The sequence below is a fragment of the Streptomyces sp. NPDC053367 genome, assembly GCF_044545925.1.
Classification (GTDB): domain Bacteria; phylum Actinomycetota; class Actinomycetes; order Streptomycetales; family Streptomycetaceae; genus Streptomyces.
Genome location: NZ_JBITYN010000001.1, coordinates 1 through 111,612, shown reverse-complemented (window position 1 = coordinate 111,612; position 111,612 = coordinate 1). Strand labels below are relative to the sequence as shown.

The window sequence follows — 111,612 nt, the reverse complement described above, 5'->3', positions numbered from 1 at the left end:
GACGCTCACCGCGGCTGCCGAGGCCCTCGGGGTGACCGTGCCCGGTGCGTCCAGCATTCCCGCCGTCGACTCCGGGCACGACCGGATGGCCGCCAAGGCCGGGATGGTCGCCGTGGAGCTGGTGGTGAAGGACCGGCGGCTGTCGCGGATCCTCACGCGTGAGGCCTTCGAGGACGCCGTCACGACCGTTCTGGGGCTCGGTGGCTCCACCAACGCCGTGATCCATCTGATCGCCATGGCCGGGCGGGCCGGGGTGCGGCTGACGCTGGACGACTTCGACCGGATCGCGCGGACCGTGCCGGTGCTGGCCAATGTGCGGCCCGGCGGACAGAAGTACCTCATGGAGGACTTCCACTTCGCCGGCGGGCTGCCCGGGTTCCTGTCGCGCATACCCGATCTGCTGCATCTGGACCGGCCGACGGTCTCGTACGACACCCTCCGCGAGCAGATCGCCGGGGCCCAGGTGCACAACGACGACGTGATCCGGGTCCGTGACGATCCCGTCGCGAGTGAGGGCGGTGTCGCCGTGCTGCGGGGCAACCTGTGTCCCGACGGTGCCGTCATCAAGCACATCGCCGCCGAGCCGCACCTTCTCAAGCACACCGGGCCCGCCGTCGTCTTCGACGACTACAGGACCATGCAGCGCACCATCAACGATCCCGGCCTGGGCATCACCGCCGAGAGCGTGCTGGTGCTGCGCAACGCGGGCCCCAAGGGCGGTCCCGGTATGCCGGAGTACGGGATGCTGCCCATCCCCGACCATCTGCTCAAGCAGGGGGTGCGGGACATGGTGCGGATCTCCGACGCCCGGATGAGCGGCACCAGTTACGGCACGTGCGTGCTGCACGTGGCGCCCGAGTCGTACGTCGGCGGGCCGCTCGCGCTGGTCAGGTCCGGGGATCTGATCACCCTGGACGTGCAGGCCCGCTCCCTTCATCTGCACGTCTCCGACGAGGAGTTGCGGCAGCGGCGCGCCGACTGGACGCCTCCGCCCGCCCGTTACGAACGGGGCTACGGGTTCCTCTACGACCAGCAGATCACCCAGGCGGACACCGGCTGCGACTTCGAGTTCCTCGCGCGGCCCGGCGAGGTCCGGGACCCGTACGCGGGCTGAGACACCCCACCCCACCCCCCTCTTCTTGGTCGATATTTCGAACAGCTATCGGCAAGCGCTTCATACGCACACGAACGGAGAACAGTCATGGCCCAAGCCGCAGCCGTGGCGAAACCGCCCGCGCCACCGAGGCGGCGCCGTGCCTCCGCCACACCACGCAGACTCCCCTACCTGCTGATCGCACCGGCGGCCCTGCTGATGCTGGGCTTCATCGCGTACCCCGTCATCAGCGTCTTCTACTACAGCCTTCAGGAGTACAACCCCACCAAGCCCTGGCGGAACGGGTACGCCGGCTTCGACAACTTCGTCCGGATCTTCACGGACGACCCGCAGTTCTGGTCGACCCTGACCTTCAGCGCCAAGTGGGTGTTCGTCGAGGTCGGACTCCAGCTGCTGTTCGGGCTCGCGCTCGCCCTCATCGTCAACCAGACCTTCGCGGGGCGGGCGCTGGGCCGGGCGCTGGTCTTCTCGCCCTGGGCCGTCTCCGGTGTGCTGACCTCCGCGATCTGGGTGCTGCTCTACAACTCCCAGACCGGCATCACCCGTTACCTCGCCGACGTGGGCATCGGGTCGTACGGCACCAGCTGGCTGTCGGACACCTCCACCGTGTTCCCGGCGGCGATCGTCGCCGACCTGTGGCGCGGCGTGCCCTTCTTCGCGATCCTCATCCTCGCCGACCTCCAGTCCGTCTCCAAGGACCTGTACGAGGCGGCCGAGGTCGACGGGGCCGGCCGTATCAAGCAGTTCTGGCACATCACACTGCCCCACCTGAAGGACGCGATCATCCTGTCCACGCTGCTGCGCGCGGTGTGGGAGTTCAACAACGTCGACCTGCTGTACACGCTGACCGGCGGCGGCCCGGCGGGGGAGACCACGACCCTGCCGCTGTACATCGCCAACACCAGTGTCGAGTCGCACGACTTCGGCTACGCGTCCGCCCTGACGACGGTGGCGTTCGTGATCCTGCTCTTCTGCTCGATCGTCTATCTGCGGCTGAGCAAGTTCGGAGGTACGGACAAGTGACGGTCAAGGAGGCCATCCCCGAGACCCGGGTGGTCGTGGGGCAGCAGCGCCCGCCCGCCGCCCCGCGCACCAAAGAGCGCACCTGGGACGAGGTCCCGCGCTGGCACATCTACCTGCCGCTGTCGGTCTACCTCGTCTTCACCCTCATCCCCTTCTACTGGATCCTGCTGTTCGCGCTGCGCCCCTCCGGCTCCACCTCGCTCGTGCCCTGGCCGGTCACCGGCGAGCACTTCGAGAAGGTCTGGAACGAGCGGAGTTTCGGTACGTACTTCCAGAACAGCCTGCTCGTCGGCCTCGCCACGCTGGTGATGACGACGGTCGTCGCGCTGGCCGGCGGATACGCCCTCGCCCGGTTCGACTTCAAGGTCAAGCGGGCGTTCATGCTGGCCCTGCTGTGCTCCCAGTTCGTGCCGGGCGCGCTGCTGCTGGTGCCGCTGTTCGAGATCTTCGCCGAGCTGCAGATGATCAACTCGCTGAGCAGCGTCATCATCGCCGAGACGGTGTTCCAGCTGCCGCTGTCGATGATCCTCATCAGCAACTTCATCAAGAACGTGCCGTACTCCCTGGAGGAGGCGGCCTGGGTGGACGGCTGCAACCGGTTCACGTCCTTCCGGATCATCGTCCTGCCGCTGCTGCGGCCCGGTCTGATCGCCGTCGGCTCCTTCGCCTTCGTGCACTCCTGGAACCACTTCCTGTTCGCCCTGATGTTCCTCAACAACCCCGACAAGCAGACCATCCCGGTCGGCCTGAACACCCTGATGAGCGCCGACAGCGTGGACCTCGGGGCACTGGCGGCGGGCGGCATCATCGCGGCCGTGCCGGTCGTGCTGGTCTTCGCCTTCATCCAGAAGTGGCTGATCACCGGCTTCAGCGCGGGGGCGGTCAAGGGATGAGCGAGCACCGGCCGATCGTGCCGCCGGCCCTCGCGGGCACGGGCGCCGGGAGGACCCCATGAGCGTCCCCATCGTGCTGGCGGGAGCCCGCGGTCACGGCCGCTGGCACGTCGAGAACATCAAGCGGCTCCAGGCGGAGGGGCTCGTCCGGCTGGTCGGGATCTGCGAGCTGAACCCGCTCACCGCGCAGGAGTTCGGCGGCGAACCGCCCGCCCAGTCCGCCGACTTCTCAAGCCTGCTCGACGCCACCGGAGCACAGGCCGCCGTCGTCTGCACGCCCATCCCCACGCACACCGACCTCGCGCTGACGGCCGCCCGCCGGGGCGTGCACCTGCTCCTGGAGAAGCCGCCGGCACCGTCGTACGCCGAGTTCCGGCGGATGGCCGACGGGGTCGCGGCGGCGGGGGTCGCCTGCCAGATCGGGTTCCAGTCGCTCGGCTCGCACGCCGTGCCCGCGATCCGCGAGCTGGTCGCCGAGGGGGCGATCGGCGAGGTCGTCGGGATCGGCGGCGCGGGCGCCTGGGCACGCGACGAGGCCTACTTCCGGCGGGCGCCCTGGGCCGGGCGGCGGCGCCTGGACGGGACCGACGTGATCGACGGGGCGCTCACCAACCCCCTCGCGCACGCCGTCGCCACCGCCCTCGCACTGGCCGGGAGCGTACGCGCCGAGGACGTCACCGGGGTCGAGACCGAGCTGTGGCACGCCAACGCCATCGAGGCCGACGACACCTCCTGCGTCCGCGTCACCACCACCGCCGGCCCCCCGGTCGCCGTCGCCGCGACCCTGTGCGCCGAGCGGCCCGGCGAGCCGTACGTCCTGGTGCACGGCAGCCGGGGCCGGATCACCTTCTGGTACAAGCAGGACCGCGTGCTGCTCCAGCGTGCCGGCCACGGCCCGCAGGAGTTCGAGTACGGCCGCACCGACCTGCTGGAGAACCTGGTGCGGCACCTCACGGACGGCGCCGCGCTGCTCGTCCCGCCGGAGGCGACCGGCGCCTTCATGAAGGTCGTCGAAGCCATCCGGCAGGCCCCCGACCCCGCTCCGCTGCCCGAGTCGGCCTGGCGGCACCTGCCCGCCGAGCGGCGCCGGGTCGTGCCCGGGGTCGACGGGCTGGTCGCGGCCTGCGCCGACACCCTCGCCCTCTACTCCGAACTGGGCGCCCCCTGGGCGCATCGGGAGGTGAGCCACCGATGACCGAGACTCCGGTGCTGAGCGTCGCCGGCCGCCCCGTGGCCCGCTACGTCACCCGCCCCGAGCTGCCCGGCCGGCTCTCCCCGCGCCCCTACCTGCACCCCGTCACCACCCTCGCCGGCACGGCCGTCACCGAACTGAGCCCTGCCGACCACCTCCACCACCTCGGCGTCGGTGTCGCCGTTCCCGACGTCGAGGGGCACAACTTCTGGGGCGGCCGCACCTTCGTGCGCGACCGGGGCCCGACCGAGCTGGACAACCACGGCGCCCAGCGGCACGTCGCCTTCCAGCTGTGCGACCCGGACGGGTTCGTCGAGGAGCTGCGCTGGGTCGCCTCGGGAGCCGAGCTGCTGCACGAGCGCCGTACCGTCGCCGCGACCGCACTCGGCGAGACCGCCTGGGCGCTGGACTTCACCTTCGCCCTGACCAACACCACCCCCCGCGCCCTGTCCATCGGCAGCCCCGCCACCAACGGGCGGCCCGGCGCGGCCTACGGCGGCTTCTTCTGGCGCGCGCGCAAGGAGGCCGGGACACCGGAGGTGTTCACCCCCGACGCCGAGGGCGAGGAACAGACGCACGGCAGGCCGGCCGAGTGGCTGGCCCTGGCCGGCGGCACCTGGACGCTCGTCCTCGCGGGCGCCACCGACGCCACCCGCCACGACCCCTGGTTCGTGCGCACCGCCGAGTACCCGGGCGTCGGCTCCTCCCTCGCCCACACCGCACGCGTCACGATCGCCCCCGGCGACACCCTCGTACGCCGTGTCGTCACGGTCGTCGCCGACGGACGGCTCGCGCGCGCCGAGGCGGCGGCCCTGGTCCGGAAGGCGGTCGCCCAGTGACCTACACCAACCCGATCCTGAACGCCGACTGGTCCGACCCGGACGTGCTGCGCGTCGGCGACGACTTCTACCTCACCGCATCCAGCTTCGGCCGCGTCCCGGGCCTGCCCCTGCTGCACTCCCGCGACCTGGTCAACTGGACGCTGGTGGGCCACGCCCTGGACCGGCTGGAGCCCGCCGAGGAGTTCGCGCGGCCCCGGCACGACTGCGGGGTCTGGGCGCCCTCGCTGCGCTTCCACGACGACCGCTTCTTCATCTTCTGGGGCGACCCCGACCAGGGCATCTTCCAGGTCAACGCCCCCGAGGTCAGGGGGCCTTGGACCCGGCCGCACCTGGTCAAGGCGGGCAAGGGCCTGATCGACCCCTGCCCCCTGTGGGACGACGACACCGGCGAGGCCTACCTGGTGCACGCCTGGGCCAGGTCGCGCTCCGGGGTGAAGAACCGGCTCACCGGGCACCGGATGCGCCCCGACGCCACCGGGCTGCTCGACGAGGGCACGCTGATCGTGGACGCCGACCGCATCCCCGGCTGGTTCACCCTCGAAGGGCCCAAGCTCTACCGGCACGACGGCTGGTTCTGGATCCTCGCCCCGGCCGGGGGAGTGGAGACCGGCTGGCAGGGCGCCTTCCGCTCGCGCGGGTTCTTCGGGCCGTACGAGGAGAAGGTCGTCCTGGAGCAGAAGGACACCGACGTCAACGGCCCCCACCAGGGCGGCTGGGTGCGCACGGCCGGCGGCGAGGACTGGTTCGTGCACTTCCAGCAGCGCGGCGCCTACGGCCGGGTCGTCCATCTCCAGCCGATGCGCTGGGACGCGGACGGCTGGCCGGTCATGGGGGACGACGGGGCGCCGGTCGCCGTGCACAAGCTGCCCGACCTGCCGCCCCAGCCGCCCGCCGCGCCCGCCACCGACGACGACTTCCCCGGCGGCCGGTTCGGCCGGCAGTGGCAGTGGACCGCCAACCCCCGGGACGGCTGGGCCCCTCAGCACTCCGGTGACGGCCTGAAGCTCGCCTGCGTCCGCTCGGCCGACGCGCACGACCTGCGCAGGCTGCCGAACGTACTCACCCAGCGGCTGCCCGGCATGCCCTGCACGGTCGAGGTGGAGCTGCGCCTGGACAGCGTGCAGCCGGGGGCGCGGGCCGGTCTCGCGGTGCTCGGGGACGCCTTCTCCTGGATCGGGCTGGAGCGCGCGGCCGACGGCACGGCCGAGCTGGTGCACCGGTTCGCCGAGGGCGTCGCCGACGCGGAACGGGACGCGGCCCGCGCGCGGCCCGCGCCCGAGGGGCGGGCGCGCCTGCGCATCGACATCGGGCCCGGGGCCCGCTGCCGGTTCTCCACCGACGTCGGCGACGGCTTCACACCCTCCGGGCAGGTCTTCGCCGCCGCACCCTGGCGCTGGGTCGGTGCCCTGCTCGGTCTGTTCGCCGTCGTGCCCGACGGGCCGGGCCACGCGGGCACGGCCACCTTCAGCCGGTTCAGGATCACACCCGCGTAAGTCCCCTTTGTCGTAGGTCTGTTGGGAGCCGCAATGACGCACTTCCCTAGCAAGCGCTTGCCGAGGCGTGGTGTCGTGCCGGCCGCCGTGGCGGGGCTGGTCGCGACACCGGGCCTGGGTGCGGCCGGTGAGTCCCATGCCAGGGCCATCCACGACAGCTGCTACGACGGCCTCCGGCACTCCCACCAGGGCGACGCCACCGCGGAGTCCGTGTGGCGCGGGTCGATCCCGAGGCGCACCACGGGCCGCCACGACACAGGGAGCGCCGCTTTCGAGCCGCGGGAGTTCTCCGCCTACCGGCTGGACCCCGCCGCCGTGCCTGCGCTGGTGAGGCGTTTCCCGGGCGGATTTCGCGAAAAGGTCCGCTTTCCCGTGACAAAGCAGAACATCGTGCTGCAGGGGACTGGACAGGAACGGTCCGACACCGCCATCGTCTACGGCACACCGGCCGAGTACGGCGGCTCCGACGGGAGCGCGACCGTACGGATCGCCGCGAGCGACGTCACGGCCCGCCTGCCCACCTTCGGCAACGACCTCGACGAGGCCGCGCACGAGGTGCACGGCGAGCAGGCGCCGGCGGTGCAGAGGACCGGCGACCGGATCGTCCTCTACGACACCGCTTTCCCGGGCGGCCAGGACACCCCGATGACCGACAGCCCCAGGCCGACCACCGTCGGCCGGGTCCACATCCGGGGCTCCTCCGCCGAGGGCGACATCGGCCTCCTCCGGGACCCGGACGCCGTCGTGACCGCGGACCGGCCGCGGACGAGTGACGGCGACGCCGCGTCGTACGGCGTCGACGACCGCCTCCGGGGCGCCGACGACCGGGCGCCGTACACCCACTGACCCCCACCACTTCACCACCCTCGTTGGATCCAGAAGAGAGAGCCGACCGATGAAGATCAGCAGAAGCAGCAGAAGCAGGCGGGCCGCCGCGGCCGTGGCCCTGGGATCCGTGCTCGCCCTGACCGCGACCGCCTGTGGCGACGACGGCAGCGCCGGCGGCACGGGCGCCGAGGGCGACGGCAAGGGCAAGATCGTCTTCTGGGACAACAACGGCGGTGTCCGCACCGATGTCTGGAAGGAGATCATCGCCGACTTCGAGAAGGCCAACCCGGACATCGACGTCGAGTACGTCGGTATCGCCTCCACCGAGTACCAGTCCAAGGTCGACACCGCCATCCAGGGTGGCGGCCTCCCGGACGTCGGCGGTGTCGGCGCGGCGATGCTCGCCGGGTTCTCCGCGCAGAACGCGCTGGAGCCGCTGGACGAGCGGCTCGACAAGTCCGCCCTCAAGGGGATGCTCAACAAGGACATGGTCGAGTCCATGAAGGCCGCCGGCGGCGGCGACGGCACGCTGTACTCGATCCCGACCTCCGCGAACAACGGCGTGCTGTACTACCGCACCGACCTGTTCGAGAAGGCGGGCCTGGACGAGCCGAACACCTGGGAGAAGTTCTACGAGGCCGCGGAGAAGCTGACCGACGCCAAGAAGAACCGGTTCGGCTACACGATCCGCGGTGGCGCCGGTTCCATCGCGCAGGCGCTGGACGCGATGTACGGGCAGTCCGGGATCACGTCGTTCTGGAACGGCGACAAGACGACGGTGAACGACCCCAAGAACGTCGCCGCGCTTCAGAAGTACGCCGGCCTCTTCAAGAAGAACACCCCCGCGGCCGACCTGAACAACGACTTCACCAAGATGGTCGCGCAGTGGGACTCCGGCACGATCGGGATGCTGAACCACAACCTGGGTTCCTACCAGGACCATGTGAAGGCGCTCGGGACGGAGAAGTTCCGGGGCATTCCGCAGCCGGTCGGCTCGGCCGGCAAGCGGGTGCAGGTGTCCAACCCCGTGGACGGGCTCGGGCTGTTCAAGAGCTCCAAGAACAAGGACGCCGCGTGGAAGTTCATCGAGTTCGCGCTGTCGCACGAGGAGAACTCGAAGTTCAACGAGTCCGCGGGGCAGGTGCCGGCCAACACGGAGGCGGCGTCGGACGCGTGGGTCTCGAAGGCCGAGCCCACGAAACTGGCCGCCACCGCGCTGACCGACGGGTCCACGACCATCGTGCAGCTGCCGTACTACCTGCCTGACTGGAACACCATCTCCAAGGCCGACAACGAGCCGAACTTCCAGAAGGTGCTGCTCGGGAGCATGACCGCGAAGGAGTTCCTCGACGGGCTGGCCGAGCAGCTCAACGAGGCTCAGGCGGAGTGGAAGCAGCAGAACGGCTGACGGTCCTCCTCGCGCGCCGGCCCGTCGTGGCCGGTCGCGCCCACGGCGGTAGCCGCACATCGGCAGCGCCCCGCGCCCCTGAGGGGCGCGGGGGTCCCTTCCCGCTCGAAAGGCACCTCGCGTGTCCCTCACCCGTAGGCAAGTGACCGGCGCGGCGATCGCCGCCCTTCCCCTCGGTGCGGCCGGTGCCGGCACCGCGCACGCCACCAGGAGGACCACTCGGACCCTCTACGTAGCCGGCGACTCCACCGCCGCCCAGAAGTACGCCTCCGCCGCCCCGGAGACCGGATGGGGCATGGCGCTGCCCTTCTTCCTCCACAAGGACCGCCTCGTCTTCAACCACGCGGTGAACGGGCGCAGTTCCAAGAGCTTCGTCGACGAAGGACGGCTGGACGTCATCCTCGAGGCCGTCCGGCCCGGTGACCTCCTGCTGATCCAGTTCGGGCACAACGACGCGAAGACGACCGACCCTGCGCGGTACACCGAGCCCTGGTCGACGTACCAGGACCACCTGCGGAGGTACGTCGACGGGGCGCGGGCGCGCGGGGCGCGGCCGGTGCTGGCCACGTCGGTGGAGCGGCGCCGGTTCGACGCCGCGGGCAGGGCACTGCCCAGCCACGGCGAGTACCCGGCGGCGATGCGGGCGCTGGCCGCCGAGGAAGGGGTCGCGCTGCTCGACGTCCAGGCGCTGTCGCTGGCGTTGTGGCAGCGGTTGGGGGCCGAGGAGACGAAGAGGTACTTCAACTGGACCGCGACCGAGCAGGACAACACGCATTTCAATCCGCCGGGCGCGGTCGCGGTCGCCCGGATGGTGGCGCGCGAGCTGGTGCGGGCCCGGGTGCTCGCGCCGCGGGACGTGCTCCGGCTGGAGGACGAGATACCGGACTCGTGGATCACCTGGCCGTCGGACGAAGTCGAGCGATGAGGAGAGCCGCACGTGAGAAACCGTAAGTGTCATGGACGTGTCATAGGGGGAGTGCTCGGCTGCACCGCGCTGGTGCTGTCGGTTGCCTCGGGGGCCGTCGCCCACGGCGGGCGCCACGACGTCGCCCGGGACGTGCTGCCCGCGGGGGACGGGTGGGGGTCGTACGGGACCGGCACCAGCGGCGGGGCCGCCGCGGACGCCCGGCATGTGTACACCGTCAGCACCTGGGCGCAGTTCAGGGCGGCGCTCGCGGACGGGGGTTCCGCGCCGAAGATCGTGAGGGTCAAGGGCACGATCGACGCCGTCGCCGAGGGCTGCGACTCGCTCGCCGTGCCCGGCTACGACTTCGGCGCCTACCTGGAGAAGTACGCCCCCGAGACCTGGGGCCTGGAAACCCGGCTGGACGCCGAGCCGGACGACAGCCCCGAGGGCCTGCGGCGGGCGTCGGCCGCCGTGCAGGACCAGCTCATCAAGGTGGAGGTGCCCGCCAACACCACCGTCATCGGGGTCGGCCGCGACGCCGGGTTCAAGGGCGCCAGCCTCCAGATCAGGGGCGTCGACAACGTCATCGTCCGCAACCTCACCTTCGAGAGCCCCGTCGACTGCTTCCCGCAGTGGGACCCCAAGGACGGGGCCAAGGGCAACTGGAACTCCGAGTACGACTCCGTCGTGGTGTACGGCTCCACCCATGTGTGGATGGACCACAACACCTTCACCGACGGCAGCCACCCGGACAGCGCCGCCCCCACCTACTTCGGGATGCTCTACCAGCAGCACGACGGCGAGCTGGACATCGTCCGCGGCTCCGACTACGTCACGGCGTCCTGGAACGTCTTCGCCGACCACGACAAGACGATCCTGATCGGCAACAGCGACAACGCCGCGACCACCGCCACCGACCGCGGCCACCTGAAGGTGACCTTCCACCACAACCTGTTCCGCGACCTCGTCGAGCGCGCGCCCCGCGTCCGCTTCGGCCAGGTCGACTCCTACAACAACCACTTCATCGGCGACGAGACGTACGGCTACAGCTTCGGCATCGGCAAGGAGTCCCAGCTCGTCGCCGAGCACAACGCCTTCACGCTGCCCGAGGGCGTCAGCCCCGCCAAGATCCTCAAGAAGTGGAACGAGGCGCCCCTGACCGCCGCCGGCAACTACGTCAACGGCAAGCCCGTCGACCTGATCGCCGTGCACAACGCGGAGATCCCCGCCGAGACCCTGCAGTCCGGCGTCGGCTGGACGCCCGAACTGCGCACCGACGTCGACCCCGCGCGGGCCGTGCCCGGTCTCGTCCGCCACCGCGCGGGCGCCGGCCGGCTGCGCTGACCCCGCCCCGAACCGGCCGGGGCGGTCCGCACCGCGGCCCCCACACGGGCCCGTCCGCCCCGGCCCGTCCCCCTCACGCCCCGCACCGTGAAGGAGCACCTCCCATGGCCCCCCTGTCCCGACGGGGATTCCTCGTCGCCGGCGCCGCCCTCGGCCTCGCACCCCTGCCCGCCCACGCCGGGACCCGGCCGTCGCACGGCCCCTTCGGCCGGTACGGGTCACCGGCCGCCCGGCTCACCGCCACGACGCTCTACGTCGACCCGCGCGGACGCGGCGACTTCACCACGGTCCAGGCCGCCGTGAACGCCGCCGGCGGCACCGGGTCCACCCTGGTCCTCGCCCCCGGCGTCTACCGGGAGACCGTGACCGTCGCCGCCCCCGGGACGACCTGGATCGGCGCGAGCGAGGACCCGCGCGACGTGGTCGTCGTGTACGACAACGCCGCCGGGACCCCGAAGCCCGACGGCTCCGGCACCTACGGCACCTCCGGCTCCGCCACCACCCTGATCCGGTCCGACGGCTTCACCGCCCGCTGGATCACCTTCGCCAACGACTGGCTGCGCGCCGACCACCCCGGCGTCTCCGGCACCCAGGCCGTCGCCGTCAAGGTGCAGGGGGACCGGGCGGCCTTCCACCACTGCCGTTTCCTCGGCCACCAGGACACCCTGTACGCCGACTCCGCCGCGCTCGGCGTGTTCGCCCGGCAGTACTACTCCCACTGCCATGTCGAGGGCGACGTCGACTTCGTCTTCGGGCGCGCCACCGCCGTGTTCGCCCACTGCCACTTCCGCACCCTCACCCGCACCGACCTCACCGCCGCGCCGTACGGCTTCGTCTTCGCGCCCTCCACGGCCGGGGCCAACCCGCGCGGCTACCTGGTCACCCGGAGCCGCGTCACCAGCGAGGCCCCGGACGGCTTCTACAAGCTGGCCCGGCCCTGGGTGCCCAGCTCCGACCCCACCGCCCGTCCGATGCTGACCGTGCGCGACACCTGGCTCGGGCCCGGCATCGACGCCGCCGCGCCCTACACCAACATGTCGAACTCCTTCCCCTGGCAGCGGCAGCGGTTCGCCGAGTACCGCAACACCGGGCCCGGTTCCGTCGTCACCGACCCCGCCGACCGGCCCCAACTCACGCCCGAACAGGCCGAGTCGGCCACCCGGGCGGCCTACCTGGGCGACTGGGCGCCCTGGAAGGAATCCTGAGCACCGAGGCAAGGAGGTCATCGGCCTCCACCCCTCGCCCCGGCCGCCCGAGGGCGGCACAGGGGGACGCCCCCGCCGATCGTCATCGGCGGGGGCGTCCGCTGTCCGGGCCCGATGGGGGTCGGTGCCCGGAGGGCCGGCCGGGGGGCGGCCGGCGGCTCAGGTGGTGTCGCGGACGGTCACTCGTACGACAGGTCCGCGGCCGTGTACGTGCAGTTCGTGCCGTCGGGGCCGGTGCCCAGCTCCTTCGGCTCCGCTCCGGTGTTGTTGCCCTGGAAGCGGGTGCACGGCTTGATCTTCTTGCCGCTGTCGCCGTGGATGCGCACCTTGCGCAGGGCCGCGGTGTCGCCGTAGTTGGCGTTGATGCCGACGATCGACTTGCCCGGCGCGGTCACGTCCACGTCGCTGATGATCACCTGGCGGTTCTTGTACTGCGTCTTGCAGTTGCCGCAGGTGCGCACCAGCTTCCCGAAGTCCGACACCTGGAACTTGGTGACGACCAGCTTGCCGGCGCCGTTGAACTGGAACACCTTGTCGTCGGCGTGCCGCGCGCCGCCGCCGTACACCGTGTACACGGCGGACGCCGACTTGCCCTTGAAGGTGGCCGCGTCCTCGCCGACGTCCTCCCACCACACGTTCTGCAGCGTGCAGCTGCCCAGGCAGTGGATGCCGTCGGCGGCGGGGGCGCCCAGGATGACGTTCTTCAGGACGGCGCCGTCCTCCAGCTGGAAGACCGGGTCCTGGTCCTCGTCCTGGCCGTCGCCGCCGAGTGCGCCGCTGCCGTAGAAGCGCTGGTACTTGCCGTCGTAGCTGCCCGACACCTTGATGGTGCCGGTGACGGCCTTCTTGCCGGTGGCGGTCGGCCAGGAGGACGCGGCGCCGGCCGAGGACAGCATCGTCGTCGTGACGATCGCCGCCGCGGTGATGCCGAGAGCGGCGGTGCCGCCGATGACCGCCCGCCGGCGGGTGACGCGGCGACGGTGACGGACACGCTGTTCGGGTCGAGCTGTCATACGCATTCCTTGCGTGGTGGGGGATCCTTGCGTCTCCTTGTCGCCACCGGCAGGGAAGGGGTTGCCGCGTCCCCCGGTCTTTTTTCCGGATGCCGGGGCTGCTACGAGTCCGCGTCGGGCTCCGGGGCGTCGTCGCCGCGGGGCGCGAAGTCCCCCGCCACCGACAGCTGCCGGCCACCCGTCGAGGCGCTCGCCGCGTACCGGTCGTCCTTCGCGTCCCGGCCGCCGCGTTCATGGTCGTACTGCCCGGCGAACACCCACTCGCCCGCCGGGACCGTACGGCCCTCCTTGAGCACCCATGTGTAGACCAGGAAGCCGTCTTGCTCCTCGGCCGTGAAGGCGAAGTCGTCCTCCGGCAGCGAGCGCCAGGCGCCGGTGGAGGTCACCCCGCCGGTCTGCGCGATCTCCAGCCGCACGGTCAGCGCGGTGAGTTCCTCGGTCGTCTTCAGCGTGACGTTGCTCTGCGCCCAGAAGTCGTTGCTGTGCGGGTCCACCGAACCGTCCGACCACAGCGGGCCGTCCTGCACCTGCGAGGCGGGCGGCGCGGACGACGACGGAGCCGTCGGGGCCGGCGACGCGGACGCGCCGCCGGACCGCTCGGGCCGCCCGGAGGGCTGGTCCGGGCCGTCCGTCCGGCTCGGCGTCGGGTCCGCGGGGAAGACGGGCGGACGGTTCGTCGCGCCCGGCGACGGGGTCGGCGTCGGCGACACCGCGACCGAACGCTGCGGCGGGCGGGCCTCCTCCTTCACCGCGGAGGCGACCGCGTAGCCGCCGACCGCCAGCACACCCGCGACCGCGGCCGTCGCACCCGCGACCCGCAGCCAGCCGAACACCGGCTGCCGGCGGGCCCGACGGTCCACCCGGGTCCGCTCGGACATGCCGCGCTCGATCCTGGCCAGGATGCGCGCGCGGTCCGGCTGATGCGCCTCGGCCGCCTCCCGCAGCCGGGCGCGCAGCTCGTCGTGCACGTCCCGCGTCATCGGTTCCTTCCTCCGGCCTCGCCGCTGCGCGCCATCGCCGCGTGCACCTTCTGCGGAGTTCCCTGTGTCCCGAGCAGCCGCAACAGCTCGGCCATCCCCTTCGAGGTCTGGCTCTTCACCGTACCCACCGACACCCCCAGGGCCAGCGCGGTGTCCTTCTCCGACAGGTCGAAGGCGTGCCGCAGCACCACGCAGGCCCGCTTGCGGAACGGCAGCCGACGCAGCGCGGCCTGCACGTCGACCGCGCCCGCGACGTCCGGGTTCTCGGTCCGCTCCTCGCGCTGCGACCAGAACAGGGCGATCCGCCGCCGCTCGCGCACCGCGCTGCGGATACGGGTGCGGGCCAGGTTGGCGACGACCCCGCGCGCGTACGCCGCCGGATGGTCGGCCGCGCGGACCCGGTCCCAGCGGTGCCACAGCGCGAGCAGCGCGTCCGCCGCCAGGTCGTCGGCGGCGTCCGGCTCGCCGGTCAACAGATGGGCGAGGCGGGCGAGTTCGGCGTAGTGCCGTTCGAAGAAGGCATGGAACTCCACGGAGGCGGCGTCGTCGACGACTGTGCCCACGGGCTGTCTCTCCTCGCTGTGTTTCCCCAGGCGTCGAACAGCCGTACGCCAGGACGAGATCCGGAACTGTACCAGCGGTCCGTACGGGTCTTCGAACGCGGTGTGGCATCCCGAAGCCGATTCCGTAACACGGGGAAAACCTGAAACCGGTGCGGCGGGGGAACAATCCAGCCAGCATCCGCACACGATCACTCAGGCGCCGAGGAGTTGTCCGCCATGTTCGACAGATATTTCCGGATCTCCGAGCGGGGATCCACCATCGGCCGTGAGATACGCGGCGGTTTCGCCACGTTCTTCACCATGGCCTACATCCTCGTCCTGAACCCGATCATCCTGGGCAGCGCCAAGGACAAGTACGGGGAGGCGCTCGACCCCGTCCAACTCACCACCGCCACCGCCCTGGTGGCCGCCGTGATGACGGTCGTCATGGGCGTCGGCGGCAATCTGCCGCTCGCCCTCGCCGCCGGGCTCGGCCTCAACGCCGTGGTCGCCTTCCAGATCGCCCCGCTGATGAGCTGGGACGACGCGATGGGCCTCATCGTCCTAGAGGGCCTGCTGATCTGCGTGCTGGTCGTCACCGGGCTGCGCGAGGCCGTCATGCACGCCATCCCGCAGCCGCTGAAGCAGGCCATCAGCGTCGGCATCGGCCTGTTCATCGCGTTCATCGGCTTCGTCGACGCCGGGTTCGTCAGCCGGATCCCGGACGCCGCGAACACCACCGTGCCGGTGCAGCTCGGCGGCACCGGCACCCTGGCCGGCTGGCCGATCCTCGTGTTCTGTCTCGGCGTGCTGCTGACCGTCGCCCTGCTGGCCCGCAAGGTCAAGGGCGCGATCCTCATCAGCATCGTGACGATGACGCTGGTCGCGATGGCGATCGACGCCACCGCCGACGTGCCGAACTGGGGCCTGACCACGCCCGAGTGGCCCGACAAGGTCGTCGACACCCCGGACTTCGGGCTGCTCGGTCAGTTCAGCCTGTTCGGCGCCTTCGACGAGCCCGGCGTCGGCGTGATCACCGTCGTCCTGCTGGTCTTCACCCTCATCCTCTCCGACTTCTTCGACACCATGGGTACGGTCGTCGGCGTCAGCGCCGAGGCGGGCCTCCTCGACGAGGACGGCAAGGTCCCCAACCTCGGCCGGGTCCTGCTCATCGACGGCGCCGCGGCCGTCGCGGGCGGCGCCTCCTCCGCCTCCTCGGCCACCTCCTACATCGAGTCCGCGGCCGGCGTCGGCGAGGGTGCCCGCACCGGCTTCGCCAACCTCGTCACCGGCGGCCTGTTCGCCCTCGCCCTGCTCCTCACCCCGCTGCTCACCATCGTCCCGCTCCAGGCGGCCGCGCCCGCCCTGGTCGCCGTCGGCTTCCTGATGATGACCCAGGTCAAGCACATCGACTGGGACCGCTACGACATCGCCGTCCCGGCCTTCCTCACCATCGCCGTGATGCCCTTCACCTACTCCATCACCAACGGCATCGGCGCTGGCTTCATCGCCTACGTCGTCATCAGGACGGCCCTGGGCAGGGCGAAGGAGGTCCACTGGCTGCTGTGGGGCGCCTCCGCGCTGTTCCTGGTGTACTTCGCGATCGACCCGGTCCGGCAGCTGCTGGCCTAGCCCTCGAGGGCGGCCTCCATCACGGCCTTGGCGACGGGCGCGGCCAGGCCGTTCCCGCTGACCTCGGACCGGGCCGCGTCGGACTGCTCGACGATCACCGCGACGGCGACCTGCTTGCCGGTCGACTCCGACTTCCCGTAGGACGTGAACCAGGCGTACGGCGTCTTGGAGTTGTTCTCGCCGTGCTGGGCGGTACCCGTCTTGCCGCCCACCGTGACGCCGTCGATCCGCGCGTTGGTGCCCGTGCCCTCCTCCACGACCGTCTGCATCGCCGACCGGAGCTGCTCGGCCGTGGAGGAGCTCACGATGCGCGTGCCGGAGGCGTCGTCGTCGTAGTCGGCCAGCACGTCACCGTCGCTGTCGGTGATCCGCGACACCATGTGCGGCGAGACGAGCTCACCGCCGTTGGCCATCGCCGCCGACACCATGGCGATCTGCAGCGGCGTCGCGGTGACGTCGAACTGGCCGATGCCGGACAGCGCGGTCTGGGGCTCGTCCATGTCCTTCGGGTACACGCTCTCGTAGGCGCGCACCGGCACGTCCTGCTGGTCGTCGTTGAACCCGAACCTCTCCGCCATCGCCCGGACCTTGTCCTGGCCGAGGTCGACGGCCATCTTGCCGAAGACGTTGTTGCAGGAGTACTGCAACGCCACCCGGATCGAGGCGTTCTCGCAGGGCGCCGACGGGTTCTCGTTGGTCAGCACGTCGCTGGACTGCGGCAGGTCGTACGGGTCGGGGCTGACCGTCCTCTCGTCCACCGACGAGTACAGCCCGTCCTCCAGCGCCGCCGCGGCCACCACCAGCTTGAAGGTGGAGCCCGGCGGCAGCGGCTGGCGCAGCGCCCGGTTGGTCATCGGCTTGCCGGGGTCCTCCTGCAGCCGCTTCCAGGCGTCCGCGTCACCGGTGGCCAGGTCCGAGGGGTCGTACGACGGTGTCGAGACGACCGCGAGGATCCGGCCGGTCTCCGGGTCGATCGCGACCGCCGCGCCCTTGTTGTCACCGAGGGCCTCGTACGCCGCCTTCTGCACGTCCGGGTCGATCGTGGTGAGCACGTCGCCCGGGTCGGCGCGCTTGCCGGTGACGGTGTCCATGACGGTCTGCAGCCGGGTGTCGGTGCCGTCCAGCAGGTCCTGGTAGATGCCCTCCAGCTGGGTGGCGCCGAAGGCCTGCGAGCTGTAGCCGGTCACGGCCGCGAACAGCTCCCCGTCGGTGTAGGTGCGCTTGTATCTGAGGTCGCCGCCGTTCGTCCGGGCCGAGCCGGTGACCGCTTCGCCGCCCACGACGATGTTGCCGAGCGGCTCGCTGTACAGCGCGATCGCGTTCCGCCGGTTGTCCTTGTCGTCTGCCAGCGCCCTGCCCTCGTAGAACTGCACCCAGGTCGCCCTGACCAGCAGAGCGAACACCAGCAGCAGCGTGAAGACCGACGCGCGCCTGATCGTCTTGTTCATCCCGATCACAGGACGAACGGCCCCGACCGGATCGTTCCCTTCCGCCCGGTTTTCTCATGGTCCCTTCATGAAGCGCGCCGGGCGCCCCGGCTCACGACGACTTCAGGAACCCGGCCTCGTACGCCGCGATCACCGCCTGTGTCCGGTCGCGGGTGCCCGTCTTCGCCAGCACCGCCGCCACGTGCGACTTCACCGTCGCGGCGCCCACCTCCATCCGCCGGGCGATCTCCGCGTTGGTCAGCCCGCCCGCCATCAGCCGCAGCACCTCGCTCTCCCGGCCGGTGAGCCGCGCCACCCACGCCGGAGGCGCCGCGCTCGCCCGGCCGTGCTCCACCGCGAGGGCCCGGACCGCCGCCGGGAAGAGCAGGGTGTCGGTGCGCGCGACGAGCCGCACCGCCTGCACCAGCGCGTCGGCGTCGGCCCGCTTGAGCAGGAACCCGGCGGCACCGGCGCGCAGCGCGTCGTAGACGTAGGAGTCGTTCTCGAAGGTGGTGACGACGACGATCCGCGGCGGCTCCTCCATCGTGGCGAGGATCTGCTCGGTGGCCCGTATCCCGTCGGTCTCCGGCATCCGGACGTCCATCAGGACCACGTCGGGCCGCGCCTCCCGCACGACGGACACCGCCTCCGCGCCGGTCGCGGCCTCGCCGACCACCTCGCATCCCGGCTCGGCGGAGAGGATGGCGCGCAGGGCGGTGCGCACCATGCGCTCGTCGTCGGCGAGCACGATCCGGATGGGACTGTCGGTCATACGGTGTCCTTCGCGTGTGTCGTCAGCGGCAGGCGGACCCGCAGCCGCCATGTTCCTTCCACGGCACCCGCCTCGGCCGTCCCGCCCAGCAGCCGGGCGCGGTCGGCGATGCCGCGCAGCCCGTGTCCGCCACCGGGCCGGCCGGGGGCGGCGCCGGTCACCGGGTTCTCCACGGTGATCTCCAGCCCCCCGTCGGCGACGGCGAGCCGCAGCCCGACCGGCACCGCACCGCCCGCGTGCCGCAGCGCGTTGCTCAGCCCCTCCTGCACGATGCGGTAGGCCTCGCGGGACAGCAACGGCGGTACGGCGGCGGGGTCCGCGGCGATGTCGGCGGTCAGCTCGGTGCCGCCCGCGCGGGTGCGGCGCAGCAGGCCCTCGAGGTCGTCGGCGAGGGTCGGCGCTGGGGCCGTGCCCGGGGCGTCTCCGGCCCGCAGCACGCCCAGCACGGCGTCCAGTTCGCCGACCGTGCGCCGGGTGGTGTCCTCGATCGCGGCGAGCGCCTCGCGCACGAACTCCGGGTCGCTGTCCAGGACCCGGCGGGCCGCGCTCGCCTGGAGGGTGACCGCGCTGAGCGCGTGGCCGACGGAGTCGTGCAGCTCGCGCGCGAGCCGGTTGCGCACGGCCAGGTCGGCGGCGCGTGCCTCGGCCGCCGCGAGCCGGTCCTCGGGTCCGGGCCCGAGCAGCACCGGCGCCCACCGGGCGAGCAGCGCCCCGCACCCGGCCGCGACCGCCGCCAGCGCCACCAGCATGGCCGCCCCGGCCGGCGCGCACAGCGCCACCACCCAGGTCTCCTCGAAGCGTTCGGGCATCCCCAGACGGCCGTCCGTGAGCCCCACCACGACCGGCAGCAGCAACAGCACCACCGCCAGCGGCGGCACGGCCAGCGACATCCCGGACACGATCCCGCCGAGCCCCAGGTGCAGCGTGAACCAGGCCGCCGTCCGCCGCTTGGCCGCCCGGCTGCGCGCGGGCCCGTACGCCAGCTCGTCCGCGTCGATGCCGCACAGGGCACGCACCGCACCGGACTCCAGGGTCCGGGTCGGCGGGAACAGCGAGGTGACGGCGGCCAGCGGCAAACCCACCACGAACGCGAGGAGTTGCAGCGCGATGTCGGCGAAGAAGTACCGCGAGTCGGTGAGCGGGCCGACGACCAGCTGTCCGACGAAGACGTACGGCATGGCGAGCGCGCCGCCGAGGATCAGATGGATCCACCGCCGGCGCGCCCGCCGCCCGAACAGCGCCGCGACGAACGCGCTCACACCGTGCGGCGGTTCGCGGCCGCCGGGTGCGCGACGAGGAAGCGGACGACCAGGCCCGCGACGAGTACGCCGACGATCATGCCGCCAGCGTAGGTGAGATTCATCAGCGCGGTGGGCCGTTCCGCGGCGCTCTCCGCGACCACCAGCGAGGCCGTCGCCTGCCAGCCCGCCCAGCAGGCCGCAGCCGCGCCCGCCACCCAGGCCGCCGCGAGCGGCACTTTCACCGGCAGCGCCCGGCCGCGCCGGAAGGCGAGCGTCAGCGCGGCGGCCACGGCGAGGACGAGGTAGCCGGCGGACTGCGCCTCCACGACATAGAAGTCGCTGGTGCGGTCGGCGATCCGGTCGGCGTTGAGGCCGCGCGTGCTGCCGCAGGCCCACAGCAGGTGCGCGCCGGCCGGCAGCACGGCGAGCACGGCTGCGGCGACGGAGGCCGCCTGCTGCGGGCGGGTGCCGAGGACGGCGCGCGGCAGGTCCCACACCCGGCCCTGCCACAACCGCCCCCAGCGGTCACGGGCGTACAGCGCGAACAGTGTGCCCAGCGCGAGGCCCTGCACGATGAAACCGCCGTAGACGACACCGAACACCCAGGGGGCCAGGAAGCGGAGTTGTCCGCCGCCGCGCGGGCGTACAGCGGACGCTCCGGCACCTCGGCGAGCAGCGCGCGCAGCGCGGCCGTCGCGATGCCGCGCCCCCAGTAGGCGCGGTCGATCCAGTACGTCACCTCGCGCTCGCCCGGCTCCCCGTACACGGCCGCGCTGCCGACCACGTCACCGTCCAGCAGGACGGTCCGGTTGACGGCGTCGGAGGCAAGGACCCGCCTCCAGTGCGCCTCGAAGGCGTCCCGGTCGGCCGGGTCGCGCGGGGTGAACGCGGCCATCGTGAGGGACTCGGGGTCGTTCATCTGCCGGAAGAACACCGGCAGATCGCTGTCGTGGACGGGACGCAGTACAAGATCCATGCGTGCTCAGAGCCTCCGGGTCGCCAGGGTCAGCCGGTCGCGGGCGTCGAACAGGGCGTCCTTCACCATCTGTTCGTGGGCGGGGGTCAGCCGGGCCACCGGCACCGAGCAGCTGATCGCGTCCCGCGCGGGGGTGCGGTAGGGGATCGCCACGCCGAAGCAGCGCAGGCCGAGCGTGTTCTCCTCGCGGTCGACCGCGTACCCCTGCTCCCGGACCTGGTGCAGCTCCTCGATGAGCTTCTCCCGGTCGGTGATGGTGTTCTCGGTGAGCGCGGGCAGCGTCTCCGGCAGCATCTTGCGCACCTGCTCGTCGGAGAACGTGCTCAGCAGCGCCTTGCCCAGCGACGTGGAGTGCGCGGGCAGCCGGCGCCCGACCCGGGTGAAGGGGCGCAGATAGTGCTGCGACTGGCGGGTGGCCAGGTAGACGACGTTGGTGCCGTCCAGGCGGGCGAGGTGGATGGTCTCGGTGGTGTCGTCCGAGAGCCGGTCCAGCGTCGGCCGGGCCACCGCGACCACCTCGTCGCCGTCGATGTACGACGTGCCGACCAGCAGCGCCCGTACGCCGATGCCGTACCGCGTGCCGGTCGCGTCCGTCTCGACCCAGCCCAGCTCCACCAGGGTGCGCAGCAGCATGTACAGGCTGGACTTCGGGTAGCCGACGGCCTCCTGGACCGCGGCGAGGGAATGCATGCCGGGGCGTCCGGCGAAGTACTCCAGCAGTTCGACCGTCCGCACAGCGGACTTGACCTGCGCTCCGCCCCCCGTCTCGCCTGCCGACATCGCCAGTGACCCCTTCATTCGACGAGAAGCTGAGGATAGAGTCTCCGATGAACGTTCATCATCAGAGACGGCGTTCAGTATATCGAACGACCTGGTGATTGACCCAGTGACGTGTGGAGGGATCCGCGGTGGCAGCAGCACCAGTCTGGAGTGTCGACCCCCGTACCGGGAAGCAGCGGGAGCAGGTTGCGGTGGAGGCCACGGCCCAGGAGGTGGACGCCGCCGTCCGCGCCGCGCACGACGCCCGGGCCGCGCTCGCCGACCGCACGGTCCGCGCCGCGTTCCTGCGCACGGCCGCCGCCGAGCTGGAGGCGGCCGGGGAGCGGCTCGTCGAGGCGGCCGACGCCGAGACCGCGCTCGGTCCGGTCCGGCTCAACGGTGAGCTCGCCCGCACCTGCTTCCAGCTGCGCGCGTTCGCCGCCATCGTCGACGAGGGCGCCTTCCTGGACGTCGTCATCGACCACCCCGACGACACCGCCACCCCGCCCATCCCGGACCTGCGCCGCTACAAGGTGCCGCTGGGCGTCGTCGCCGTCTACTCCGCCTCCAACTTCCCCTTCGCCTTCTCCGTCCCCGGCGGCGACACCGCGAGCGCGCTCGCCGCGGGCTGCCCCGTCGTGGTCAAGGCGCACCCCGACCACCCGGCGCTGTCGGAGCTGGTCGCCGCCGTCCTGCGGCGGGCCGCCCGCCGGCACGACATCCCCGAGGGCGTGCTGGGCCTGGTCCACGGCTTCGAGGCCGGCGTCGAGCTGATCAAGCACCCGCTGGTCTCCGCGGCCGGCTTCACCGGTTCCGTACGAGGCGGCCGTGCGCTCTTCGACGCGGCCGCGGCCCGCCCGGTGCCGATCCCCTTCCACGGCGAGCTCGGCTCGCTGAACCCGGTCCTGGTCACCGAGGCGGCGGCCGCCGAGCGCGGTGAGGCCATCGGTACGGGGCTCGCGGGTTCCATGACGCTGGGCGTCGGGCAGTTCTGCGTCAAGCCGGGGCTGGTGCTGGTGCCGTCCGGCGCGGCGGGCGACGGCCTGGTGAAGTCGCTGACCGACGCCGTGAGCGACACCGACGCGGGGGTCCTGCTCGACCACCGCATGCGGGACAACTTCGTCGCCGGTGTCGCCGAGCGGGCGGAGCTGGACGGGGTGGAGTCCCCGGTCACCCCCGGAGCGGGCGGGGAGCACACCGTCAGCGCCGGGTTCCTGACCGTGCCGGCCGGGAAACTGACGAGCGAGGGCGCCTACGACCTGCTCCTGGAGGAGTGCTTCGGGCCGGTCACCGTCGTGGTCCGGTACGAGGACGAGGACGAGGCCAGGACCGTGCTGTCCCGGCTGCCGGGAAACCTCACCGCGACCGTGCACGTCTCCGCCGAGGAGGCCGCGGGGGAGGGGCGCGGGCCCGAGCTCCTCGCGGAGCTGACGCCGCTGGCCGGACGTGTGCTGGTGAACGGCTGGCCGACCGGGGTCGCGGTGGCGCCCGCACAGCACCATGGGGGGCCCTACCCCGCGACGACCTCCACCTCCACCTCCGTGGGCGGTACCGCCATCGAGCGGTGGCTGCGGCCGGTGGTGTACCAGGGGGCGCCGGAGGCCCTGCTGCCGGCCGAGCTGCGCGACGACAACCCGCTGGGGCTGCCGCGGCGGTTCAACGGGCGTCTGGAGCGCTGAGCGCCGCAGGGGTACGGCAGTCCGAGCGGCAGGCCCGCGGACCTGGAGAATGAGCGCATGGACCTCTCCCTTCCCCAACTGCCCTTCCCGCTCCGCACCTACGGGCCGGACGGGCACTGGTCGTACGAGGACGGGGCCCTCACCGGATGGGCCGGGCCCCGGCAGGACCGGTTCGTGCCGCCGACGGGAGAGTCGCTGGACTCCGCCTCCGACGCGCCTCGGCTGCTCGGGGCGCCGGAGGGGGACTTCCAGCTGATCGCCCGGGTCACCGTGGGGTTCAACTCGGCGTTCGACGCCGGGGTGCTCTATGTGCACGTGGGGGAGCGGGCCTGGGCCAAGCTGTGCCTGGAGTACTCCCCCGATGTGCCGACCGTGTGCACGGTGGTCACCCGGGGGCACTCCGACGACGCCAACTCCTTCACCGTGACGGGCAGTTCGGTGTGGCTCAGGGTGAGCAGGACCGGGCGGGCGTTCGCGTTCCACGCCTCGCGGGACGGGGAGCGGTGGACGTTCGTGCGGCTGTTCACGCTGGGCGGCGAGCGGGAGACGGGCGCGGCGCTGACCGGGTTCATGGCGCAGGCGCCGCTCGGAGAGGGCTGCGTGGTGACCTTCGACCACATCGAGTTCCGGCCGAGCTGGCCCGCCGACCTGCGCGACGGCAGCTGAATCCGGAACCCGGGTGGCCAGAAACGCGTCCTAGCCGGCGTGATCGTTGAGCGAGTGACCGGAAGCCGGGTGATCCGGACCGTCGTGCGGGCCGAGGTGGACGCGGTCACCGCGCTGCACGCCCGCGCCAGAGCGACGTACTACCCGGACGGGGTCCCCGACGACGGCACCGACTGGCGGGCCGCCTGGCTGGCCGCCATCGAGCGGCCGGACGGACAGGTGCTGTGTGTCGTCGAGGGCGGCCGGATCGTGGGGCTCGCCTCCTTCCGTGCCGTCCGGGCCGTCCCCGCGGACACCGTCGACCTGCGCCAGTTCCATGTCGACCCCGGCCACTGGCGCTCCGGCATCGGCACCGCCCTTCACGCGGCCTGTCTGGAGCAGTGGCGGGCCGACCGCCGGCGCGCCGCCGTACTGAGCGTGCACGCCGGCAACCGGCGGGCCCAGGCCTTCTACGCCCGTCAGGGCTGGGTCCCCGACCCGGAGCGGCCCCCGCGCGAGGGTGACCATCACCTCATGCTGCGGCTGGACCTCCACGGGGAATGAACGCCGTCGGTTGAAGGTTCACGTAACAGCGGAGGGCGTCTCCGCATGCCCCCGCACACGTGCCGTACGACCGAAGGAAGCCGAAGAAACATGCGCGTCGAGATCTGGAGCGACATCGCCTGCCCCTGGTGCTACGTGGGCAAGGCCCGCTTCGAGAAGGCGCTCGCGGCCTTCCCGCACCGCGACCGGGTCGAGGTCGTGCACCGCTCCTTCGAGCTCGACCCCGGCCGCGCCAAGAGCGACGCGGGCCCCGTCATCCCGATGCTCGCCCAGAAGTACGGCATCAGCGAGGCGCAGGCCCAGGCCGCCGAGGACAACGTCGGCGCGCAGGCCGCCGCCGAGGGCCTGGAGTACCGCACCCGCGGCCGCGACCACGGCAACACCTTCGACATGCACCGTCTGCTGCACTTCGCCGAGGAGCAGGGCCGCCAGGACGAGCTGCTCCAGCTGCTGTACCGGGCCAACTTCGCCGAGGAGCGGTCCGTCTTCACCGAGGGCGACGAGCGGCTGGTGGAGCTGGCCGTCGAGGCGGGCCTCGACGCGGACGCCGCCCGCGAGGTGCTGGCCGACGAGGACGCCTACGCCGACGAGGTCCGTGCCGACGAGCGTGAGGCCGCCCAGCTCGGCGCGACCGGCGTGCCGTTCTTCGTCCTGGACCGCACCTACGGCGTCTCCGGCGCCCAGCCCGCCGAGGTGTTCACGCAGGCCCTCACCCAGGCCTGGGGCGAGCGCTCCCCGCTGACCCTGGTCGACCAGGCGGACGCGGACGTGTGCGGCCCCGACGGGTGCGCGGTGCCCCAGCAGGGCTGAGCCGCAGGTCAGGGCCCCTGTATAAGCGGTGCTTTGGCGGACCGCGGAAAAATTCGCAATGGACTGACAGGTCTCCAGGGGATCACAGTGGTCCCATGGAGACCTTCGAGAGCCTCGTCCGTGCCGAGTTCGCCCCGGAGAACACCTTCCTCAACACCGCGAGCAACGGCCTGCTGCCCGCCCGCACCCTGACCGCCCTGGACCGGGCGGCGCGGATGCGGGCCAAGGGCGTGCCGCTGGGTCCGCTGTACGAGGACGTGGAGGCGGTCCGCGCGTCCTTCGCACGGCTGACCGGGGTCCCGGTCGAGCGGGTGGCGACCGGCGGCTCGGTCGCCGAGTTCGGCGGGCTGATCGCCGCCTCGCTGCCAGCCGGTGCCGAAGTCCTCACCCCCGAGGCCGACTTCGCCTCCCTGGTCAACCCCTTCCACATGCGCGGCGACCTCAAGGTGCGGGCCGTGCCGCTGGAGCGGCTCGCCGAGTCGGTCCGCCCGGAGACCGCGCTCGTCGCCTTCAGCGCCGCCCAGTCCGCCGACGGCCGGGTCGCCGACCTCGCCCGGGTGCGCGAGGCGGCCCGGGCGCACGGCGCGCGCACCTATGTCGACGCCTCCCAGGCGGCGGGCTGGCTGCCGCTGGACGCGGGGGCCTACGACTACGTCGCCGTCGTCGGCTACAAGTGGCTGCTCGGCCCGCACGGCGTGGTGTTCCTCACCGTGCCGGAGGATCTCGGCGGGCTGACCCCGCTGCTCGCCGGATGGGTCGCCGGTGAGGTGCCCTTCGACAGCTGCTACGGACCCGTCACCGAACTCGCCCGCTCCGCACGGCGGTTCGACATCGCCCCCAGCCTGTTCGGGTACGCCGGGCTGCGTGCCTCCCTGGAACTCGTCGAGGAGATCGGCGTCGACGCCGTCCACGCCCACGACCTCGCCCTGGCCGACCGGTTCCGCGCGGGCGTCGCCGCCCTCGGCCATGAGCCGCTGCCCTCGCCCGGGTCGCCCATCGTCTCCGTGCCCGGCCTCGACCACCTCCAGCCCCGGCTGGCGGAGGCGGGCATCCAGGTGTCCGACCGGGCGGGCAACCTGAGGGCGTCCTTCCACCTGTACAACACCGAGGCGGACGTGGACCGGCTGCTGGAGGCCCTGTCCTGACGTCGGGGTCAACGGGCCTCGGCGCAGAGGTTGCCCTCGGCCTTGAGGAGCAGCGCCAGGAACTGCTCCCGCTCGGTGGCGGACAGACCCGCCAGGGTGCGCTCCTCCAGCGTGCCCCAGGCCCGCGCGACCTCCGTCAGCAGCCCACCGCTGCGCTCGGTCGCCCGCACCAGGATCGCGCGCCGGTCCGCCGGGTCGGGCAGCCGGCGGACGTGCCCCGCCTGCTCCAGGCGCTGCAGCATCTTGGTGATCGTGGACGGGTCCAGGTCCAGCATCTTGATCAGGTCCGACTGGCGGCTCGGCCCCTGCTCCCACAGGTGCATCATCACCAGCTCCTGGCCCGGGTAGAGCCCGAGGCCCCGCAGCAGTCCGGCCGCCGCCGTGCGGTGCAGCCGTGCGGTGCGGCTCAGGGCGTGACTGACCGGCCCGCAGTGCGCGGCGGCCGGCAGCCGGGTACAGGCGGCCTCCTCCATGGGGCGTTCCTCTCGATCGTCGTGGGACTCGTGACCCTACGTGTCCGCCTTCGGCCGGGTGGCCGCCCCCGGCTCAGCTGTACACGCACGGGGGACCCACGACACGGCGAAGGGGCCCGCCGAGACGGCAGGCCCCCTTCGCGACATGGTGCACGTCACCGCACGGGCGTGAAGTCCCGAGCCCCGACGAACTCAGGTCGCCGCACCGGGGCCGCGAACGGCTCGACCGCCGTGTTCTCCACGCTGTTGAACACGATGAAGACGTTGCTGCGCGGGAACGGCGTGATGTTGTCGCCCGAGCCGTGCATCGCGTTGCAGTCGAACCAGGTGGCCGAACCGGCCCGGCCGGTGAAGAGCCGGATGCCGTGCTCCGAGGCCATGGCGGTCAGGGCCTCGTCGGAGGGGGTGCCCGCGTCCTGCATCTGCAGCGACTTCTTGTAGTTGTCCTTCGGCGTGGCACCGGCGCACCCGAGGAACGTCCTGTGCGAGCCCGGCATGATCATGAGCCCGCCGTTGGTGGCGTAGTTCTCGGTCAGCGCGATCGACACGGACACGGTCCGCATGTTGGGCAGGCCGTCCTCGGCGTGCCAGGTCTCGAAGTCGGAGTGCCAGTAGAAGCCGCTGGCGCCGAAACCGGGCTTGACGTTGATCCGCGACTGGTGGACGTACACGTCCGAGCCGAGGATCTGCCGGGCCCGCCCGACGACGCGCTCGTCCCGCACCAGACGCGCGAACACCTCGCTGATCCGGTGCACCTCGAAGACCGAGCGGATCTCCTTCGACTTGGGCTCGACGATCGAGCGCTCGTCGGCGCGGATCGCCGGATCGCTCACCAGCCGGTCCAGCTCCTGCCGGTACACGGCGACCTCGTCGTCGCCGATGAGCTGGTCGACGGCGAGGAAACCGTCGCGTTCGTACGCCTGGAGATCGGCGGTCGCGATCGGGCCCGGCGTGTCGGGGGAGCCCCACACAACGGGGTCCTGGCGCGGAACCTGCACCTCGGCGGTGCCGCGGGTGGGGTACAGATCGGTGACGGTGGTGGACACGTGAGGCATTGGGCTCACACCTCCTCGGGTTCGGTGAGCAGGGGGTAGACGCCGTTCTCGTCGTGGTCCTCCCGGCCGGTGACCGGCGGATTGAAGACGCAGATGCAGCGGAAGTCCTCCAGGACGCGCAGCGAGTGCCGCTCGTGACCGTCCAGGAGGTACATGGTGCCGGGAGTGATCGTGTACGACTCCCCGGTCTCGTGGTCGGTGAGTTCGGCGCGGCCCTCGACGCACACGACGGCCTCGACGTGGTTGGCGTACCACATCGACGTCTCCGTCCCGGCGTACAGGACCGTCTCGTGCAGCGAGAAGCCGACCCGTTCGCGGGCCAGGATGATGCGTTTGCTCTCCCAGGTCCCGGACGCGGCCTTCACATGGCGGTCGGTTCCCTCGATGTCCTTGAACGAACGGACGATCACGGTGGTGCGTTCCCTCCTGGTCAGACGGTGACGGCGGGGGCGGTCTCCCGGACGGCCCGGGCGAGGATCCGCAGGCCCTCGTCCAGCTCCTCCGGGGTGACGGTCAGCGCGGGCAGCAGCTTGACGACCTCGCTCTCGGGGCCGGACGTCTCGATGAGCAGCCCGAGCTCGAAGGCGCGGCGGGCGACCCGCTCGGCGCGCGACTTGTCGTGGAACTCCAGGCCCCACACCAGACCGCGCCCGCGGTACTCGCGCACGTCGGCGAGGTTCTCCTCGGTGATCCCGATCAGCGCCTGCTCGACCTGCTCGCCGCGGGTGCGGGTCTGCTTCTCCATGGCCGAGCCGTCGGCCCAGTAGCTCTCCAGCGCGGCCGTGGCCGTGACGAACGCCGGGTTGTTGCCGCGGAAGGTGCCGTTGTGCTCGCCCGGCTCCCACACGTCGAGCTCCGGCTTGAACAGGCACAGCGACATCGGCAGGCCGTAGCCGCTGATGGACTTGGAGACGGTGACGATGTCCGGGACGATGCCGGCCTCCTCGAAGGAGAAGAACGCGCCGGTACGGCCGCAGCCCATCTGGATGTCGTCGACGATCAGCAGCATGTCCTGCCGCTCGCACAGGTCCTTGAGGGCGCGCAGCCACTCGGGCCGGGCCACGTTGATGCCGCCCTCGCCCTGCACGGTCTCCACGATCACCGCGGCGGGCTTGTTGAGCCCGGAGCCCTGGTCCTCCAGCAGCCGCTCGAACCACAGGAAGTCCGGGACCGTGCCGTCGAAGTAGTTGTCGAACGGCATCGGCGTGCCGTGCACCAGCGGGATGCCGGCCCCGGCCCGCTTGAAGGCGTTGCCGGTCACCGCGAGCGAGCCCAGCGACATGCCGTGGAAGGCGTTGGTGAACGACACGATCGCCTCGCGGCCCTTCACCTTCCGGGCCAGCTTCAGCGCCGCCTCCACGGCGTTGGTGCCGGTCGGGCCCGGGAACATCACCTTGTAGGGCAGATCGCGCGGCCGCAGGATCAGGTCCTGGAAGGTCCCCAGGAAGGCGCGTTTGGCCGTCGTCGACATGTCGAGGCCGTGGGTGACGCCGTCGCGCTCCAGATAGTCGAGCAGAGCCCGTTTGAGAACAGGGTTGTTGTGGCCGTAGTTCAGCGAGCCGGCACCGGCGAAGAAGTCGAGGTACTCATGACCGTCCTCGTCGTACATACGGCTGCCGCGCGCACGGTCGAAGACGGTGGGCCAGCCGCGGCAGTAGCTGCGCACCTCGGACTCCAGGGTCTCGAAGACGCTGAGGTCGGGCTGGGTGATGGTCACGACGATTCGCTCCTCAATGCGACAAAGGGTCCGGCGGAAACCGGCCGGCTCAACGGGTCGGGAGGGTCAACGGGCCGATGCGGTACAGCACTTCGGGATCGTGCGGGCCGTCCGGGAACTGCGCCCGGTCGAACAGGACCTCCCGCTCGACACGGGCGCCGTGCCGTGCGGCGAACGAGGTGAACAGCCGCTCGGAGGCGGTGTTGCCCGGGGTGATGGTGGTCTCGACGTACACGACCGACCGCTCACCCGCGACCCGCGCGACCAGCCCGTCGAGCAGCCGTGCCGCGAGCCCGCGCCCGCGGTGGGCGGCGTCCACGGCGACCTGCCACACGAGCAGGGTCCCCGGGCGGTCCGGCCGCAGGTACCCGGTCACGAACCCCACGGGCTCCCCGTCGTCCCCGCGCACCACCGCCGAGGTGCCGGCGAAGTCACGGCACCACAGCAGATAGCTGTAGGACGAGTTCAGATCGAGGTTCCCGGATTCCTTGGCGAGTCGCCAGAGTGCGGCTCCGTCGGAAACCGCGGGGCGGTCTATGGACAGGTCTGCTGGTGCGGCGGTCATGCGGATTGAATTTAGCGACGGAAATTGAAAATTGCATCGCCGCAGGGTCTTGGGTCCGGGCCGCTTTCGTGTTATCACGCGGGCGCGAGCTCTGACGACTTTGGCCCGATATGCCCGTGGAGAAAAGGGCATATCGGGCCGGTTGTGGAGCGCGTCACACCTCAGGTCGCGTTCGCAAAATCTTCGCGTTTACCCCCGGGGAAACCGGGCAGGAGGATATGGGAGACCGTATTCGAATGAATTCAGTGAATTACCTGGGAAGGAAATCTGCATTTACCCGGCCGTGTATTTACACGGCGGATCGCAGCGCCGCGAGACTCGCCCGGACGGCCTCTTCGGTCGCATACGCCCCGTAATGGTTGACCCGGATCATCTCCGCGGCCAGCGCGCCCCCGCCCGCGGCCAGCGGTACCGACGGGTCCGCCTCCAGCGCCCGGGCGACGACCTCGGAGGCGACCAGCCCGTCCCGCACCCGCAGGGTCGTGGCCACCGGCGCCGCGTCGCGCACCTCGTACACATACGGCTCCAGGCCCGGCAGCTCCGCCACGCCCTCGCGCACCGCCAGCGCCGCGTCCCGGTGACGGGCCATCACCGCCTCCGGCCCCTCGGCCTCGATGCGCTCCAGACACGCCTCCAGCGCCAGCATCTCCAGCTGCGCGGGCGCGTGGAGCAGGGCGCGACGGCCGCCGTCGATCCACCGCTCCTTCCAGTCGAGCAGCGACAGGTACGACCGCCGGGGCGCCCGCGGGTTGGCCGCCATCCGCTGCCAGGCCCGCTCGCTCACGGACACGGCGGACACCCCCGCGGGCCCGCCCATCGCCTTCTGCGCCCCGATCACGCACAGGTCCACGCCCCACGCGTCCGGCAGCACCGGCTCGGCGCCCACCGAGGCGACGGCGTCCAGGTGGAACAGCGCGCCCTGCTCCCGCACCACCTCACCGATCTCCGCGACCGGGTTGGTGTTGCCGGTCGCCGCCTCCGCGTGCACCAGCGACACGAAGTCGATCTCCGGGTGCCGCCGGAACGCCTGCCGGACCTGCCCCGCGGTCACCGCCGTGTGGAACGGCACGGCCAGGTCGATCACCGTCGCGCCGCAGTCCCGCAGCCAGTCGCCGAACGTCTGCCCGTACGGCCCCGTGATCACGTTCAGCGCGGTCGTGCCGGGCCCCGCCGTCCCCCGGATGGCCCCCTCCAGCGGCAGCAGCGCCTCACCCTGCATGATCACGACGTCCTGGCGGGTATGGAGGAGGCGTGCCACCCGGTCCTCGATCGAGGCGAACCGGTCGGCGCTCAGCGGAGCGAGGTCCAGGAAGGGGTGGGTCACGACAGTGCTCTCTTCACTCGACGGGGGACTGCGGTCGAGCCTAGGTCACCGCCGGCGCCTCGGGCCGGACGGCCGCTGTGCGGTCCGGACGGCCGGTCTCCTGGACCGGACGGCCGTTTTCTTAGGCCGGACGGCCGTCGCACCATCGGATTGATTTGAGACCCCCAAACATCTCCTTATAATCGGAACGCACAGTTCCCTACCAGGAGGTCCACCCGTGAACACCGTCCTCGGCCGCCGGGCCCGAACCCTGGCCGCCATCACCGCGACGGCCGGGCTGGTCCTCGTGGCCGGCTGCACCTCCTCCGACGACGGCGACAGCGGCAAGAAGACCGCCGCCGGCGGTGTCGAGCTGGTCAAGGCCGGACAGCTCACCACCTGCACCCACCTGCCCTACCCGCCCTTCCAGTCGGAGATCGACGGCAAGGTGCAGGGCTTCGACGTCTCCCTGATCGACCTCGTCGCCGAGGACCTCGGGGTGAAGCAGCAGATCCTCGACACGCCGTTCGAGAACTTCAAGACCGGCGCCTTCCTCAACTCCGGTGAGTGCGACCTGGCCGCGGCCGGCATGACCATCACCGAGGAGCGCAAGAAGAACGTCGACTTCTCCGACCCCTACTTCGACGCCACCCAGGCCGTCCTGGTCGACAAGAAGAGCGGCATCAAGTCCTTCGCGGACCTCAAGGGCCGCAAGGTCGGCGCCCAGGCGCAGACCACCGGCGAGGATTACGCCAAGAGCAAGGGCCTGGACCCGGTCTCCTTCGAGTCCTCCGACGCCGTCATCAACGGCCTGCGCACCGGCCAGGTCGAGGCCGTCGTCATCGACTACCCGGTCGTCCAGGGCTGGCTGAAGGACAAGGCCAACGCCGACGCCTTCGAGGTCGCCGAGCAGATCAACACCGGTGAGCAGTACGGCTTCACGGTGAAGAAGGGCAACACCAAGCTGCTCGCCGCCATCGACAAGGCCCTCGCCGAGGCCAAGTCCGACGGCACGTACAAGAAGATCTACGAGCAGTGGATCGGCCCCTACGACGAGACCGCCGCCTCCCCGGCCGCCTCCTGATGACCGCTGCAGACACAGAACTCCAGCCGAAGAAGAAGGGCCTGACCCGGCGGCAGAAGCGCCGCCTGTCGCGCGGTGTGCAGTACGTCGTGTTCGTCGCGGCCCTGGTCGCCCTCGCGGTCGGGGCCGACTGGGACCGGCTGCAGAACCAGTTCGCGCAGAAGGACATCGCCCGGGAGATGTTCCCGGACGTCATCACCCTGGCGCTGAAGAACACCGTGCTCTACACCGTGTCCGGGTTCGTCCTGGCCCTGGTGCTCGGGCTGGTGCTCGCGCTGATGCGCCTGTCGTCCGTCGGGCCGTACCGCTGGGTGGCCGGTGTCTACATCGAGATCTTCCGCGGCCTGCCCGCCCTGCTGATCTTCATCTTCATCGGAGTGGCGGTCCCGCTGGCCTTCCCCGGCACCGAGATCGTCGGCGGGACGTACGGCAAGGCGGCCCTCGCGCTCGGGCTGGTCGGCGCCGCCTACCTGGCGGAGACCTTCCGGGCCGGCATCCAGGCGGTGCCCAAGGGGCAGATGGAGGCGGCCCGTTCGCTCGGCTTCTCGCCCGCGCGCGCGATGGTCTCGATCATCATCCCGCAGGCGTTCCGGATCATCCTCCCGCCGATGACCAACGAGTTCGTCATCCTCTTCAAGGACTCCTCGCTCGTGCTGCTCCTCGGTGTCACCCTGGAGGAACGCGAACTGTCCAAGTTCGGCCGCGACCTGGCCAGCACCACCGCCAACTCCACGCCGATCCTCGTCGCCGGCCTGTGCTACCTGCTGGTGACGATTCCGCTCGGCTTCGTCGTGCGCCGCATGGAGGCCAAGGCCCAGGAGGCCGTGAAATGAGCCGACCGGAGATCCAGGTCAAGGACCTGCACAAGTCCTTCGGGGACAACCAGGTGCTGCGCGGCATCGACCTGGAGATCGGCCAGGGCGAGGTCGTCTGCGTCATCGGCCCCTCCGGCTCCGGCAAGTCGACCCTCCTGCGCTGCGTGAACCTCCTGGAGGAGCCCACCAGGGGCCAGGTCTTCGTCGGCGGCACCGAGGTCACCGACCCGGACGTCGACATCGACGCCGTACGCCGCCGCATCGGCATGGTGTTCCAGCAGTTCAACCTCTTCCCGCACCTGACGGTGACCGAGAACCTCACGCTGCCCCAGCGCCGGGTCCTCGGGCGCGGCAAGGCGGAGGCCGCCGAGGTCGCCGCGGAGAACCTGGAGCGGGTCGGCCTCGCCGAGAAGGCCGACGCCTACCCGTCCTCCCTCTCCGGCGGCCAGCAGCAGCGCGTCGCCATCGCCCGTGCGCTGGCCATGGGCCCCGAGGTGATGCTCTTCGACGAGCCGACCTCGGCCCTCGACCCGGAGCTGGTCGGAGACGTGCTCGCGGTCATGCGCATGCTGGCCCAGGAGGGCATGACCATGATGGTCGTCACCCACGAGATGACCTTCGCCCGCGAGGTCGCCGACCGGGTCGTCTTCATGGACGGCGGGGTGATCGTCGAGGACGGCGCCCCCGAGGAGGTCATCACCCGCCCCCGCCACGAGCGCACCCGCCACTTCCTCTCCCGCCTCCTGGACCCGGCGATGGCCCAGGTGGAGGAGGAGACTGGCGGCCAGGTGGGCACGTCCGGCTGACCCGCCGGCATTCCCCTCCGGGAGCCGCCCCCTCTCGCGAGGTGGGCGGCTCCCGCCGCGCGGAAGCACCTGACTAAGGTGCCGTCCATGAGCGAACGCGCGGTGCTGCACGTGAAGGGCCGGATCCTGGTCGGCCCCGAGGACGTCCGGGACGAGCTGTGGGTCGTGGACGGGCGGATCTCCTACGACCGTCCCGCCGGGGCCCGTGAGGTGCGCGCGGTCGAGGGCTGGGTGCTGCCCGGCCTGGTCGACGCGCACTGCCACGTGGGCCTCGGCCCGCACGGAGTGGTCCCCGAGGAGGAGGCCGAGAAGCAGGCCCTCACCGACCGCGGGGCCGGCACCCTGCTGATCCGCGACGCGGGCTCGCCCTCCGACACCCGCTGGACCGACGCCCGCGAGGACCTCCCCAAGATCATCCGGGCCGGCCGGCACATCGCCCGCACCCGCCGCTACCTCCGCGGCTACGCCCATGAGATCGAGCCCGCCGACCTCGTCGCGTACGTCGCCCAGGAGGCCCGGCGCGGCGACGGCTGGGTCAAACTGGTCGGCGACTGGATCGACCGGGACCTCGGCGACCTGTCGGCGTGCTGGCCGCGCGAGGCGGTCGAGGCCGCCATCGCCGAGGCCCACCGTCTCGGCGCCCGGGTCACGGCCCACTGCTTCGCCACCGAGTCCCTGCCCGACCTGGTCGAGGCGGGCATCGACTGCGTCGAGCACGCCACCGGCCTCACCGAGGACCTGATCCCGTTGTTCGCCGAGCGCGGTGTCGCGATCGTGCCGACCCTCGTCAACATCGCGACCTTCCCGCAGCTCGCGGCCGGCGGCGAGAGCAAGTTCCCCCGCTGGTCGGCCCATATGCGCCGGCTCCACGAACGCCGCTACGACACCGTCCGCGCCGCCCACGACGCCGGCATCCCGGTCTACGTCGGCACCGACGCGGGCGGCTCCCTCCCGCACGGCCTCGTCGCCGAGGAGGTCGCCGAGCTGGTGACGGCCGGCATCCCCGTGCTCGACGCCCTCGCCGCGACGACCTGGGCGGCCCGCAGCTGGCTCGGGCGGCCAGGACTGGACGAGGGCGCCCCGGCCGACCTCGTCGTCTACGAGACGGACCCGCGGCAGGACGTCCGGGTGCTCGCGGCGCCCGCGCGGGTGGTGCTGAACGGGCGTGTGGTGAGCTGACGCCGGTGTCCTGAATCGATGCCGGTGTCCTGAACCGACACAGGTGCACTGAGCTCACGCGGCGTCACCGGTGGCCGGGCCGGTCGTCGGGCACTCCTCTCGCGCTCCGGCGTGTGCGCTGCCCCGCCGGCCTGGGCGTTCGCCTCCCGGGCGCCAGAGGGTGACGGCCGGGAACACCCGTACCGGGCGAATCGAATACACGGCCGGAAACCCCACGATGGGGTGAAGTAGCTCTGGATCGCCGCCCGTTCACTCTTCGTGCGTAATTCTTGCGGAGTCCCACAGCACGTCTCCTCTGGGGGTCCCACACAGTGAACGGCACGAACACCCGTATGCCCGCACGCAGATTCGCCGCCGCCGCGGCGGCCACGGCCCTGGCCGCAGGTCCCGCGGCCCTGGCCGGTGCGGGCCCGGCCCACGCGACCCCCGACCAGGGTCGCGCGAGCGCCGTCGTCCTGCGCACCGGGCTGGACGTCGCCCTGCTCGACAAGACCGTGAACGTCCCGCTCGCGGTCTCCCTGAACGAGGTCCAGGCACCGCGGAGCGCCGAGAAGTCCACCCTCACGGTCGAGCTGGACGGCGTCGAGGGCGGAAAGCCCGTCGACGTCCTGAGCGCGGAGGTCGCCGAGGCGAAGGCAACCGTCACGGCGGACAGGTCCGAGGGCCGCACCCGCCTCGCCCACGCCCGGCTCCATGTCCCCGGGCTGCCCCTGCTGTCCCTGATCGAGGTCGAGGAGGTCACCTCCAGCGCGGTCTGCGAGACCGGGAAGGCCCCCGTCGCCACGTCGAACGTCCTCGGCACGGTGACCGTCCTCGGCAAACGCGTCACCCTCACCGCGGGCGGCCCGACCGAGGTGAGCGTGCCGGGCGTCGGCGAGGTGACCCTGAACCTCTCCCAGCGTGAGACGACGTCCCGCACGGCAGCCGCCACCGCCCTCGAACTGGCCGTCTCCATCAACCCGTTGAAGCTCAACGTGGCCGAGGTCGAGGGCACCCTGACCCTCGCGAAGGCCACCTGCGAGACACCGCCGAGCCCTGCTTCCGCGCCGCCCGTCGAGCCCCAGGGCGGGCACGAGGAGCCGGGGCTCGCGGAGACGGGAGGCAGCGCGGTGACGCCGTACGTGGCGGCCGGCGCGGTCGCGCTCTGCGTGGTGGGCGGGGGAGTGGTGACGCTGACGCGCCGCAGAAGGGGCTGAGGGGGGTCTTTCGGCTTTCCCGCCGTTTCGCCGCTTCGCGGACGCGGACGTTCTCCCACCCGCGCACCGCCCGTCGAAGCCGGCCGAAGGGCTCGGATCTCCTTCTCCGGTTGCTCGCCGTCGGCGGCTGTCCCGTCGTGAGCGGAGCCCCTCGGGGCTCAGCTCAAGGCAGCCCGTAGCGCGTCGAGGAAGCCCGACATCGTGGCCCTGTCGCGCACAGCGATGCGCAGCCAGTCCCTGTCCAGGCCCGGGAACGTGTCCCCGCGCCGCACCGCGTATCCCAGCTCGCGCAGCCGGACTCGTACGCGCGCCGCGCCGGGGACGCGGACCAGCACGAAGGGGCCTTCCGGGGGCCCCGCCACACGCACTCCCGCCGCCGCGAAGGACTCCAGCCCCGCCAGCAGATGGGCCCGGTCCGCCGCGACGCGATGCGCCGCGTGGGCCGCCTCCGCCAGGGCCTGCGGGCCGACGCACGCCTCGGCGGCGGCCAGCGCGGGGGAGGACACCGGCCACAGGGGCTGCGCCCGTTCCAGCTCGGCGATCACCTCCGGCGCGGCCAGCACGTACCCGATGCGCAGCCCGGCGAGACCCCAGGTCTTGGTCAGGCTGCGCAGTACGACCAGCCCGGGCACGTCGGTCCGCCCGGCCAGCGCCTCCCGCTCACCCGGCACCGCGTCCATGAACGCCTCGTCGGCCACCAGCGTCCGCCCCGGCCGGGCCAGCCGTACCAGGGCGTCGGCGGGGTGCAGCACCGAGGTCGGGTTCGTCGGGTTGCCGATCACCACCAGGTCCGCGCTCTCCGGCACCAGGGCCGGGTCGAGACGGAACCCGTCGGCCTCCCGCAGCAGCACCCGGTCCACACTGTGCCCGGCGTCCCGCAGCGCGGCCTCCGGCTCGGTGAACTGCGGGTGCACCACGACCGGTCGCCGCACCTTCAGCGCCCGCGCGAGCAGCACGAACGCCTCCGCCGCCCCGGCCGTCAGCAGCACCCGCTCGGGCCCGACCCCGTGCCGCGCCGCCACGGCCGCCCGGGCCGCCCGCCCGTCCGGGTAGGCAGCCAGGCCGGCCAGCGACCCGGCGATCACCTCCCGCAGCCAGGCGGGCGGAGTGTCCGCGCGGACGTTCACGGCCAGGTCCACCAGGCCCGAACCGTCGTCGCGGACCTCCGCGTCCCCGTGGTGCCGCAGATCGTGCCCGGCACCCTCCTCAGTGCGCATGCGCGTGTCCACCGTGATGGTGGTGCCCGTGGCCGTGCCCGTGGTGGTGGCCGTCGTCGTCGGGGTGGAAGTGCGGCTGCTGCGGCAGCCCCACCTTGTCCTCGAAGCCCGGCAGCGCGATCCGGTACACGCACGAGTCGCAGTTCATCCGCAGATCGCCCTTCACCGCCTCCTGGTAGCGCTCCATCACCAGGTCCAGCAGCTCCGGCTCGGGACCGATGACGTCGGCCGACCGCACCTCGAGCTCCGGATGCGCAGCCGCCCACTCCCGCGTCTGCTCCCGCACCCGGTCCGGCAGGATGCCGGTGAACAGGAAGTACGGCAGGACGACGATCCGCCGCGCGCCGAGCCGCTCGCAGCGGTCGAGCCCGCTCGGCACGTCCGGCGCGGCGAGCGACACGAACGCCGTCTCCACGCCCGCGTACCCGCGCCCCTCCCACAGCAGCCGCGCCGCCTTGTGCACCTCGGCGTTGGCGTCCGGGTCGGTCGAGCCGCGCCCGACCAGCAGGACGGTCACCTCGCTCCGCTCCCAGTCGCCGAGCACCTCCTCCAGCCGCCGCTCCAGCACGCTCAGCAGCGACGGGTGCGGCCCGAGGGGGCGGCCGTAGGAGTACGAGATACCGGGGTGCCGCTCCTTCTCGCGGGCCAGCGCCGCCGGGATGTCACCCTTGGCGTGCCCGGCGGACACCAGCATCAGCGGCACGGCCGCGAACCGCCGTACGCCCTGCTCGACCAGCTCGGTGACGGCCTCGCCCAGCGGCGGCGGGGACAGCTCGATGAAGCCGCCCGCGACGGGCAGTTCGGGGTGGCGGCGGCCCAGTTCCCGTACGAAGTCGCGGAAGGCCTCCGCTCCGGCGTCGTCCCGGGTGCCGTGGCCGGCGATCAGCAGGGCGGGCGGCGGGGTGGTCACAGGGTCTCCTTCGACTGCGGAACGGGGTGGTACAGCAGGGCGTTGAGCGCGGCGGAAGCGACCGCCGAGCCGCCCTTCTCGGACACGTTGCTCACGGCGGGCAGCCCGCTCTCCCGCAACGCGGCCTTGGACTCGACCGCGCCGACGAAACCGACGGGCAGGCCGATGACGAGCGCCGGGGCGGCGTCCAGGGTCAGCAGCTCCTCCAGCGCGGTCGGCGCGTTGCCGATCACCCAGAGGGCGCCGGGGCCGACCTGCTCGTAGGCGAGCCGGATGCCGTGCGCCGAGCGGGTCAGCCCCGGCCCGGCCACGGCGTCCTTGAGCCGGCAGACGGTATCCCGGCGGGTGATGCCCGCGCCGACCATCTCGACGTCCACGACGACGGGCGCCCCGGCGTGCAGCGCGGCGTGCGCCCCGACCAGGTCGCCCTCGTCCATGACGAGGTCGCTCGCGTAGTCCAGGTCGGCGGCGGAGTGGATGACCCGCTCCACCACCGCCCGGGTCAGCGGCGGGAAGTGCGAGGTGTCCAGGCGGGCACGCAGCCGGCGGTAGGACTCCTCCTCGATGGGATGCACGACACGGTTCACCGGGCGCCCTCCTCGGACGGTGCGGCCTGCCGGGACAGCTCCGACTCCTGCCAGCGGTAGCCGCGCGGTGTCACCATGCGTCCCGCGATGTTCCGGGTCGCGGTGTTGCCGACCGTCACGACCGTCATCATGTCGACCCAGGCCGGGTCGAGTTCACCGAGCGTCGTCAGACGGCTGGACTCGTCCGCGCGCGAGGCGTTGCGCACCACACCGACCGGCGTGCCGGGCGCGCGGTGCTCGGCGAGGATGCCCAGCGCCTTCGGCAGCTGCCAGTCACGGCCCCGCGAGCGGGGGTTGTAGAAGGTGACGACGATGTCCGCCTCGGCCGCCGCCCGCACCCGCCGCTCGATGACCTCCCACGGCGTGTGCAGGTCGGACAGGCTGATCGACACATGGTCGTGTCCCAGCGGTGCGCCCAGGATCGCCCCGGCCGCCAGCGCGGCCGTCACGCCCGGCACGCCGACCACGTCGATGTCGTCGGAGGCCTCCGCGAGCGCCGGGGACGCCATGGCGTACACGCCCGCGTCACCGCTGCCGATCAGCGCGACCGCCTGCCCCTCGCGGGCCTCGGCGACCGCCGTGCGCGCCCGTTCCTCCTCGGCGCCGAGGCCGGACTCCAGGATCCGGGTGCCCGGCCGCAGCAGGTCGCGGATCTGGTCGACGTACTGGTCGAGCCCGACCAGCACGGACGCCCGCCGCAGCTCCGCCTTCGCCCGCTCGGTGAGCAGGTCCCGCGCTCCGGGCCCGAGCCCGACCACCGCGAGCCGCCCGCGCCCTGGACGCCGTACGACGGCACAGGTCGCCATCGCGGGCAGGCCGTCAGCGCGCTCCGACCTGCGCTTGGGGACGAGGAGTTCGCCCCCGCCGGCGAGCGCGGCGGCCTCCGCCACCGACGGCGTGCCCACGGCGGCGAGCGGCGCGTCGGACGGGTTCGGCACCTCGACCGCCGCCAGTTCCCCGGCGGGGTACGTCACCACCGGCACCCCGAGCCGCGCGGCGGCCTCGACGATGCCGTGCTCCTCCGCCTTGGCGTCCACGGTGGCGAGTTCGGCGATGCTCCGAGGAGACAGACCGGCGTCCTCGCACACCCGGGAGATCAGTCCGAGGACCTCCTCGACCGGCACCCCCTTGGAGGCGCCGACCCCGACGACCAGCGTCGGCGGGCGCAGCCACACCTCCCCGGCGGCCGGTTCGCCCGCCCGGTCGGTCACCCGCACCCGGCGGTCGCCCCCGGCGGCGAACGGCAGCGGCGGCAGCGGCCACACCACCTCCGACTCCAGCGCGACCGGCTCACCGTCCAGCAGCGCCCGCGTCACGCCGGCGACATCGCCCTCGTACGGCAGCCCGAGCGTGTCCAGGCCCGGGATGCCGACCGCGTCCGTCGCCGTCGTCACCACCGGCTCGGCCGCGAGCAACGCGCCCACCTCGCGGGCGAGTTCGTTGGCGCCGCCGCCGTGCCCGCCGAGCAGCGAGACCGCGTACCGGCCGCCCTCGTCGACGCACACCACACCCGGGTCGTCCGCCTTGTCGCCCAGCAGCGGCGCGACGAGCCGTACGACCGCGCCCGTGGCCAGGAAGCACACCAGCTGCTCGCACTCGGCGAACGCCCGCCGTACGGCGTCGCCGACGGGACCGTCGTACACCCGCGTCCGCTCCGGCCACGCCGCGGCCAGCCGGTCGCGTGCCGCCGCCCCCGCCGCGGTGGCGGAAATGAGGCCGATCACTGACGTACTCCTTCACTGAGGGCCGGGGGCCGCACGCCCCACAGCAGGAAAACGGGATTGGCCGCCGCGAGCCGGGTCACCTCACCCGGCAGCGGCGCCAGCCGCGACGACTGCAGCAGCACGCCGTCGCAGGCGAACCCGGCGTCGGCGAGCGCCGCCCGGGCCGCCGGTACCCGGTCGATCGCGGCCATGGCGACCACCACCGACCGCCGCGCCCGCCGCGCGCACGCGGTGACCACGGCGGGCAGCTCACGCCCGCCGCCGCCCACGAACACGGCGTCCGGGTCGTCGAGTCCGTCCAGGACGGCCGGCGCCTCCCCGTGCACCACGTGCACGTCCACGCCGTGCGTGGCCGCGTTGGCGCGCACCCGCCCCACACCGTCCGCGGTCTTCTCCACGGCCGTCACCGCCGCACCCAGCCGAGCGCACTCCACGGCCACCGAGCCCGAGCCCGCGCCGACGTCCCACACCAGGTCACCCGGGCGCGGCCCGAGCCTGGCCAGGGCCAGCGCCCGCACCTCGAACTTGGTGATCATCGAGTCGCGGTGGGCGAAGGCGTTCTCCGCCAGCGCCCACCCGGCGGGCGGCACCGGCAGTCCCGCGTGAGCGCGTACACCACCGAGCGCCCGCCTCTCGTCCAGGCACAGCACGACACTGACCGCCGTGCCCCAGTCGCGCGCGGCGGCCTCGGCGGGCGTGACCCGCTCGACGCGCTCCCCGCCGGTGCCCAGCGCGGCGGCGACCACCAGGACACGGTCGTACGCCCGCAGCGCCGCCCCGAGTTCGGCCGGCCCGGCGCCCGGCCCGGTGAGGACGGCGACCTTCGGGTACGCCCGGCACATGTTGACCGCGGTCCGCGGATCACGCCCGTGCGCGCTGACCACCACGGCGTCCTCCCACGGCAGCCCGGCCCGCGCGAACGCGGTCGCCACCGAGGACACGCCGGGCCGTACGTCCAGCCGCTCGGGCCCGAACCGCTCGGCCAGCGCCCGCACGATGCCGAAGAACCCCGGGTCGCCCGAGGCCAGCACGACGACGGGCCGTTCCTTCTCGACGTACACCGCGACCCTGTCGAGGGCCGGCGCCAGCGGACCGAGGACGATCCGCTCGGCCGCCTCGGGCAGCGGCGTGGCCTCCAGGTGCCGCCGTCCGCCCACGACGAGCTCCGCCCCGGCGAGGACGTCCACCGGGACCGGCTGCCCGACGACCGTGATCACGTGGAGGCACCCCGCTCGCGCAGGGCCCTGCGGGCCTGGGGGTCGGCCTTGCGGTAGCCGTGGAAGTGGCCCGGGTGGTACAGGTGCGAGCGCGTGCCGTGCGCGTCGAGCGCCGGGCCCACCAGGAACAGGGTGTGCTTCCAGAGCTTGTGCTCCTTGACCGTCTCCTCCAGCGTGCCGATCGTGCACTTCACGACCAGTTCCTCCGGCCAGGTCGCCTGGTACGCGATGACGACCGGCGTGGCCGTCGGGTAGCCGCCCTCCAGCAGTTCCCGCACCAGCTGGCCGCTGCGGGCCGCCGACAGGAAGATCGCCATGGTGGTGCCGTGCTTGGCGAACTCGCGGACCTCCTCGCCGGGCGGCATCGGCGTCTTGCCGCCGCCCAGCCGGGTCAGCACCACCGACTGCGCCACCTCCGGGATGGTCAGCTCGCGCTGCGCCAGCGCGGCGACCGCCGAGAAGGACGACACGCCCGGCACGACCTCGGTCGCGATGCCGATCTCGGCACACCGGTCCAGCTGCTCCTGCGTGCCGCCCCACAGGGCGGGGTCGCCGGAGTGGATACGGGCCACCTTCAGGCCCTCCCGCGCGGCACGCCGGTACACGGCGACCACGTCCTCCAGTGACATCTGCGCGGAGTCCAGGATCTCGGCGCCCTCGCGCGCGTGGTCGAGGACCTCCGCCTGCACCAGGCTCGCCGCCCAGATCACGACGTCGGCCTCGGCGATCGCGCGCGCGGCCCGGAACGTCAGCAGATCGGCGGCGCCGGGGCCGGCACCGACGAAGGTCACCTTGCCGGTGGGGGCATCGGCCATGGGAATCGGTCCTCTCCTACTTCTTCGGTTACTGCGGTTGCTCGTCGCGGATGTGCGGGGACGCCGCGGAATCGGCTACCAAGGGGCCATGGCGGTCCTTGTCGCGCTCGGCGCGTTCCTGATGACGCTGGCCGGCGGCTGGACGGCCGGCCGTGTCACCGACCGCCGCCACCTCGTGCTGGGCCTGGCCGGCGGCCTGATGCTGGGCGTCGTGGGCCTCGACCTGCTGCCGGAGGCACTGCAGGCCGCGGGCGACGAGGTGTTCGGCGTACCGGCGGCCCTGCTGCTGTTCGTGGCCGGCTTCCTGTTCGCCCATACGGTGGAACGTCTGCTGGCGGGCCGTCGCGCGGCTCACGGCGCCGCCGACGAGCACGGGCACCGCGCCCCCGAGGTGGGGCTGACGGCCGCCGCCGCGATGGTGCTGCACAGCGCGATGGACGGCGTGGCGATCGGCGCCGCCTTCCAGGTCGGCGGCGGCATGGGGGCGGCCGTCGCGGTGGCCGTCATCGCCCACGACTTCGCCGACGGCTTCAACACCTTCACCCTGACGACCCTCTACGGCAACGCCCGCCGCCGCGCGATCGCCATGCTGGTCGCCGACGCGGCCGCACCGGTCGCGGGCGCCGCCGCCGCGGCGTTCGTCAGCATCCCGGAGCCCCTGCTGGGCGGCTATCTCGGCTTCTTCGGCGGCGCCCTGCTCTACCTCGCCGCGGCCGAGATCCTGCCCGAGGCCCACCACACGCACCCGGCCCGCCCGACCCTGCTGTGCACGGTCGCGGGCGCGGCGTTCATCTGGCTGGTGGTCGGGCTGGCCGACTGACCCGGGGCACGTCACAGCTTGCCGCCCCGTCCGCCGCCGCGCCGCGCGGGCGCGATCAGCGTCGACAGATAGGGCAGCGGCTCCTCACCGAGTCCCGCGGCAGGCCGGATCGTCTCCTCGGGCAGCCCGAGCGAGGCACCCCACACGGCGTCCTCGATCCGCCCGCTCTCCCGCAGCGCCTCGGCGACCTCGCCGGCCAGCCGCCCGAACTTGTACGCCACGACCGTGCCGGGCCCGGCCAGCGCCTCCTTCAGCACGGCCGCCCCGGCGGTCACCGGCACCAGCGTCAGCGGCTCGGTGCCCTCCGTCAGCACGGCGCCCGAGCGGGACGCGAGGTCCTGCATGGCGGTGATGCCCGGCACGGTCTCGACCCGCACGCCGGGCACGAGGCCGCCGATGGTCTGCGCGAGGTAGGTGAACGTCGAGTACACGTTCGGGTCGCCGATGGTGGCGAACGCGACCGTGCCGCGCTCCCGCAGCAACTCCGCGACCCTGCCGCCCGCCGCGTCCCAGGCGGCCTCCCGGCGTCCCCGGTCGGTGCGCTCGTTCAGCGCGAACACGACCCGCACGACCTTGTCCCCGGGGACGTAGTGCAGCACCGTCGCCTCGGCCCGCCCGCGCTCACCCGTGTCCATCACGGGCACCACCACGACATCGGCGGCCCGCAGCGCGTTGACCCCCTTGACGGTCACCAGCTCCGGGTCGCCCGGGCCCACCCCGACTCCGATCAGCCTGCTGCTCATGACGTCCGGCACCTCTCCACGAACCGACGGGCCACACCGGGCTCGGCGGCCCAGTGCGTGTGCAGATAACTCGCGTGCACACCTTGTTGAACGAAACCTTCGACGCGCTTGTGAGGGGCGCGCACCCCCCACGCCGCAGCCGCCCCCGCGCCCGGCTCGACGACCGTGCGATGGAACTCGTGGCCCCGCATCCGGGTCCCGGCGGGCGCGAGCACGCTGTCCGACACCGCGACCGCGTTCCGGTAGCCGAGCGTGAGCCGCTCGCTCATCCGCGCGGTCGCGTCCAGCACCCCGCACATCGGCTGCCCGTCCAGCTCCCGGCACAGGTACAGCAGCCCGGCGCACTCGGCCGCCACGGGCGCCCCGCTCAGCGCCAGTCCGGCGACCGCCCTGCGCAACGGCTCGTTGGCCGACAGCTCCGCGGCGTACACCTCGGGGAACCCGCCGCCGATGACCAACCCCCGCGTGCCCTCGGGGAGTCGCTCGTCACGGAGCGGGTCGAAGGTGACGACCTCCGCCCCCGCGGCGGTCAGCAGCTCGGAGTGCTCGGCGTAGGAGAAGGTGAAGGCGGGCCCGCCGGCGACCGCGACCACCGGACGCTCCCCAACCGCGTGGACGGGCGCCTCCCATGCCGTGTCCGCCAGTGCACCGGCCCCCCGCGCCAGCGCCACCAGCGCGTCCAGATCGCACCCGGCCGCGACCTGCGCGGCCATGGCGTCGACGGCCTCCACCGCCTGGGCACGCCGCTCGGCGACCGGCACCAGACCCAGATGCCGCGACGGCGTGTCCACCTGCGGAACGCGCCGCAGGACGCCGAACACCGGCACCCCGGAGGAGTCCAGCGCCTCCCGCAGCAGTTCCTCGTGCCGGTTTGACCCGACCTTGTTCAGGATCACCCCCGCGACCCGGACCTCCGGATCCCAGGAGGCGAACCCGTGCACCAGCGCCGCCACGGACCGCGACTGCGACGACGCGTCCACGACGAGCACGACCGGCGCCCGCAGCAGCTTGGCGACATGGGCCGTGGAAGCCAGTTCGCCCTCCCCGGCCGCCCCGTCGTACAGCCCCATCACGCCCTCGACGACCGCGATGTCACACCCGCGCGCCCCGTGCAGGAACAGCGGGGCGACCAGCTCCGGCCCGCACAGGTACGCGTCGAGGTTGCGCCCCGCGCGCCCGGTGGCGAGCGCGTGGTACCCCGGGTCGATGTAGTCGGGACCCACCTTGTGCGGGGACACGGAGAGCCCCCGCGCGGCGAGCGCGGCCATCAGCCCCGTGGCGACGGTGGTCTTGCCGCTGCCGGACGACGGCGCGGCGACGACCAGCCGGGGCACGGCCGACGGCGACGGCGGAGACGGCGACGACGGGGACGGGGACATCACGGCGTCACCACTCGATGCCCCGCTGGCCCTTCTGGCCGGCGTCCATCGGGTGCTTGACCTTGGACATGTCGGTGACCAGGTCCGCGAACTCCACCAGCTTCGCGGGCGCGTTGCGCCCGGTGATCACCACATGCTGAGTCCCGGGCCGGTCGCGCAGCACGTCGACGACCTCGTCGGTGTCGACCCACCCCCAGTGCATCGGGTACGCGAACTCGTCGAGCACGTACAGCCTGTACGTCTCGGCCGCCAGGTCCCGCTTGACCTGCTCCCAGCCCTCGCGGGCTTTCTCCTCGTTGTCCATCTGGGAGTCCCGCTGGACCCACGACCAGCCCTCGCCCATCTTGTGCCAGTCGACGGTGCCGCCCTCGCCGGAGGCGCCGAGGACGCGCAGCGCGTTCTCCTCGCCGACCTTCCACTTCGCCGACTTGACGAACTGGAACACCCCGATCGGCCAGCCCTGGTTCCAGGCCCGCAGCGCCAGCCCGAACGCGGCCGTCGACTTGCCCTTGCCGATGCCCGTGTGCACCACGACCAGCGGACGGTTGCGCCGCTGCCGTGTCGTCAGTCCGTCGTCCGGCACCACACTCGGCTGTCCCTGCGGCATTACGCGGCCCTCCTCGTCGACGTCACGTCCTTCACCAGTCCGGCGATGCTGTCCGCCCGCAGCTCGTCCAGCGCCACCGCGGTCCCACCCAGCTCACCGGCGAGCTTCCCGGCGAGCCCCAGCCGCACCGGCCCCGACTCGCAGTCCACGACCACCGAGGCGACCTGCTCGGCCGCGAACAGGCCGGCCGCCCGGGAGGCCAGCACCAGCGGCTCGGGCCCTCCGGTCGCCCGCCCGTCGGTCACCACGACGACCAGGGGCCGCCGCGCCGCGTCCCGCAGCCGCTCCACCCGCAGCACCTCGTGCGCCTTGAGCAGCCCGGCCGCCAGCGGCGTACGCCCACCGGTCGGCAGCGACTCCAGCCGCGCGGCCGCCGCGTCGACGGAGGACGTCGGCGGCAGGGCGACCTCGGCCCCCGCGCCCCGGAACGTCACCAGGCCCACCTTGTCCCGCCGCTGATAGGCGTCGAGCAGCAGCGACAGCACGGCACCCTTCACGGCGCTCATCCGCTGCCGCGCCGCCATCGACCCGGAGGCGTCCACCACGAACAGCACGAGGTTGCCCTCGCGCCCCTCCCGGACCGCCTGCCGCAGATCGTCCCGCCGCACCACAAGGCCCGGACCGGACCGGCCGCGCGCCCGCTGGTGCGGGGCCGCCGCCTGCACGGTCGCCGCCAGATGCAGCTTGGTCAGCGCGCCCTGCGGCCGCCGCGCCCCGGTCGTCCGCCCGTGCGCGGTCCGCGCCCGCGAACGCCGCCCGGCGTCACCCTCACCGATCCCCGGCACGCTGAGCACCTTGGTCCGGAACGGCTCGGCGGCCCGTGCGGGGGACTGCTCACCGCCGCCCGCGGGGGTCTCGGTGCCCTCACCCTCCTCGGGCCGCGCGCCCGTGTCGCCGCCCTGCGCGGGCCCGTCGTCCGGCTGCCCGCCGCCCCCGCCGGGACCGCCGCCCGGCCCGTCGGGGTCCGGGTCGTCCTCGGGGGAGTCCCCGGAGAACTCCTCCAGCGTCCGGTCCAGCTTGTCCTCGTCGAGCCCCGGCGCGTCGAAGGGATTGCGCCTGCGCCGGTGCGGCAGCGCGAGCAGCGCCGCCTGCCGTACGTCCTCGGCCAGCACCTCGGTCCGCCCCGCCCAGGCGGCCAGCGCCGTGGCGGTACGCGCCATCACGATGTCGGCCCGCATGCCGTCCACCTCGAAGGCCGCACAGGTCGCCGCGATCTGCCGCAGCGCCCCGTCGCCCAGCCGCACCTGCGACAGCAGCTCCCGCGCCGCCACGATCCGCTGCCGTACGGCGGCCTCCTCGTCGGCCCAGCGCGCGGCGAAGCCGGCCGGGTCGTCGTCGTACGCCAGCCGACGCCGTACGACCTCCACCCGCTGGTCGGGCTCCCGCGAGGCGGCCACCTCGACCGTCAGGCCGAACCGGTCGAGCAGCTGCGGCCGCAGCTCGCCCTCCTCGGGGTTCATGGTGCCGACCAGCAGGAAGCGCGCCGCGTGCCGCACGGACACGCCCTCGCGCTCCACGTACGAGGCACCCATCGCCGCCGCGTCCAGCAGCAGGTCGACCAGATGGTCGTGCAGCAGGTTGACCTCGTCGACGTAGAGGATCCCGCGGTGCGCGTCCGCCAGCAGACCCGGCTCGAAGGCCTTCACGCCCTCCGCGAGCGCCCGCTCGATGTCCAGCGCGCCGACCAGCCGGTCCTCGGAGGCGCCCACGGGCAGCTCGACCATCCGCGCGGGCCGCTCGGTGCCGCCGCCCGGTTCGTGCGGCCCGTCCGGGCACGCCGGGTCGGGGCGCGCGGGGTCGCACGAGAACCGGCACCCGGCGACGACCGGCACCTGCGGCAGCAGTGCCGAGAGCGCCCGCACGGCCGTCGACTTGGCGGTGCCCTTCTCGCCGCGCACCAGCACCCCGCCGACCGCCGGGGACACGGCGTTCAGCAGCAGCGCGAGCCGCAGATCGTCCTGGCCGACAACGGCCGTGAAAGGAAAGGGAGTCGTCACTGGTCGCCCTCCAGGTCGCCTTCGAGCTCCAGATAGGTGGCCCGCAGCCGCTCCAGCGTGTCCGCGTCCGGCTCCGCCCACAGGCCGCGCTCGGCGGCCTCCAGGAGCCGCTCGGTGATGCCGCGCAGCGCCCACGGGTTGGACTGCTTCATGAAGTCCCGGTTCTCCGGGTCGAAGACGTACTCGGCGCTGAGCTTCTCGTACATCCAGTCGTCGACCACGCCCGCCGTGGCGTCGTAGCCGAACAGGTAGTCGACGGTCGCCGCCATCTCGAAGGCGCCCTTGTAGCCGTGCCTCCGCATGGCCGCCATCCAGCGCGGGTTGACCACGCGGGCGCGGAACACACGGTGCGTCTCCTCGCCCAGCGTCCGGGTCTTCACCTGGTCGGGCGTCGCCGAATCACCCACGTACGCCTCGGGGTTGGCGCCCGTGAGGTGGCGGACCATGGCGACCATGCCGCCGTGGTACTGGAAGTAGTCGTCGGCGTCGACCAGGTCGTGCTCGCGCGTGTCGACGTTCTTCGCGGCCACCGCGATCCGCCTGAACGCCGTCTCCATGTCCCCGCGCGCCGCCCGCCCGTCGAGCCCGCGCCCGTAGGCGTAGCCGCCCCACACCGCGTACACCTCGGCGAGGTCGGCGTCCGAGCGCCAGTTGCGGGCGTCGATCAGCGGCAGCAGGCCGGCCCCGTACGCGCCCGGCTTGGAGCCGAAGATACGGGCCGTCGCGCGGCGCCGGTCGCCGTGCTCGGCGGTGTCCTCGTCGGCGTGGGCCCTGACATAGTTCTGCTCGGCCGGCTCGTCCAGCTCGGCGACCTCGCGGACGGCGTCGTCGATCAGCCCGACCACGTGCGGGAACGCGTCCCGGAAGAAGCCGGAGATGCGGACGGTGACGTCGATGCGCGGCCGGCCCAGCTCGGCGAGGGGGATCACCTCGAAGCCGGTCACCCTCCGCGAGGCCTCGTCCCACACCGGGCGGCAGCCCAGCAGCGCCAGGATCTCGGCGATGTCGTCGCCCTGGGTGCGCATCGCGGAGGTGCCCCACACCGTCAGGCCCACCGACTTCGGGTAGTCGCCGGTGTCCTGGAGGTACCGCTGCACCAGCGAGTCGGCGAGCGACTGGCCGACCTCCCAGCTCAGCCGGGAGGGGATCGCCTTGGGGTCGACGGAGTAGAAGTTCCGGCCCGTCGGCAGCACGTTGACCAGGCCGCGCGTCGGGGAACCGGACGGGCCGGCCGGGACGTAACCGCCGTCGAGAGCCCTGAGGATGTGCCCGATCTCGTCCGTCGTGCGGGCGAGGCGCGGCACGACCTCGTCGCAGGCGAACTCCAGCACCGCCACGGCGTCCGGGAGTTCGACGCCGACGACCTCCCGCACGAGCGCGGGCACCGACGCCACGCCCCAGTCCCGGGCCTCCATGCCCTCCGCGATCCGCCGGCACAGCTGCTCCAGCAGGTCGATCGCGTCGGCGGCGGTACGCGCCGGGCCCTCCACCAGGTCCGTCAGCTCCACCGGCACCTTCACCGCGGCGCCCGGCTCGGCCAGCAACTCCTTCTCCACCAGGCCGAAATGCGCGGCCAGGCACGCCCGCAGCCCCGGCAGCGCGTTCGCCTGTCCGCCCCACACCTGCGCGGCGCGCAGCACGGCCAGCACCAGGTTCACGCGCGGCTCACCGACCGGGCCACCGCCCAGGATGTGCAGGCCGTCGCGGATCTGCACGTCCTTGATCTCGCACAGATAGCCGTCGATGTGCATGACGAACTCGTCGAACGCGTCGTCGTCCGGCTGCTCGTCCACATGCAGGTCGTGGTGCAGCTCGGCCGCCTTGACGAGCGTCCAGATCTGCGCCCGCACGGCCGGCGCCTTCGCCGGGTCCAGATCGCTGACCAGCGCGTACTCGTCGAGCAGCTGTTCCAGCTTGGCCAGGTCGCCATAGGTGTCGGCGCGCGCCATCGGCGGGACCAGATGGTCGACGACCGTGGCGTGGCCGCGCCGCTTGGCCTGGGTGCCCTCGCCGGGGTCGTTGACGATGAACGGGTAGATCAGCGGCAGGTCGCCGAGGACCGCGTCCGGGGCGCAACCGCCGCTCAGCCCGAGGCCCTTGCCCGGGAGCCACTCCATCGTGCCGTGCTTGCCCATGTGGACGATCGCGTCGGCGCCGAACGAGTTCTCCAGCCACCGGTAGGCCGCCATGTAGTGGTGCGACGGCGGCATGTCGGGGTCGTGGTAGATCGCGATCGGGTTCTCCCCGAAGCCGCGCGGCGGCTGGATCATCACGACGACGTTCCCGAACTGCAGGGATGCCAGCACGATGTCGTCGCCGTCGACGTACAGCGAGCCCGGCGGCTCGCCCCACGCCCCCAGCATGGCGTCCCGCAGCTCCGGGTCGAGCTTGTCGAACCACGCCCGGTAGTCGGCGAGCGGCACACGCGCGGGCGCGGAGGCCAGCTGCTCCTCGGTGAGCCATTCGACGTCGTGGCCGCCGGCCTCGATGAGCCGGTGGATCAGCTCGTCACCGCCCGACGGGTACTCGGTCAGGCTGTATCCGGCCTCCTTGAGGGCGTCCAGCACCCGCACCGCCGACGCGGGCGTGTCCAGTCCCACCGCGTTGCCGACCCGCGAGTGCTTGGTCGGGTACGCGGTGAAGACCAGGGCCAGCCTCTTCTCGGCGTTCGGCTTGTGCCTCAACTGCGCGTGGCGTACGGCGATCCCGGCCACCCGCGCGGCCCGCTCCGGGTCGGCCCGGTACACCGGCACGTCGTCCGGGCCCTGCTCCTTGAAGGAGAACGGCACCGTGATCAGCCGTCCGTCGAACTCCGGGATCGCCACCTGCATCGCCGCGTCCATGGGGGACAGCGCGGCGTCCGACTCGTCCCACGCCGCTCGCGAGGAGGTCAGGCACAGGCCCTGCAGCACCGGCACGTTCAGGTCGGCGAGGGCCCCGATGTCCCACGCCTCCTCGTCGCCGCCCGCCGAGGCGTGCGAGGCGTGCGTGCCGCCCGCCGCGAGGACGGTCGCCACCAGCGCGTCGGCCTCGGCGAGGAGCTCGTACAGCCCGGCGTCCGCGCCGCGCAGCGAACCGCAGTACACCGGCAGGGCGTTGGCGCCCCGCGCCTCGATCGCCTCGCACAGGGTGTCCACGAAGGCGGTGTTGCCGCTGAGCTCGTGGGCCCGGTAGAAGAGCACGCCGACGGTCGGGCGGCCCTCCTGGAAGGCACGCTCGCCGTGGACGCCGTACTCCGGCGTCTTCCGCGGCGCGGCGAAGCCCTCGCCGGTCAGCAGCACGGTGTCGGACAGGAAGCGGGAGAGCTCGACCAGGTTCTCCGGTCCGCCCTCCACCAGGTACTTCAGCGCCTCCGCCACCACGCCCGCGGGCACACTGGACTCGGCCATCAGCTCCGCGTCCGGTACGGCCTCGCCGCCCAGCAGCACGGTCGGGACGCCGGACGCCTTCAGCGCGGCGAGCCCGTCCTCCCAGGCGCGCTTGCCGCCGAGGAGCCGTACCACGGCGATGTCCGCGCCCTGGAGCAGCGCGGGCAGTTCGGCGGCGACGTCGACCCGGGTCGGATTGCCGATCCGGTACGGCGCACCCGAGGCGCGGGCCGCCAGCAGGTCCGTGTCGGCGGTCGACAACAACAACACTGTGCTCATGCGGGCGCTCCCGGTGGAATGAAAGGCAGTCCTTGCGGCGCGCCGGACTCGATGAGCCGCCACAGCGCGTCCGTGTCCGCGTGCTGTTCGATCAGGTCGCCGAGCCGGTCGAGCTGCTCCTCGCGCAGCGCGGCGAAGGACGTGTCGGGCGCCGGCACGAAGCGGCGGCCCGCGGCGGCGGCCACCTCGCGCAGGAAGGCGCGCCGGAAGCCGTCCGACTCCAGCGAGCCGTGCCAGTGGGTGCCCCAGGTCTGGCCGACCCGGCAGCCGTCGAGGAAGGGCTCGCCCGACAGGACGGTGGCCACGCCGTGGTGGATCTCGTACCCCTCGACGGGTTCGCCGAGTGCCTCGCCGGCCGGCCGGGTGAGGGTCTTCTCGCGGGCGAACCGCACCCGCACGGGCAGGATGCCGAGCCCGTCCACCTGGCCGCGGCGGCTCTCGACCTCGTCCTCGATGTGCTCGCCGAGGATCTGGAACCCGCCGCAGACGCCGAGGACCGGCCGCCCCTCGGCCGCCCGGCGCACGAGGGCGTCAGCGAGGCCCCGCTCGCGCAGCCACTCCAGCGCCCGCACGGTCCCCCGGGTGCCCGGCACCACCACGAGGTCCGCGTCGGCCAGTTCCTCCGGCCGGTCCACGAACCGCACGACCACGCCCGGTTCGGCGGCGAGGGCGTCGACGTCCGTGAAGTTGGACATCAGCGGGACCGCGCACACGGCGACGCGCAGCACGTCCTCGCCGACGGGCGGCGCCACGTTCGACTCGCGGACGGTGCCCCGCAGCGACACCCGCAGCCCGTCCTCCTCGTCGATGCCGAGACCGTGCCGGAAGGGCAGCACACCGTACGTGCGCCGCCCGGTGAGGTCCTGGAGCATGTCCAGCCCCGGCTCCAGCAGCGAGACGTCCCCGCGGAACTTGTTCACGAGGAACCCGGCGACCAGCTCCTGGTCCTCGCGCGAGAGCAGCGCCACCGTCCCGAAGAAGGACGCGAAGACGCCCCCGCGGTCGATGTCGCCGACGACGAGGACGGGGAGCCCGGCGTTGCGGGCGATCCCCATGTTCACGATGTCGGTCCGTCTGAGGTTGATCTCGGCCGGACTGCCCGCCCCCTCGCAGATCACCGCGTCATACGTGCCCCGCAACTCGGCCAGACAGTCCAGCACGGTGCCGAGCAACTGCTGCTGCCGCCCGCCGTGGTAGCCCCGCGCGCTCAGCTCGCCGACCGGCTTGCCGAGCAGCACGACCTGGCTGCTCTGCTCGCCACCGGGCTTGAGCAGCACGGGGTTCATCAGCGCGGTCGGCTCGACGCGGCAGGCCTGCGCCTGCATGGCCTGCGCCCGCCCGATCTCGGCGCCCTCGCGCGTCACGAACGAGTTCAGGGACATGTTCTGCGCCTTGAAGGGCGCGACCTTGACCCCCTGCCGCACCAGCCACCGGCAGATACCGGCCGTGACGACGCTCTTGCCCGCGTCGGAGGTGGTGCCGGCGACGAGGAGACCCCCGCCCGTGTTCTTCCCCCCGCTCATCTCTTCCGCCCCTTCGCGACCAGGCGCCCGGCGACTCCCACGCCGAGCGCGAGCCAGCCGACCCGGCGCGAGAGCCGTACCGCCCGGTCGATGTCGGTGACGGCGACGGCGCGGCCCGTCGCCCCGTTCAGTACGGGCCGGTGCTCGACCCGGCCGCCGTAGGACAGCGTGCCGCCGAGCCGCACCCCGAGGGCGCCCGCGAAGGAGGCCTCCACGGGACCGGCGTTGGGGCTCGGGTGCTGCGCCGCGTCGGCCCGCCAGGCGCGCACGGCGCCGCGCGGGTCGGGTCCTGCGGCCGCGGCGAGTACGGCGGTCAGCCGGGCGCCCGGCCAGCCGGCGAGGTCGTCGAGGCGGGCCGAGGCCCATCCGAAGCGGCGGTAGCGGGGCGACTTGTGCCCCACCATCGCGTCGAGGGTGTTCACGGCCCGGAACCCGAGCAGCCCTGGCACCCCGCCGACGGCACCCCACACCAGGGCGCCGACGACCGCGTCGGAGGTGTTCTCGGCGACCGACTCCACGACGGCCCGGGCGATCCCGTCGGCGTCCAGGGCCTGCGGGTCACGTCCGCACAGGTGCGGCAGCCGGGCCCGGGCGGCCTCCACGTCACCGGCCTGAAGCGCCCGGCCGATGGCCCGGGCCTCGCGCGCCAGCGAAGTCCCGCCGACGACGGCCCAGGTGGCGGCGGCGGTCAGCGCGACGGATGCGGCCGGGGAGCGGCGTACGGCACGGGTGGCCGCGGCGCCCAGGGCGACCGTGCCGCCCACGCACACGGCCGTGTGCAGGGCACCCAGGCCGCGGTGGTCGCGCCACAGCTTGCGTTCGACGGCGCCGGCGGCGCGGCCGAACGCGGCGACCGGGTGCCCGCGGCGCGGATCACCGAGCAGGAGGTCACCGAGGAGGCCGGCGGCGGCGCCGTACGCGAACACGCGATCGGCACGCATGGGGCTCAGCCGGCCGTGCAGGCGGGCAGGGCAGGGGTGGTGAACCGTGTTCGGCAGCCGCGCATGGCGATATGTCCTCACTCAGGGTGTCCGCGCCCTGGTTCGACGAGACCGGCGGTGAGAGTTCCTGGCTTCCGGGGATGGCTACCCCGGTGACAGTGGCGGGACCGCGCCGGATTCGCACCGGCTTCCTCTCCTGCCGCCGTAGATGGCTCCGGCAGTCCACCACGGCCCGCGAACACCCGTCAACTCGCTGTTGACCTGCGAGGCTGGAGTGTGCCGAGGCCCACACCGGGACCACGCGGGGCCGCCCGCGGAGACCGGCTCGGGCGGAAATGCGCCGTGCCGGACGGCAGTCCGGTAAACCCCGCTCGTGACGTTCCGTCAGCACCCGCGCCAGGTCGAAAGGCGGCCCTCGTGCGCGAGGGGGCCGTCACGGACTCTCCTCGTCCGTGACGGCCCCCTCGCCAGGGCCTGGCGTCAGACGCCGGGCCTCACGCCATGATCAGGTAGATGCCGTACGCCACCGCCGCCGCGCAGGCGGCGAAGCAGGCGTAGGCGCCGGTGACGGCGAGGGCGGCGGAGCCGCCCTGGGACGCGGCCCGCTCCTGGCGGGACAGGCCGACGACACCGAGGGTGAACAGGCCCACGAGGGCCACCGTGACCACGAGGCTGACGCCGAAGACGGAGCCGAGGGCCGCCCAGTCGATCTTCATGCTGCTGATTCCTTAGACGCGAGGTGGGGGGTCAGACCGCGGCCTTGGGGGCGGCCGGGTCGGCGCTCGTCGGGGCGTGAATGGTGGCCGAGAGCTCCTCGGCCATGGCGGTCGTCGGCGGCGGGGTGACGGCGGCCATCGCGGTGGTGATCACGCCGGCCGGCTCCGCGTCGTCGGTGCCGTCGGTGTCGTTGACGTTGGTGTGGTCGACGACCTCGCGGCGCGAGAGCTTCCAGATCGCGGCGCTGGAGGCCACCAGGAAGACGGCCACGAGCGCGGTGCCCCAGTCGCCGAAGCCGGTGACGTACTCGGCGAGCGCGCCGACCAGCGCGGCGGCCGGCAGGGTCAGACCCCACGCCACGAACATCCGGGTGGCCGTGGACCAGCGGACCACGCCGCCCTTGCGGCCGAGGCCGGCGCCCATCACGGAGCCGGACACCGAGTGCGTGGTGGAGAGCGAGAAGCCCAGGTGGGAGGAGGCCAGGATGACCGTCGCGGCGGAGGTCTGGGCGGCGAAGCCCTGCTGCGGCTGGAGGTCGGTCAGGCCCTTGCCCATGGTGCGGATGATGCGCCAGCCGCCCAGGTAGGTGCCGAGCGCGATAGCCAGACCCGCGGACAGGATGACCCACATGGGCGGGTCGGAGTCGGGGGCGAGGGAGCCGCCGGCGACCAGGGCGAGGGTGATGATGCCCATCGTCTTCTGGGCGTCGTTGGTGCCGTGGGCCAGCGAGACCAGGCCGGCGGACGCGATCTGCCCGGCGCGGTAGCCCTTCGCCGCGGCCTTGCCGTCGGCCTTCTTGCCCAGGGAGTAGCTCAGCCGCGTGGCGAACATCGCCGCGACTCCCGCGACCAGCGGGGCCGCGATCGCCGGGAGCAGCACCTTGGTCACCAGTACGTCGCCGTGCACCGCGCCGAGGCCGGCCGAGGCGACGGTCGCACCGATCAGGCCGCCCATCAGGGCGTGCGAGGAGGAGGACGGCAGACCGACGAGCCACGTCAGCAGGTTCCAGAGGATCGCGCCGACCAGGGCGGCGAAGATGACCTCGGGACGGATGCCTGATTCGTCGACCAGACCCTTGGAGATCGTGTTGGCGACCTCGACGGAGAGGAAAGCACCCACAAGGTTCAGGGCGGCGGACATGGCCACCGCGACCTTGGGCTTGAGCGCACCGGTCGAGATGGTCGTGGCCATCGCGTTGGCGGTGTCGTGAAAACCGTTCGTGAAATCGAACGCGAGTGCGGTCACCACCACAATCGCGAGGATCAGTGAGAGGTTTTCCATTTACCCAGGCAATCGTTCGAAGGTCATTGGCTTGTCGAACGTAGGTAACCCAGGTGAACGCGAGGTGAACTGGGCAGGGCATCGGAGTGTCGGAAAGAGGGGTTCCGGGCTACGTCGCACCCCCTCCGCCCGGTCGGCCCTTGTGCCCCAAGGGCCCCGTTGAAGAGACCAGGGTCACCCGGCAGGATCACGGCATGTCCGAGCATCCTCACGACCGGGGCGACGGGACGGCCGCCGCCTGGGCCGACCTGGTGGCCACCGCCCGTCGCACCGTGGCCGACGGCCTCGTCGTCGGCACCTCCGGAAACGTCTCCGTCCGCGTCGGCGACACCGTCCTGGTCACGCCGTCCGGCGTGCCCTACGACCGCCTCACCCCGGACGACCTCACCGGCGTCGACCTCACCGGCCGCCAGGTCCTCGGCACCCTGGTGCCCACCAGCGAGCTGCCCATGCACCTCGCCGTCTACCGCACCACCGGCGCCCGCGCGATCGTCCACACCCACGCCGTCCACGCCACGGCCGTCTCCACCCTCGTCCCCGAGCTGCCGCTGATCCACTACATCACCGCGGCCCTCGGCGGCCCCGTCCGCGTCGCCCCCTACGCCGCCTACGGCACCGACGAGCTCGCCGGGCACATGCTCCGGGCCCTCGCCGGCCGCACCGCCTGCCTCCTGGCGAACCACGGCACGATCGCCTACGGCGCCTCACTCGACCAGGCATACGACCGCACCGCCCAGCTCGAATGGATGTGCCGCGTCTGGCTGACCGCCTCCTCGGTCCCGGGCCTGGCCCCGGCCCTGCTGACCCGGGAACAGGTCGCGGAGGTGGGGGAGCGGCTGCGGGGCTACGGCCAACGACAAGCGCCCTGACGGCCGCCGAAGCGGCGAAACGAGAAGCGCCCTGACGGCCGCCGAAGCGGCGAAACGAGAAGCGCCCTGACGGCCGCCGAAGCGGCGAAACGGCGGGACGGCCGGGAACGACGACGAGGCCCGATCGCCCCGGCCCACTGGCCGACGGCCGGGTCCGCCAGGACACTGAACCCGTGCGCACTGTCAAAGCGACGGCCGCCGCCGTCACCGTTGCCCTGGCCACCGCCGCGGCCACCGTCGCCGCCGGCCGCCTCGCCAGCGACGCGGCACTCAAGGCGCCGCCCGGCCGGCCCCTGCCCACCGAGCCCCGGCTCACCGTGCACGGCACGGCCGCCGGCCGCATCAGCCTCACCCGCGACTTCGCCTCCCTGCGCCCCGGCACCTACGGCCTCGCCGGCGACGGCAGCCACGCCGTCGTCGGCCCTGTCCTGGAGAGCGCCCCCCACCCCGCGGACACGGTCGTACGCCGCCTCGAACGCGTCACCCACGGCACCTTCGAACCCGGCGACCACGTCTGGCTCACCCCGAACGTGCACATCGGCGACCCGGCGAGCGCCCTCGGCCTGGACCACGCCGACATCGACATCCCCGGCGAACTCGGCGCGCTGCCCGCCTGGTTCGTGCCCGGCGCCCGCGACACCTGGGTGATCGCCGTGCACGGCCTGGGCACCACCCGCGAACTCGCCATGAACGTGATGGGCTTCCTGCACCGCCTCCGCTTCCCCATGCTGGCCCTCGCCTACCGCGGCGACCTCGGGGCACCCCGCTCCCCCGACGGCCTCAACCACCTCGGCGAGACGGAGTGGCGCGATGTGGACGCCGCGATCCGCTACGCCGTGCGCTACGGCGCCCAGCGCGTCGTCCTGCTCGGCTGGTCCACCGGCGCCGCGATGTGCCTGCACACGGCCGCGCGCTCGGCCGTCCGCGACCGGGTCCGCGGGCTGGTGCTCGACTCGCCGGTCCTCGACTGGCAGACCACCCTGCGGGCCCTGGCCGCGGCCCGCCGCACCCCGCACGCCCTGCTGCCCCTCGCCGTCCGCGCCGCCCAGGGCCGCACCGGCCTGTACGGCGACCCCGGCCGCGGCGCCGCGGAGGCCGACGGCCTGACCGTGCCGACCCTGGTGCTGCACGGCCCGGGCGACACCGTGGCCCCCTTCCGGCTGTCCCGCCGCCTCGCCGACCGCCACCCGGGCCTCGTCTCCCTGCACACCGTCCAGGACGCCCCGCACAGCGCCATGTGGAACCCCGACCCGGCCGGCTACCAGGAAGCCCTGCGCCGCTTTCTGACCCCCCTCGTGTGACACCCCCGCCGTCCCGGTCGCGGCCATTCCGTTTAGCCGTGTACCACTGGCCGGTTCCCGCCTCGTCCACGCCCTCACGGCCCGCTGCGTTGGCCAGTCCCGTCGCCCGCCGTGACATTCCGTTTGGGTTTTCGGACCGTCAACCGGAAGACTGCACCCGTGACGTCCCGTATCCCGCGCGACTCCAGGCTTCGACTCGTCCGCCCACGACCCCTGGCCGCCGCCCCACGAGCCATGGACCAGCGGCGCCCGCGCCGCCCCGCCCCGCGCCCCCCGGAGGGCACCCCGGCGCCCGCGAAGCTGGCCGGAATGGCACGCTCGCAGCTCGCCGGCGCGGTCCGCGTCGCCCGCTGGGCCGACGCCGCCCTACGCCCCGGCCGGGCGGGCGCCGCCGACGGCAGGGCCACCCTCTCCGAGGCGACCGCCGAACGGGCAGCGGCCGAGCTCGGCCTGACCCCCGCTCAGGTCCGTGCCGACTGGGACACCGCCCGGCTCGCCGGACTCGTCGAGGTGCACGGCGACAGCGCCCGTCCCGGCTGGCGGCTGCGCGCCTGGGACCGCGACGACAGCGCCGTCCTGCGCGGCTGGGTCGCCCTCTTCGACGCCTGGTCGCTCGCCCACCCGGAACCCGCCGGGCTGCAGCCGGCCGCCGTCGCCGAGGTCGTCTCGGCCATGCCCCAGGTGCTCTCCTTCCTCCAGCTCTCCGCAGGCCCCGTCCCCGTGGCGCAGCTCCTCGACCTGCTGGAGCAGCGGGTCACCGAACTGCGCACCGAACGCTGCGAGGTCACCTACGCCCCGCAGCCGGAGCCCGAGCCGCAGACCGCCGACGCCCCGCTGGCCCCCCTCCTGGACTGGGCCCTGCACGCCCTCGCCTCCGTCGGCGCCCTCACCTGCGACAGTGCCCACGCCACCCTCACCCCGCTGGGCAGCTGGGCGGTGTGGGTCAAGCTGGAGCAGATCTGCGTCGCCGCGCAGAGCCCCGCCGGCAACATCGAGGCCTCCGCCGAGGACATGCTGCGCGGCTGCGCCCAGCTGCGCCCCAACGCAGCCCGCGCCGAGTACCGGGCCTGGCTCGCCGCCCGGCCCGTCGGCAGCGCCGTCACCGAGCTCATCGACGCCGCCCGCGGCGAGGACGCCCTGCTGCGCGGCCTGGCCTTCGAGGCGCTGCGCGTCGTCGGCGCCCCCGCCGAGCCCGACGTACGCGCGGTGCTCGACGAGCCCACGCTGCGGCCCTACGCCCTGCTGTGGCTGGCGGAGCAGGACGGCACCGACCCCGAGGACGCGCACGAGGTCCTCACCCGGGAAGAGGCCACCTGGCTGTGGGTCGACACGGCCGCCGCGGTCGCCGACCACGGCGAGGCCCCGTTGCTGGTGCGCCACCTGGAGTCGGCGATCCAGCCCACCGTCCCCGCCCTGCTGGACGAGGTGCGCGCGGTCGGCCACCCGCGCACCGTGCAGGTGCTGGTCGCGCTCGCCGCCGCCCATCCCGACCCGGCCCTCGCCAAGGCCGTGCGCCGCGCCGCCTTCCAGGTGCACACCGGCGGGCGCTGAGACGCGACGGGCGGCCGCTCAGCCGCCTATCGCGGGCGCGTACGTGCCGAAGCTCCAGATGTTGCCCTCGGCGTCCCGGGCCATGTAGTCCCGCGAGCCGTAGTCCTGGTCCGCCGGGGGCATCAGGATCTCCACGCCGTGCTCCACGGCGCGCCGGTGGTGTGCGTCGACATCGTCCACGACGACGTACACCCCGGCAGGACCGGCGCCCTTCATCGCCCCGTCGAAGACGCCGCCGCGGCCCCTGGAGCCGATCATCACCGCGCCGTTGCCCTGGACCAGCTCGGCGTGCATCACCGTGCCGTCCTCGCTCTCGTACAGCGACAGCTCGGTGAACCCCAGGCCCTCGGTGAGCTGCCGGATCGCCGCCTTGGCGTCCGTGTACAGAACCGTCGGGAAGATGCTCGGACCCCTGCTCGTGCCTGCCATGCCGACCACTCCTTCGTGATCATCCCGCGATCATCTTGCGATCATCCCGCGCCGGACACTTCCTGCGAGAACCGTCTGCCGCCAGTGTCGCAGCCACCACCGACAACGCCCCGGCGACGGACTCCGTCCTCCTCACCGGGGCGGGTCCACCGGATCTGGCGCCCGGCGCAGGCGGGAAAAGCGGTTGCACGAGCCCGTTAGACTGAATGCCATGGCCATTCTCCTCGCGCATTAGACAGCGGGAACGTCCTCAGCCCCACAGTCCCGCCCCCTTCCGCCCTGGAGTCTGTCCGTGATCTCCGCATCCGGTATCGAGCTGCGCGCCGGCGCGCGCGTCCTCATCGAGAACGCCACCTTCCGTGTCGCCAAGGGCGACCGCATCGGCCTCGTCGGCCGCAACGGCGCAGGCAAGACCACCCTCACCAAGTGCCTGGCCGGCGAGGGCATCCCCGCCGGCGGCACCATCACCCGCTCCGGCGAGGTCGGCTACCTCCCGCAGGACCCCCGCACCGGCGACCTCGACGTCCTCGCCCGCGACCGCATCCTCTCCGCGCGCGGCCTCGACGTACTGATCCGCAAGATGCGCGAGAACGAGGAGCGCATCGCCAACGGCAAGGGCTCCACCCGCGAGAAGGCGCTCAAGCAGTACGAGCGCCAGGAGACGGAGTTCCTCACCAAGGGCGGGTACGCCGCCGAGGCCGAGGCCGCCACCATCGCCGCCGCGCTGAACCTGCCCGACCGGGTGCTCGGCCAGCCCCTGCACACCCTCTCCGGCGGTCAGCGGCGCCGTATCGAGCTGGCCCGCATCCTGTTCTCGGACGCGGACACCCTGCTGCTGGACGAGCCGACCAACCACCTCGACGCCGACTCGATCATCTGGCTGCGGGACTACCTCAAGACCTACCGCGGCGGCTTCATCGTGATCTCCCACGACGTCGACCTGGTCGAGACGGTCGTGAACAAGGTGTTCTACCTGGACGCCAACCGCGCCCAGATCGACGTCTACAACATGGGCTGGAAGCTCTACCAGCAGCAGCGCGAGGCCGACGAGAAGCGCCGCAAGCGCGAGCGCGCCAACGCCGAGAAGAAGGCCGCCGCCCTGCATTCGCAGGCCGACAAGATGCGCGCCAAGGCCACCAAGACGGTCGCCGCGCAGAACATGGCCCGCCGCGCGGACAAGCTGCTCTCCGGCCTGGAGGCGGTCCGCGTCTCCGACAAGGTCGCCAAGCTCCGCTTCCCCGAGCCCGCGCCCTGCGGCAAGACCCCGCTGATGGCCGAGGGCCTGTCGAAGTCGTACGGCTCCCTGGAGATCTTCACCGACGTCGACCTGGCCATCGACAAGGGCTCGCGGGTCGTCATCCTTGGCCTCAACGGCGCCGGCAAGACCACCCTGCTGCGTCTGCTGGGCGGCGTGGAGCAGCCCGACACGGGCAAGGTCGTCCCCGGACACGGCCTCAAGCTCGGCTACTACGCCCAGGAGCACGAGACCCTCGACCCCGACCGCACCGTCCTGGAGAACATGCGCTCGGCGGCCCCCGACATGGACCTCGTCGAGGTCCGCAAGGTGCTGGGCTCGTTCCTGTTCTCCGGCGACGACGTCGACAAGCCCGCGGGTGTGCTCTCCGGCGGCGAGAAGACCCGGCTGGCCCTGGCCACCCTGGTCGTCTCCTCGGCGAACGTCCTGCTCCTCGACGAGCCCACCAACAACCTCGACCCCGCCAGCCGCGAGGAGATCCTCGGCGCGCTGCGGACCTACAAGGGCGCGGTCGTCCTGGTCACCCACGACGAGGGCGCCGTCGAGGCGCTCCAGCCGGAGCGGATCATCCTGCTGCCGGACGGTGTGGAGGATCTGTGGGGTTCCGACTACGCGGACCTCGTCGCCCTCGCTTGATCGAATGCGTGATCCACTGGGTATGGATCATTCGGCCCACCGGTGATCCACCATCTGTGTGAGATCTCCTCGTACCGAGGTGTGTCCTACAACGATTTCCCGGCCGAGCCCTTGTCGACCTTGTGTCGACAAGGGCTCGGCCGGTTCGCGTCACTGACCTGGCACTTCGCGGAATTACCCGTTCGGCGGTACGAATCCCAGAGCCCGGAACCGGCCATTCCGTATGTGTGGACCTGCTCCTGTCGTCACGACCCTGTCGCACGGACCTTGCCGAATGGGTGGCCATGACGGCCGGGAGGGGTGATCATGAGGGGACCAGAGCGCACTTCCCATGAGGAGGCACGGGTGGCCGAGACTCTGAAGAAGGGCAGCCGGGTGACCGGCGCCGCGCGCGACAAGCTCGCGGCAGACCTGAAGAAGAAGTACGACGCCGGTGCGAGCATCCGGGCGTTGGCCGAGGAGACCGGCCGCTCGTATGGCTTCGTGCACCGCATGCTCAGCGAGTCGGGCGTCACGCTCCGCGGGCGTGGCGGGGCGACACGGGGCAAGAAGGCCGCCTCGGCCTGACCCCGGGCGGCCCCACGGCGTGATGGTGGCCACCCGGTCGGTCCAACGGTCGACCGGGTGGTTACTGTGCAGTCACTTATGGATGCCGGACTACGGCGTCCCCTGCTGACCGCACCCATCGGAGGCGCCGCATGGCTTCGCTCGACCCGGTACTCGACAAGGACGGCGTACGGCTCACCGTCGACGACGCGATCGCCACGGTGACGCTGACCAACCCGGCCAAGCGCAACGCGCAGAGCCCCGCCATGTGGCGGACGCTCGCCGAGGCCGGCCGGTCGCTGCCGGGCTCCGTCCGTGTCGTGGTGCTGCGCGGCGAGGGCAAGTCCTTCTCCGCCGGCCTCGACCGGCAGATGTTCACGCCCGAGGGCATCGAGGGCGAGAAGTCCTTCGTCGACCTCGCGCGCGGCGGTGACGCCGAACTGGACGCGGCCATCGCCGAGTTCCAGGAGGGCTTCACCTGGTGGCGGCAGAGCGACATCGTGTCCATCGCCGCCGTCCAGGGCCACGCCATCGGCGCGGGCTTCCAGCTCGCCCTCGCGTGCGACCTTCGCGTCGTCGCCGACGACGTGCAGTTCGCCATGCGCGAGACCAGCCTGGGCCTCGTCCCCGACCTCACCGGCACGCATCCGCTGGTGTCGCTGGTCGGGTACGCCCGTGCGCTCGAGATCTGCGCCACGGGTCGCTTCGTGCTGGCCGAGGAGGCGGTGGACACCGGCCTCGCCAACCTCGCCGTCCCCGTCTCCGAGCTCGACTCCACGGTCCAGGACCTCGCCGCGGCCCTGCTGGCCGCCCCGCGTGACGCCCTGATCGAGACCAAGGCGCTGCTGCGGGGTGCGGCCGACCGGACGTACGAGGACCAGCGCGCCGCCGAACGGCAGTCGCAGGCGCGGCGCCTGCGGGACCTGGCGGGGCTGGGGGAGTAGGCGTCCCGTTCGTTGCCGGGTGCGGACCTACAGATCCGCCGCCGTCACCAGCACCGCCACCGAAGGCGAGTCCGGCAGGGCCGCCGTCACGGCCGTCCGCACCTCTCGGGCCACCGTCAGCGCGCGGTGGCCCGAACGCACCGCCAGTTCCACGCGGACGTGGCGGCGCGGCAGCGACGCCGCCCCCTCCTGGCGCTCCTCGATGTGCACCGCCCTGCCCAGGCCGCCCAGGGTGCCGGTGAGCCTGGACACCCCCGGGACCGCCCGGGCGGCGTCGGCCACCGACGCCTCGTCGCCCTGCTGCTCCCGCGCGTCGGAGGCGTCGGCAGGCGTACGGCCCTCATCGCCGGGCTCCTCCTCACCCAGCCCCGTCACCCGCAGGTCGACCTCCGCCACCGCCAGCCCCACGGCCTCCGCCGCCGCGCCCGCCAGGGCCGTACGCAGGCGGGACGCCGCCGACGGCAGGGGCTCGGTGCCGCTCGCCGTGAAGTCGGCCGTCACCCGAAGGGGGCCGGGCGGCAGGGCGCTCGGCGGGGCCGGGACGGCGGGTTCGCCGGTCCCGTCCGGGCCCGCCGGGGCGATCCGCAGCGGGCCCAGCCGGACCCCTGGCACACCCTCCACAGCACGCCGCAGAATGGACTCTGCCGCGCTCTCCGCGATCCACGCGCCGTCGCGCGGTCCACCCAGAGGCAGCAGCCTGCCGAGGCCCAGCTGCTCCCGTACCACTCGTGTCCACCGATCCGCCGTCATTCCTCCAGCCTGCCGTATCCATGGCGCGCGGCCGAGCATCCGCACTTACGGTGGTCGAAGGACGACGACCGAAAAGGACGTACGGCGATGACCGACATGACGGACCAGAACCGGACGCAGACCTCCGAGGGCGAGCCCTCGGTGCAGACCCGTAAGGCCACCCGGCGTGGTGGCGGAGACCCCGGCAGCCGGGGGCGGACCACCATCGCCGACGGGGTGGTCGAGAAGATCGCCGGCCTCGCGGCACGCGATGTCGTCGGCGTCCACGCGATGGGCAGCGGCATCAGCCGCACCTTCGGCGCCGTACGCGACCGGGTTCCCGGCGGCGGCGCCAAGTCGGTGACCCGCGGCGTGAAGGCCGAGGTCGGCGAGGTGCAGACCGCGCTCGACCTGGAGATCGTCGTGGACTACGGCGTGTCGATCGGCGACGTGGCACGCGACGTGCGGGAGAACGTCGTCGCGGCCGTCGAGCGGATGACCGGCCTCGAGGTGGTCGAGGTCAACATCGCGGTCAGCGACGTCAAGCTGCCCGAGGACGAGGAAGAGGAACCGGAGCCCCGGATCCAGTGACACGTGGCCGGCCGGACAACCGCACCGCTGAGGGGAGCGCACCATGAGCATGGCCGTGGTCGGCATGATCGCCGGGATGGCGTTGGGCTTCGCCGGGTACTTCGGCGGATTCGGCGCCTTCCTGCTGGTCGCCGCCCTGGGAGCGGTCGGCTTCGTCGTCGGCCGGTTCGTGGAGGGCGACTTCGAGCTCGGCGACTTCTTCCGTCCCCGTGACGAACGACGGCGGTGACGCCCGTGAGCGCAGGGACCGGCGAGCTCGGCAGGGCGCTGACCGTCGTTCCGCCGGGCGAGCGCGGGGCGACACGGATCGCCGACCGGGTCGTGGCGAAGATCGCCGCGCAGGCGGCACGCGAGGCCCTGGGCCAACTGCCGCCCGACGCGGCGCGCCCGCACGCCGACGTCGTCGTACGGCAGGGCCACGCGCCCGGCCGTGAGGGGCAGGACGCGGCCCACATCCACGTCCACCTCGAACTCGACTACCCGACCGACATCGGCGCCCGCTGCCGCTCGGTGCGACGCCATGTCGCCGAGCGGGTGGGCGCGTTGGTGGGAATGGACGTGCCCGAGGTCGCCGTCCGGGTCGAGCGGCTGCACCGGGCGCAGGGGCACGGCACGGCGCAGGGGAGGACGCGATGAGCCCGTCCCACGACGGCGGACCCGCCGAGCCCGCCGAGGGCGGCACCCGGCGCATGCCGGTCCTGGAGAAGGAGCCTCCCGCTCCCGTCCCCCAGCAGGCCGCGCCCGCCGCCCGCCGCTTCTGGTCGGCCCGGCGCGTCCCCGGTGCCCTCGCCGGGCTGTTCCTGCTGGCCGGCACGGGTCTCTTCCTGTACGACGTCGCCGCCGTACGCGCCGGACACCCGGCCATGCGCTGGCGCCGCGAGCTCGCCGACCAGCTCGCCACACGGCCGCTGGACGACACCTGGGTGCTCGTCGGCGCGGGCGTCGCCGCCGCACTCGGCCTGTGGCTGGTCGTCCTCGCCGTCACGCCCGGCCTGCGCGCCCTGCTGCCCATGCGGCGCCCCGACCCCGACGTGCGGGCCGCACTGGACCGGGACGCCGCGGCGATGGTGCTGCGCGACCGTGCCATGGAGGTCGCGGGCGTGCAGTCGGCGCGGGTGCGGGCGGGCCGCCGCCGCGCCGACGTCCGCGCGGTCGCGCACTTCCGCGCCGTGGACGACGTACGACAGGACCTGGACGCCGTACTCGACGAAGCGGTTCGCGCGCTGGGGCTCGCCCGGCCGCTGTCGCTGTCGGTGCGTGTGCGGCGGCCCGGACGGAAGGGGTGAGCCGGTGCCGAAGACCCTCAACCGCGTCCTGCTGGGCCTGGCGGGCCTGGTGCTGCTGGTCCTCGGCGGCTCGGTCCTCGCCGTCGGGCTGGGCGCTCCCGCGCCCTCGTGGTGGATCCACGACGGACGCCACGACGTCCTCCTCGACGACTCCGAGCGCACCCGCTGGCGCGACGACGCCTGGTGGTGGCCCACGGTCATCGCCGTGCTCGCCGTCCTGCTGTTCCTCGCCCTGTGGTGGCTGGTCTCGGTCCTGCGCCGCCGCAGGCTCGCCGAGGTCCTCGTCGACACCGGCGACGGCGCGGGCGCCCTGCTGAGGGGCCGGGCCCTGCAGTCCGCCCTGGCCGAGGACGCGTCGTCCCTGGACGGCGTCAACCGGGCCCACGTCGACCTGACGGGCCGCAGGACCGCCCCCCGGGCCCGTATGAACCTGGTGCTCGACCCGCACGCGGACCCGTCGGCGACGCTGCACGCCCTGTCGGCCGAGACCCTGGCCCACGCCAAGGACTCGGCCCACCTGGACGCGCTGCCCTCGGAGGTCCGCATGAGGTCGGTCAGGCACCGGGAGAAGCGAGTCAGCTGACAGGCCGGCGGTTCAGAACCCGTGCCGCATACCACCGTCCACCGGCACCATGATCCCGGTCAGGTAGGACGCGGCCGGGGACAGCAGGAACGCCGCGGTCCGCCCGAACTCCTCGGGCCTGCCGTACCGCCGCAGCGGAATCCGGGCCTCGTTCTCCGCCCGGGTCGCCTCGGGGTCGGCGGACAGCCCGTCCAGCTCGCGCACGCGGTCGGTGTCGATCCGCGCGGGCAGCAGCCCGACCACCCGGATCCCGCGCGGGCCCAGCTCGTCCGCGAGCGACTTGGCGAAGCCGGCGAGCCCGGGCCGCAGCCCGTTGGAGATGGTCAGCCCCGGGATCGGCTCGTGCACCGAGCCGGACAGCACGAACCCGATGACCCCGCCGGCCTCCAGCTCGGCCGCCGCCGCCCGGGCCAGCCGCACCGCGCCCAGGAACACCGACTCGAACGCCGCCTGCCACTGCTCGTCCGTGTTGTCGGCGACGAACCCCGGCGGGGGCCCGCCCACGCTGACGAGCACGCCGTCGAAGCCGCCGAACCGCTCGCGCGCGGCCGCGATCAGCCGTGCGGCCGCCTCGGGGTCGGCGTTGTCCACGGCGACGCCCGCCGCGTTCGGCCCCAGCTCGGCCGCCGCGTCGGCGACCCGCTCGTCGTCCCGTCCGGTGACGACCACCTTCGCCCCGTCGGCGACCAGTTCACGCGCGACCGCGTTGCCCAGCCCGCGGGTTGCCCCGGTGACGACGTACACCCGGTCCTTCAGTCCAAGATCCATGGACCTATCCTGCCCCGTCCTGCCCGAACAGGGCGACGGCGGTGGTCACCAGCGCGATATGGCTGAACGCCTGCGGGAAGTTGCCGAGCTGGCGGCCGGCGCCCGGGTCGTACTCCTCCGCCAGCAGCCCCACGTCGTTGGTGAGTCCCACCAGCCGCTCGAACAGCTCGCGGGCCTCCTCGCGGCGGCCCGTCAGATGCAGCGCCTGCGCCAGCCAGAACGAGCAGGCCAGGAAGGTGCCCTCGCCGCCCGGCAGGCCGTCGACGGCGGTGTCGTCGGTGCTGTATCGGTGCAGCAGCCCGTCACGGCCGAGTTCCGCGCGGACCGCGTCGACCGTGCCGACCACCCGCGGGTCCCCGGGCGGCAGGAAACCGACGTACGGGATGAGCAGCAGCGCCGCGTCCAGTTCGCGTGAGCCGTAGGACTGCGTGAAGGTGTTGCGCTCGGGGTCGTAGCCCTTCTCGCACACCTCCCGGTGCACCTCGTCGCGCATCGCGCGCCAGCCGTCCAGGTCGCCGTGCAGGTGCGGGTACCGCTCCACGGCTCGCACCGCGCGGTCGGCGGCCACCCACACCATCACCTTGGAGTGCACGAAGTGCCGCCGGCCGCCGCGCACCTCCCACAGGCCCTCGTCGGGCTGCCGCCAGTTCTTGCGGAGCCATTCCAGGAGGGCCACCTGCAGGGACCAGATGTGCGGCTGGGGCGGCAGCCCCGCCTTGCGGCCGAGCGAGAGCGAGTCCATGACCTCGCCGTACACGTCGAGCTGGAGCTGCTGAACGGCGTCGTTGCCGATCCGTACGGGGGACGAGCCGGCGAACCCGGCCAGCCACGGCACCTCCACCTCGGGCAGCCGGCGTTCGCCCGCGACGCCGTACATGATCTGCAGGTCCGCCGGGTCGCCCGCGACCGCGCGCAGCAGCCAGTCGCGCCACGCCTCGGCCTCCTCGTGGTAGCCGGCGGCCAGCAGCGCGCCGAGGGTGAGGGTGGAGTCGCGCAGCCAGCAGTAGCGGTAGTCCCAGTTGCGGACCCCGCCCAGTTCCTCCGGCAGCGAGGTGGTGGGGGCGGCGACGACCCCGCCGGTCGGCCGGTAGGTGAGGGCCTTGAGGGTGATGAGGGAGCGCAGGACGGTGTCCCGGTGGGGGCCGTCGTAGCGGCAGCGGTCGGACCAGCTCCGCCAGTCGGCGACGGACGACTCCAGCGACTCGTACGGGTCCACCAGCGCCGGGCGCGGCTCGTGCGAGGGGTGCCAGGTCAGCACGAAGGCGACCTTCTCGCCCTCGGCGACGGTGAACTCGGCGTGCGTGGCGAAGTCCTCGCCCCAGGTGCGCACCGCGGGCTCGCTGCGCAGCCAGACCGAGTCCGGTCCGGCGACGGCGACCCGGTGGCCGCCGCTGTTGCGCACCCACGGCACGATCGAGCCGTAGTCGAAGCGGATGCGCAGGGTGCCGCGCACGGTGACCCGGCCGCGCAGTCCCTCGACGACCCGGACGAGGTCGGGGGCCTTGTCGCGCTGTGGCATCAGGTCGGTGACCCGCACCGCGCCCTCGTCGGTCTCCCATTCGGTGTCGAGCACGAGGGTGCCCGGCCGGTAAGCGCGGCGGGTACAGGTGCGGGCGCCCTTCGGGGCGATCCGCCAGTGGCCGTTGCCCTCGTCGCCGAGCAGCCGCGCGAAGCAGGCCCCCGAGTCGAAGCGGGGCAGGCACAGCCAGTCGACCGAGCCGTCCCGGCCGACCAGCGCGGCGGTCTGCTCGTCGCCGATCAGTGCGTAGTCCTCGATGCGGTGATGCACGGAGTGCGGGTTCCCGGCGGACCGTGCGTCAAATCGCCCGCCGTCGGCGGTTCCCTTGTTCGGGGGTGCGGGCCGGGGGCGACCGTGTGCCGCAGGAGCCTCGCGGCCCCCGGCGGTCACACCGGGGCCGGTTCCTTCGCCGCGCCCTCCGCACTCCGCGCCTCCCGCCGGTCGCGCAGTTCACGCCGGACGAGGACGACCCAGCCGACGGGCACGCCCACGCAGAAGAGCCACCACTGGACGGCGTAGGCGAGGTGCGGGCCGATGTCGTCGTGGTCGGGGGCGGGGATCAGCTCGGGGGAGCCGGCGCGCGGCTCGGGCGAGGTCAGGTCGACGTAGCCGCCGAGCACGGGGGTGCCGAGGCGGCGTTCGGCCTGCTCGCTGTTGATGAGCATGACCTGGCGGTCCGGCAGGCCCGCGCGGTCCTTGATGCCGCTGTCCGCGGTGGTCTCGTCGGGCATCAGCCGCCCGGTGACGGTGACCTCGCCCTTCGGCGGCGCCGGGATCTCGGGGAACTCCGTCTGCGCGCCGTCTGCGGGGATCCAGCCCCGGTTCACCAGCAGGATCTTGCCGTCGTCCAGGACGAACGGCGTCAGGACGTGGAAGCCGACCTTGTCGTCGGCGTTCGTACGGCGGCGTACGACGACCTCGCGCGCGGTGTCGAAGCGGCCCGTGGCCGTCACCCGGCGGTAGCGGTCCTCGCCGTCGACCTCCGCACCGGGGGAGGTCAGCGTCTCGGCGGGCACCGGCCTCGCGGCGAGCGAGTCGGCGATCACCCGGTTCAGCGCGACCCGGTGCTCATGGCGGTGCAGCTGCCAGAAGCCCAGCTCGATCATCGTCGGGACGAGCGCGACGGCGACCAGGGTGAGGATCACCCACTGCCGGGACAAGAGGAAGCGGAACACCCCACGACCGTACATCGCGGGCCGCGGGGTGTTGCCTCCAGGGGGGTCCTCACTCGGTCAGACCCGGTCGACGATGCCCACCGTCCCCTCCGCCGCGCGGGCGCAGTGGGCACCGCAGTACCAGCGGCCCTCGACCTCGACGCCCTGGCCGATGATCTGGACCCGGCAGTGCTCGCAGATCGGGGCCATGCGGTGGATCGCACAGGAGAAGCAGTCGAAGACGTGCACCGAGCCCTGTGCGTGCACCTCGAAGGTCATTCCGTAGTCATTGCCACATACTTCGCATCTCGCCATGCGCCACAGGGTGAGCCGAGACCGGGGCGCGGGCGAGCGGTCGGCGGGCGAGTCGCCCGGCAATCACCCGTACGGCTACTGCTCCGCCGGGGACTCCGCGGCCGGCTCCACGTCCCGCAGCAGCTGCCCGAAGGCCGCCTCGTCCACCACCGGCGTGCCGTACTGCCGGGCCTTGGCGACCTTGGACGTGCCCGAGTCCGGGTCGTTGGTGACGAGCAGGCTGGTGAGCCGGGACACGCTCGTGGCCACATGCAGGCCCGCCTCGACCGCGCGGTCCTCCAGCAGGTCCCGTTCGACCGACGTGTCACCCGAGAAGGCGACCCGCATGCCCTGCTTGAGCCTTTTGCCCTCTTCGTACCGGCCGGGGTTGGGGTACGGGCACGCGGGCCGCTTGCGCGAGGGCCGCCAACCGCCCGACCGGTAACCGCCGTAGCCGCCCGGCTGCTGCCCGATCCGCGCCACCGGCCGGTCCGTCCACTCCGTCAGCGGCCGGCACTCCTGCAGCGGCAGCCGCACACGGCCCGCCGCCGCGGCCCGCAGGCTCGGCCGGAACGCCTCCGCCAGCACCCGCGCGTCGTCGAGCGCGTGGTGCGCGCGCTGCTGCACGACACCGAAGTGCGCCGCCAGCGACTCCAGCTTGTGGTTGGGCAGCGGCAGACCCAGCTCCTTGGACAGCGCGATGGTGCACAGCCGTTGACGCACCGGCGGCTCGCACTGCGCGCGCGCGTACTCCCGGGCGATCATCTGCCAGTCGAAGACGGCGTTGTGCGCGACGAGCACCCGGTCCGCCAGCCGCGCCGTGAACTCCTCGGCGATGTCCGCGAACAGGGGCGCCCCTTCGAGGGCCTCGCTCGTCAGACCGTGGATCCACACCGGGCCCGGATCGCGCTCGGGGTTCACCAGCGTGTACCAGTGGTCCTCGACCTCACCGCGCGCGTCCAGACGGTAGACGGCCGCGGAGATGATCCGGTCGTCGCGGGCCAGGCCGGTGGTCTCCACGTCAACGACCGCGTATCCCTGGGGATACGCGGCCGGCCACGCTGTGGGGGAGGACGCTGCGGTCGTCCGGTCTTCGAGCATGGTCACTGAGGATACGGGCCGCGACTGACAACGCCCCCTCCCAGGTGACCTGTCGACGCCGCCTGTTCGAACGGCGAGGGTCGACGCCTCGCCGCCGACGGCCCGTGCCGTCCTCCCGACGTGACGCAACCGACGTGACGCAACCGACGTGACGCGACCGACGCACGCGACCGACGCACGACGAGGCCCACCGCGGCACGCTCGGGGAGCGGCTCAACTGGCTGCGCGTGGCGGTCCTCGGCGCCGACGACGGCATCGTCTCCACGGCCGGCCTCGTCGTCGGTGTGGCCGGCGCCACGCGTCCCGAGCGGTGGCGCGCGAGGCCGCCGGGCAGTTGACCGAGCGGGACGCCCTGCGCGCGCACGCGCGTGTGGAACTCGGTGTCGATCCGGACGAACTGGCCCCTGCGCGGCGTGGGCGAGCTTCCTCGCCCTCACCCCCGGCGCCCCCGCCATGGCGGTGACCCACGCGGCGGGGCACTGCTGGACGCGGCCGGGGTGTGAGACCACCAGGTGAGCGCCCGGCGCACCTCCCGGCGTACCGTGAGGTGCGCTCCACCACCCCTCGGAGCGCACCCGCACCGAGCAGAAAGACCTCTCCCATGCGCGCCACCACCATCCACGCCCCGTTCGACATGCGCGTGGAGGACGTGCCCGACCCCGTGGTGCAGCAGCCCACCGACGCCGTCGTGCGCGTGCTGCGCGCCTGCATCTGCGGCAGCGACCTGTGGGCGTACCGCGGCGAGGCCGCCCGGCAGCCGGGCCAGCGCATCGGGCACGAGTTCCTCGGCCTCGTCGAGGAGACCGGCTCGGAGGTGACCGGCGTGCGCCGCGGCGACCTCGTCGTCGCCCCCTTCATGTGGTCCGACGGCACCTGCGACTACTGCCGCGAGGGCCTGACGACGTCCTGTGTCCACGGCGGCTTCTGGGGCTCGGTCGGCTACGACGGCGGCCAGGGCGAGGCCGTGCGCGTCCCGCACGCCGACGGCACCCTGGTGCGGCTGCCCGAGGAGGCGGCCTCCGACGACCACCTGCTGTCCGCGCTGCTGACCCTGTCCGACGTGATGGGCACCGGCCACCACGCGGCCCTCGGCGCGGGCGCCCGGCCCGGCGCGACCGTGGCCGTCGTCGGGGACGGCGCGGTCGGCCTGTGCGCGGTGCTCGCGGCCAAGCGGCTGGGCGCCGAGCGGATCATCGCCCTCGGCCGGCACCAGGTGCGCACCGACATCGCGCGCCGCTTCGGCGCCACCGACGTCGTGGCCGAGCGCGGCGAGGCCGCCGTGGAGGCCGTGCGCGAACTCACCCGCGGCCAGGGCGCGCACGCCGTCGTCGAGGCGGTCGGCACCGAGCAGTCGATGCGCACCGCGGTGAACATCGCCCGCGACGGCGGCGCCATCGGCTTCGTCGGCGTGCCGCACGGCAGCGGCACCGGCCTGGACCTCGGCGTCATGTTCGACCGGAACATCGCCCTGCGCGGCGGCGTCGCCCCCGTCCGCGCCTACATCCCCGAGCTGCTGCCTGACGTCCTGGACGGCACCATCGACCCCTCGCCCGTCTTCGACATGACGGTGGGTCTGGAAGGCGTCCCCGACGGCTACAAGGCGATGGACGAACGCACCGCCCTGAAAGTCCTCGTCACCAACTGACCCGTCCTGAACCGACCTGTCACCACCCGACTCGTCACCGACGGCCGCCTCACGGACCGGCGCCTCACCAGCGGATCGGCACCGGCAGCGCCGTCAGCAGCCCCGACATCGCGACCGCCGCCCCCAGCAGGGCGACCTCCCCGCGCGCGGGGACGCAGGCGGTCAGCGGGTCGGCGGCGCGGCGCAGCCGGAGCCGGGCCCACAGCGCCAGCGCCGCGACGGCGGCCACGAGCAGCACCTTCGCCAGCAGGGTGCGCCCGTAGGCCGTCGTCGTGAGCTGCTCCAGAACCGTTTCGGCGGGCATCCGGCGCAGCGTGCTGCACAGGCCGGTCGCGGTGACGGCGGCCAGCAAGAACGCCGCCGCGCGCGCGTAGCGGCCGAGCAGCGCGGCCCCCGCCTCCCGAACGCCCCACACCCTCAGCAGCCGCAGCGCGTGCGCGAGGCCGCCCACCCACAGCGACGCGCACGCCACGTGCACCAGCGTCAGGGCCGAGCCGGCCGACGGGTCGTGCTCGGTCACCGGATGCGCCCGCAGCGCCTCGGCGACCACCACCGCGGCCAGCGGCCACAGCCGGCTGCCCGGCCGCCGCGACAGCGCGCACAGCCACGCCGCCGCGAACGCGTTCACCTCCAGCAGCGCCAGCTTGCCGTCCCGCGTCGCGTACAGGCCGCCCACGTCGATCTGCGCCCACCCGCTCGGCACCAGATTCCCGGTCGCCACCACCGAGGCCAGCCCCAGCGCGGCCACGAACCCGGCACCCGCCGCGAACGCGGCCAGGCTGCGCGGCCGTTGCACCGGCGCTCCCGGCACACCGCGCGCGAGCCTGTTCACGAACAGCTCGCCCAGCGGCACGCACAACGCGGCGAACAGCACCGTGCGCAGCAGCCCGATGGCGCCCACGCCGGGCGCGGCGGCCTCCCCGGTGCCGTGCAGCGCGGCCGACGGGCCCAGCAGCGGGACCGCCGCGCCCAGCGCCACCAGCACGAGGACGGCGAACGCCCGGCCGGCCCCGGCGGGCCGCGCCGGGCCGTGCGCGTCGGCCGTCTCCCCGGCGGGCTGTGGCGAAGTCACCTCGCGATCTTCACCAGCGGTCGTGGAAATGGGCAAGTCGGAGGAGAGGGGCATGAACGGTCCCTGCGTTCCGGTCACTCCCACCGTGCGGCGTCCGCTCCCCACGGGCCCGGCGGCCGGGCCCAGTCGACCGGCCCGCCGGCGAAGCGGACCGGGGTACGCGCGTACCGCAGCCGCCCCAGCGGGCTGTCGCTCTCGGTGAGCCACAGCTCGGGCCCGTCGTACGGCTCCCCGCTCTCCCGTGCCGGTGCCCTCCCCGCCAGCAGCCAGGCCGCCGTGCGTGCCAGCGACAGCCGCAGCAGGCGGCCCCCGCCGTCGTACGACCGCTCGGTCAGCGCGCGCAGGACGGCGGCCGCCAGCAGATAGCCCGTGCCGTGGTCCAGCGCCTGCGCGGGCAGCGCGCCGGGCCGTCCGGGCGAGCCCTCGACGGCCGCGATGCCGGTGGCCGCCTGCACCAGGCTGTCGAAGCCGCGCCGTCCGCCCCACGGGCCGTCCGTCCCCCACGCCGACAGCTGTACGACGACGAGCCCGGGCCGGCGTGCCGTCAGCTCGGCGGGGGAGAGGCCGAGACGGTCGAGCGCGCCCGGCCGGTAGCCGGTGACGACCACGTCCGCGCCGCGGAGCAGCTCCGCGAAACGGCCGCTGCGCACGTCGAGGACCGTCGAGCGTTTGCCGAAGCCCGTGTCGGCGTGCTGGTCGGGCAGTTCGGGCAGCCCCGGCGGGTCGACGCGCAGCACGTCCGCGCCGAGCAGGGCGAGCGTGCGGGTGGCGACCGGCCCGGCGATGACCCGGGTGAGGTCCAGTACACGCACCCCGGCGGCCGGCAGCAGGGGTGTACCGGCCGGCGGCGGCAGGGCACGCGCGTGTGCCGCGCCGAGCCGCTTCCGCTCCACCAGGGGACCGGGCGCGGCGGTCCACTGCTCGGGCGTGCGCACCGCGACGGCCAGGCCCCCGGCCGCGTACACCGACTCCTCGATCTCCCGCGCGGGCCGCTTCGCCAACGCCGCCGCCACCCGCGCGTGGTCGTCGGGGACGCCGAGCACCGACAGCAACCGCTCCTTGTGGTGCGGGTAGTTGGCGTGCGTGCGCACCCAGCCGTCGGACGCGCGCCAGAACCGTGACAGCGGCGCGAACGTCGCCGGTGCCCGCCCGTCGACCAGCAGGTGCCGCTCGCCGGTGAACGCCGTCGCCACCGCGCCGTCGTCCAGCCGGACCCGCGGCACCTGCGCGAGCCCGGCCCGCAGCGCGGCCAGTTCGGCCGCGGCGAGCGCGCACGCCCCGACACAGGCGCGCGCCAAGGACCGTACGGGAAGGCGTGCTCCGAGGGCCCCGGGCCGTACGACGGCCGACACGCGCGCCACAAGGGCGGGATCGCCGCCGAGCGCGGACCACGCTGATGCGATGTCTGTCATGACGGCACTGTGCGGCACGGAGGACGGCGAAGGGCCGGGCGGTGAACCGCCCGGCCCCAGGGACCCCTGCCGGGGAACCCTTACTTGGTCACCGCGTCCAGCGCGTTGACGATGCCGAAGCCGTAGAAGCCGTTGTACTGGGGCCCGCCCACGCAGGTGGCGTCCTGCGTGCCGTCGCCGTTCTGGTCGTACGACTCGGGGCAGGCCGTCGGGTCGGCCTGCGCCTTGAGCATCGCCTGCAGCGCGCCCGGGGTCGCCCACGGGTGCTTGGACTTCAGCAGCGCGGCGACGGCCGACGCGTGCGGCGCGGCCATCGAGGTGCCCTGCAGGAAGCCGTAGCCGCCGTTCGGCATGGTGGACAGGATGCGGCCGTCCTTCGACGGGGTGTCCGGCAGCTGGTAGCGGCGGTCACCGCCCGGCGCGGCCACGTCCACGACACCCTTGCCGTACGACGAGTAGTACGACTTGAGGTTCTGCACACCGGTCGCGCTGACCGTGACGACGCCCGGCAGCTGGGTCGGCACGTCGTAGCACTCGTGCGGGTCGATGGTGCGCTCGACCGCGGTGGAGTCGTCCGGGCTGGAGTCGTCCAGGATCGCGTCCGCGTCCAGGTCGTCGTTGGAGTTGCCCGCCGAGGCCAGCGACAGGGTGCCCTTCTTCTGGGCGTACAGCTGGGCCCGGTTGACCGCGTCGACGATCGCCTTCTGGTCGGGGTCGTCCATGCAGTTGTACAGCCACGGGTCGACGTAGTAGCTGTTGTTCGTGATCTCCACGCCGTGGTCGGCGGCGAACACGAACGCGCAGACCACGCTCTCCGGGTAGAACAGGCCGTTCTTGCGGTCGGTGACGTTGATGGCCGACACCTTCACGCCCGGCGCGACACCGGCGACACCGACGCCGTTGCGGGCGGCGGCGATCTCACCGGCCACGTGCGTGCCGTGGTAGTCCTGCGGCGTGTACGGCCGCCAGGACCCCTCGGAGGTGTCCGGGACACCGCCGTCGCAGTTGGCGGACTGCGACCTGGAGAAGTTCGGGGCGATGTCGGGGTGCGTGTCGTCGACGCCGGTGTCGATGACGGCGACGGTCACCTTCGAGCTGCCCGGGTTGATCGCGGCGGCCTTGTCGGCACCGATGGCGCGCAGGTCCCACTGGTCGGCCTCGAGCGGCTCGCTGCCCGGGGTCGCCGCGGCCTCCACCTTCGCGGCCTCGGCGGCCGTCAGGTAGTCGACGGCGCCCTCTTCGGTCGTGCTCGCGGGCGTCAGCGGAGCCGTACGCGTGGCGCCGGCCGACTGCACCCCGTGCACCGTGCGTATCTGCTTGCCGAAGTCCGGGTTCGCCGAGTGGGCGACGATCACGCCGATCTTGTCGTACGAGATCACGACGGAGCCGCCGGCCGCGGCGATCGCCTTCTTCACCGACTCCAGCGTGCGGTGGTCCGTCTTCGTGTTGACGACGTACGACAGCTTCGGCGCGTCCTCGGCCTGCGCGGCGGACTCCGCGACCGGAGCAGCGGAGGCGACCGCCGGCACGAAGCCGAGCGAGGCGGTCAGCGACAACACGACGGGCACGGCGAGTGCGAGCCGGCGCCTGGAAGGCAGATGAGCCATGGGGTCTCCACATCATCCTGAAACGGAACCGGCCCGAGGCGACGTGAGCACTCGGGCAGGTACATGACGGGGTTGGTGCAGGGCCGAAGCTATCCCCCGAACTCGCTGGCCAGCAATGTTCCAGGACCCCCGACTTGGTGCTTCGAGGGTTTTCCCTCGACCGGCTCGGAAGTCCCCGAAATCCAGTTGAACCGCGCCGTCCGTCGCGCCGTGACGTTGAACAGGGCGCACGAGCACGATCGAGCCCACGTCACTGATGAGGTCAGAGCCGTCATGTCCGAAACGCGAGGAGACTCCGTGGCCACCGAGACACCGCCCCCCTCGAGCACACCGAAACGGCTGCCCTCCCCCGGGGAGTTCACCGAGGTGCAGGCGAGCCCGGAGTTCGGTGAACTGCGCCGCTCCTACCGATCCTTCGCCTTCCCGCTCACCATCGCCTTCATCGCCTGGTACCTGCTCTACGTCCTGCTGTCGAACTACGCGGGCGATTTCATGGGCACCAAGCTGTTCGGCAACATCAACGTCGCCCTCGTCCTGGGCCTCGCGCAGTTCCTCACCACGTTCCTCATCGCCTGGTGGTACGCGCGGCACGCCGCCGCGAAGCTCGACCCCAAGGCCGAGGCCATCAAGTCCCGGATGGAGGGCGGCGCATGAGCCCCGCGATCACCCATGTGCAGCTCGCCGCCAACGAGGCCAGCGAGCACCGGCCGCTCATCATCACCCTGTTCGGCCTGTTCGTGGTGGCCACGCTGGTGATCACCGTGTGGGCCGGCCGGCAGACCAAGGACGCCGCCGACTTCTACGCCGGCGGCCGCAGCTTCAGCGCCTTCCAGAACGGACTCGCCGTCTCCGGCGACTACATGTCCGCCGCGTCCTTCCTGGGCATCGCCGGCGCCATCGCCCTGTTCGGCTACGACGGCTTCCTGTACTCGATCGGCTTCCTGGTCGCCTGGCTGGTGGCGCTCCTGCTGGTCGCCGAGCCGCTGCGCAACTCCGGCCGCTACACCATGGGTGACGTCCTGGCCTACCGGATGCGCCAGCGCCCGGTCCGCACCGCGGCCGGCACCTCCACGATCGTCGTGTCGATCTTCTACCTGCTGGCGCAGATGGCCGGCGCGGGCGTCCTCGTCTCCCTGCTGCTCGGCATCACCTCCGACGCGGGCAAGATCCTCATCGTCGCCCTCGTCGGCGTCCTGATGATCGTCTACGTCTCCATCGGCGGCATGAAGGGCACCACCTGGGTGCAGATGGTCAAGGCCGTGCTGCTCATCGGCGGCACCATCCTGATCACCTTCCTGGTGCTGCTGAAGTTCGACTTCAACATCTCCGACCTGCTCGGCAAGGCCGCCGAGAACAGCGGCAAGGGCGCCGCCTTCCTGGAGCCGGGCCTTCAGTACGGCGCCACCGGCACCTCGAAGCTGGACTTCGTCTCGCTCGGCATCGCCCTGGTCCTGGGCACCGCCGGCCTGCCGCACATCCTGATCCGCTTCTACACGGTGCCCAACGCCAAGGCCGCCCGTAAGTCCGTGAACTGGGCCATCGGCATCATCGGCGGCTTCTACCTGATGACCATCGCGCTCGGCTTCGGCGCGGCCGCGCTGATCGACCAGCAGGAGATCATCGACTCCAACCCGTCCGGCAACACCGCGGCACCCCTGCTCGCGCTGCACCTGGGCGGCGTCGACTCCGCGTGGGGCGCGATCCTGCTGGCGACGATCTCCGCGGTGGCCTTCGCGACGATCCTCGCCGTGGTCGCCGGCCTGACCCTGGCCTCGTCCTCGTCCTTCGCCCACGACATCTACGCCAACGTCATCAAGAAGGGCCAGGCCACCGAGAAGCAGGAGGTCCGGGCGGCCCGCCTGGCCACCATCGGCATCGGCGCGGTCTCCATCCTGCTGGGCGCCCTCGCCCGCGACCTCAACGTCGCCGGCCTGGTCGCGCTCGCCTTCGCGGTCGCCGCGTCCGCGAACCTGCCGACCATCCTCTACAGCCTCTTCTGGAAGAGGTTCACCACCCAGGGCGCCCTGTGGTCGATCTACGGCGGCCTGGTCGTCGCCGTCGGCCTGGTGCTGTTCTCGCCCGTCGTCTCCGGCGACCCGAAGGCGATGTTCCCCGACGTCGACTTCTCCTGGTTCCCGCTGAAGAACCCGGGCATCATCTCCATCCCGTTCGGCTTCCTGATGGGCTGGCTCGGCACCGTCCTGTCCAAGGAGGAGCCCGACGCCGCCAAGTACGCGGAACTGGAGGTCAGGTCCCTGACCGGCACCGGCGCGCACTGATCGCACGAACCCCTGGCGCGGCCGTGTCGTAGCTCCCTACGACACGGCCGCGTCTTACCTGGTGGATCGGGCTGGTGTCGATGCCGGTGCCGTCACGTAGGCTCGCGGGTGACGGAAAACGTGCGATCCGCAGTCCGGGGAGGGGCCCACGTGCTCATCGACACCTACGGCCGGGTGGCCACCGACCTGAGGGTCTCGCTCACCGACCGGTGCAACCTGCGCTGCACCTACTGCATGCCCGAAGAAGGGCTGCAGTGGCTGGCCAAGCCCGACCTGCTCACGGACGACGAGATCGTCCGCCTGATCGACATCGCGGTGCGCACCCTCGGCATCCGCGAGGTCCGCTTCACCGGCGGCGAGCCCCTGCTGCGCCCCGGCCTGGTCGGCATCGTCGAGCGCGTCGCCGCCCTGGAACCGCGCCCCCAGATGTCGCTGACGACCAACGGCATCGGCCTCGGGCGCACCGCGTCCGCCCTGAAGGCCGCGGGCCTGGACCGGGTCAACGTCTCCCTGGACACCCTGCGTCCCGACGTGTTCAAGACCCTCACCCGCCGCGACCGCCACAAGGACGTCATCGAGGGCCTCGACGCCGCCCGCGAGGCGGGCCTGACCCCGGTCAAGGTCAACTCGGTGCTGATGCCGGGGCTCAACGACGACGAGGCCCCCGACCTGCTCGCCTGGGCCGTGGAGCACGACTACGAACTGCGGTTCATCGAGCAGATGCCCCTGGACGCCCAGCACGGCTGGAAGCGCGACGGCATGATCACCGCCGGGGACATCCTGACCTCCCTGCGCACCCGCTTCGAGCTGACCCCCGAGGGCGAGGAGAAGCGCGGCTCCGCCCCGGCCGAGCGCTGGCTGGTCGACGGCGGCCCGCATGTCGTCGGCGTCATCGCCTCCGTCACCCGCCCGTTCTGCTCCGCCTGCGACCGCACCCGCCTGACCGCGGACGGCCAGATACGCACCTGCCTCTTCGCCACCGAGGAGACCGACCTGCGTGCCGCCCTGCGCTCAGGCGCCCCCGACGAGGAGATCGCCCGTCTGTGGCGCCTGGCGATGTGGGGCAAGAAGGCGGGAGCGGGCCTGGACGACCCGGCCTTCGTCCAGCCGGACCGGCCGATGTCGGCGATCGGTGGCTGAGCCCTTCAGGACTCCTGCCGCTCGTCCCATTCCTTGAGCGTGACGACGTCCTTCAGGAAACCCCGGACGCCGAGGAACTGGGACAGATGCTCCCGGTGCTCCTCACAGGCCAGCCACGTCTTGCGCCGCTCCGGCGTGTGGATCTTCGGGTTGTTCCAGGCCAGCACCCACACGGCGTCGGCACGGCAGCCCTTGGCAGAACAGATCGGGGTCTCGTCACTCACGCTTCGTCTCACAGCCGCACACAAAAGGCGACGCCGAGCAGCCACGGGGGGAGCTGCCCGGCGTCGGTCTGTCGCTCCGACGGGGGATGCGGAGCGCGTACGAAGTATGTCACGGGTAACCGGTCGCCGGGCACCTGAACAACATGATTGATCTGAGCTTTTCCTGAGCTTGCGGGCAGGCGACGACAGGGCTTTCGCCCGCTCACCTCAGCACCGGCACCCTCAGCCCTGCTCGGTCGGCTCGTGGTCCTCGTCCCGTGGCGGCGCGATCATCGGCCGGGACGGCGTCTGCACGAACGTCGACGGCAGCCCGGGCGCGTTCTCCCGCCCCGCGTTCGCGATCACCACCGCGATGTACGGCAGGACCAGGCCCAGCACCAGCGCCACGATCGCCACGTGACGCTCCACGTTCCACAGCACCGCGGCCAGGACCACCGACACCGTGCGCACGCTCATCGAGATCACATACCGGCGCTGCCGGCCACGGACATCCTCCTGAAGCCCCTGCCGGGCCCCGGTGATCCGGAAGACCTGCGCGCTGCCACCGCCACCATGCCGCATCCGCATACCGCCCACGGTACGCCGCGTCTGCGCCGCGTACGAGAGCGGGCTCCCCTTCCGCCTGCGCGAACGCCGTCGCCCGTACCGCGTACGGCCCCCGCCGACATGCGGCGTACGAGGAGCGCGCCCAGACTGAGGGCAACGCTCGCGTGGAGCCGAACAGGGAGGCAGCCATGGGCTGGTTGTGGGCGATCATCGTCGGGTTCGTGCTGGGTCTGATCGCCAAGGCGATCATCCCCGGTAAACAGCACAGCCCCCTTTGGCTGACCACCATCTTCGGCATGCTCGGCGCGATCGCCGGCAACGCGATGGCCCGGGGATTCGGGGTCGAGGAGACGCCCGGCATCGACTGGAGCCGGCACATCTTCCAGCTGATCGCCGCGGTGATCATCGTGGCGGTGGGGGACATGCTGTACATGGCGACGCTGGGGAAGAGGAAGCACCAGCGCGCGTGACACGGTGGGGGCGCGGGTGCTCCTGCGGCTGACCCGCCGTCGGGGCGGCTCGCGCCCACGCGGCGGAGCCGCACATCGAAACAGTCCCGCGCCCCTTCCAGGGCGCTGTTCTCAGGCCCCCGTGACTTCCACGGCCGCGAGGTTCCTCTTGCCGCGCCGCAGCACCAGCCACCGCCCGTGCAGCAGGTCCTCCTTGGCGGGGACCGCGTCCTCGGACGTGACCTTCACGTTGTTCACGTAGGCCCCGCCCTCCTTCACGGTGCGCCGCGCGGCGGACTTGCTCGGGGCCAGGCCGACCTCGGCGAACAGGTCGACCACCGGAGCGAGCGCGCCGACCTGGGCGTGCGGCACCTCCGACAGCGCCGCGGCGAGGGTCTTCTCGTCGAGCTCGCCGAGCTCACCCTGACCGAACAGCGCCTTGGACGCGGCGATGACGGCGGCGGTCTGCTCCGCGCCGTGCACCATCGTCGTCAGCTCCTCGGCGAGGGCCCGCTGCGCGGCGCGGGCCTGCGGCCGCTCCTGCGTCTGCTGCTCCAGCTCCTCCAGCTCCTCACGGGACTTGAAGGACAGGATCCGCATGTATGTCGCGATGTCCCGGTCGTCCACGTTCAGCCAGAACTGGTAGAACGCGTACGGCGTCGTCATCTCCGGGTCGAGCCAGACGGCGCCGCCCTCGGTCTTGCCGAACTTCGTGCCGTCCGCCTTGGTCATCAGCGGCGTCGCCAGCGCGTGCACCTCGGCGTGCGGCTCCAGCTTGTGGATGAGGTCCAGACCCGCGGTGAGGTTGCCCCACTGGTCGCTGCCGCCCTGCTGGAGCGTGCAGCCGTAGCGCCGGTACAGCTGCAGGAAGTCCATGCCCTGCAGGATCTGGTAGCTGAACTCGGTGTAGCTGATGCCCTGGTCGGACTCCAGGCGGCGGGCGACGGAGTCCTTCGTGAGCATCTTGTTGACGCGGAAGTGCTTGCCGATGTCCCGCAGGAACTCGATCGCCGACAGGCCCGCGGTCCAGTCGAGGTTGTTGACCATCACCGCGGCGTTCTCGCCCTCGAAGGACAGGAACGGCTCGATCTGCGCGCGCAGCTTGCCGACCCAGCCGGCGACCGTCTCCGGGTCGTTCAGCGTGCGCTCCGCCGTCGGGCGCGGGTCACCGATCAGCCCCGTCGCGCCGCCGACCAGCGCCAGCGGCCGGTGACCGGCCTGCTGGAGCCGGCGCACGGTGAGCACCTGCACCAGATGCCCCACGTGCAGCGACGGCGCGGTCGGGTCGAAGCCGCAATAGAACGTGACGGGACCGTCCGCGAGAGCCTTGCGCAGGGCCTCCTCATCGGTGGACAGGGCGAACAGCCCGCGCCACTTCAGCTCGTCGACGATGTCCGTCACGGTTCTCGTGTCTCCTCGGATGATCTTCGGGTGGCCGACCGGCCACGCCTATGAGGTTATACGCCCTGACTGACAGAGCTCATATTGAAATCGGGGACCCGCACCGCCGGCATCGCGGCCCTGGTGAACCAGTCGCTCCACTCCCGCGGCAGCGTCCGCTCGGTGCGCCCGGCCTCCGTGATCCGCCCGAGCAGGCCGACCGGGGACTCGTTGAAGCGGAAGTTGTTCACCTCACCGGTCACCTCGCCGTTCTCCACGAGGTAGACGCCGTCCCGGGTCAGGCCCGTGAGCAGCAGCGACGCCGGGTCGACCTCGCGGATGTACCACAGGCAGGTCAGCAGCAGCCCGCGCTCGGTGCTCGCGATCATCTCCTCCAGGGAGCGGTCCTCGCCGCCCTCCAGGATCAGGTTGTCGATGCCCGGCGCCGGCGGCAGCCCGGTCAGGCCCGCCGTGTGCCGGCTGGTGATCAGGTTCTTCAGCTCACCGCCGGCGATCCACTCGGTGGGCGCGAGCGGCAGCCCGTTGTCGAACACCGAGGTGTCGCCGCCGGAGGAGTGCGCGAGCACGAACGGCAGCGACTCAAGGCCGGGCTCGTTCGGGTCGCTGCGCAGGGTCAGCGGCAGATCGGTGAGCTTCTCGCCGATCCGGGTGCCGCCGCCCGGCTTGGAGAACACCGTGCGCCCCTCGGCGGCGTCCCGGCCCGACGCCGACCACATCTGGTAGATCAGCAGGTCCGCGACCGCGGTCGGCGGCAGCAGCGTCTCGTACCGCCCGGCCGGCAGCTCGATCCTCCGCTCCGCCCAGCCGAGGCGTACGGCGAGCTCGGCGTCCAGCGCCGCCGGGTCGACGTCCTTGAAGTCACGCGTGGAGCGGCCCGCCCAGGCCGAGCGGGTGCGGTCGGGCGACTTGGCGTTCAGCTCCAGCGTGCCGTTGGGCTGGTCGTGCCGCAGCCGCACCCCCGTGGACGTACCGACGTAGCTGGACGTCAGCTCGTGGTTGGCGAAGCCGTACAGCTCGCGTCCGCCGGCACGCGCGCGTGCGAAGGCCTCGCCGAGTGCCGGGGCGAAGTCGGCGAACACCGCGGAGGAGGTCTCCGCGGGCGCGTCCGTGAAGTCGGGCGACGCGGTCGCGCCCGTGACCAGCGGCTGGGCGTCCTCGGCGGGCGCGGCCGAGCGCGCGGCGGCCTCCGCGGCCCGCACCAGCGGCTCCAGCTCGTCGGCGGTCACCGCGGACCGCGAGACCACGCCCGCGGCGGTGCCCTCCTTGCCGTCCACGGTCGCGATCACCGTGAGCGTGCGCCCGCGCGTGACACCGTTGGTGGTCAGCGCGTTGCCCGCCCAGCGCAGGTTGGCCGTCGACTGCTCGTCGGCGATGACGACACACCCGTCCGCGCGGGACAGCTCCAGGGCCCGCTCGACGATCTCGTACGGCTTGCTCGTGCGGGCGCTCATCGACCGGCCTCCTGGTTGGTGTTCGAACTGTGCTTGCCCGGGAGGCGACCCCCGGGGCCCCGGCGGATCCTGACGGCGGCGCTCACTTACCGGCCTCCTGCGTCGTGTTCAGAATGTTGACGCTCCGGAAGAGGGCGGACGGGCAGCCGTGGGACACGGCGGCGACCTGGCCGGGCTGGGCCTTGCCGCAGTTGAAGGCGCCGCCCAGGACGTAGGTGCCCGGGCCGCCGACGGCCGTCATGGAGCCCCAGAAGTCGGTGGTGGTGGCCTGGTAGGCGACGTCCTTGAGCTGCCCGGTGATCCGGCCGTTCTCGATCTTGAAGAAGCGCTGGCCGGTGAACTGGAAGTTGTAGCGCTGCATGTCGATCGACCACGACCGGTCGCCGACCACGTAGATGCCGCGGTCGACACCGCCGATCAGATCCTCGGTCGACATCCCGGCCGGGTCCGGCTGGAGCGAGACGTTGGCCATGCGCTGCACCGGCACATGGGCGGGGGAGTCGGCGTAGGCGCACCCGTTGGAGCGGTCGAAGCCGGTCAGCCGCGCGATCCGGCGGTCCAGCTGGTAGCCGACCAGCGTGCCGTCCTTCACCAGGTCCCAGGACTGCGCCTCGACGCCCTCGTCGTCGTAGCCGATGGTCGCCAGACCGTGCTCGGCGGTGCGGTCACCGGTGACGTTCATCAGCTCGGAGCCGTAGCGCAGCTTGCCGAGCTGGTCGAAGGTGGCGAAGGACGTCCCCGCGTAGGCGGCCTCGTAGCCGAGCGCCCGGTCCAGCTCGGTGGCGTGCCCGATGGACTCGTGGATCGTCAGCCACAGGTTGGAGGGGTCGACGACCAGGTCGTACGACCCCGGCTCCACGCTCGGCGCCCGCATCTTCTCGGCGAGCAGCTCCGGGATCTCGGCCAGCTCCGCGTCCCAGTCCCAGCCGGTGCCGGTCAGGTACTCCCAGCCCCGGCCGACCGGCGGCGCGATCGTGCGCATGGAGTCGAAGTCGCCGCTGGACTCGTCCACCGACACCGCGGTCAGCTGCGGGTGCAGCCGCACACGCTGCTGGGTGGTCACGGTCCCGGCCGTGTCTGCGTAGAACTTGTTCTCGTGCACGGTGAGCAGCGAGGCGTCCACATGGTCCACGCCCCGCGCGGCCAGCAGACGGTTGCTCCACTCCGCCAGCAGCGCCGACTTCTCCTCGTCGGGCACGGTGAACGGATCGATCTCGTACGACGAGATCCACGTCTTCTCGGCGTGCACGGGCTCGTCGGCCAGCTCGACCCGCTCGTCGGACCCCGCCGCCTTGATCACCTGCGCGGACAGCTTGGCCATCGCCACCGCCTGGCCCGCGACCCGCGCGGCCGCGTCCATGCTCAGGTCGACCCCCGAGGCGAACCCCCAGGTCCCGCCGTGCACGACCCGCACCGCGTACCCGAGGTCGGTGACGTCCGAGGTCCCGGCCGGCTTGGCGTCCCGCAGCCGCCAGGACGCGCTGCGCACCCGCTCGAACCGGAAGTCGGCGTGCTCGGCCCCGAGCGCACGCGCGCGTGCCAGCGCGGCGTCGGCGAGGGCGCGTAGGGGCAGAGCCGTGAACGACTCGTCAATGCTATGAGGCACCGGCGTCTCTTTCTGTAGCGATGGGTCGGATTTGTAGGGATGCGTGGGCGGTACGCCCGGTCGGCGCGGCGGCAGCTCCGATCATGGCGCTCATCCAGCGCGCGGACCACATGTTTCCGGGCGGAGTCGACACGGTTCTGTAGGGATCCGACAGTGCGGCCCCTGCGCCACTGTCGGTGCCCGATTGTCCGCCGAGGCGAGAGGCCCGATAGGTTTTCGATGTAGCCGCCTGTCATCCAGGTGTTCGGGCGGGTCAGACAGACCGCTATCGAAAGGGTGATCCGTTGAGCCGCTCGGTTCTCGTCACCGGAGGAAACCGGGGCATCGGCCTCGCCATCGCCCGCGCTTTCGCCGACGCCGGCGACAAGGTCGCGATCACGTACCGCTCGGGTGAGCCGCCGGCCGGCTTCCTCGCCGTGAAGTGCGACATCACCGACCCCGAGCAGGTGGAGCAGGCCTACAAGGAGATCGAGGACGCCCACGGTCCCGTCGAGGTGCTCGTCGCCAACGCCGGCGTGACCAAGGACCAGCTCCTGATGCGCATGTCCGAGGAGGACTTCACCTCGGTCATCGACACCAACCTCACCGGCACCTTCCGCGTGGTCAAGCGCGCCAACCGCGGCATGCTGCGTGCCAAGAAGGGCCGCGTGGTGCTGATCTCCTCGGTCGTCGGGCTCCTCGGCTCCGCGGGGCAGGCGAACTACGCCGCCTCCAAGGCCGCCCTGGTCGGCTTCGCACGCTCCCTCGCCCGTGAGCTGGGATCGCGCAACATCACTTTCAACGTCGTCGCGCCCGGTTTCGTCGACACCGACATGACCAAGGTGCTCACCGACGAGCAGCGCGCGAACATCGTGTCGCAGGTCCCGCTCGGCCGGTACGCGCAGCCGGAGGAGATCGCCGCGACGGTGCGGTTCCTCGCCTCGGACGACGCCTCGTACATCACTGGAGCCGTCATCCCCGTTGACGGCGGACTGGGAATGGGTCACTGATCACCATGAGCGGAATTCTCGAGGGCAAGCGCATCCTCATCACCGGTGTGCTGACGGAGGCCTCCATCGCCTTCCACACCGCCAAGCTGGCCCAGGAACAGGGCGCCGAGGTCATCCTGACCGCGTTCCCGCGTCCCACGCTGACCGAGCGCATCGCCAAGAAGCTGCCCAAGCCGGCCAAGGTCATCGAGCTCGACGTCACCAACGACGAGCACCTCGGGCGCCTCGCCGACCTCGTCGGTGAGGAGCTGGGCGGCCTGGACGGCGTCGTGCACTCCATCGGCTTCGCGCCGCAGGACGCGCTCGGCGGCAACTTCCTCAACACGCCGTTCGAGTCGGTCGCCACGGCCATGCACGTCTCGGCGTACTCCCTGAAGTCGCTCACGATGGCCTGTCTGCCGCTGATGCAGAACGGCGGCTCGGTCGTCGGCCTCACCTTCGACGCGCAGTTCGCCTGGCCGCAGTACGACTGGATGGGCCCGGCCAAGGCCGCCCTGGAGGCCACCAGCCGCTACCTCGCCCGCGACCTGGGCAAGCAGAACATCCGCTGCAACCTCATCTCCGCCGGCCCGCTCGGCTCGATGGCCGCCAAGTCCATCCCGGGCTTCGAGGAGCTGGCCTCCGTCTGGGACAACCGCTCCCCGCTGGAGTGGAACCTGAAGGACCCCGAGCCGGCCGGCCGCGGCGTCGTCGCCCTGCTGAGCGACTGGTTCCCGAAGACCACCGGCGAGATCGTCCACGTCGACGGCGGTCTGCACGCCATCGGCGCGTGACCGCTCGCCGCTAGGGCCTGTCGTTTGGATCAGGTCGGCCGAAAGGGACTGCGCTTCTCGGCCGGGTCGGGCGGGGTCTGGTGCGTGCAGCTGCAAGGCGGAGGAGGGAGTCCCATTCCCGCCTGCGCCGCGGCGTCCGGCAGGCCCTGGGCCCCGCCTGCGCAAAGGCCCGCGTCCGCAAGGACGCGGGCCTTCGGCGTTCACCTGAACGGCCCAGCAGGCCGGGCGGGCGGCGGTGCCGGCCGGGCACTCTGGATGCAGCGTCCACCAAGCTCTTTCCTCCGCAGCCCGGCCGAGGAGGTTCCCTTGTGCGCCTGTCCAGAAGCCTGGCCCCAGTGACCCTCGCCCTCGCTCTCGCCCTCTGCGCGCCGTACGAGGCGACGGCCGAGGAGCAGCCGCCGCCGTCCGGCGCCGAGTGCCGCACGAGCGTCCGCGGCTCCCATGTCGTCGCCCACTGCCACAACGCCTACGTCGACGTCGACCGGGTGCGCCTGCACATCGAGTGCGACCGCTGGTGGGACCTCGACACCGACAGCACTCCTGTGGACGTCGGCCCGGCCATGACCGTGGAACTGACCGGCCGGTGCTGGAAGGAGGTCCGCGCGGTGTGGATCAGTCACCAGCGGCTGTGAGCCGCCGCCCCTGACGGCACCCGAGCGGGTAGCTCGCCGCCTCGGTGGCCGCCGTCTCCGCGTCACCCGCGCGGATCGCCTCCATCAGCCGCGCGTGGTCCATGTACGTCTCCGGCGTCAGCTCCTCGCCGACGTCGTCGCGCAGCCAGTCCCGCAGCACCTCGCCCAGGTCCGCGTACATCGCCGTCATGACGTCGTTGTGCGAGGCCGCCACCACCGCCAGGTGGAACGTCGCGTCCGCGGTCACGAAGGCTTCCTTGTCGCCGGACTCCCACGCCTCCTCGCGGCGCCGCAGCAGCGTCTCCAGCTGCCGCAGATCCCGCTCGGTGCGCCGCTCGGCGGCCAGCTTCGACGCACTCGACTCCAGCGTCGCGCGCAGCTCGGCGATGTGCCGGGGGTCGGCGTCGGCGAAACGGCGGTGCATCACGCCGGCCAGCTCACTGGTGGCCACCACGTACGTGCCCGAGCCCTGGCGGATGTCCAGCAGGCCGTTGTGCGCGAGCGCCCGGACGGCCTCACGGACGGTGTTGCGGGCCACCCCGAGCTGCTCGACCAGCTCGGGCTCGGTGGGGATACGCGAGCCGACCGGCCACTCGCCGGAGGTGATCTGGTGCCGCAGCGCGGCGATGACCTGCTCGGACAGCGCCGAGCGACGGGGATGGCTCAGGGGCATGGCTCACCTTCGCACGTCCGTGACCGCCGCGGGCCACCCGGGAATGGACAACCAATCATCCCATGATTCTATGATGGACGGCATGGCAGCCGAGGTGACCCGCACGAAGACCGACGCGACGACAGACACGACACGCACGAAGTCCGTCACGAGTACCCCTGCGGAACAGGCATCCACGCGCGCGTGGACCGGCTGGCCGACACGTCTGCTGGTCGTCGGCATCGTGCTGTCCGCCTTCAACCTCCGGCCCGCCATCACCAGCCTCGGCGCGCTCCTCGAGGAGGTCCGCGACGGACTCGGCATGAGCGGGAGCGTGGCCGGACTGCTCACCTCCGTGCCACCCCTGTGCTTCGCCGTCTTCGGCGTCACCGCCCCGCGCCTGGCCCGCCGCTTCGGCCCCGCGGCGGTGGTCTGCGCCGGCATGGCCGCCATCGCGGCCGGCCTGCTCGTGCGGCCGTTCGCGGGCAGCACCCCCGCCTTCGTCGCCGCCAGCGCCCTCGCCCTCATGGGCATAGCGGTCAGCAACGTGCTGATGCCGGTCATCGTCAAGCGCTGGTTCCCCGACCGGGTCGGCTCCATGACCGGCCTGTACTCCATGGCCCTGGCCCTGGGCACCTCCACCGCGGCCGCCGCGACCGTGCCGCTGACGGACGCGCTCGGCGGCAGCTGGCAGACCGGCCTGGCCGTGTGGTCGGCGCTCGCCCTGGCCGCCGTACTGCCGTGGATCCCGTTCGTACGAGCGCGGGGTGCGGGGCCCGCCGCACCGGCGCCGGCCGGGCGCGGGCAGGCGGAGGCCGCCGCGGAGGAGGCGCACACGCGTGTGGAGGCCGAGCCGGCCGCGCTGCGCATCACCCGCAGCCGTACCGCCTGGGCGCTGGCGGTGTTCTTCGGCCTCCAGGCGACGGCCGCGTACATCACCATGGGCTGGATGGCGCAGATCTTCCGCGACGCGGGCGTGGCCGCCTCCACCGCGGGTGTGCTGCTCGCGGTGACGATGGTGATGGGCGTGCCGCTCGCCTTCGTGATCCCGCGCCTGGCCACCCGGCTGCCCCACCAGGGGCCGATCGTCCTCGCGCTCGGCGTCTGCGGCCTCGCCGGATACGCCGGCCTCTACTTCGCCCCCGCCGGCGGCGCCTGGGCCTGGGCGGTGCTCCTCGGCATCTCCAACTGCTCCTTCCCGCTGGCCCTCACCATGGTCGGGATGCGCGCCCGCAGCGGGCCCGGCGTGGCCCAGCTGTCCGCCTTCGCGCAGAGCACCGGCTATCTGATCTCCATCCCCGGCCCGCTCCTGGTCGGCGTCCTCTACCAGCACACCGGCGGCTGGGGCGTCCCCATCGCCCTCATGGCCGCGCTGATGTTGCCGCAGATGGCCGTGGGCTGCCTCGCGGGCCGTGACCGCACGGTGGAGGACGAGGCGGCCGTCTGAGGCGCCTCGGACGGCGGGCCGGCACCGCGCGGGTCAGGCCGACCCCGGGGCTCCGGCACCGCGCGGGTCAGGCCGACCCCGGCGGGCCGGCACCGCGCGGGTCCGGCCGACCCGCGGGGGCCGACCCCGGGGCGAGGGCCCGGACACGGGGTGCGAGACTTGCCGTATGCCTGTGCTCGACCCGAACCCCCAGAACGGCCAGAAGAAGATGCTGCTCGTCTTCGGCTCCTTCTTCGCCATCTTCGTGATCATCGCCGTCATCGCGTCGATCGCCGCGCCCTGAGCCCCGTGCGCCGTGGCCGGGTGACGTCCCGGGGTGGGGCTGGCCCCACCATCCCCTAGGGGGTGAGGCTCAGGGTCAAGTGGGTGGATCACCGGATGGGGCGAGCGCCGGGGAGCCCGTAGCTTCGAGACGTGGCCGCGAGAGGCGGACCACGGACCGTTCGAGGACCTGCGGAGGCACCCATGCCCGCCCCCACGCACACCAGGCCCCACCCGGCGACCACGGGTGGCGTCGGCACCCGCCTGCCCTGGTGGGCCCTCGCGCTGCCCACCCTCGCCTTTCTCGCCCTGTTCGCACTGATACTCGACCCCTCCGAGGCCCACGCGACTACCGGCGGCGGACCGGCCGTCGCCGAGCTCCTGGAGCGCGCGCAGCAGCTGCTCCCGCTCGGGCGGTAGACCCGGCCGGGCCCGTGTCCGGCGGTGTCCCGAGCTGGTGGGGACGCCCTTCAACTCCCTGCGCCTCATGGCATCTTTCATGCGAAGCTGGGACGCATGAGCGTCGCAGAAGCCCGCAGGATTGTCCTCTTCCGGCACGCGAAGGCCGACTGGCCACCGGTGAACGACCATGAGCGGCCGCTCGCCGAGCGGGGCCGCCTGGACGCCGCAGCCGCCGGCCGCAAGCTGGCCGACAGCGGCATCCCCTTCGATCTGGCCCTGTGTTCCACCGCGACCCGGACCCGGGAGACCTGGAAGCTCGCCGTCCACGAGTTTCCGCATCGCCCGAAGACCGTCTACGAGGAGCGGGTCTACGAGGCCTCTCCCGGCGAGCTCATCGCCCTGCTCAACGAAACCCCTGACGACGCGCGCAACGTCCTGCTCATCGGCCACAACCCCGGCATCCACGGCCTGGCCGACATCCTCGCCGGTGCCGCCGAGGGCGACGCCGGCGAGCGGATGACCCGCCGCGGCTTCCCCGCCGCCGCGTACGCCGTCATCTCCTTCGAGGGCTCCTGGAAGTCGCTGGAGCCGGGCGCCGGCACCCTGGTCGACTACTGGGCGCCGACGGACTGACCCACCGGCACGCACCGGGGGCCCGGCACCGCAGCGGCACCGGGCCCCGGGAGGGCAGGCCCTCGCCGGGCCTCGTCAGGGTGAGGGCGGGCAGGCCCGCTCAGTCCACGCCGTGCGTGTCCGCCGCCTCGACCTCTTCGCGCGTGATGCCCAGCAGGTAGAGGACCGTGTCCAGGAAGGGCACGTTCACCGCGGTGTGCGCGGCCTCCCGGACGACCGGCTTGGCGTTGAAGGCGACCCCGAGCCCGGCCGCGTTCAGCATGTCCAGGTCGTTCGCGCCGTCGCCGATCGCCACGGTCTGCGACAACGGCACGCCCGCCTCCGCGGCGAACCGGCGCAGCAGCCGCGCCTTGCCCGCGCGGTCCACGATCTCGCCGGTGACCTTGCCGGTCAGCTTGCCGTCGACGATCTCCAGGGTGTTGGCCTGGGCGAAGTCCAGCCCCAGCCGCTCCTTGAGGTCGTCCGTCACCTGGGTGAAGCCGCCCGAGACGACGCCGACCTGGTAGCCGAGCCGCTTCAGCGTGCGGATCAGCGTCCGCGCGCCCGGCGTCAGCCGGACCTCGCTGCGGACCTTGTCCACGACCGAGGCGTCCAGCCCCTCCAGCAGGGCCACGCGCGCGTGCAGCGACTGCTCGAAGTCCAGCTCCCCGCGCATCGCTGCCGCGGTCACCTCGGCCACCTTGTCCTCGCAGCCGGCGTGCGCGGCGAAGAGCTCGATCACCTCGTCCTGGATGAGCGTGGAGTCGACGTCCATGACGACCAGCCGCTGGGCGCGCCTGGTCAGCCCCGCCGCGACGACCGCGACATCGACGCCGAGCGCCGCCGCGTCCGTCACCAGCGCGGTGCGCAGCGGCTCCGTCTCCACGCCGGAGACCGCGAACTCCACCGCGGTCACCGGGTACTTGGCCAGCCTGAAGATACGGTCGATGTTCCCGCCGGCCTTGGTGATCTTCGAGGCGATCGAGGCGGTCGCCTCCGCGGTGAGCGGGTGCCCCAGCACCGTCACCAGGGAGCGGCCGAGCCCGCGCGGCCGGTTGTCGCCGATGCCGGAGATGATCTCCGCCTGCATCTTCATCGACTCGGCCCAGCTGTGCACGGTCGACCGCAGATCGCCCTCGGTCCCGTGCGGCGGCTCGGTGACGAGTGCGCACAGCACGATCCGGCCGCGGGTGACGACCTGCTCGATGTCGACCACGTCCACCGAGAAGGCGGCGAGGGTGTCGAAGAGTCCGGCCGTGATGCCCGGCCTGTCCTTGCCGAAGATCTTGACAAGGAGGGTGGGGACGTCAGAGGGGGTCTGCGATGCACTCATGGTGCTCCCACCGTATCCGGCACCCAGTGCCGCGCGCCCCCGAGGTCCGCCTGACGGACACCGAACTCTGCGTGTCCACTCCGTGGCGAGCAGGGGGTGGGCGGGTGACGCGGCGGATCGCCGGGCCGATCGCCCACCTGGGGGGAGGGGCCGCCGGTGGCTCGGGCGCGCGCGGGCGCCTGCCGGGTGGCTCGGCCTCCTGGCGGGCCCGGGTGGGCTGTGGTGCGGCTCGGCCGCCGCCCAGCGCGGGCCCTTCGGTGAAACTCGGCGCCGGTGGCTGAGGGGACCGCAGCTCAGCCCCGTACCCGGGGCGCCCTTCCTCGGAGGCCCGGCGCCTTTCCGCCGCCGACGAGCCGTGCGGCTCAAGCGCCCCGCCCGCACCCCTTCCCGAAGCGCGCGCGCTTGGCTGGACCCGCCGCCCCCGGCCCGGCAACCCGCAGCGCACCGGCAGCCCCCTGGGCACACCCCCCCCACGAAGCTCAGCCCCTTCCCCGGGGCGGCCGCGGCGGGGGAGGGCCGGGCGGAGGTGGCGGTCCCTCCTCCGGCGAGGTCGCAGGCCGCTCGGCGCTCCGGCCCCCGGGAGGGCGGTGGCCCGGCCCGCGCGGTCCCGGCTCGGAGGGCCGTACCACGGTGGGGGCCCCGTGGAAGTCGTCCGCACCCCCGGCCCCGGGCCCCACCCCGATGCCCCAGGCGGCAGACCGACCCCGGTCGTCCTCGGCAACAGGCCCAGCCTCATCCCCGGCCGCCCCGTCCGGCCGGTGATCCTCCACCGTCCGCAGACAGGGGTTCGTCGCCGGGTCGGGCGCCCGGCCCGGCGTGCCGGGGTCGTACGGGTCGGGCGCCCCCGGCTCAGCCGCGCACGCCGCCCTCGAAGCCCCCGGCGCACCCGCGTACGTCGCCCGGTACGGCGGACCGGGAGAGTACGGGTCCGGAGCCCCGGGCGGCCCGCCTGCGTACGCCGACCGCCCTTCACCACCCCGCACGTCACCCGGTGCCCGCCAAGCCGCCCCGCGCCCGGCCACCCGGCACGCACGGGCCAGGAGCGCACCCAGTGCCCCGGCGCCGGCGCCCCACGCCGCGCCCAGCGGCAGCGCCACGGGGAGGCGCCCCTCCAGCCGGACTCCGGTCCCGAGCAGGTCGACGCCGAGCGCGGGCGGCGAGGTGTTCACGGAGACCTCCACCAGCCAGGTCAGGAAGGGCAACGCCACCGCGGTCGTGACGCCCAGCCGCAGCGCGCACGCGCCGGCGAAGCGCAGCGGGCCGTCGTCGTCGGCCCCGGCCGGCAGCGGCGTCCGTACCGCGGCCAGGACGCCCACCAGCAGCATCCCCGCGGCCGCCGCCACCCCCAGCAGCCACACCCGCACGTCCAGCTCGGCCAGCCGCGGCAGGGTCACCGGTCGGTCGGAGGCGACGAGGAGGCCGTCCAGCGGGTCGGGCAGGAAGCGGGTCACGATGCCCGTGGCGTCGCCGTCGAAGGGGACGAACAGGCCGATCGGAAGGCCGAGCCACACCCCGTTGGGCGCGCCGAGCAGGGCCGCGCCGGCGATGCGCCGGGGGTGGTCGTCGCCGAGGGCGGCCCAGCCCGCGGCCGCCCACCCGGCGGCGACGGCGACCAGCAGTACGGTCACGAGGGCCGACACGCAGGGCCGTACGACCCGGTGCAGTGCCGCAGGCCGGCCCGGCAGCGGAGTGCCGCGCGACGCCGACAGGGCGATCAGCAGCACAGCGACGGCCCAGCAGGCGCCGCCCAGCAGGGTGGGGGCGGTGTCGACGGTGAACCCGGCGGTCACCTTCGCGTCGATCAGGTCCCCGACCCGGTCCCCGACCCCGTCGGGCAGCCAACCGCCCACGTCCTCCAGGCCCGGGACCCCGACCCCGCCCGACGGTCCGTCGATCGTGATCACATCGTGTCCGACCCACGCCAGGCCGCCCAGCATCGCCACGAACAGCCCCACCACCGAGCCCGCGCGGACCAGGAGTTCGGCCGGTGACACCACAACTCCCGCCGCCCGCAGGGACCGTAGGAAGAACCATGACAAAAGGAGCGCACCGACCAGTCCGACCCCCAGTGGCGTGATCTCGACGGCCGCCGGAGTCCCTCCGTCCTCCAGTCCGAACACGGACACATCGCCGGAAGTAGTCACGGAACCACCCGCCCCGAGCGCCACGACCGCCGCCGTCATCGGCCCGAGTTCGCCCCGCGCGTCCGCGTCCAGCAGATGCAGACCGAGCCCGGCCGTCGTCGCCATACCGATCAACGCCCAGCTCACAGAGGCGATCGCGGCCGACAGGACGTCGATCCAGGGCACCTTCCCGCCCGTCCGCACGGTTCCGGTACGCATGGCAGCCCCCCACCCGCGGCGCGGCACGGACATCACCCATGTCCCGCTCGCCCTGAATACCACTCTCCGGGCAGGTTTCGACCCCCGTCAACGGCAAAGCGCCGACGCGTTGTACGCCGTCTTCGCAAGGCCCGACTTTCGGTCAGGGGGCCGCTACTGAAATAGTTCCCCCCGATGTTCGACATCCCTAGACTCCCCGCGACGGGGGTAACTCGGGGGACAACTCAGTGGGGCATGGAGTGCCGGAACTCGTACTGGAATCAAACGGACGGACCTGGACGCTGGATCCGTCCCGGTCGTACACACTCGGACGCGATCCGCAGGGAGACGTCGTGTTCGACGACGCCAGGGTCTCCTGGCGGCACGCCACGATCAGCTTCAACGGCGGCAGTTGGGTCATCGAGGACCACGGCAGCACCAACGGCACCTTCGTGCAGGGGCAGCGGATCCAGCATCTGCAGATCGCCGCGGGCACCGCGGTGCACCTGGGCAACGCCACCGACGGTCCGCTGGTCAGCCTGACCGGCGCCGCGGCCGGCGTCGGCGCACCGCAGGCGCAGCCGCAGCAGCAGCCGTACGCGGCACAGGGTGCGGGCCCCGGCTGGGCGGCCCAGCAGGCGCCGCAGCAGCAGGCCCCGCACCAGGCGCCTCAGCAGCCCGCGCAGCCCGGCTGGCAGCAGCCGCCGCAGCAGCAGCCCGCCGCCCAGGTCCCGCACCAGCAGGGCGCGGGCGCGCCGCCGGTCTACGGCGACCGCAGCCCCACCACGTTCCACCAGTTCGCCATCGGCCGTGTGATGCGGATCGGCCGTGCGCTGGAGAACGAACTCGTGGTCTCCGACCTGCAGGTCTCGCGGCACCACGCGGAGTTCCACTCCACGCCCGACGGCCGTATGGAGATCCGCGACCTCGGCTCCCACAACGGCACCTACGTCAACGGTCAGCCGATCCCCAAGGGCGGCTCCGCACTGCTCGGCCCGGCCGACATCGTCGGCGTCGGTCACTCCACGTTCCGTATCGTCGGCGACCGCCTCGAGGAGTTCGTCGACACCGGTGAGGTCTCCTTCTCGGCCCGCCATCTGACGGTCACGGTCGACGGCGGCAAGCAGATCCTCAAGGACGTCTCCTTCGGCGTCCCCGAGAAGTCGCTGATCGCGGTCATCGGCCCGTCCGGCTCCGGCAAGTCGACCCTGCTCAAGGCGCTCACCGGCTACCGGCCCGCCAACCAGGGCGAGGTCCTGTACGACAACCGGAATCTCTACAAGCAGTTCGCCGAGCTGCGCCAGCGCATCGGTCTGGTCCCGCAGGACGACATCCTGCACAAGGAACTGACCGTCAAGAAGGCCCTGAAGTACGCGGCCAAGCTGCGCTTCCCCGCCGACACCACGCCCGCCGAGCGCGAGGCGCGGATCGACGAGGTGCTGCGCGAGCTCAAGCTGGACATCCACAAGGACAAGAAGGTCACCTCCCTGTCCGGCGGCCAGCGCAAGCGGGTCTCGGTCGCCCTGGAGCTGCTGACCAAGCCGTCGCTGATCTTCCTCGACGAGCCCACCTCGGGCCTCGACCCGGGCATGGACCGCGATGTCATGCAGCTGCTGCGCGGCCTCGCCGACGACGGCCGCACGGTGCTCGTCGTCACCCACTCGGTGGCCGAGCTGGCACTGTGCGACAAGCTCCTGGTGATGGCGCCCGGCGGTTCGGTGGCCTACTTCGGCCCGCCGGAGGAGGCGCTGAACTTCTTCGGCTACGACACCTGGGCCGATGTCTTCTCCGCCTTCGAGAACTACCGCGACTACGACTGGGCGGGCCGCTGGAAGGGCTCGCAGCACTACCAGATGTACGCGGCCGACATCGACGCCGTCGCCCCGCAGGCCGTACAGATGCCGGCCATGCAGGCGATCAGGCCGCCCAAGCCGCAGGGCTGGATGTCGCAGTTCATCACGCTCGTACGCCGCTACGTCTCGGTGATCGTCTCCGACAAGGGCTTCCTCGCCCTGATGGTGATCCTCCCGGCCGTCCTCGGCGCGGTGAGCCTGCTGATCGACCCGGACCGGGGTCTGCTGCCCAACCCGCCCAACCCGCAGTCCGGGCGGATCATCCCCAACGGCACGGCCACCACCGTCCTGCTGATCCTCTCCGTCGGCGCCTGCTTCGCGGGCGCGGCCAACTCCGTCCGTGAGCTGATCAAGGAACGGGTCATCTACGAACGGGAACGTGCGACGGGCCTGTCGCGTTCCGCGTACCTGATGTCCAAGGTGTTCGTGCTCGGCATGATCACCGTGCTGCAGGGCCTGCTGGTCGGCGTGATCGGCTTCGCCACCCGCGAGATCCCCGAGGAGGGCCTCGTCCTCGGCGGCGCCACCCTCGTGGAGCTGTCGCTGCCGATCATGGCGCTGGGCTTCACCTCGATGATGTTCGGCCTGATCATCTCCTCGCTGGTGAAGACCGCCGAGAAGACCATGCCGCTGCTGGTCATGTTCGCGATCATCCAGGTCGTCTTCACCGGTTGCCTCTTCGCCCTGAACGGCACGGTCGGCGTCAACCAGTTCTCGTACCTGATGCCGTCCCGCTGGGCGGTCGCCGCAGCCGGCGCCTCGCTGGACTTCAACAAGATCAGCCCGCCCGAGGAGGGCGCCGGGACGGACCCGCTGTGGGAGCACAGCGTCGGCGCCTGGGGCCTGGACATGGCCGCCCTCATCGCGCTCGGCGTGATCTGCGGCTTCTTCGTGGCCCGCTTCCTGCGCCGCCACGAGCCCGAGGTCATGCGCAAGTAACCGCGCTCACGACACGCCGCAGGGCGGCACCCCGTCAGTTGGGTGCCGCCCTGCGGCGTACACGTACCGAGGTCCGCGCCGACCTCAGTACGCGCTGTTCACATTGTCGATCGAGCCGTACCGGTCGGCCGCGTAGTTCGCCGCGGCGGTCAGGTTGGCGACCGGGTCGTACTGGCTCCAGGCCGTGCCCGGGACGTGGTACGCGTCGAAGGTCGGCTTGATGATCTGGAGCAGACCGATCGACGGGACGCCGTTCTGGGCGTTGATGTCCCAGTTGTTGATCGCGTTCGGGTTGCCCGAGGACTCCCGCATGATGTTGCGGTGGAGGCCGTCGTAGGTACCCGGGATGCCCTTGTCGTGCATGATGTCGAGGGCGTGGCGGATCCAGCCGTCCAGGTTGTTCGCGTAGGTCTTCGCGGCGACCGGCTGCACCTTCGGGCGCGCGGCGGACCGGCTCGCGGCCTTCTTCGCGCGCTCCTTGGCGGCCTTCTCGGCGGCGGCCTTCGCGGCGGCCTCGGCCTTCTTCTGCGCCTCCGCCTTCTTCTTCGCCTCGGCGGCGGCCTTCGCCTTCGCGGCGGCGTCCTGGGCGGCCTTGTGCTGGGCCTCGATGGCGTCGACCTTCACGCTCGCGGCGGCGAGCTGGTCGGTCAGGGTGGCCTTGACGTTCGTGACCTTCTGCGAGCCGTAGGCGACGGGCGCCGCGGCGGCGGCCTCGTCCGTGGTGGTCTCGCCGCCCGCGGGGACCACGGAGAACGCGAGCGCTGCGGCGCCGAGGGTGGCGACACCGGCGAGCGCGAGCTTGTGGGTCTTGGTCAGGGTGCGACTGCGACCGGGGTTCTGGGTGTTCTTGGGCATGACGGGATGGACCTCTTCGGATAGCGCGGAGGTCGCTCTTCGTCCGGCGGGGACCTCTTCGTCCGGCGGGGCGCGGGTGCTTCCCACACGAACGCCGCGGGCTGAGACCCGCGGCGCTGAGCGACGTGAGCCATTGTTAGCGCCCGCAAAAATCCCAGGCAAAGGTGTGACGTACGATCCCCGATAGTGGATCAGGGAACGGCAAAACGGGACAGACCGGGCCGTCTGTCCCGCTCGGGCGGGTGCCCTCGTCTCCTAGGCGCCTTCGTACGTGACCTGCGCCCTATGCGCGGGCTCACACGGGCGACACCCTCGTCTCACCCGGTGTCACCGCGCCGGCGCTCAGCGTGGGCGCCCTCCTCCCGCAGCAGGAGATGGGCGTCCCCGAACTCGTGCCACAGGTAGCGCTCGCGCAGCGCCTCCTCGTACGCGCGTCCGACCGCCTCCCGCCCCGCGACCGCCTCCAGCATCAGCAGATGCGACGCCTCCGGCTCGTGCAGCCCGGTCAGCAGCCCGTCCACCACCCCTACCCCGCGCTCGGGCGTCAGCACCAGATCCGTCCACCCCGCTGCCGCCCGCACCACCCCGCCCGGTCCCGCGGCCGACTCCACGGCCCGCACCGCCGTCGTCCCGACCGCGACCACTCTCCCGTCCCCGGCCCGCACCGCGTTCATCGCCCGTGCCGTCGCCTCGGGCACCGCGAACCGCTCCGGATACGGCGGCTCGTGCGCCTCAGCGGACGCCACCCCCGTGTGCAGCGTCACAGGAGCGAACCGCACCCCGCGGCTCACCGGCTCCACCACCAGCCGCGCAGTGAAGGGCCGCGCCGCGCTCGGCATCTCCGCGCTGCCCGCCCCGTCCGGCGAGGGCAGCGCGAACACCGTCCGGTAGGCGGACAGCGGCTGATCCCGCTCCGTGTCGAGGTAGCGGATCGGCCGCCCGTGCCCGCGCAGCAGCCCCACGACGTCCGGATCGGGCGGACGCGCCCACCACAGCCGCCCACCCCGCGCCCGCCGAGCGGCCCCTCCAGCACGAGCCCCAGCCCGCCGGGGGAGCCGCCCCCGGGTGCCCGCCGGCCCTCCGGCACGCGCACGCGTGGAGCCCCGCCCCTCCGGCTCCCGCAGCCCCACCGCCCAGCGGCCGTCGTCCCCGCGCGTGGAGAAGTGCACCACCCCACGCGTGTGCCCGGTCCACCCGTCCACCGGCCGCCAGCGTCGGCGAGGTGTTCACCACCAGCGGATCCCCCGCCCGCAGCAGCCCCGGCAGCTCCGCGAACGCATGGCGCGACACACCGCACACCCCCGCGACACCATCAGTCGTACGGCGTCCCGGTCCAGCCCCGCACCGCGCTGCTCGGCCGGCACGCGCGCGGACAGCTCCGCCGGCACCCGCAGCGCCAGGCTCACCGCCACCCCAGCAGCGCCGGCGCGCTGTACCGGCCGCTCGGCGGACGCTCGTCCAGCAGCCGAAGGAACACCGGCGCCACGTCCTCCGGGGCCGGCGTCCCCGACAGATCCTCACCGGGCTCCGCCGCGGCCGGCATGTCCGTGCGCATGCTCCCCGGATCCACCCACCACACCCGCAGCCCGGGCTCCTCAACCGCCGGCAGCGCCGACAACTGGTTCAGGGCCGCCTTCGAAGCCCCGTACCCGCCCAGGTCCGGTACGCCTCCACCGCCGCGTCCGAACGGAGGTTCACCACCGCCCCGCCCGCCGACTGCCGCAGCAGCAGCAGCGCCTCCTGCACGAGGCCCAGCGGAGCCACCACGTTCGTCTCCAGCGCGGCCCGGAACGCGTCCAGCGGCTGCTCCTCCAGCGGCACCAGCGGCTCCGCGCCCAGGACGACGCCCGCCTTGTTCACCAGCAGATCCACGCCGCCCAGCCGCCAGGCCGCCGCCACCAGGCCGGCCCGGTGCCTGGCGTCCCCGATGTCCCCAGGCGCCGCCGACACGCGCGTGCCGTGCACCGACAGCGCGTCCGCCGCCTCCCTCAGCCGCCCCGCGTCCCGCCCGCCCAGGACCAGGTGCCAGCCCCGCGCGGCCAGCGCCCCCGCGAGCGCCCGGCCCGGTCCCCTCGACGCCCCCGTGATGATCGCCACCGCCATGACACCGTCTCCCTCGCCCCCGTACGCCGCCGACCGGCGCCGGTCCCAACGTAGGAACGCCGCCCACCCGGCCACCTCGGACGCGGGAAGGGGCGGCGGGGCCCTTCGCCCTAGGACCGGCGCCCTAGGCGAGGGCCGTCACTGGTCGGATCCTCGCTGTCACACCCCGCCGGTACCGTGAGGACATGAGTCAAGGTCATCGGTCCGGCCTCGCCGCGGTCAGCTCCGCGCTGCTGGCCATGAGCAGGCACCTGGAGGTGCGCGACGTCCTCAAGACGATCGTCGCCTCCGCCCGTGAGCTGCTCGACGCGCAGTACGCCGCGCTGGGCGTGCCCGACGACCACGGCGGCTTCGCCCAGTTCGTCGTCGACGGCGTCAGCGACGCCCAGTGGAAGGCCATCGGCCCCCTGCCCCGCCAGCACGGCATCCTCGCCTCGATGCTCCACGAGGCCCGGCCGCAGCGCCTCGCCGACGTCCGCAAGGACCCCCGCTTCGAGGGCTGGCCCTCCGCCCACCCCGACCTGTCCGACTTCCTCGGCCTGCCCATCAGGGACGACGACGAGATCATCGGCGCGCTCTTCCTCGCCAACAAGCGGTGCGGGCGGCCCGAAGGCGGCTGCGGCTTCACCGAGGAGGACGAGGAACTGCTCGGGATCCTCGCCCAGCACGCAGCGATCGCCCTCACCAACGCCCGCCTCTACGAGCGCAGCCGCGAGCTGACCATCGCCGAGGAGCGCTCCCGCCTCGCCCACGAGCTGCATGACGCGGTCAGCCAGAAGCTGTTCTCCCTTCGCCTGACCGCCCAGGCCGCCGCCGCCCTCGTCGACCGCGACCCCGCGCGCGCCAAGGGCGAGCTCCAGCAGGTCGCCGCGCTCGCCGCCGAGGCCGCCGACGAACTGCGCGCCGCGGTCGTCGAGCTGCGCCCCGCCGCCCTCGACGAGGACGGACTCGTCGCCACCCTGCGCGACCAGGTCCAGGTCCTCGACCGCGCCCACACCGCGCGCGTGACCTTCGCGAGCCACGGCGTACGCGCCCTGCCCGCCGCCCAGGAGGAGGCGCTGCTGCGCGTGGCGCAGGAGGCCCTGCACAACGCCCTGCGGCACTCCGGCGCCGAGCATGTCGACGTCACCCTCGACCGAAGGGGCAGCGGCGCGGTCCTGCGCGTCACGGACGACGGCAGCGGCTTCGAGCCCCGCGCGGTCCGCCGCGCCGGACGCCACCTCGGCCTGGTCTCCATGCGGGACCGCGCCGGCGGCGTCGGCGGCCGGCTGACGGTGGAATCGGCGCCCGGCAAGGGCACCACGGTCGAGATGGAGGTCCCCGGTGGCTGACGCAATCAAGGTGCTGCTCGTCGACGACCACCAGGTCGTCCGCCGGGGCCTGCGCACCTTCCTGGAGGTCCAGGACGACATCGAGGTGGTCGGCGAGGCCGCCGACGGGGCGGAGGGCGTGGCCCGCGCCGAGGAACTGCGCCCCGACGTCGTCCTCATGGACGTCAAGATGCCCGGCATGGACGGCGTCGAGGCCCTGCGCCGGCTCCGTGAGCTGGACAACCCCGCGCGCGTGCTGATCGTCACCAGCTTCACCGAGCAGCGCACCGTCGTCCCGGCCCTGCGCGCCGGCGCCGCCGGCTACGTCTACAAGGACGTCGACCCCGACGCCCTCGCCGGAGCCATCCGCTCCGTCCACGCCGGCCACATCCTGCTCCAGCCCGAGGTGGCCGGCGCCCTGCTCTCCCCGGAGGATGCCGGCCCCGGCCAGGGCAGGGGCGGCTCGCTCACCGAGCGGGAGCGCGAGGTGCTCGGCCTGATAGCGGACGGCCGCTCCAACCGCGAGATCGCCCGCGCGCTCGTGCTGTCCGAGAAGACGGTCAAGACACATGTGTCGAACATCCTGATGAAGCTCGACCTGGCGGACCGCACCCAGGCCGCGCTCTGGGCGGTACGCCATGGAATGGCCGGTTGATCCGGGCTGAGATTCATACCGTCGTGGGAATGTCACCCGGATGGCGCAACCTCCCCGGATCTCCGGCGTTCTCCAGTGCGTGCCGCGGCGACCGCCGCGGCGTCCACCAGGGAGGGCTTGAGAAAGTGAAGAACCTGAAGAAGGCAGCGGCCGTGACGATGGTGGCCGGCGGTCTGGTCGCCGCCGGAGCCGGAATGGCCTCCGCCACCGACGCGCACGCCCACGGCAGGGCCGAGCACTCTCCTGGCGTCCTCTCGGGCAACCTCGTCCAGGCCCCGGTGCACATCCCGGTGAACGCCGTGGGCAACAGCGTGAGCGTCATCGGCGCGCTCAACCCGGCGTTCGGCAACACCGGCGTCAACGACTGAGCCCTTCACGGCGGAGGTACGGCCCCTCACATCCAGGGCGATGTGAGGGGCCGTACCGTTGCCGGGACAGGGACACGACCGTGGGCCTTCACGTCGTCGTCCTCCCCAGCCTGCTGCCTGGCCCCCGTGCCCCCGAGGGCACGCGGCTCAACCGTGAGCACACGAGGGCACGCACCTCAGCCGCGAGCACACGACCGGGCCTCAGCGCACGCCCCGCTCCCGTTCCTCCACATACGCGTTGTACGCGGCCACCTGCGCCCGCCGAGCCGTCCGCTCCACCGGCCGCAGCGCGGCCCCCCGCGCGGCCATCTCGGAGGCACTCACCGCGCCCCCGTGCCCGCGGTCGTAGGCGAGGGAGATCAACAGCCCCACCCGCTGCGCCAGCTCCAGGACCCGCACGGCCCTGGGCGGATACCCCGGCGCGAGCACCTCCCGCCCCCGCTCCGCCCGCGCCCGGTAGGCGTCCAGCGCCGCGTCGGCCACCGGCCCCGACGCCGCCACATCGAGCCGCGTCAGCACCTCGGTCGCCTCCCGCAGCGCCTCCGCCAGCTCCCGCTCCGCCTCGCCCAGCGACGGCACATCGGCCGGCGGCGCCTCCCGCACGGGCAGACAGTGCCAGACGACCTCGACGTGCACATCGCCCTCGGGCCCGGCCTCGTACACCTCGGGTACGAGCCCCAGCGCGGCCCCGTGGCAGACGACGGCCTCCTCCGCCTCCAGCGCCCGCGCGTTGAACTCCGGCGGCCCGCTCAGCCCCAGCGGATGCCCCGGCGCGGGCAGCGCCACCCTCAGCCCGGTCACCCCGAGCCCGCGCAGGCGCCCCAGCGCGAGCGACAGACCCACGGGCGCCGGCTCAACGGGCAGCCCCTCCACCCGGTGCACGGCGTCCTCCCCGACGACGGCCGACACCGCGTCATCAGGCGAGACAAGTCCGGCAAGAAGGGCATTTCCCCAAGCGGCGAGGCGACCAGAGCGCGGTTCCGAGAGCATGCCTCCACCCTAAGGAACGCCCCAGCACCGGACCGATGGAACTGCCCACCCGGCCGGTGGCGTAGATTTCTTCGAGGGCTGCGCCCACCGGCGCGGCGCTCGAGCCACAGGCGTACGCGACAGCCGAGACCGGCCACACTGCAAGGGGAGACAACGCGCTCATGAGCGATGTTCTGGAGCTTCAGGACGTATCCGTGGTCCGTGAGGGCCGGGCTCTGGTGGACCAGGTCTCCTGGTCGGTCAAGGAGGGCGAGCGCTGGGTCATCCTCGGCCCCAACGGCGCCGGCAAGACCACCCTCCTGAACGTCGCGTCCAGCTACCTCTACCCGAGCAAGGGCACCGCCACCGTCCTCGGCGAGACCCTCGGCAAGCCCGGCACCGACGTCTTCGAACTGCGCCCCCGCATCGGCATGGCCGGCATCGCCATGGCCGACAAGCTCCCCAAGCGCCAGACCGTCCTGGAGACCGTCCTCACCGCCGCGTACGGCATGACCGCCACCTGGCAGGAGGACTACGACGAGGTCGACGAGCAGCGCGCCCGCGCCTTCCTCGACCGCCTCGGCATGTCCGACTACCTCGAGCGGAAGTTCGGCACCCTCTCCGAGGGCGAGCGCAAGCGCACCCTCATCGCCCGCGCCCTGATGACCGACCCCGAGCTGCTGCTCCTCGACGAGCCCGCCGCCGGCCTCGACCTCGGCGGCCGCGAGGACCTCGTCCGCCGCCTCGGCCGGCTCGCCCGCGACCCGATCGCCCCCTCCATGATCATGGTCACGCACCACGTCGAGGAGATCGCCCCCGGCTTCACCCACGTCCTGATGATCCGGCAGGGCAAGGTCCTCGCCGCCGGCCCGCTGGAGCTGGAGCTCACCTCCCGCAACCTCTCCCTCTGCTTCGGCCTCCCGCTCGTCGTCGAGCAGGTCGGCGACCGCTGGACCGCCCAGGGCCTGCCGCTGTCCTGATCGTCAACGGCCCCGCCACGCCGAGACGTTCACGCCCCGGCGCGCCCTGTCGGCAACCGGGGTACGGACCTACCATGACCGTGTGAACGACATCGACGCATGGGTGTGGTGGCTCGTCGGCGCGGCCGCGCTCGGAATCCCGCTCGTGGTCACCGCCATGCCGGAGTTCGGCATGCTCGCGGTGGGCGCCGTCGCCGCGGCCGCGGTCGCCGGCTTCGGCGGCGACGTCGTCCTCCAGGTCATCGCGTTCGTCGTCGTCTCGGTCGCCCTCATCGCCGTCGTACGGCCCATCGCGACCCGCCACCGCACCCAGCGCCCCCAACTCATCACCGGCGTGGAGGCGTTGAAAGGCAGACAGGCCGTCGTCCTGGAACGCGTCGACGCCTCCGGCGGCCGTATCAAGCTCGCCGGCGAGGTCTGGTCGGCCCGCGCCCTGGACACCGGCCGCACCTTCGACGTGGGCGACGAGGTCGACGTGGTGGACATCGAGGGAGCCACGGCGATCGTCATGTGATCTTGTCGGCCAAGGTGTGGCGCAACTGAACCGAACGCCCCCCGGGGCACGCGACGGTCTGTCAGACTCGACCAGCAAGATCTTGGACAAACATAAGATCTGCCGAAAGCGCCGAGGCGAGAAGGGTACGGGGAACCACGATGGAACCGATCATCATCGTCCTGATCATTCTGGTGGTGTTGGTCTTCATCGCCCTGATCAAGACCATCCAGGTCATCCCACAGGCCAGCGCCGCCATCGTCGAGCGCTTCGGCCGCTACACACGCACCCTGAACGCGGGCCTCAACATCGTCGTCCCGTTCATCGACACCATCCGCAACCGCATCGACCTGCGCGAACAGGTCGTGCCGTTCCCGCCCCAGCCGGTGATCACCCAGGACAACCTGGTCGTCAACATCGACACCGTCATCTACTACCAGGTGACGGACGCGCGGGCCGCGACGTACGAGGTCGCCAGCTACATCCAGGCCATCGAGCAGCTGACCGTCACCACCCTGCGCAACATCATCGGCGGCATGGACCTGGAGCGCACCCTGACCTCCCGCGAGGAGATCAACGCCGCCCTGCGCGGTGTCCTCGACGAGGCCACCGGCAAGTGGGGCATCCGCGTCAACCGCGTCGAACTGAAGGCGATCGAGCCGCCCACCTCCATCCAGGACTCCATGGAGAAGCAGATGCGCGCCGACCGCGACAAGCGCGCCGCCATCCTCCAGGCCGAAGGTGTCCGCCAGTCCGAGATCCTGCGCGCCGAGGGTGAGAAGCAGTCGCAGATCCTGCGCGCCGAAGGTGAGGCCAAGGCGGCGGCGCTCCGCGCGGAAGGCGAGGCCCAGGCCGTCCGCACGGTCTTCGAGGCCATCCACGCCGGCGACCCCGACCAGAAGCTCCTCAGCTACCAGTACCTCCAGATGCTCCCGAAGATCGCCGAGGGCGACGCCAACAAACTCTGGATCGTGCCCAGCGAGATCGGCGACGCCCTCAAGGGCCTCTCCGGCGCCATGGGCAACTTCGGCGCCCCGAAGCCGAGTTCGGGCAACGGCACGGAGCGCACGGAGAAGCCGACCATCGAGTAACGCCCTGAGGGGCGCGGGGAACTGCGCGACAAGCCACGATGGCGGGACAGCCGGAGACGATCGTTCCTCCCGACGGCGAGAGATCAGGCAGCTTCCACAGCCAGCCAATCGGGCAGCGCGGCAAACTCCTCCGCCCCCAGCGCGAGCAGCATCGCATCCTGAGGCGTCGGCTCGAACGGCTGCCGCAGCAGCACCATCCCCGCCTGCTCAGGCGTCCGGTCCGCCTTCCGGTGATTGTCCTCCGCACAGGAGGCCACCGTGTTCAGCCACGTGTCCTGACCCCCCTGCGCCCGGGGCACCACGTGGTCCACGGTCGTCGCCCGGCGCCCGCAGTACGCGCACCTGTGCCGGTCCCTGACCAGCACACCCCGCCTCGACCACGGCGCTTGTCTTCGGAAGGGCACCCGCACGTACCTGCACAGCCTGATCACACGGGGCGCCGGGATGTCGACCTCCGCTCCGCGCATCCGCAGCTCGGGGTGGGCCTGCTCGACGACGGCCTTGTCCTGGAGCACCAGAACGACGGCTCGGTTCAACGTCACCGTCGACAGCGGCTCGAAGCTCGCGTTCAGTACCAGCGTGTCCCGCATGACCAGCCCACCTCCCGTGCGCAGCGGCCCACCCCCCTGGCGGGCTGCGATCAACTCTGGCCGGGCACGCCGAGATGGACAACGCAATAAAAAGTGCCCGCCTCCGATCACTTCCATGACCAGAGGCGGGCAAACGTTCCATGAACGTCAGTCTTCGGCGGGCACCTCGTACTCACCGACGAGCTGCGCACGCGCGAGCGTGTGGAACCGCAGGTTGAAACCGACGGCGGCCGGCGAGGCGTCCGAGTCCGGACCGAGCTTCTCCTGGTCCACGGCGTACACCGTGAACACATACCGGTGCGGCCCGTCCCCGGGTGGCGGCGCGGCACCGCCGAAGTCCTTCGACCCGTAGTCGTTGCGCACCTGTACGGCGCCCTCCGGCAGCCCCTCGAACTTGCCGCTGCCCGCGCCCGCCGGCAGCTCCGTCACGGAGGCCGGGATGTCGAAGACGCTCCAGTGCCAGAACCCGCTGCCCGTCGGCGCGTCCGGGTCGAAGCACGTCACGGCGAAGCTCCTGGTCTCCGGCGGGAACCCCTCCCACCGCAGGTGCGGCGAGGTGTTGCCGGCCGCGTGGACCTGAGCCTCCTTGAGCGTCGCCCCCTCCTGGACGTCCTCGCTCGTGACCGTGAAGGACGGCACGGGGGGATGGAAGTCATGGGGGAGCGGCCGCCGCTTGAGCTCGGTCACCTCGGTACCTCCTGATCGGTTCGTTCAGTCGGAACCGAGCCTAGAACCAGTTGCGCTTGCTGCCGACCTCGGACAGCCACTGGTTGAGGTACGCCGCCCAGTCGGTCCCCTGGTAGTCGTTCAGACCGACCTGGAACGAGCGGAACGTGTCGCTGCCCTCGCTGAACATGCCCGGCTTCTTGTCCATCTCCAGCACCACGTCCATGGCCTGCGAGTCGGCGACGAAGCTCAGCTCCACCTGGTTCAGCCCCCGGTACTGCTGCGGCGGGAAGAACTCGATCTCCTGGTAGAACGGCAGCGACTGCCGCGTACCGCGGATGTGGCCGCGCTCCATGTCGGCGCTCTTGAAGCGGAAGCCCAGCTGGATGAACGCGTCCAGGATCGCCTTCTGCGCCGGCAGCGGGTGCACGTTGATCGGGTCCAGATCACCGGAGTCCACCGCACGCGCGATCGCCAGCTCGGTCGTCACACCGATGTGCATCCCGCGCAGCGCCTGACCGTCGATCATCGTGACCGGCGTCTCCCACGGGATCTCGAGCCCGAACGGCACCGCGTGCACGGCGCCGGCCTGGAGCTCGAACGCACCGCCCAGCCGCTGCTTGGTGAACTCGATGTTCTGCTTGTACTCCTGGTCCTGGCCCTCGACCTCGACCTGCGCCTGGAGCCCGACGGACAGCCCCTCGATCTGCTGGCTGACGTTGCCGCCCTGGATACGCACCTCACCCTGGACGACACCGCCCGGAACGACGTTGACCTCGGTCAGCACCGTCTCCACCGACGCACCGCCGGCACCCAGGCTCGCGAGCAGCTTCTTGAACCCCATGACTCTCCTTGTGACGAGTGGACCCTTGTCCTCTACAAACGCGATCCGGCCGCGACCGGTTCCGGCTGCACTACGCTCGGACGGCGTGATCGCGAGCCCCGACCGTACGCCCCTGCCCCGAGACTTCTTCGACCGCCCCGTCCTCGACGTGGCCCCCGACCTCCTCGGCCGCATCCTGGTGCGCCACACCCCGGACGGCCCGATCGCCCTGCGCCTGACGGAGGTCGAGGCGTACGACGGTCAGAACGACCCGGGTTCGCACGCGTACAGAGGACGCACACCCCGCAACGCGGTGATGTTCGGTCCGCCCGGCCATGTGTACGTCTACTTCACCTACGGCATGTGGCACTGCATGAACCTCGTCTGCGGCCCAGAGGGCAGGGCGAGCGCCGTCCTGCTCCGCGCCGGTGAGATCGTCGAGGGCACCGAGCTGGCCCGGACCCGTCGTCTCTCGGCCCGCAACGACAAGGAACTCGCCAAGGGCCCCGCCCGCCTCGCCACGGCCCTGGACATAGACCGCACCCTCGACGGCACCGACGCCTGCACCTCGAAGGAGACACCGCTACGGATCTGCACCGGCACCCCGGTCCCCTCTGACCAGGTACGCAACGGCCCGCGCACCGGGGTTTCCGGCGAGGGCGGCAGCGGCGACCTCCACCCCTGGCGATTCTGGGTCGCCGACGACCCCACGGTCAGCCCGTACCGGGCCCATGTGCCCCGGCGGCGCCGAACTTGACTCGCCCCTGCGAGGTGCGTAATGTGGCCCGAGCCGCTGGAACGGGTACGGCACTCGCCTGCAGCCGGAAGCGGCCAACCCACTACCTACACATCCCCTCAGCGGGGGTGAATTCCGACGTGTCCGCACGTCCGAATTCGAACTCGCGAGACTCGATTATGAGTCGCCCAGGGAATGCGCTAACGTAGTGAATGTCGAAAGGCCGCCGGGCGAAAGCCCGAAAGCCCAAGACGATCCCACCGACAGGGAATCGGATCGAGAAAAAGATCTGATAGAGTCGGAGACGCAAGACCGAAGGGAAGCGCCCGGAGGAAAGCCCGAGAGGGTGAGTACAAAGGAAGCGTCCGTTCCTTGAGAACTCAACAGCGTGCCAAAAATCAACGCCAGATATGTTGATACCCCGACCTGATCGGTTCGATCGGGTTGAGGTTCCTTTGAAAAAACACAGCGAGGACGCTGTGTGCGAGGGGACTATTCCTCCTCTCGCACCGCTCTCGTGGTGTTGCACCGGCTGAATTAATTTTCTGGCCGAGTAAACATTCACGGAGAGTTTGATCCTGGCTCAGGACGAACGCTGGCGGCGTGCTTAACACATGCA

106 protein-coding genes, 1 rRNA gene, 4 pseudogenes and 1 riboswitch (1 of these 112 only partly in view) are annotated in these 111,612 nt (G+C 72.5%); of the genes and pseudogenes, 56 read left to right on the top strand and 55 right to left on the bottom strand.

The features are described from left to right. The 11 genes from araD to ACIGXJ_RS00505 all read left to right on the top strand — a co-directional run. On the top strand, positions 1-1,114 hold the 3' portion of the coding sequence (gene araD / locus ACIGXJ_RS00555) for an L-arabinonate dehydratase (RefSeq protein WP_399639588.1). Its footprint begins 608 nt before the window's first position; the window shows 1,114 of its 1,722 coding nt (coding positions 609-1,722); its start codon lies beyond the left edge, outside the window; the stop codon is at positions 1,112-1,114. A gap of 87 nt (positions 1,115-1,201) precedes the next feature. Then, the gene (locus ACIGXJ_RS00550; protein ID WP_399639585.1) at positions 1,202-2,137 is read left to right on the top strand and encodes a carbohydrate ABC transporter permease; all 936 of its coding nucleotides are present in this window, start codon (positions 1,202-1,204) and stop codon (positions 2,135-2,137) included. Beyond that, positions 2,134-3,030, top strand: coding sequence for a carbohydrate ABC transporter permease (locus ACIGXJ_RS00545; protein ID WP_399639583.1), 897 nt, complete (start codon positions 2,134-2,136; stop codon positions 3,028-3,030). Before ACIGXJ_RS00550 ends, ACIGXJ_RS00545 begins: the two co-directional genes overlap by 4 nt. Before the next feature lie 58 nt (positions 3,031-3,088). Further along, entirely contained in the window at positions 3,089-4,225 is a 1,137-nt protein-coding gene (locus ACIGXJ_RS00540; RefSeq protein WP_399639580.1) for a Gfo/Idh/MocA family protein, read from the top strand. Then, on the top strand, positions 4,222-5,061 hold the full coding sequence (locus tag ACIGXJ_RS00535) for a PmoA family protein (RefSeq protein ID WP_399639578.1): 840 nt from the start codon (positions 4,222-4,224) through the stop codon (positions 5,059-5,061). Before ACIGXJ_RS00540 ends, ACIGXJ_RS00535 begins: the two co-directional genes overlap by 4 nt. After that, positions 5,058-6,557 carry a family 43 glycosylhydrolase gene (locus ACIGXJ_RS00530; RefSeq protein WP_399639575.1) on the top strand — a complete coding sequence of 500 codons (1,500 nt, stop codon included), beginning with the start codon at positions 5,058-5,060 and terminating at the stop codon, positions 6,555-6,557. Before ACIGXJ_RS00535 ends, ACIGXJ_RS00530 begins: the two co-directional genes overlap by 4 nt. Before the next feature lie 33 nt (positions 6,558-6,590). Beyond that, entirely contained in the window at positions 6,591-7,403 is an 813-nt protein-coding gene (locus tag ACIGXJ_RS00525; protein ID WP_399639573.1) for a hypothetical protein, read from the top strand. Positions 7,404-7,452: 49 nt separating this feature from the next. Continuing rightward, complete coding sequence (locus ACIGXJ_RS00520; protein ID WP_399639570.1) at positions 7,453-8,793, top strand: ABC transporter substrate-binding protein; 1,341 nt, start codon at positions 7,453-7,455, stop codon at positions 8,791-8,793. 121 nt (positions 8,794-8,914) lie between these two features. Then, a complete protein-coding gene (locus ACIGXJ_RS00515) occupies positions 8,915-9,718 on the top strand; it encodes a rhamnogalacturonan acetylesterase (protein ID WP_399639568.1) in 804 nt (267 codons plus the stop codon). A 12-nt stretch (positions 9,719-9,730) separates the two neighbouring features. Continuing rightward, the gene (locus ACIGXJ_RS00510) at positions 9,731-11,044 is read left to right on the top strand and encodes a polysaccharide lyase family 1 protein (RefSeq protein WP_399639565.1); all 1,314 of its coding nucleotides are present in this window, start codon (positions 9,731-9,733) and stop codon (positions 11,042-11,044) included. A gap of 104 nt (positions 11,045-11,148) precedes the next feature. Then, positions 11,149-12,249, top strand: a complete 1,101-nt coding sequence (locus ACIGXJ_RS00505; protein WP_399639562.1) for a pectinesterase family protein — start codon at positions 11,149-11,151, stop codon at positions 12,247-12,249. 179 nt (positions 12,250-12,428) lie between these two features. Here the strand turns inward: ACIGXJ_RS00505 and ACIGXJ_RS00500 are convergent, their stop codons facing one another. From ACIGXJ_RS00500 to ACIGXJ_RS00490, 3 genes are all read right to left on the bottom strand, one after another. Then, on the bottom strand, positions 12,429-13,262 hold the full coding sequence (locus tag ACIGXJ_RS00500; RefSeq protein WP_399639560.1) for a pectate lyase: 834 nt from the start codon (positions 13,260-13,262) through the stop codon (positions 12,429-12,431). 101 nt (positions 13,263-13,363) lie between these two features. Further along, the gene (locus tag ACIGXJ_RS00495) at positions 13,364-14,242 is read right to left on the bottom strand and encodes a hypothetical protein (protein ID WP_399639557.1); all 879 of its coding nucleotides are present in this window, start codon (positions 14,240-14,242) and stop codon (positions 13,364-13,366) included. Continuing rightward, positions 14,239-14,805 carry a SigE family RNA polymerase sigma factor gene (locus ACIGXJ_RS00490; RefSeq protein ID WP_399639555.1) on the bottom strand — a complete coding sequence of 189 codons (567 nt, stop codon included), beginning with the start codon at positions 14,803-14,805 and terminating at the stop codon, positions 14,239-14,241. The genes ACIGXJ_RS00495 and ACIGXJ_RS00490 overlap by 4 nt, the downstream gene beginning before the upstream one ends. Positions 14,806-15,021: 216 nt before the next feature. Between ACIGXJ_RS00490 and ACIGXJ_RS00485 the strand changes: the two genes are divergently transcribed. Then, positions 15,022-16,416: an NCS2 family permease gene (locus ACIGXJ_RS00485; RefSeq protein ID WP_399639552.1), complete on the top strand. Its 1,395-nt coding sequence runs from the start codon at positions 15,022-15,024 to the stop codon at positions 16,414-16,416. Here the strand turns inward: ACIGXJ_RS00485 and ACIGXJ_RS00480 are convergent. The 6 genes and pseudogenes from ACIGXJ_RS00480 to ACIGXJ_RS00455 all read right to left on the bottom strand — a co-directional run bounded on the left by ACIGXJ_RS00480 (position 16,413) and on the right by ACIGXJ_RS00455 (position 21,612). Then, on the bottom strand, positions 16,413-17,864 hold the full coding sequence (locus tag ACIGXJ_RS00480; RefSeq protein WP_399639549.1) for a peptidoglycan D,D-transpeptidase FtsI family protein: 1,452 nt from the start codon (positions 17,862-17,864) through the stop codon (positions 16,413-16,415). The two genes, ACIGXJ_RS00485 and ACIGXJ_RS00480, sit on opposite strands and share 4 nt — an antisense overlap. Before the next feature lie 91 nt (positions 17,865-17,955). Further along, positions 17,956-18,615, bottom strand: coding sequence for a response regulator (locus ACIGXJ_RS00475; protein WP_399639547.1), 660 nt, complete (start codon positions 18,613-18,615; stop codon positions 17,956-17,958). Continuing rightward, on the bottom strand, positions 18,612-19,874 hold the full coding sequence (locus tag ACIGXJ_RS00470) for a sensor histidine kinase (protein ID WP_399639543.1): 1,263 nt from the start codon (positions 19,872-19,874) through the stop codon (positions 18,612-18,614). The genes ACIGXJ_RS00475 and ACIGXJ_RS00470 overlap by 4 nt, the downstream gene beginning before the upstream one ends. Further along, positions 19,871-20,458 (bottom strand): hypothetical protein, encoded by a 588-nt coding sequence (locus ACIGXJ_RS00465; protein ID WP_399642160.1) that lies wholly within the window; start codon positions 20,456-20,458, stop codon positions 19,871-19,873. Before ACIGXJ_RS00465 ends, ACIGXJ_RS00470 begins: the two co-directional genes overlap by 4 nt. A gap of 11 nt (positions 20,459-20,469) precedes the next feature. Continuing rightward, positions 20,470-20,832: pseudogene (locus ACIGXJ_RS00460) on the bottom strand (GNAT family N-acetyltransferase); the annotation flags it as partial. A 6-nt stretch (positions 20,833-20,838) separates the two neighbouring features. Next, complete coding sequence (locus ACIGXJ_RS00455) at positions 20,839-21,612, bottom strand: IclR family transcriptional regulator (protein WP_399639540.1); 774 nt, start codon at positions 21,610-21,612, stop codon at positions 20,839-20,841. A gap of 128 nt (positions 21,613-21,740) precedes the next feature. Between ACIGXJ_RS00455 and ACIGXJ_RS00450 the strand changes: the two genes are divergently transcribed. The 5 genes from ACIGXJ_RS00450 to ACIGXJ_RS00430 all read left to right on the top strand — a co-directional run bounded on the left by ACIGXJ_RS00450 (position 21,741) and on the right by ACIGXJ_RS00430 (position 26,434). Further along, on the top strand, positions 21,741-23,270 hold the full coding sequence (locus tag ACIGXJ_RS00450; protein WP_399639537.1) for an aldehyde dehydrogenase (NADP(+)): 1,530 nt from the start codon (positions 21,741-21,743) through the stop codon (positions 23,268-23,270). Positions 23,271-23,327: 57 nt separating this feature from the next. Further along, positions 23,328-23,936: a DUF1349 domain-containing protein gene (locus tag ACIGXJ_RS00445; RefSeq protein ID WP_399639534.1), complete on the top strand. Its 609-nt coding sequence runs from the start codon at positions 23,328-23,330 to the stop codon at positions 23,934-23,936. Between the two features lie 39 nt (positions 23,937-23,975). After that, positions 23,976-24,479, top strand: coding sequence for a GNAT family N-acetyltransferase (locus tag ACIGXJ_RS00440; RefSeq protein WP_399639531.1), 504 nt, complete (start codon positions 23,976-23,978; stop codon positions 24,477-24,479). Positions 24,480-24,569: 90 nt separating this feature from the next. Further along, positions 24,570-25,289 carry a DsbA family oxidoreductase gene (locus ACIGXJ_RS00435; protein WP_399639528.1) on the top strand — a complete coding sequence of 240 codons (720 nt, stop codon included), beginning with the start codon at positions 24,570-24,572 and terminating at the stop codon, positions 25,287-25,289. A 95-nt stretch (positions 25,290-25,384) separates the two neighbouring features. Further along, positions 25,385-26,434, top strand: a complete 1,050-nt coding sequence (locus ACIGXJ_RS00430) for an aminotransferase class V-fold PLP-dependent enzyme (protein WP_399639526.1) — start codon at positions 25,385-25,387, stop codon at positions 26,432-26,434. A gap of 8 nt (positions 26,435-26,442) precedes the next feature. Here the strand turns inward: ACIGXJ_RS00430 and ACIGXJ_RS00425 are convergent, their stop codons facing one another. The 6 genes from ACIGXJ_RS00425 to ACIGXJ_RS00400 all read right to left on the bottom strand — a co-directional run bounded on the left by ACIGXJ_RS00425 (position 26,443) and on the right by ACIGXJ_RS00400 (position 31,568). Further along, positions 26,443-26,907: a MarR family winged helix-turn-helix transcriptional regulator gene (locus ACIGXJ_RS00425; RefSeq protein WP_399639523.1), complete on the bottom strand. Its 465-nt coding sequence runs from the start codon at positions 26,905-26,907 to the stop codon at positions 26,443-26,445. A gap of 155 nt (positions 26,908-27,062) precedes the next feature. Continuing rightward, a complete protein-coding gene (gene thpD / locus ACIGXJ_RS00420; RefSeq protein WP_399639520.1) occupies positions 27,063-27,962 on the bottom strand; it encodes an ectoine hydroxylase in 900 nt (299 codons plus the stop codon). 5 nt (positions 27,963-27,967) lie between these two features. Beyond that, positions 27,968-28,372, bottom strand: a complete 405-nt coding sequence (locus tag ACIGXJ_RS00415) for an ectoine synthase (RefSeq protein WP_399639518.1) — start codon at positions 28,370-28,372, stop codon at positions 27,968-27,970. Positions 28,373-28,392: 20 nt separating this feature from the next. Further along, positions 28,393-29,679 (bottom strand): diaminobutyrate--2-oxoglutarate transaminase, encoded by a 1,287-nt coding sequence (gene ectB, locus ACIGXJ_RS00410; RefSeq protein ID WP_399639515.1) that lies wholly within the window; start codon positions 29,677-29,679, stop codon positions 28,393-28,395. 49 nt (positions 29,680-29,728) lie between these two features. After that, a complete protein-coding gene (ectA, locus tag ACIGXJ_RS00405; protein ID WP_399639513.1) occupies positions 29,729-30,244 on the bottom strand; it encodes a diaminobutyrate acetyltransferase in 516 nt (171 codons plus the stop codon). Positions 30,245-30,533: 289 nt separating this feature from the next. Further along, positions 30,534-31,568 (bottom strand): pyridoxal-phosphate-dependent aminotransferase family protein, encoded by a 1,035-nt coding sequence (locus ACIGXJ_RS00400; protein ID WP_399639510.1) that lies wholly within the window; start codon positions 31,566-31,568, stop codon positions 30,534-30,536. Positions 31,569-31,785: 217 nt separating this feature from the next. Here ACIGXJ_RS00400 and ACIGXJ_RS00395 point away from each other — a divergent pair, with 217 nt between their 5' ends. From ACIGXJ_RS00395 to ACIGXJ_RS00375, 5 genes are all read left to right on the top strand, one after another. After that, positions 31,786-32,631, top strand: coding sequence for a transporter substrate-binding domain-containing protein (locus tag ACIGXJ_RS00395; protein ID WP_399639507.1), 846 nt, complete (start codon positions 31,786-31,788; stop codon positions 32,629-32,631). Further along, the gene (locus tag ACIGXJ_RS00390; protein WP_399639504.1) at positions 32,631-33,464 is read left to right on the top strand and encodes an amino acid ABC transporter permease; all 834 of its coding nucleotides are present in this window, start codon (positions 32,631-32,633) and stop codon (positions 33,462-33,464) included. The genes ACIGXJ_RS00395 and ACIGXJ_RS00390 overlap by 1 nt, the downstream gene beginning before the upstream one ends. Continuing rightward, a complete protein-coding gene (locus ACIGXJ_RS00385) occupies positions 33,461-34,252 on the top strand; it encodes an amino acid ABC transporter ATP-binding protein (protein ID WP_399639500.1) in 792 nt (263 codons plus the stop codon). Before ACIGXJ_RS00390 ends, ACIGXJ_RS00385 begins: the two co-directional genes overlap by 4 nt. Before the next feature lie 87 nt (positions 34,253-34,339). Further along, positions 34,340-35,431: an amidohydrolase family protein gene (locus tag ACIGXJ_RS00380; protein ID WP_399639496.1), complete on the top strand. Its 1,092-nt coding sequence runs from the start codon at positions 34,340-34,342 to the stop codon at positions 35,429-35,431. Positions 35,432-35,742: 311 nt separating this feature from the next. Then, positions 35,743-36,627, top strand: coding sequence for an SCO1860 family LAETG-anchored protein (locus ACIGXJ_RS00375; RefSeq protein ID WP_399639493.1), 885 nt, complete (start codon positions 35,743-35,745; stop codon positions 36,625-36,627). A gap of 158 nt (positions 36,628-36,785) precedes the next feature. Here ACIGXJ_RS00375 and cobC read toward each other — a convergent pair whose 3' ends face one another. Genes cobC through cobM form a run of 6 tightly spaced genes read right to left on the bottom strand, consistent with a single transcriptional unit; the run spans position 36,786 to position 43,097 of the window. Next, positions 36,786-37,844 carry an Rv2231c family pyridoxal phosphate-dependent protein CobC gene (gene cobC / locus ACIGXJ_RS00370; protein WP_399639490.1) on the bottom strand — a complete coding sequence of 353 codons (1,059 nt, stop codon included), beginning with the start codon at positions 37,842-37,844 and terminating at the stop codon, positions 36,786-36,788. After that, entirely contained in the window at positions 37,834-38,754 is a 921-nt protein-coding gene (locus ACIGXJ_RS00365; protein WP_399639487.1) for a sirohydrochlorin chelatase, read from the bottom strand. The genes cobC and ACIGXJ_RS00365 overlap by 11 nt, the downstream gene beginning before the upstream one ends. Beyond that, positions 38,751-39,341: a precorrin-8X methylmutase gene (locus tag ACIGXJ_RS00360; protein WP_399639484.1), complete on the bottom strand. Its 591-nt coding sequence runs from the start codon at positions 39,339-39,341 to the stop codon at positions 38,751-38,753. Before ACIGXJ_RS00360 ends, ACIGXJ_RS00365 begins: the two co-directional genes overlap by 4 nt. Continuing rightward, complete coding sequence (gene cobJ / locus ACIGXJ_RS00355) at positions 39,338-41,065, bottom strand: precorrin-3B C(17)-methyltransferase (RefSeq protein WP_399639481.1); 1,728 nt, start codon at positions 41,063-41,065, stop codon at positions 39,338-39,340. The genes ACIGXJ_RS00360 and cobJ overlap by 4 nt, the downstream gene beginning before the upstream one ends. Next, on the bottom strand, positions 41,062-42,282 hold the full coding sequence (gene cbiE / locus ACIGXJ_RS00350; protein ID WP_399639479.1) for a precorrin-6y C5,15-methyltransferase (decarboxylating) subunit CbiE: 1,221 nt from the start codon (positions 42,280-42,282) through the stop codon (positions 41,062-41,064). Before cbiE ends, cobJ begins: the two co-directional genes overlap by 4 nt. After that, a complete protein-coding gene (gene cobM, locus ACIGXJ_RS00345) occupies positions 42,279-43,097 on the bottom strand; it encodes a precorrin-4 C(11)-methyltransferase (RefSeq protein ID WP_399639477.1) in 819 nt (272 codons plus the stop codon). The genes cbiE and cobM overlap by 4 nt, the downstream gene beginning before the upstream one ends. Before the next feature lie 88 nt (positions 43,098-43,185). Between cobM and ACIGXJ_RS00340 the strand changes: the two genes are divergently transcribed. Next, complete coding sequence (locus ACIGXJ_RS00340) at positions 43,186-43,917, top strand: ZIP family metal transporter (RefSeq protein WP_399639474.1); 732 nt, start codon at positions 43,186-43,188, stop codon at positions 43,915-43,917. Positions 43,918-43,928: 11 nt separating this feature from the next. On the opposite strand, the gene cobI is transcribed toward ACIGXJ_RS00340, so the two are convergent. The 9 genes from cobI to ACIGXJ_RS00295 form a co-directional block, all read right to left on the bottom strand. Continuing rightward, a complete protein-coding gene (gene cobI / locus ACIGXJ_RS00335) occupies positions 43,929-44,660 on the bottom strand; it encodes a precorrin-2 C(20)-methyltransferase (protein WP_399639472.1) in 732 nt (243 codons plus the stop codon). Continuing rightward, complete coding sequence (locus ACIGXJ_RS00330; RefSeq protein WP_399639469.1) at positions 44,657-46,039, bottom strand: cobyrinate a,c-diamide synthase; 1,383 nt, start codon at positions 46,037-46,039, stop codon at positions 44,657-44,659. Before ACIGXJ_RS00330 ends, cobI begins: the two co-directional genes overlap by 4 nt. Positions 46,040-46,046: 7 nt before the next feature. Next, a complete protein-coding gene (gene cobO, locus ACIGXJ_RS00325) occupies positions 46,047-46,646 on the bottom strand; it encodes a cob(I)yrinic acid a,c-diamide adenosyltransferase (RefSeq protein ID WP_399639465.1) in 600 nt (199 codons plus the stop codon). Continuing rightward, a complete protein-coding gene (locus tag ACIGXJ_RS00320; RefSeq protein ID WP_399639462.1) occupies positions 46,646-48,643 on the bottom strand; it encodes a putative cobaltochelatase in 1,998 nt (665 codons plus the stop codon). The genes cobO and ACIGXJ_RS00320 overlap by 1 nt, the downstream gene beginning before the upstream one ends. After that, the gene (gene cobN, locus ACIGXJ_RS00315) at positions 48,640-52,290 is read right to left on the bottom strand and encodes a cobaltochelatase subunit CobN (RefSeq protein ID WP_399639459.1); all 3,651 of its coding nucleotides are present in this window, start codon (positions 52,288-52,290) and stop codon (positions 48,640-48,642) included. Before cobN ends, ACIGXJ_RS00320 begins: the two co-directional genes overlap by 4 nt. After that, positions 52,287-53,813, bottom strand: coding sequence for a cobyric acid synthase (locus ACIGXJ_RS00310; protein WP_399639456.1), 1,527 nt, complete (start codon positions 53,811-53,813; stop codon positions 52,287-52,289). The genes cobN and ACIGXJ_RS00310 overlap by 4 nt, the downstream gene beginning before the upstream one ends. Further along, positions 53,810-54,754: a cobalamin biosynthesis protein gene (locus ACIGXJ_RS00305; protein ID WP_399639453.1), complete on the bottom strand. Its 945-nt coding sequence runs from the start codon at positions 54,752-54,754 to the stop codon at positions 53,810-53,812. The genes ACIGXJ_RS00310 and ACIGXJ_RS00305 overlap by 4 nt, the downstream gene beginning before the upstream one ends. Before the next feature lie 100 nt (positions 54,755-54,854). Then, a riboswitch (cobalamin riboswitch) is annotated at positions 54,855-54,997 on the bottom strand. Between the two features lie 251 nt (positions 54,998-55,248). After that, a complete protein-coding gene (locus ACIGXJ_RS00300; protein WP_399639450.1) occupies positions 55,249-55,470 on the bottom strand; it encodes a hypothetical protein in 222 nt (73 codons plus the stop codon). Positions 55,471-55,501: 31 nt separating this feature from the next. Continuing rightward, on the bottom strand, positions 55,502-56,752 hold the full coding sequence (locus tag ACIGXJ_RS00295) for an anion permease (protein ID WP_399639447.1): 1,251 nt from the start codon (positions 56,750-56,752) through the stop codon (positions 55,502-55,504). A 194-nt stretch (positions 56,753-56,946) separates the two neighbouring features. Between ACIGXJ_RS00295 and ACIGXJ_RS00290 the strand changes: the two genes are divergently transcribed. From ACIGXJ_RS00290 to ACIGXJ_RS00280, 3 genes are all read left to right on the top strand, one after another. Further along, positions 56,947-57,621, top strand: a complete 675-nt coding sequence (locus tag ACIGXJ_RS00290; RefSeq protein WP_399639444.1) for a class II aldolase/adducin family protein — start codon at positions 56,947-56,949, stop codon at positions 57,619-57,621. Positions 57,622-57,794: 173 nt separating this feature from the next. Next, positions 57,795-58,922 (top strand): alpha/beta hydrolase, encoded by a 1,128-nt coding sequence (locus ACIGXJ_RS00285; protein ID WP_399639441.1) that lies wholly within the window; start codon positions 57,795-57,797, stop codon positions 58,920-58,922. Positions 58,923-59,081: 159 nt separating this feature from the next. Next, entirely contained in the window at positions 59,082-60,473 is a 1,392-nt protein-coding gene (locus tag ACIGXJ_RS00280) for a hypothetical protein (RefSeq protein ID WP_399639439.1), read from the top strand. Between the two features lie 18 nt (positions 60,474-60,491). On the opposite strand, the gene ACIGXJ_RS00275 is transcribed toward ACIGXJ_RS00280, so the two are convergent. Further along, a complete protein-coding gene (locus tag ACIGXJ_RS00275) occupies positions 60,492-60,902 on the bottom strand; it encodes a VOC family protein (RefSeq protein WP_399639437.1) in 411 nt (136 codons plus the stop codon). 292 nt (positions 60,903-61,194) lie between these two features. Between ACIGXJ_RS00275 and abc-f the strand changes: the two genes are divergently transcribed. The 3 genes from abc-f (at position 61,195) to ACIGXJ_RS00260 (ending at position 64,283) form a co-directional block, all read left to right on the top strand. Continuing rightward, positions 61,195-62,793 (top strand): ribosomal protection-like ABC-F family protein, encoded by a 1,599-nt coding sequence (gene abc-f / locus ACIGXJ_RS00270; RefSeq protein ID WP_399639434.1) that lies wholly within the window; start codon positions 61,195-61,197, stop codon positions 62,791-62,793. Positions 62,794-63,138: 345 nt separating this feature from the next. Continuing rightward, entirely contained in the window at positions 63,139-63,360 is a 222-nt protein-coding gene (locus tag ACIGXJ_RS00265; RefSeq protein ID WP_018567695.1) for a helix-turn-helix domain-containing protein, read from the top strand. 131 nt (positions 63,361-63,491) lie between these two features. Continuing rightward, the gene (locus tag ACIGXJ_RS00260) at positions 63,492-64,283 is read left to right on the top strand and encodes an enoyl-CoA hydratase/isomerase family protein (protein WP_399639430.1); all 792 of its coding nucleotides are present in this window, start codon (positions 63,492-63,494) and stop codon (positions 64,281-64,283) included. A gap of 27 nt (positions 64,284-64,310) precedes the next feature. Here the strand turns inward: ACIGXJ_RS00260 and ACIGXJ_RS00255 are convergent, their stop codons facing one another. Continuing rightward, complete coding sequence (locus ACIGXJ_RS00255; protein ID WP_399639427.1) at positions 64,311-65,033, bottom strand: nucleopolyhedrovirus P10 family protein; 723 nt, start codon at positions 65,031-65,033, stop codon at positions 64,311-64,313. Positions 65,034-65,120: 87 nt separating this feature from the next. Between ACIGXJ_RS00255 and ACIGXJ_RS00250 the strand changes: the two genes are divergently transcribed. Genes ACIGXJ_RS00250 through amaP form a run of 5 tightly spaced genes read left to right on the top strand, consistent with a single transcriptional unit; the run spans position 65,121 to position 67,472 of the window. After that, a complete protein-coding gene (locus ACIGXJ_RS00250; protein WP_399639425.1) occupies positions 65,121-65,603 on the top strand; it encodes an Asp23/Gls24 family envelope stress response protein in 483 nt (160 codons plus the stop codon). A gap of 43 nt (positions 65,604-65,646) precedes the next feature. Then, positions 65,647-65,832 carry a hypothetical protein gene (locus tag ACIGXJ_RS00245; protein WP_399639422.1) on the top strand — a complete coding sequence of 62 codons (186 nt, stop codon included), beginning with the start codon at positions 65,647-65,649 and terminating at the stop codon, positions 65,830-65,832. Continuing rightward, positions 65,829-66,239: an Asp23/Gls24 family envelope stress response protein gene (locus ACIGXJ_RS00240; protein ID WP_399639419.1), complete on the top strand. Its 411-nt coding sequence runs from the start codon at positions 65,829-65,831 to the stop codon at positions 66,237-66,239. Before ACIGXJ_RS00245 ends, ACIGXJ_RS00240 begins: the two co-directional genes overlap by 4 nt. Then, entirely contained in the window at positions 66,236-66,889 is a 654-nt protein-coding gene (locus ACIGXJ_RS00235; protein WP_399639416.1) for a DUF6286 domain-containing protein, read from the top strand. Before ACIGXJ_RS00240 ends, ACIGXJ_RS00235 begins: the two co-directional genes overlap by 4 nt. Before the next feature lie 4 nt (positions 66,890-66,893). After that, on the top strand, positions 66,894-67,472 hold the full coding sequence (gene amaP, locus ACIGXJ_RS00230) for an alkaline shock response membrane anchor protein AmaP (RefSeq protein WP_399639414.1): 579 nt from the start codon (positions 66,894-66,896) through the stop codon (positions 67,470-67,472). A gap of 12 nt (positions 67,473-67,484) precedes the next feature. Here amaP and ACIGXJ_RS00225 read toward each other — a convergent pair whose 3' ends face one another. The 5 genes from ACIGXJ_RS00225 to ACIGXJ_RS00205 form a co-directional block, all read right to left on the bottom strand. Then, on the bottom strand, positions 67,485-68,240 hold the full coding sequence (locus tag ACIGXJ_RS00225) for an SDR family oxidoreductase (RefSeq protein ID WP_399639411.1): 756 nt from the start codon (positions 68,238-68,240) through the stop codon (positions 67,485-67,487). 4 nt (positions 68,241-68,244) lie between these two features. Further along, the gene (locus ACIGXJ_RS00220) at positions 68,245-70,029 is read right to left on the bottom strand and encodes a glycoside hydrolase family 15 protein (protein ID WP_399639408.1); all 1,785 of its coding nucleotides are present in this window, start codon (positions 70,027-70,029) and stop codon (positions 68,245-68,247) included. 116 nt (positions 70,030-70,145) lie between these two features. Next, positions 70,146-70,934 carry an SURF1 family protein gene (locus ACIGXJ_RS00215; RefSeq protein WP_399639405.1) on the bottom strand — a complete coding sequence of 263 codons (789 nt, stop codon included), beginning with the start codon at positions 70,932-70,934 and terminating at the stop codon, positions 70,146-70,148. 57 nt (positions 70,935-70,991) lie between these two features. Continuing rightward, positions 70,992-71,228, bottom strand: a complete 237-nt coding sequence (locus ACIGXJ_RS00210; RefSeq protein WP_399639401.1) for a hypothetical protein — start codon at positions 71,226-71,228, stop codon at positions 70,992-70,994. Between the two features lie 75 nt (positions 71,229-71,303). Next, positions 71,304-72,308: a DEDDh family exonuclease gene (locus ACIGXJ_RS00205; protein WP_399639398.1), complete on the bottom strand. Its 1,005-nt coding sequence runs from the start codon at positions 72,306-72,308 to the stop codon at positions 71,304-71,306. A gap of 221 nt (positions 72,309-72,529) precedes the next feature. On the opposite strand from ACIGXJ_RS00205, the pseudogene ACIGXJ_RS00200 reads away from it, so the two are divergent. Together ACIGXJ_RS00200 and ACIGXJ_RS00195 are read left to right on the top strand one after the other, a co-directional pair. Then, a pseudogene (locus tag ACIGXJ_RS00200) lies at positions 72,530-72,770 on the top strand (hypothetical protein); the annotation flags it as partial. Positions 72,771-72,909: 139 nt separating this feature from the next. Next, positions 72,910-73,953, top strand: a complete 1,044-nt coding sequence (locus ACIGXJ_RS00195; RefSeq protein WP_399639395.1) for a zinc-dependent alcohol dehydrogenase family protein — start codon at positions 72,910-72,912, stop codon at positions 73,951-73,953. Between the two features lie 64 nt (positions 73,954-74,017). Here the strand turns inward: ACIGXJ_RS00195 and ACIGXJ_RS00190 are convergent, their stop codons facing one another. The 3 genes from ACIGXJ_RS00190 to ACIGXJ_RS00180 all read right to left on the bottom strand — a co-directional run bounded on the left by ACIGXJ_RS00190 (position 74,018) and on the right by ACIGXJ_RS00180 (position 78,044). After that, complete coding sequence (locus tag ACIGXJ_RS00190) at positions 74,018-75,025, bottom strand: CopD family protein (RefSeq protein WP_399639392.1); 1,008 nt, start codon at positions 75,023-75,025, stop codon at positions 74,018-74,020. Positions 75,026-75,099: 74 nt separating this feature from the next. Beyond that, positions 75,100-76,437 carry a CoA transferase gene (locus ACIGXJ_RS00185; RefSeq protein ID WP_399639389.1) on the bottom strand — a complete coding sequence of 446 codons (1,338 nt, stop codon included), beginning with the start codon at positions 76,435-76,437 and terminating at the stop codon, positions 75,100-75,102. Between the two features lie 80 nt (positions 76,438-76,517). Then, a complete protein-coding gene (locus ACIGXJ_RS00180; protein ID WP_399639386.1) occupies positions 76,518-78,044 on the bottom strand; it encodes a S8 family peptidase in 1,527 nt (508 codons plus the stop codon). A 297-nt stretch (positions 78,045-78,341) separates the two neighbouring features. On the opposite strand from ACIGXJ_RS00180, the gene ACIGXJ_RS00175 reads away from it, so the two are divergent. From ACIGXJ_RS00175 to moaA, 3 genes are all read left to right on the top strand, one after another. Continuing rightward, on the top strand, positions 78,342-78,698 hold the full coding sequence (locus ACIGXJ_RS00175) for a DUF485 domain-containing protein (RefSeq protein ID WP_399639384.1): 357 nt from the start codon (positions 78,342-78,344) through the stop codon (positions 78,696-78,698). Then, the gene (locus tag ACIGXJ_RS00170; RefSeq protein ID WP_399639382.1) at positions 78,695-80,323 is read left to right on the top strand and encodes a cation acetate symporter; all 1,629 of its coding nucleotides are present in this window, start codon (positions 78,695-78,697) and stop codon (positions 80,321-80,323) included. Before ACIGXJ_RS00175 ends, ACIGXJ_RS00170 begins: the two co-directional genes overlap by 4 nt. A gap of 150 nt (positions 80,324-80,473) precedes the next feature. Then, on the top strand, positions 80,474-81,463 hold the full coding sequence (gene moaA, locus ACIGXJ_RS00165; protein ID WP_399639379.1) for a GTP 3',8-cyclase MoaA: 990 nt from the start codon (positions 80,474-80,476) through the stop codon (positions 81,461-81,463). A gap of 5 nt (positions 81,464-81,468) precedes the next feature. On the opposite strand, the gene ACIGXJ_RS00160 is transcribed toward moaA, so the two are convergent. After that, a complete protein-coding gene (locus tag ACIGXJ_RS00160; protein ID WP_399639376.1) occupies positions 81,469-81,687 on the bottom strand; it encodes a hypothetical protein in 219 nt (72 codons plus the stop codon). A gap of 222 nt (positions 81,688-81,909) precedes the next feature. After that, complete coding sequence (locus ACIGXJ_RS00155; protein ID WP_399642111.1) at positions 81,910-82,248, bottom strand: DUF3099 domain-containing protein; 339 nt, start codon at positions 82,246-82,248, stop codon at positions 81,910-81,912. 173 nt (positions 82,249-82,421) lie between these two features. On the opposite strand from ACIGXJ_RS00155, the gene ACIGXJ_RS00150 reads away from it, so the two are divergent. After that, positions 82,422-82,703 (top strand): GlsB/YeaQ/YmgE family stress response membrane protein, encoded by a 282-nt coding sequence (locus ACIGXJ_RS00150; RefSeq protein ID WP_399639373.1) that lies wholly within the window; start codon positions 82,422-82,424, stop codon positions 82,701-82,703. 111 nt (positions 82,704-82,814) lie between these two features. Here ACIGXJ_RS00150 and tyrS read toward each other — a convergent pair whose 3' ends face one another. The 3 genes from tyrS to ACIGXJ_RS00135 form a co-directional block, all read right to left on the bottom strand. After that, positions 82,815-84,083 carry a tyrosine--tRNA ligase gene (tyrS, locus tag ACIGXJ_RS00145; RefSeq protein WP_399639370.1) on the bottom strand — a complete coding sequence of 423 codons (1,269 nt, stop codon included), beginning with the start codon at positions 84,081-84,083 and terminating at the stop codon, positions 82,815-82,817. 56 nt (positions 84,084-84,139) lie between these two features. Next, complete coding sequence (locus ACIGXJ_RS00140) at positions 84,140-85,534, bottom strand: metallopeptidase TldD-related protein (protein ID WP_399639367.1); 1,395 nt, start codon at positions 85,532-85,534, stop codon at positions 84,140-84,142. Between the two features lie 82 nt (positions 85,535-85,616). Further along, a complete protein-coding gene (locus ACIGXJ_RS00135) occupies positions 85,617-87,140 on the bottom strand; it encodes a TldD/PmbA family protein (RefSeq protein ID WP_399639364.1) in 1,524 nt (507 codons plus the stop codon). 284 nt (positions 87,141-87,424) lie between these two features. Here ACIGXJ_RS00135 and fabG point away from each other — a divergent pair, with 284 nt between their 5' ends. From fabG to ACIGXJ_RS00120, 3 genes are all read left to right on the top strand, one after another. Continuing rightward, entirely contained in the window at positions 87,425-88,129 is a 705-nt protein-coding gene (gene fabG / locus ACIGXJ_RS00130; protein ID WP_399639361.1) for a 3-oxoacyl-[acyl-carrier-protein] reductase, read from the top strand. Positions 88,130-88,134: 5 nt separating this feature from the next. Continuing rightward, complete coding sequence (gene fabI, locus ACIGXJ_RS00125) at positions 88,135-88,902, top strand: enoyl-ACP reductase FabI (protein ID WP_399639359.1); 768 nt, start codon at positions 88,135-88,137, stop codon at positions 88,900-88,902. 308 nt (positions 88,903-89,210) lie between these two features. Beyond that, entirely contained in the window at positions 89,211-89,534 is a 324-nt protein-coding gene (locus tag ACIGXJ_RS00120) for a hypothetical protein (RefSeq protein ID WP_399639356.1), read from the top strand. Here ACIGXJ_RS00120 and ACIGXJ_RS00115 read toward each other — a convergent pair. Next, a complete protein-coding gene (locus ACIGXJ_RS00115) occupies positions 89,515-90,207 on the bottom strand; it encodes a FadR/GntR family transcriptional regulator (RefSeq protein WP_399639353.1) in 693 nt (230 codons plus the stop codon). The two genes, ACIGXJ_RS00120 and ACIGXJ_RS00115, sit on opposite strands and share 20 nt — an antisense overlap. Positions 90,208-90,277: 70 nt before the next feature. On the opposite strand from ACIGXJ_RS00115, the gene ACIGXJ_RS00110 reads away from it, so the two are divergent. The 4 genes from ACIGXJ_RS00110 to ACIGXJ_RS00095 all read left to right on the top strand — a co-directional run bounded on the left by ACIGXJ_RS00110 (position 90,278) and on the right by ACIGXJ_RS00095 (position 92,929). Then, complete coding sequence (locus ACIGXJ_RS00110; RefSeq protein WP_399639351.1) at positions 90,278-91,633, top strand: CynX/NimT family MFS transporter; 1,356 nt, start codon at positions 90,278-90,280, stop codon at positions 91,631-91,633. A 166-nt stretch (positions 91,634-91,799) separates the two neighbouring features. Beyond that, complete coding sequence (locus ACIGXJ_RS00105) at positions 91,800-91,916, top strand: SGM_5486 family transporter-associated protein (protein ID WP_399639348.1); 117 nt, start codon at positions 91,800-91,802, stop codon at positions 91,914-91,916. A gap of 182 nt (positions 91,917-92,098) precedes the next feature. Then, positions 92,099-92,314, top strand: coding sequence for a hypothetical protein (locus tag ACIGXJ_RS00100; protein ID WP_399639346.1), 216 nt, complete (start codon positions 92,099-92,101; stop codon positions 92,312-92,314). Between the two features lie 96 nt (positions 92,315-92,410). Next, positions 92,411-92,929 carry a SixA phosphatase family protein gene (locus ACIGXJ_RS00095; RefSeq protein WP_399639343.1) on the top strand — a complete coding sequence of 173 codons (519 nt, stop codon included), beginning with the start codon at positions 92,411-92,413 and terminating at the stop codon, positions 92,927-92,929. A 100-nt stretch (positions 92,930-93,029) separates the two neighbouring features. Here the strand turns inward: ACIGXJ_RS00095 and serB are convergent, their stop codons facing one another. Both serB and ACIGXJ_RS00085 read right to left on the bottom strand, forming a co-directional pair. Continuing rightward, positions 93,030-94,241, bottom strand: coding sequence for a phosphoserine phosphatase SerB (gene serB / locus ACIGXJ_RS00090; protein WP_399639340.1), 1,212 nt, complete (start codon positions 94,239-94,241; stop codon positions 93,030-93,032). 479 nt (positions 94,242-94,720) lie between these two features. Beyond that, on the bottom strand, positions 94,721-96,583 hold the full coding sequence (locus ACIGXJ_RS00085; RefSeq protein ID WP_399639337.1) for a streptophobe family protein: 1,863 nt from the start codon (positions 96,581-96,583) through the stop codon (positions 94,721-94,723). 239 nt (positions 96,584-96,822) lie between these two features. Here ACIGXJ_RS00085 and ACIGXJ_RS00080 point away from each other — a divergent pair, with 239 nt between their 5' ends. Next, positions 96,823-99,354 (top strand): FHA domain-containing protein, encoded by a 2,532-nt coding sequence (locus ACIGXJ_RS00080; RefSeq protein ID WP_399639334.1) that lies wholly within the window; start codon positions 96,823-96,825, stop codon positions 99,352-99,354. A gap of 84 nt (positions 99,355-99,438) precedes the next feature. On the opposite strand, the gene ACIGXJ_RS00075 is transcribed toward ACIGXJ_RS00080, so the two are convergent. The 3 genes and pseudogenes from ACIGXJ_RS00075 to ACIGXJ_RS00065 form a co-directional block, all read right to left on the bottom strand. Further along, entirely contained in the window at positions 99,439-100,209 is a 771-nt protein-coding gene (locus ACIGXJ_RS00075; RefSeq protein WP_399639331.1) for a transglycosylase SLT domain-containing protein, read from the bottom strand. Positions 100,210-100,526: 317 nt separating this feature from the next. Continuing rightward, positions 100,527-101,615 (bottom strand): annotated as a pseudogene (locus ACIGXJ_RS00070) (S-adenosylmethionine:tRNA ribosyltransferase-isomerase). Then, a pseudogene (locus ACIGXJ_RS00065) lies at positions 101,612-102,312 on the bottom strand (SDR family NAD(P)-dependent oxidoreductase). The pseudogenes ACIGXJ_RS00070 and ACIGXJ_RS00065 overlap by 4 nt, the downstream one beginning before the upstream one ends. 185 nt (positions 102,313-102,497) lie before the next feature. Between ACIGXJ_RS00065 and ACIGXJ_RS00060 the strand changes: the two are divergent. The 3 genes from ACIGXJ_RS00060 (at position 102,498) to chpE (ending at position 104,645) form a co-directional block, all read left to right on the top strand. Further along, entirely contained in the window at positions 102,498-103,643 is a 1,146-nt protein-coding gene (locus ACIGXJ_RS00060; protein ID WP_399639328.1) for a GAF domain-containing sensor histidine kinase, read from the top strand. Beyond that, a complete protein-coding gene (locus tag ACIGXJ_RS00055; protein ID WP_399639324.1) occupies positions 103,636-104,277 on the top strand; it encodes a response regulator in 642 nt (213 codons plus the stop codon). Before ACIGXJ_RS00060 ends, ACIGXJ_RS00055 begins: the two co-directional genes overlap by 8 nt. Positions 104,278-104,402: 125 nt before the next feature. Then, entirely contained in the window at positions 104,403-104,645 is a 243-nt protein-coding gene (chpE, locus tag ACIGXJ_RS00050; RefSeq protein WP_399639321.1) for a chaplin ChpE, read from the top strand. A gap of 201 nt (positions 104,646-104,846) precedes the next feature. Here the strand turns inward: chpE and ACIGXJ_RS00045 are convergent, their stop codons facing one another. Then, entirely contained in the window at positions 104,847-105,635 is a 789-nt protein-coding gene (locus tag ACIGXJ_RS00045; protein WP_399639318.1) for a hypothetical protein, read from the bottom strand. A 161-nt stretch (positions 105,636-105,796) separates the two neighbouring features. On the opposite strand from ACIGXJ_RS00045, the gene ACIGXJ_RS00040 reads away from it, so the two are divergent. From ACIGXJ_RS00040 to ACIGXJ_RS00030, 3 genes are all read left to right on the top strand, one after another. Further along, a complete protein-coding gene (locus ACIGXJ_RS00040; protein ID WP_399639315.1) occupies positions 105,797-106,594 on the top strand; it encodes an ABC transporter ATP-binding protein in 798 nt (265 codons plus the stop codon). Between the two features lie 82 nt (positions 106,595-106,676). Then, positions 106,677-107,108, top strand: a complete 432-nt coding sequence (locus tag ACIGXJ_RS00035) for an NfeD family protein (protein WP_399639311.1) — start codon at positions 106,677-106,679, stop codon at positions 107,106-107,108. Positions 107,109-107,248: 140 nt separating this feature from the next. After that, on the top strand, positions 107,249-108,178 hold the full coding sequence (locus ACIGXJ_RS00030) for an SPFH domain-containing protein (protein ID WP_399639308.1): 930 nt from the start codon (positions 107,249-107,251) through the stop codon (positions 108,176-108,178). An 83-nt stretch (positions 108,179-108,261) separates the two neighbouring features. Here the strand turns inward: ACIGXJ_RS00030 and ACIGXJ_RS00025 are convergent, their stop codons facing one another. The 3 genes from ACIGXJ_RS00025 to ACIGXJ_RS00015 all read right to left on the bottom strand — a co-directional run bounded on the left by ACIGXJ_RS00025 (position 108,262) and on the right by ACIGXJ_RS00015 (position 110,278). Beyond that, the gene (locus ACIGXJ_RS00025; protein WP_399639305.1) at positions 108,262-108,768 is read right to left on the bottom strand and encodes an HNH endonuclease; all 507 of its coding nucleotides are present in this window, start codon (positions 108,766-108,768) and stop codon (positions 108,262-108,264) included. Between the two features lie 147 nt (positions 108,769-108,915). Continuing rightward, entirely contained in the window at positions 108,916-109,455 is a 540-nt protein-coding gene (locus ACIGXJ_RS00020; protein WP_399639302.1) for a YbhB/YbcL family Raf kinase inhibitor-like protein, read from the bottom strand. 40 nt (positions 109,456-109,495) lie between these two features. Further along, the gene (locus ACIGXJ_RS00015) at positions 109,496-110,278 is read right to left on the bottom strand and encodes a sporulation protein (protein WP_399639300.1); all 783 of its coding nucleotides are present in this window, start codon (positions 110,276-110,278) and stop codon (positions 109,496-109,498) included. Between the two features lie 85 nt (positions 110,279-110,363). Between ACIGXJ_RS00015 and ACIGXJ_RS00010 the strand changes: the two genes are divergently transcribed. Beyond that, positions 110,364-111,014, top strand: a complete 651-nt coding sequence (locus ACIGXJ_RS00010) for a DNA-3-methyladenine glycosylase (RefSeq protein WP_399639296.1) — start codon at positions 110,364-110,366, stop codon at positions 111,012-111,014. 539 nt (positions 111,015-111,553) lie between these two features. Beyond that, positions 111,554-111,612, top strand: a 16S ribosomal RNA gene (locus ACIGXJ_RS00005); the annotation flags it as partial.

Bases quoted from the DNA above. Each gene is read 5' to 3' on its own strand.
- ACIGXJ_RS00015 (WP_399639300.1), bottom strand. From the start codon at position 110,278: ATGGGGTTCAAGAAGCTGCTCGCGAGCCTGGGTGCCGGCGGTGCGTCG.
- ACIGXJ_RS00435 (WP_399639528.1), top strand. From the start codon at position 24,570: ATGCGCGTCGAGATCTGGAGCGACATCGCCTGCCCCTGGTGCTACGTG.
- ACIGXJ_RS00235 (WP_399639416.1), top strand. From the start codon at position 66,236: ATGAGCCCGTCCCACGACGGCGGACCCGCCGAGCCCGCCGAGGGCGGC.
- ACIGXJ_RS00290 (WP_399639444.1), top strand. From the start codon at position 56,947: ATGTCCGAGCATCCTCACGACCGGGGCGACGGGACGGCCGCCGCCTGG.
- ACIGXJ_RS00310 (WP_399639456.1), bottom strand. From the start codon at position 53,813: ATGAGCGGGGGGAAGAACACGGGCGGGGGTCTCCTCGTCGCCGGCACC.
- ACIGXJ_RS00300 (WP_399639450.1), bottom strand. From the start codon at position 55,470: ATGAAGATCGACTGGGCGGCCCTCGGCTCCGTCTTCGGCGTCAGCCTC.
- ACIGXJ_RS00180 (WP_399639386.1), bottom strand. From the start codon at position 78,044: ATGGCTCATCTGCCTTCCAGGCGCCGGCTCGCACTCGCCGTGCCCGTC.
- ACIGXJ_RS00040 (WP_399639315.1), top strand. From the start codon at position 105,797: ATGAGCGATGTTCTGGAGCTTCAGGACGTATCCGTGGTCCGTGAGGGC.
- ACIGXJ_RS00210 (WP_399639401.1), bottom strand. From the start codon at position 71,228: ATGGCGAGATGCGAAGTATGTGGCAATGACTACGGAATGACCTTCGAG.
- ACIGXJ_RS00170 (WP_399639382.1), top strand. From the start codon at position 78,695: ATGAGCCCCGCGATCACCCATGTGCAGCTCGCCGCCAACGAGGCCAGC.
- ACIGXJ_RS00095 (WP_399639343.1), top strand. From the start codon at position 92,411: ATGAGCGTCGCAGAAGCCCGCAGGATTGTCCTCTTCCGGCACGCGAAG.
- ACIGXJ_RS00205 (WP_399639398.1), bottom strand. From the start codon at position 72,308: ATGCTCGAAGACCGGACGACCGCAGCGTCCTCCCCCACAGCGTGGCCG.
- serB (WP_399639340.1), bottom strand. From the start codon at position 94,241: ATGAGTGCATCGCAGACCCCCTCTGACGTCCCCACCCTCCTTGTCAAG.
- ACIGXJ_RS00085 (WP_399639337.1), bottom strand. From the start codon at position 96,583: ATGCGTACCGGAACCGTGCGGACGGGCGGGAAGGTGCCCTGGATCGAC.
- ACIGXJ_RS00495 (WP_399639557.1), bottom strand. From the start codon at position 14,242: ATGACGCGGGACGTGCACGACGAGCTGCGCGCCCGGCTGCGGGAGGCG.
- cobI (WP_399639472.1), bottom strand. From the start codon at position 44,660: ATGAGCAGCAGGCTGATCGGAGTCGGGGTGGGCCCGGGCGACCCGGAG.
- ACIGXJ_RS00075 (WP_399639331.1), bottom strand. From the start codon at position 100,209: ATGCCCAAGAACACCCAGAACCCCGGTCGCAGTCGCACCCTGACCAAG.
- ACIGXJ_RS00535 (WP_399639578.1), top strand. From the start codon at position 4,222: ATGACCGAGACTCCGGTGCTGAGCGTCGCCGGCCGCCCCGTGGCCCGC.
- cobN (WP_399639459.1), bottom strand. From the start codon at position 52,290: ATGAGCACAGTGTTGTTGTTGTCGACCGCCGACACGGACCTGCTGGCG.
- ACIGXJ_RS00100 (WP_399639346.1), top strand. From the start codon at position 92,099: ATGCCCGCCCCCACGCACACCAGGCCCCACCCGGCGACCACGGGTGGC.
- ACIGXJ_RS00255 (WP_399639427.1), bottom strand. From the start codon at position 65,033: ATGACGGCGGATCGGTGGACACGAGTGGTACGGGAGCAGCTGGGCCTC.
- ACIGXJ_RS00185 (WP_399639389.1), bottom strand. From the start codon at position 76,437: ATGACAGACATCGCATCAGCGTGGTCCGCGCTCGGCGGCGATCCCGCC.
- ACIGXJ_RS00505 (WP_399639562.1), top strand. From the start codon at position 11,149: ATGGCCCCCCTGTCCCGACGGGGATTCCTCGTCGCCGGCGCCGCCCTC.
- ACIGXJ_RS00305 (WP_399639453.1), bottom strand. From the start codon at position 54,754: ATGCGTGCCGATCGCGTGTTCGCGTACGGCGCCGCCGCCGGCCTCCTC.
- ACIGXJ_RS00475 (WP_399639547.1), bottom strand. From the start codon at position 18,615: ATGACCGACAGTCCCATCCGGATCGTGCTCGCCGACGACGAGCGCATG.
- ACIGXJ_RS00295 (WP_399639447.1), bottom strand. From the start codon at position 56,752: ATGGAAAACCTCTCACTGATCCTCGCGATTGTGGTGGTGACCGCACTC.
- ACIGXJ_RS00525 (WP_399639573.1), top strand. From the start codon at position 6,591: ATGACGCACTTCCCTAGCAAGCGCTTGCCGAGGCGTGGTGTCGTGCCG.
- cobO (WP_399639465.1), bottom strand. From the start codon at position 46,646: ATGCCGCAGGGACAGCCGAGTGTGGTGCCGGACGACGGACTGACGACA.
- ACIGXJ_RS00105 (WP_399639348.1), top strand. From the start codon at position 91,800: ATGCCTGTGCTCGACCCGAACCCCCAGAACGGCCAGAAGAAGATGCTG.
- ACIGXJ_RS00150 (WP_399639373.1), top strand. From the start codon at position 82,422: ATGGGCTGGTTGTGGGCGATCATCGTCGGGTTCGTGCTGGGTCTGATC.
- ACIGXJ_RS00030 (WP_399639308.1), top strand. From the start codon at position 107,249: ATGGAACCGATCATCATCGTCCTGATCATTCTGGTGGTGTTGGTCTTC.
- cobC (WP_399639490.1), bottom strand. From the start codon at position 37,844: ATGCGCACTGAGGAGGGTGCCGGGCACGATCTGCGGCACCACGGGGAC.
- ACIGXJ_RS00480 (WP_399639549.1), bottom strand. From the start codon at position 17,864: ATGAACAAGACGATCAGGCGCGCGTCGGTCTTCACGCTGCTGCTGGTG.
- ACIGXJ_RS00425 (WP_399639523.1), bottom strand. From the start codon at position 26,907: ATGGAGGAGGCCGCCTGTACCCGGCTGCCGGCCGCCGCGCACTGCGGG.
- fabI (WP_399639359.1), top strand. From the start codon at position 88,135: ATGAGCGGAATTCTCGAGGGCAAGCGCATCCTCATCACCGGTGTGCTG.
- ACIGXJ_RS00430 (WP_399639526.1), top strand. From the start codon at position 25,385: ATGGAGACCTTCGAGAGCCTCGTCCGTGCCGAGTTCGCCCCGGAGAAC.
- ACIGXJ_RS00445 (WP_399639534.1), top strand. From the start codon at position 23,328: ATGGACCTCTCCCTTCCCCAACTGCCCTTCCCGCTCCGCACCTACGGG.
- ACIGXJ_RS00025 (WP_399639305.1), bottom strand. From the start codon at position 108,768: ATGCGGGACACGCTGGTACTGAACGCGAGCTTCGAGCCGCTGTCGACG.
- ACIGXJ_RS00250 (WP_399639425.1), top strand. From the start codon at position 65,121: ATGACCGACATGACGGACCAGAACCGGACGCAGACCTCCGAGGGCGAG.
- ACIGXJ_RS00550 (WP_399639585.1), top strand. From the start codon at position 1,202: ATGGCCCAAGCCGCAGCCGTGGCGAAACCGCCCGCGCCACCGAGGCGG.
- ACIGXJ_RS00380 (WP_399639496.1), top strand. From the start codon at position 34,340: ATGAGCGAACGCGCGGTGCTGCACGTGAAGGGCCGGATCCTGGTCGGC.
- ACIGXJ_RS00485 (WP_399639552.1), top strand. From the start codon at position 15,022: ATGTTCGACAGATATTTCCGGATCTCCGAGCGGGGATCCACCATCGGC.
- thpD (WP_399639520.1), bottom strand. From the start codon at position 27,962: ATGCCTCACGTGTCCACCACCGTCACCGATCTGTACCCCACCCGCGGC.
- ACIGXJ_RS00330 (WP_399639469.1), bottom strand. From the start codon at position 46,039: ATGTCCCCGTCCCCGTCGTCGCCGTCTCCGCCGTCGCCGTCGGCCGTG.
- ACIGXJ_RS00385 (WP_399639500.1), top strand. From the start codon at position 33,461: ATGAGCCGACCGGAGATCCAGGTCAAGGACCTGCACAAGTCCTTCGGG.
- cobM (WP_399639477.1), bottom strand. From the start codon at position 43,097: ATGGCCGATGCCCCCACCGGCAAGGTGACCTTCGTCGGTGCCGGCCCC.
- ACIGXJ_RS00340 (WP_399639474.1), top strand. From the start codon at position 43,186: ATGGCGGTCCTTGTCGCGCTCGGCGCGTTCCTGATGACGCTGGCCGGC.
- ectA (WP_399639513.1), bottom strand. From the start codon at position 30,244: ATGACCGCCGCACCAGCAGACCTGTCCATAGACCGCCCCGCGGTTTCC.
- ACIGXJ_RS00110 (WP_399639351.1), top strand. From the start codon at position 90,278: ATGATGGACGGCATGGCAGCCGAGGTGACCCGCACGAAGACCGACGCG.
- ACIGXJ_RS00060 (WP_399639328.1), top strand. From the start codon at position 102,498: ATGAGTCAAGGTCATCGGTCCGGCCTCGCCGCGGTCAGCTCCGCGCTG.
- ACIGXJ_RS00245 (WP_399639422.1), top strand. From the start codon at position 65,647: ATGAGCATGGCCGTGGTCGGCATGATCGCCGGGATGGCGTTGGGCTTC.
- ACIGXJ_RS00140 (WP_399639367.1), bottom strand. From the start codon at position 85,534: ATGAGCGCCCGCACGAGCAAGCCGTACGAGATCGTCGAGCGGGCCCTG.
- ACIGXJ_RS00390 (WP_399639504.1), top strand. From the start codon at position 32,631: ATGACCGCTGCAGACACAGAACTCCAGCCGAAGAAGAAGGGCCTGACC.
- ACIGXJ_RS00225 (WP_399639411.1), bottom strand. From the start codon at position 68,240: ATGGATCTTGGACTGAAGGACCGGGTGTACGTCGTCACCGGGGCAACC.
- ACIGXJ_RS00455 (WP_399639540.1), bottom strand. From the start codon at position 21,612: ATGTCGGCAGGCGAGACGGGGGGCGGAGCGCAGGTCAAGTCCGCTGTG.
- ACIGXJ_RS00500 (WP_399639560.1), bottom strand. From the start codon at position 13,262: ATGACAGCTCGACCCGAACAGCGTGTCCGTCACCGTCGCCGCGTCACC.
- ACIGXJ_RS00195 (WP_399639395.1), top strand. From the start codon at position 72,910: ATGCGCGCCACCACCATCCACGCCCCGTTCGACATGCGCGTGGAGGAC.
- ACIGXJ_RS00540 (WP_399639580.1), top strand. From the start codon at position 3,089: ATGAGCGTCCCCATCGTGCTGGCGGGAGCCCGCGGTCACGGCCGCTGG.
- ACIGXJ_RS00115 (WP_399639353.1), bottom strand. From the start codon at position 90,207: ATGCCCCTGAGCCATCCCCGTCGCTCGGCGCTGTCCGAGCAGGTCATC.
- ACIGXJ_RS00275 (WP_399639437.1), bottom strand. From the start codon at position 60,902: ATGGCAGGCACGAGCAGGGGTCCGAGCATCTTCCCGACGGTTCTGTAC.
- ACIGXJ_RS00520 (WP_399639570.1), top strand. From the start codon at position 7,453: ATGAAGATCAGCAGAAGCAGCAGAAGCAGGCGGGCCGCCGCGGCCGTG.
- ACIGXJ_RS00155 (WP_399642111.1), bottom strand. From the start codon at position 82,248: ATGCGGCATGGTGGCGGTGGCAGCGCGCAGGTCTTCCGGATCACCGGG.
- ACIGXJ_RS00260 (WP_399639430.1), top strand. From the start codon at position 63,492: ATGGCTTCGCTCGACCCGGTACTCGACAAGGACGGCGTACGGCTCACC.
- ACIGXJ_RS00045 (WP_399639318.1), bottom strand. From the start codon at position 105,635: ATGCTCTCGGAACCGCGCTCTGGTCGCCTCGCCGCTTGGGGAAATGCC.